This window comes from Helcobacillus massiliensis (genome assembly GCF_033106145.1).
Classification (GTDB): Bacteria; Actinomycetota; Actinomycetes; order Actinomycetales; family Dermabacteraceae; genus Helcobacillus; species Helcobacillus massiliensis.
Window position 1 is genome coordinate 1,433,877 of the sequence record NZ_CP136959.1, and the last position, 113,407, is coordinate 1,547,283.

Consider the following 113,407-nt stretch of genomic DNA (forward strand, 5'->3'; position numbering starts at 1 on the left):
AAGTCCTCCTCCCCGTCCTGGAGTCCGGCGCGCCGCTGCGCCGAGCCGGCGACGAGGGCATGTTCACCGAGCAGCGCCACCAGTCCAAGCAGCTGTGGACCGGCAACGGCATCCTCATGATCGGCCTGCCCGACAAGCCGTACTCCGTGTGGCTGTTCTACCGAGACGACGGCACCCTCGGGTGCTACTACGTCAACCTCGAATCCCCCCTGGAGCGCACCGACGAAGGCGTCCGCTCCCGCGACATGGTCCTCGACCTCGTGGTGCTGCCGCGCCGCGACTACCACTACAAGGACGAGGACGAACTCGAAGGGGCGGAGCGCGTCGGCTACTTCTCCCCCCAGGAGGCGGACCAGATCCGCGCGTGGGGCCGCGAAGCCGAACGCGACATCCGCGCCTGGTGCTACCCCTTCAACGCCGGGTACGAGTACTTCTTCCCCAACCCCAGCTGGGGGACGCCTCCGCTGCCCGACCACTACACGTGGGAGAAGGACCTGACGGACCGGGAGACGCACCGCAAACGCTGATGCCTCCCCTCGGTGAGATCGGTGACACAATGGCACGGATCCACCCGCACCGACCGAAAGGGATGCCCGCGTGAGCGCCACCGAGAACCTGAAGCGCAGCGAAGCCCAGGAACGCGCCTCGTTCCTGTCCACCTCGACCTATGACGTCACCCTGGATCTGACGCAGGGGCCCACCACCTTCCTCACCGAGTCGACCATCCGCGTCACCTCCACCGAGGAGCGGGAGACGTTCGTGGACCTCATCGCCCCCGAGGTGCTGGAGATCGAGCTCAACGGCGAGCTGCTGGAGGACCCAGCGTCCCGCTTCGACGGCGCCCGCGTGCAGCTGCCCGCGCTGCAGAAGGGTGAGAACACCATCCGCATCCGGGCGAATGCCGCCTACATGAACACCGGTGAGGGCCTGCATCGCTTCGTCGACCCTGTAGACGACGAGGTGTACCTCTACTCCCAGTTCGAAGTGTCGGACGCGCGCCGCATGTTCGCCTGCTTCGAACAGCCCGACCTCAAGGCCGAGTTCACGTTCACGGTGACCGCACCCGCGCACTGGCGCGTCATCTCCATCGCCCCCACCCCGGAGCCGACGGATGCCGGCACCGACCAGAACGGGCAGCGGATCGCCACCTGGGCGTTCGAAGCGACCGAGCGGATCTCCACCTACCTGACGGCGCTGATCGCCGGCAAGTACGAGGGCGTGGAGGGCACGATCCGGTCGCGCGACGGCCGCGAGCTGAAGGCCGGCGTGTACGCCCGCGCCTCCCTCGCCGAGCACCTCGACGGGCAGAACATCATCGACGTCACCCAGCAGGGATTCGACTTCTACGAGGAGAAGTTCGACTGCCCCTACCCGTTCCGCAAGTACGACCAGGTGTTCGTGCCCGAGTACAACATGGGTGCGATGGAGCACCCCGGTGCCGTCACCTACGTGGAGGCGTACGTGTTCCGCTCCGACGTCTCCGACGCCATCCGCGAGCGCCGCGACCTCACCATCCTCCACGAGCTCGCCCACATGTGGTTCGGCGACCTCGTCACCATGAAGTGGTGGGACGACCTCTGGCTGAACGAATCCTTCGCCGAATACGCCTCCACCCTCGCCTCCGCCGAAGCGACGAAGTGGACCACCGCATGGACCACCTTTGCCGGCTCCGAGAAGGCATGGGCGTACAACCAGGACCAGCTGCCGTCCACGCACCCGATCGTGGCGGACATGGTGGACTTCGACGCGGTCGAGACCAACTTCGACGGCATCACCTACGCGAAGGGCGCCTCTGTGCTGCGCCAGCTCGTCGCCTATGTGGGCGAGGACGCCTTCTTCGAAGGCCTGCGCGCCTACTTCCGCAAGCACGCCTGGGGGAACACGCAGCTGAAGGACCTGCTGGTGGAGCTGGAGGCGACCAGCGGACGCGACCTCACCTCCTGGTCAGCACTGTGGCTGGAGAAGGCGGGAGTGACGCTGCTGCGCCCGCAGATCGAGCGGGACCAGGACGGCGCCGTGGTGTCGTTCGCGGTTCTGCAGGAGGCCCCGTCGGACTACCCGACGCTGCGGCCGCACCGCCTGCGCATCGCCGGCTTCACCGAGCAGGACGGCGCGCTGGTGCGCACCGAGACAGTGGAGGTCGATGTCGACGGTGAGCGCACCGAGATCCCCGAGCTGACGGGCAAGCAGGCCGACCTGTGGCTCGTCAACGACGGCGACCTCGCCTACGCGAAGCTCCGCCTGGACGATGAGTCCCTCGCCACCGCGATGCAGAAGCTGTCCACCCTGGAGGACTCACTGGCCCGCACCCTCATCTGGTCGGCCGCCTGGGACATGGTGCGCGATGCTGAACTGCCCAGCCGCCGCTACCAGGAGCTGCTGGTGAACAACATCGCCGGTGAGACGGAGTCCTCCGTGATCCGCACCCTGCTCACCCGCCTCGATGCGGTGGCCGGCCACTACGCTGCGCCGGAGCAGCGCGCCGAGCGCGAAGCCGCCGCCGGCGACGCGCTGTGGCGCCTGACCCAGCAGGCGGAGGCCGGCAGCGACGCGCAGCTGCAGTACCTGGAGGGCTTCCTCCGCAATGCTGTGACCGACGAGCAGGTGGAGCTCGCGCGCGCCCTGTTCGACGGCTCCCAGCAGCTGCCGGGCCGCGACATCGACACCGACCTGCGATGGAAGATCGTCATCGCCCTCGCCGCCGCCGGTGCCCTCGACGACGCCCAGATCGACGAGGTGCTCGCGTCCGACGACACGCAGAGCGGCCGCAAGTCCGCGCTCACCGCGCACGCCGCCCTACCGACGGAGGCTGCGAAGGCGAAGGCCTGGGAGGACACCGTGGAGAAGGACGAACTCGCCAACGAGTCCGTCACCTCCGTGGTGATCGGCTTCAACCAGGGGTCCAAGGAACTGCTCGACCCGTACACGGAGCGGTTCTTCGGCATGCTGAACACGGCGTGGGCGACCCGCTCCAGTGAGATCGCGAACCGCCTCGTGCAGGGGTACTTCCCGGCGAAGTTCCCCAGCCAGAAGGTCGTGGACCTGTCCACGCAGTGGCTGGAGGAGAACGCCGACAAGCCGATGGGTCAGCGGCGCCCCATCCTCGAGGGTCGGGACACGGTGCAGCGCGCCCTGCGGGTGCAGCGCGCCGACGCGCACTGATCCAGGTCAGAGCCGCACAGTCAGCGGAGCGGAGGCTCCGCTGACTGTGCTCCCATCCGCGGGGGCTAGCCTGTTGCCCTATGCTGATCTCTGCTCCCACTTCAGACGACGCCCTCAGTTGGCTGGACCACGCCGGCGCCTGGCTGCTCGATCACGGCGTGAAGATCCTGCTGATCATCATTCTCGCCTTGGCCGCGCGGTACGTCGCCGCGATACTGATCCGGCGGGTGGTGCGCACTATGCTGGACTCCGGCACCCGCATCTCCGCGATGACGAACGCCGCAATCCGCCGCACCGAGCACGCGGGTGAGCAGGAACGCGCCCAGCAGCGCCGGCAGCAGCGCGCCCAGACCCTCTCCCAGGTCGCCGGGAACGTAGCCGCGCTGATCATCGGCGCGCTCGCCAGCGTGATGGTGCTGTCCGAACTCGGCATCGACATCGCCCCCGTCATCGCCGGTCTCGGCGTGGTGGGCCTCGCCGCCGGCATCGGTGCGCAGACCATCATCAAGGACATCGTGGCAGGTGTGGTGATGCTGTTCGAGGACATCGTCGCCGTCGGCGACTTCGTGGACCTCGAGTACGCCACCGGCACGGTGGAGAGCATCAATCTGCGCGCCACGCAGCTGCGCTCCATCGACGGCGTGCTGTGGACCGTCCGCAATGGCGAGATCATCCGCATCGGCAACATGTCCCGCGGCTTCGCCACCGCTCTGGTGAAGCTCGACCTCGACCTGTCCAACGACGACGTCCACGTCACCGAGGTGCTGCAGCGCGTCACCGACGCCCTGTGGCGCGACACCACGTGGGAGAAGGTGCTGCTGGACAAGCCGCAGATCAGCGGCATCCTGTCCATCGACGGCGCCCGCTACCAGCGCCGCGTCACCCTGAAGTCGGCGCCCGGCCGCCAGTGGGAGGTGGAGCAGGAGCTGCGCCGCCGCATCCGTCGGGCGTTCCAGGATGAGAAGATCAGCTTCGCACTCCCCCGATTCCAGGAAGCAGGTCAGTGACCGTGACCATCCCCCTCCAGCCGACCCGCGGCCGCGACGACGACCAGCAGAGCGTGTACGACGCCGTCGGCGGGATGCCCACCTTCACCGCCATCGTCGACCGCTTCTACGAGGGTGTCGCCGAGGATCCGCTGCTGCGCCCCATGTACCCCGAGGACGAGCTCGACGGCGCGAAGGACCGCCTGCGGATGTTCCTCGTCCAGTACTGGGGCGGGCCGAAGGACTACGGGGCGCAGCGCGGCCACCCGCGCCTGCGGATGCGCCACGCAGTCTTCCCCGTCTCCCCCGACGCCGCCGACGCCTGGCTGCGCCACATGACCACGGCCGTGACCGAGCAGCAGCTGCCGCCGCTGTACGAAGGCCTCATGCTCGACTACATGGACCGGGCGGCCCGCTCCCTGATCAACACCGTCAACGGCGGTGAAGCGCCGATGGCGGGCCGCACGATGCCCGACCACATGCAGTGACCGCGCAGGCCCGCTGAGGTCATTCGCGGAAGGTGAGCGGCTCCCCCATCCACGGGGCGAGCCGCTCACGCATATCGTCGTCGATGCGCGTCGGGCGGCCCGAGGAGTCCACCAGCACCACCACGGTGCGCGCCCGGATCAGCGCCTCATCCATCCGCCCCGGCGTGTGGAGCGTGTAGTCCACCGTCAGGGACGCGCCGCCGAGGCGGGAGATCCAGAGGCGGACCACGGCGCCGTCGCGTCGGTACTCCACCGGCTTCAGGTACTCGATCCGGTTCGAGGCGACGAAGGTCAGCAGGTCGCGGCCGTCAGCAGAGACCGGCAGCACGATCGGCGACTGCTTGGTGCCGCCGCCGAGCTGTTCCTGCGGCACCTCCCAGAACGCGTGGATGCGTGCCTCCTCCAGCAGGGTGAGGAGGGCTGCGTTGTTGACGTGGCCGTACGCGTCGAGGTCGGACCAGCGCAGCGGAACGGGAATGTCGATATGGGCCATGGGGGGTCGGGGATCCTTTCGAAGGGTCAGGGCTGGGCATGCCAGTGCCCGCGGTTCAGCCGCAGTGCGAACGCATAGATCGCGAGGGCGGCCACCGTCAGGCCGATGGCGAGGGGCCAGGCGAATCCGGCGATCACCAGGGCCGGCAGGAACGCCATCAGCACGATATCGCCCAGGTTGATCGGAATGTACGCCAGACCGTAGTAGTCGAGGGTCTTGGAGCGCATCTGCGGGTCCACGATCCGCAGCAGAGCGATGCCCATCGGGACGGTGCCGGTCTGCCAGCCGAAGCTGAACACGGACTGCTCGACCTTGTGGTCCCGGAACGACGGCTTCCACACGAACACGTAGGAGAAGAGCAGCAGGATCAGGCCGCCGACCAGCAGCAGCGCGAGCGGCTGCCAGTAGCGCGCCACCACCGCCGGGCTGATCGCCGCGATGCCGAAGGCGACGAGCAGGTCGGTGGCGGACCCGGAGACGCGGTTCATCGTCTCCGAATCGAGGACGCGGTCGGCGCCGGTGGTGCGCATCGCCAACAGGACGAGGCCGCCCACGATGAACGCGACGGCGAACGCAGGGAAGGAGAGGCCGCCGGTGACCTCGCTGAACCATTCGGAGATCAGGTACGCGGCGCCGGCGATCGCCGCGAGGATCGACGCATGCAGCATCAGCGGGTCGATGCTCATCGTGGAGACGGTGGCCCGGCCGATCGGGGCGCGGCTCTTCTGCTCCAGCACCCCGGTGCGCAGTTCGCGCGGCAGGTCCGCGAAGTCCTGCAGGTAGGCGGTGCCGCCCCGGCGCGATTCCAGTTTGATGATGGTGATGCCTCCGATGATCGCAACGAAGATGCCGATGGTGGCGGAGGTGAAGCCGAGCGAGGCTGCATCGGGCCACCGATCACCGAAGCCCTCCGCGACCGCTGCCGCGGTGCCGTGCCCGCCCATAAAGCCGGCGGCGAGCATGAGGCCGAATCCGTCGGGCAGGCCGCCGAAGATCAGTGACAGAAGCATCAGCGACATCAGCAGGCCGAAGCCCCACTGCATGAGGGTAGAGCCCTGCGTGACGGCCCACATGCTCCCCACGGAGCGGATCACGGACTTCACCGACACGATGCGCATCGTGAACGGCAGCGCCCCGAACACCACCGCGATCAGCAGGCCGGAGTACTGGCTGATCAGCTCGGAGAACGGGATCACTCCGAACACAGCTGGCCCGAGGATCAGTCCGAGGACACCGGCGATCAGAGAGGCGGGCAGGAACAGGGCCTGCACCGGTGGAACGGTGGCGCGGATCAGCGCCCCGACGGCCAGCAGCAGGCCCATCCATGCGAGGTCGAGGAAGACGTCCCAGGCGCTCACTGGGCGTCAGTCGACCTTCAGCTCACCCATGCGGTCCCAGCCCTCACCGTCGACGGTGCGGGAGATGATCTGCGGCGTGGCGGTGAGGAACGGCTTCATCGCCTCCAGGCCGGCGGCGAAATGGTCGGAGCTGACGTGCGCTTCGCCGGCGTCGTCCTTGAACGCCTCAACGAGCAGCACCTCGTTCTCGTTCTCGGTGGAGCGGTACCAGTCGAACCAGAGGTTGCCCTCTTCAGCGCGGGTGGCGGCGGTGAACTCGCCGACGGCCTCCAGGAACTCCTCGGCCTGGCCGTCCTTGACGGTGTACTTGACGTTGATGAGGATCATGGTCTCGCTCCTTCTCGACAGGGGTCAGATGCGTTGACTGTCCCACACCGCCCTGGGAGGCGACGGACGGCACGGGCACCGTCCGTCGCGCCCGGGTGCGTCCCCGCCTACGATGAGTCCATGAGCTTTCCTGATGACCGCGCCGTCACCGACGGCCTGCTGACCGTCCTGGACCTCCGCTCCGTCCCGTCCGGGGTCGACGACAGTCCCGTCCCCCACTCCCCCGCCGCCGACGCGTTCCGCTGCTTCGAAGGCGACTCCCACCCGCACCCGGGCGGTCACGTGTTCGGCGGCCAGGTGATGGGCCAGGCGGTGATGGCGGTGGGTCGGACCGTGCCGGAAGGGCGGCACATCCATTCGATGTTCTCGTACTTCCTGCGGCCCGGGGACCCGTCGGTCCCGATCCGGTTCGAAGTGGACTCCCTGCGGGACGGCCGCTCGTTCTCGGTGCGGCGCGTGCTGGCGATCCAGCATGAGAAGACGATCCTGGCGATGACGGCGTCCTTCCAGGAGGAGCAGGACGGCCTGGAGCACGCCGAGCCGATGCCGGAGGCGCCGGACCCGGAGACGCTGCCGACCACAGCGGACCACCTGCGCGACATCGACCACCCGGTGGCTCAGTACTGGGCGACGCAGCGGCCGATCGACATCCGCCACGTGGAACGGCCGATCTACCTAGCGCCGGACGAGTCAGGGCGCTCCCAGCAGATGGTGTGGATGAAGGTGCTGGCGCCGGTGGAGGCGGACCAGCTGACCCACGACGCGATCCTGTCGTTCGCATCCGACTACACGCCGTTCGAACCGATCCTGCGGCGCCAGGGCCTCGCGTGGACCACCCCCGGGATCCGCGCCGCCACCATCAACCACGCGATCTGGTGGCACTCGCGGCCCGATGTCAACGAGTGGATGCTGTTCGTGCAGCGGTCCCCGTCGGCCGCCGGTGGCCGCGGCCTCACCGAGGGCCTGCTGTACCGCCGCAGCGGTGAGCTGATCGCGACCGTCACCCAGGAGGGGATGATCCGCATCAAGGAGTGACGGCCGCGACCCGACAGGAGGTCACGCCATCGCGGCGTTGCCCTCCTTGACGGCCTGCGGCACGCCCTCCTCCGCCGGAACCTCACCGGCGAAGATCTGCTGGAACACCGGCATCACAGCCTCAAGGCCGGCGAGCGCCTTCGCGCCCGTGTCCGCCATCGCGGGGTCCTTCGCCGCCTCGATGAACTGCTGGACGTCATGGCCCTTGCCCTTCCAGAACTCCACGAACGCGGACTGCACATCCGTGTGGCCGGGGAAGCCGACGCCCTTGGCGCCGATCGGCTTCTGCCCCTCGGCGGAGCCCAGCCACTCCAGCAGCTTCTTCACCCCGTCCTGGTTCTCGTTCTTCGCGTTGCCGGCGGCGACCACGCCGTGCACCAGCGACTTCTGCCCCTTCGGGCCGCCCACCATCGGCGCGATCCCCCACTCGAAGGAGTCGCCCACGCCCTCCAGAATGTTCATCAGGTGGTAGGGACCGGACTGGAACAGGCCGAGCTTGCCCTGGATGAACTGGTCGCGCGCGAAGTCGCCGTTGGGGTTGGTGTCCGCGGCCGACGGGGCCACCTGCCAGGTGTTGACGAGGTCGGCCATGTACTTGAACGCGGCGACGCCCTCAGGCGTGTCGAACGCGTACGTGTCGTCCTTCTGCCACTCGGCGCCGTTGGAGGCGAGGAACGGGCCGATGATGGCCTGGCGGTCCGCCGCGGAGTTGAAGCCGAACTGCTGACGCGCGTTCGGGTCGAAGCCGGACTCGCCGGGCTTCTTTCCCGCCTTGTCCTTCGTGAGCTTCAGCGCGGCATCGCGCAGCGGATCGCTCTTCGCGGCGGGGTCGAAGCTCAGCTTCGTCGGGTCGACCTTCGCCTCGTCCGTCAGCTTCTTGTTGAAGAACAGGGCGATGGAGTCCCACAGCTGCGGCACGCCCCACAGGGAGCCGTCGCGGGTGTACAGCTCCACCACGGCCTTCTCCCAGGACGCGGCGGCGTCCTCCCCCAGGGTCTCGGTAATGTCCACGAGGTTGCCCGCCTGCTGGTACTGGGTGAAGGACGCGCTGTTCAGCCAGAACACGTCGGCGGCGTCACCGGAGGCGATGTCCAGCGGCAGGGTCTTCCAGTAGTCCGCCCACGGCACCACCTCGACCGCCGCCTCGATGCCGGTCTTCTCCGTGAACGCGTTCAGCGACTCCTCATAGGCGGGTTTGGCGACATCGTCCCAGATGCGCAGAGTCAGCTTCTTCGAGTCGGAGCCCGAGGACTTCGAGGACCCGTCGGAGGAGCTCTTCGACGGGGAGCAGGCGGCGAGCGCTCCAGCGGCGCCGGCGATGCCGGCGGAAGTGACGAAGGTGCGGCGAGTGACCATGGTGATTCCTTTCTAGGGTCGGCGCGGCTGCGTCAGCGCAGTTCGGTGCCGGAGATCGAGTTCGCGACCTGTTTCTGGAACGCGAAGTACAGCAGGATCAGGGGGATGAGGGCGAGCGTGGTCGCCGCCATCACGAGCGTCCAGTTGGCGTTGTACTGGGTGGACAGAGCGGAGGTCGCAACCGTGAGGGTGCGCCAGTCGGGTCCCTTGGTGATGATCAGCGGCCACAGGAACGAGTTCCAGTGCGTCACCACGGTGATGATGACGAGGGTGACGATGATCGGGCGGTTCAGCGGCACCACCAGGTTCCACAGGATCCGCAGGTGCCCGGCGCCGTCCACACGCATCGCATCGATCAGCTCTTGGGGAACGGACCGGAAGTTCTGCCGCAGCAGGAACACCGCATACGGTGAGCCGAACACGAACGGGATGACCAGAGCGAAGAACGTGTTGCGCAGCCCCAGCTCCGACAGGGCCAGGAACAGCGGGATGATCACCACGACCTGCGGCACCATCAGTGTGGAGATGAACAGCCAGAACAGGGCGTCGCGGCCCCGGAAGCGCAGGAACGCGAACGCGTACGCCGCCATGACGGAGAACACGATCTGCCCGGCGAGGATCACCGCCACCATCTGCGCCGTCACAGCGAACGGCGTGATGAACGAATCCTCGCGGGTGAACAGCTGGGTGACGTTCTCCAGCGTGGGCGGGTCCGGCAGGTGCAGAGGCCCCTGGGAGAGGAAGTCGGTGGGGGCGCGCAGCGCGGTCATGATGCTCAGCGCGATCGGAGCGAGGGTGAGCAGAGCGGCCGCAGTCATGACCACGTAGGCGAACAGGGCACCAGCAGCGCCGGGCCGGTTGCGGTGGGAGGGTCTCACAGTCATCGCCTCAGCTCATATCGTAGGTGATGCGGGAGGAGAAGTAGCGCTGCTGGACGATCGCCACGAGCGCGAGGATCACGAACAGGATCACCGCGATCGCGCTGGCCCGCCCCATGCGGTACGAGGTGAACGCCTCGGAGTAGATGAGGGAGGCGATCACTTCGGTGCGGCGCCCCGGTCCGCCGCCGGTGAGGGCGTACACGGTGTCGAACACCTGGAAGCTCGCCACGATCTGCGTGAGCGCCACGAAGAACGTGGTGGGGCGCAGCAGCGGCAGGGTGATCGACCACAGGCGGCGCAGCGGGCCGGCCCCGTCGAGTTCAGCGGCCTCATAAATGGAGGAGGGGATCTTCTGCAGACCCGCCTGGTAGAAGAGCGCGATGTATCCGACCGCCTGCCAGATCGCCACGAACGCCACCGACGGCAGCGCGAGGGACGGGTCTGTCAGCCATTCGACACGGCGGCCGAGGATGGCGTTCAGGGCGCCGTAGCTCGGCTGGTAGATCCAGGAGAACACCACGCCGATCGCCAGCGGTGCGCACACCCACGGGATCACCACGATGACGCGGAAGACGCCGGCGCCGGGCAGGGCACGGTTGAGCTGCATCGCCAGCAGCAGACCGAGCGCCATCGCCACCGGGACGCTCATGAGGGTGAACAGGGCGGTGACGACCAGGGAGTTGAGGAGGGCGCCGCCGGTCAGCAGCGCCCGGTAGTTCTCCAGGCCGACGAATCCGCCGCCGCCGACGAGCTGCCAGTTCGTCAGCGACAGACCGAACGCCACGAGGACGGGCAGCAGGATGAAGGCGACCACGCCGATGGTGGCGGGTGCCACCAGGAGCCACGCCGTCCAGGGGCTGCGGCTTCGCATCATGGAGTCACCTCTGGGGGCTCGTCGGGCAGTGCTGTCAGTTCAACGGCGATGACCTCCTCAGTATTCCAGGGCGGTGGGCCGAGGTGACGGTCAGCGCCGCGGCGAGTCGGGAATGATGCCCGTCGGCTGCTGATGACCGGTCAGTCATTACGATTCTGCATCAAGGGACTTCTGAGCATCTGGGGGTGCGCTGGTCGAACGTAGACTCGGGACAGGCCGCCATCAGTTCAATATTCAATCAGGAGACCGCATGGAGACACTCGTGCTCGCTGGTCTTGCGCTGGGCGGAATCCTCATCGCCTGTCTGATCGTCCTCGTCATCGCGCTGGCCGTGCACCTGCTGCTGGTCCGGCAGCGCGGTGCCGCCGACGAGTCCCTGAAGGCGCCCGGGGGCGCGCTGGGCACAGCTGTGAGCACCGGTCAGCAGACCACCGGCGGTGAGTAGAGAGGCGCAGGAGTCACGGTTGAACGACGAAGGGCCGGTTCCCCCGAGGGGAACCGGCCCTTCCGCTGCAGTGATGATCAGTCGCGGGTGAGGCGACGGTGCGTGACGCGGTGCGGACGCGCCGCCTCCTCGCCGAGTCGCTCGACCTTGTTGCGCTCGTACGCTTCGAAGTTGCCCTCGAACCAGTGCCAGTTCGACGGATTCTCCTCGGTGCCCTCGTAGGCGATGATGTGGGTCGCGATGCGGTCCAGGAACCAGCGGTTGTGGGTGACGACCACGGCGCAGCCTGGGAAGTTCAGCAGTGCATTCTCCAGGGAGCCGAGCGTCTGGACGTCGAGGTCGTTCGTCGGCTCATCGAGCAGGAGCAGGTTGCCGCCCTGCTTGAGGGTCAGCGCCAGGTTCAGGCGGTTGCGCTCACCACCGGAGAGCACACCGGCCTTCTTCTGCTGGTCCGGGCCCTTGAAGCCGAACTGGGAGACGTAGGCGCGCGAGGGGATCTCCACCTTGCCCACCTGGATGAAGTCGTTGCCCTCGGACACGACCTCCCACAGAGTCTTCTCCGGATCGATGTTCGACCGGTTCTGGTCGACGTAGCTGATCTTCACGGTCTCGCCGATCTTCAGCTCACCACCGTCCAGCGGTTCCAGACCCACGATGGTCTTGAACAGCGTGGTCTTGCCGACACCGTTGGGGCCGATGACACCGACGATGCCGTTCGGCGGCAGCGAGAAGGAGAGGCCGTCGATGAGGACGCGGTCTCCGAAGCCCTTCTTGAGGTCCTTGGCGTCGATGACCACATTGCCCAGCCGCGGGCCGGGCGGGATGACGATCTCGTCGAAGTCGAGCTTGCGGGTGCGCTCGGCCTCCGCCGCCATCTCCTCGTAACGGGCGAGTCGGGCCTTCGACTTGGTCTGGCGGCCCTTCGCGTTGGAGCGCACCCACTCGAGCTCCTCCTTGAGGCGCTTGGCGAGCTTCGCATCCTTCTTGCCCTGCACCTGCAGGCGCGCCTCCTTCTTCTCCAGGTAGGTGGAGTAGTTGCCCTCGTACGGGTAGAGGTGGCCGCGGTCGACTTCGGCGATCCACTCGGCGACGTGGTCGAGGAAGTAGCGGTCGTGGGTGATGGCGATGACAGCGCCCTCGTACGCCTGGAGATGCTTCTCCAGCCAGAGGACCGACTCGGCATCGAGGTGGTTGGTGGGCTCGTCCAGCAGCAGCAGGTCCGGCTTCTCCAGCAGGAGCTTGCACAGTGCCACGCGGCGGCGCTCACCACCGGAGAGGTGGGTGACCTTCTCATCGCCCGGCGGGAGGCGGAGGGCGTCCATCGCCTGGTTGAGCTGGGAGTCGAGGTCCCAGCCGTTGGCGGCGTCGATGTCGGTCTGGAGCTTGCCCATCTCCTCCATGAGGGCGTCGAAGTCAGCGTCCGGCTGCGCCATCTCCTCGCCGATCTCGTTGAAGCGCTGGACCTTCGCGTAGAGGTCGCCCATGCCCTCCTGGACGTTCTCGAGGACGGTCTTCTCCTCGTTCAGCGGCGGCTCCTGCAGCAGGATGCCCACGGTGTAGCCGGGGCTGAGGCGCGCCTCGCCGTTGCTGGGCTCATCGAGCCCCGCCATGATCTTGAGGATCGTGGACTTGCCGGCGCCATTGGGACCGACCATGCCGATCTTCGCGCCCGGGTAGAAGCTCATGGTCACGTCGTCGAGGATGAGCTTGTCGCCCACCGACTTCCGTGCCTTGTACATCGTGTAAATGAATTCAGCCAAGCGATTTCCCCTGGTCAGGACACTGTCGGAGTGTCGCCGTGCAGCATGTGTGCAAAAAGAAGACTGATGGACCGCTCGTCGGCTCAGGCGGCCGGGAGCGCACTGGGCCAGCCTACCAATGGCTCCCGGTCGCTCAGTCCAGCGGGATGCCGCGCCCGGCGAGGTGTGCGCGGGCGATCTCCCAGCCGTTGTCGGCGGCGCCGTCGCCGTTGCGCGGCCACCGGTGGGCGTCGATGCCGAGGCGGCGGGCCGCCTCCACGTTCTCCTCGACGTCGTCGAAGAAGATCGTGGACGCGGGGCGCTCCACTCCCCCGGTCTCGTGGGAGAGGGTCTCCAGCAGGACCTCGAAGATCCGCAGGTCCGGCTTCACCACGCCCTCCTCACCGGAGATGATGGCGAAGCTGAACGCCTCGAACCATTCGGCGCGGCGCACGGCCTCACCGAACGCGACCGATGCATTGGACAGCAGCACCAGACGGACGCCGTTGCGGGAGAGGTCGTGGATAAGGCTGCGGGACTCCGGGTGGATCTCCAGCCAGTAGCGGTTGTCGACGTCCTGCAGGTGGGCGAGCTCATCGGCGGAGGGGTCCTCGACGCCCGCCGCCGCGCAGACGCGGCCCCAGTACTCCTCGAGGGTGAGGTCGCCGGTGTCGTAGGCGAGGCGTTCGCCCCAGAACGCGGCGCGGACCTCCTCGAGGTCGCCGCCGGTCTCGGCGTGGATCGCGGGGACGGGGTCGTGGGCGGCGGATATGACGCCGCCGAAGTCGAACACGACGGTCTTCTGGGACAGGGCGTCGGTGGAGCGGGTGCGGCGCTGGCGGGCCATGGATCAGGTCCTTTCGGAGGCGGTGCAGGTGGGCAGACCGGCGGTGCTGCCGGAGTCGGCGATGGTCTCGACAGCGTGCTTGGCGTCCTCGAACGTGGAGACCCGGACCACGCTCAGCCCGTCGGGCACGTGACCGACCACCTCGGCGCAGTTGTCGGCGGGAGCGAGGAAGAACTCGGCGCCGTCCTCCTTCGCGCCGACCAGCTTCTGCCGAATCCCGCCGATGGGGCCGACGGCGCCGCTCTGGTCGATGGTGCCGGTGCCGGCGATCCGCTTCCCACCGGTGAGGCTGCCGGGGGTCATCTCGTCGTAGATGCCGAGGGCGAAGATGAGGCCGGCGCTGGGCCCACCGATGCCGTCCAGGGCGATCCTGACGTCCACGGGGAAGTCGAACCCGGGGGTCAGCACGATGCCGACGACGCTGCGCCCGTCCTTCTGCTCCACCGGCACGGACACGGTCGTCCTCTTCCCGTCGCGTTCCACCACGAAGTCGGCGGTGCCGCCGGCGGGGGTGTCGGCGGTGGCCTTCTGCAGGGCGGGAACCTCGTCGGACTCGGTGCCGTTGACGGACACGACGCGGTCGCCCGGCTTCAGCAGCTGAGCGGCGGGACCGTCGGAGCGCACCCCGGAGATGCGGACCACCGGCGTGGACTCCATGCCCTGGGCGGCGAGGGCGACGGCGATCGCCTCCTGCTGGGAGGAGCTCATCTGCGCGGACGTCATGAGCTTGTTGCCCTCTTCGTCCTGCGTGTCGGGGTAGACCGCTTCGCGCGGCAGGATCGACTTCGTGGGGTCGAACCAGGCGGCGAACACCGCGGTGGTCGGGGCGGGCTGACCGGGTGCGCCGAGCACGGCGACAGTGGTCATGCGCAGCTGGCCGTCGGGCTTCTCCGGCTCGCTGCCCTTCACCTCGATCACCTGGGTGCCGTCGACCTCACCGAGGACGTCCACCGTCGGCCCCGCCGACTCGATGACGTACGGCGAGGGGGTGAGCGTGGCGATGAGGGTGAGCACGCACAGAGCGATCAGGGCGATGCTGCCGATCAGGGAACGCCGCGCGGAGATGCGGCGCGACTGCTGGGGCACTGGGGCGGGGGACGACACGGCCCCATTGTGGCACGGGGACGCTCCTGCGGAGTCTGCTCCAAGCGCAGGTGGATACTCTGAGCGCTATGACGTCTTCATCCGGATCTGACGAAGAGAACCTCCGCAAGTTCCTCGAAGAGGTGTTCGGCGGCCAGCTGCCACCCGGCGCGCTCGAGGGCATGGACCTGACGGAACTGGCGAAGGGAGCCGGTCTGCCGTCCGACCCCGCGATGCTGCAGGCCGCGGCCGCGCAGATGCAGTCGCTGTTCGCCTCCGGCGGTGATGAGCCCGTGAACTGGAAGCTCGCCCAGGACCTCGCCCGACAGGTCGCCTCCGGCTCCGTCACGATGGTGCCGGGGCACGCTCTGCCGCCCACCGGCGGCTCGCAGATCGGCACGGACGGGGACCCGTCGGTCACTCCCGAAGCGCAGCACGCCCTCGACGAAGCAGCCACCATCGCCCGGCTGTGGCTGCAGCAGGTGGTGGATGTGGACGTCCCCGCCGCGCCGCTGCAGGCGTGGACCCGCGGCACCTGGGTGAACCGCACCATTCCCCGCTGGCAGAAGGTGGTGGAGCCGGTCGCCGAGTACATGGCCGGCGCCATCGGCGACGCCCTCGGCAAGCAGATGGAGCAGATGCAGTCCATGCCCGGCATGGAGGGCCTCGGCGCCATGGGCATGGGCGATCCGCGCGCCATGATGCGGATGATGGGCGGCACCATGTTCGGCATGCAGTTCGGGCACGCCATCGGCTCCCTCGCTCGCGAGCAGCTCGGCACCACCGACCTCTCGCTGCCGCTCTGGGACTCCTCCGCCCCGGTGCTCATCCCCGCCAACCTCGACGACCTCCTGGCGGACTCCGACCTCGACCCGAGCGCCGCCCGGATCTTCTTCGCGGCCCGCGAGATCGCCCACGTCACCCTGTTCCGCAGCGCACCGTGGCTGCCGGAGCACCTCTTCACCGCGATCGAGGGCTACGCCCGCGGCATCGAACTGGACCTCTCCTCCCTGGAGGAGAAGATGCGGGACGTGGACGTGTCCGACCCCAACGCGATGAGCGCGCTCAACCCGGAGGACATGTTCACCTTCACCCGGTCGGAGCGTCAGGAGCGCGCCCTCACCGAGCTCACCACCACGCTCGCGCTGATCGAGTCCTGGGTGGACCACGTGGTCACGCACGCGCTGGAGGGGAAGCTGCCGCGCCTGGATGCGATGCGGGAACTGGTGCGGCGCCGCCGCGCCACCGGCGGTCAGGCCGAGCAGATGCTCGCGAACCTGGTCGGCATCGAACTGCGCCCCCGCTCCATTTCGGAGGCGTACGACTGGTGGCAGTCCGTGCTCGACACCGAGGGCGCGGCCGGCCGCGAGAAGGTGTGGGCGCACCCGGACCTGCTGCCCTCCCCCGAGGTGCTGTCCGGGCAGCCGCAGGCGCCGAAGGCCGACGCCGCTGAGCAGCCCGCGGAGGCCGCCGCCGACTTCGATGCGGACTTCGATGAGGAGCTGCGTCGCCTGCTGGACGGCGAACTCCCAGAAGCGCCGATGGAGGACGGCGATGGCGACGGGGATGACGATGGCGACGGGGACGGCGATGAGCCCGGCCCAGCACCGGCCGCATGAGCAGTCGATTCATCACTGAGCTGGAGCGCGCGACGGGCCCGGCCGCGCAGCGGGAGCAGTTCCTGCAGCTCGCGCGCTCGGGCACGCAGGCGCACCGCAAGTCGAGCGGGCCCCTTCACTTCACCGCCTCCGCGATCGTGATCGACGCCTCCGGTGAGCACATCGCTCTGCACCTGCACCGGAAGGTGGGGGCCTGGCTGCAGTTCGGCGGGCACATCGATGACGGCGAGACATCCTTCGAACAGGCCGCGCGGCGCGAAGCCGCCGAGGAGTCCGGACTGAGGGACCTGCAGGTGGTGGGCGACGGCCCGGCCATGCTGCACGCGCACGCTCTGAACCAGAACTTCGCGCACTGCCGCGAGCACTGGGATGTGCAGTACCTGCTGCGTGCCCCGTTCACCCCGGCCAGCGCCGAGGACGGACTCGCGATCAGCGAGCGGGAGAGCGCGGGGCTGGCCTGGTTCGGACTCGATGACCTGCCGGCGGGTCTGGTTCAGGACCTGCACGCCACGCTCGCCGCGCTGGGACTGGATCGTCCTCAGAAGTCCGACGGGGGCAGCGACTGCGCGTAGGCCACGCCCTCGAGGAAGCCCTTCGCCTTCTCGGCGTGCTCGAACGAATCGGCGATCGCCCAGAACGCGGGTGAATGGTTCGCCTCCACCAGATGCGCGAGCTCATGGACGAGGACCGCGTCCTGCACGAAACGGGGCATCCCCTGCAGCTGGTCGGACAGGCGGATGGTGCGCTCCAGCGTGCTGCACGAGCCCCAGCGGCTGCCCTGGTTCCTGACCCAGCGGACGCTGACGGGCCCGTCGGTCCCCGGTGGGAGATAGCGGCGAGTGAGCTCGCGGGCGCGAGCGAGCAGATCGTCATCGCTGCTGGGCGCGGCCCGGTGGCGGGACTGCTCGGCGCGCTCGAGCATGTGCAGCGCCCACCGATGCTCCTCGGCGGCGGAGAGCCTCCAAGGGACCTGCAGCTCCATCCGGCCGTCGACTCTCCGGGCGCTGATGGAGCGGCGCCGGCGCTTCGAGCGGGTGACGAGGATCGGCTCGTCGATGTCCGCGAACTGCACCAGCTCGGTGCGGCGGGTCGCGGAGGACCTCACCAGGTCGCGGGAAAGGACTCGTCGGCTGCGCGGCATGGGGCGAGTCTAGCGACGATCCGCCCGTCCCTGTGCAGGTCAGCGATGTCGGCGGGGAGTCTGTGGACAACTGTGCGGGGGCACCGCTGCGCAGCGGGAGTGTGAGGGGCGCCCGGCCCTGCCAGAAAGATTTTACCTGCGGTCCCCGGGTATGGCGTTTGCGCTGGTCAGAGTTGTGTGACGGTGCGTCGTCGGCGTGTCACACACACGATGTCCACACAGGTTCGCGTGGTTTCCACAGCTGGCCCTGACTTGTCCACAGTGGGCGCACAACGACGCGTTGACCGAGGCGGAGAAGGCCATTAGATTCGATCGGACAAGGGCTTCGGGATAACTAGCAGAACGCACACGGGGAAGGTGCGCGTGGTGCTGAGAGCCCCCGGAGTCCTCCGTCTGTGAAGGCGGCGAAACGGCGACCCGGAGCACTTCTCCTTCTGCGGTGGAACACCCGCTGATCATCCCGAAGCTCCAGGGTCGCCGTTCTCTTTGAAGAACAGCGGGTTACGCTGGTGCCAAATCCCCGCGGGCCGGTCACAGCCGATCCGTGCGCTGGGGTGACAGCGACGAGGACACCCTCGTCTCCATCCATGAGAAGGAGCACCAACATGGCTGACGAAACGTGGACCGGTGAGTTCTACTGCGTGAAGTGCCGCGAGAAGCGCGAAGCCACCGGCAACGTCGTGGAGCAGAACGGTCGCCGCTACGCCAAGGGCACCTGCCCGGAATGCAGCACCAAGCTCAACCGCATCCTCGGCAAGGCGTCCTGACGCCACCAGCAGACGGCGAGCGGGACTTCCCATGACGGGGAGTCCCGCTTCTGCGTTCCCAGCGTTCTCCGGGCCCCGTGACAGTGGATCTCCGGCATCCGACGCTGGGGTCGACCCATAACGACGATCGTTCTCCTCCGCCATGTCCTCGGCCTCACCGGCGGCGTTCGCCGCATCGCCGACGCCCTGCGGGCGACCGGTGCCGACGTCCGCACGTTCGACTCCCTGCAGGACGGCCTCGCACACGTCGGGGAGATCGGAGATGAGGAGCTGGCGCGCCGGCCCACTGCACGAGGGGCGCTGCTGGTCCACGCCTTCATCGACCCCTCATCCGTCGACGGGGGACTGCCGACGGGGCCCGATGTGCATGTGTTCGGTACGGAGGAGGACCCGTTCTTCGCCGGCGATGGGGACCTCGATGCCGTGCTCCGTCACCCCCCCTACGCCGCCTGCTCAGCAGCGGTCTCGGACTTGCGGGGCCGGCCGCGGCCGCGCTTGGCGGCGATGACGCGACCGTTGTCGAGGATCTCGCCGCCCCACACGCCCCAGGGTTCGGCGCGGCGCAGGGCGCCGTCCAGGCATTCCGTGCGCAGCGGGCAGTGGGCGCACAGCTGCTTCGCCTCGTTCAGCTCGGCGGGGGAGGCGGAGAAGAAGAGGTCGGCGGCATCACCCGCGCAGGGCAGGTCGCTCGGGATGGACGGTGAGCCGACGGGACCCGGCATCTGTCGGGTGGGGGCGGCGGTGGAGGACAGCAGGGCTGCAGAAGCGAACGTCATCGTGGTGCTTTCTGGACGCAGACGGAGAGGATCACAAAGGGTGCGGGGGCTCACTGCCGGACGCGGGCAGGCCCGTGGAGCGGACTGGCAGGGCGGTCACGCCCTGGATGTCAGGAGTCCACTCCCCCGATGCGCGGGCGCACGGGTGCCTGAGCGGTCAGCATGAGCTGTGTCCAGTTGTTGTTCATCAGGCACCTCCTTCGGTTCTCGCGCGAGCGATCCTCTCGCTCACGATGCGGTCAATCGTCGCGTCACAGCCTACAGCGCACCGCGCCGGAGGGCCAACGATTTTCTGACCTGGGATTTCACTGCTTCTCAGAGCCGAGGACACGGTTCACGATCGCCAGCACAGCCTCGCCGTACTGCTCCCGCTTCACCGGCCCCATGCCGGGGATCGCCAGCAGCTGCGCCTCGTCCCGCGGGGCGCGGTCCGCGATCGCCAGCAGCGTGTCATTGGTGAACACGGCGAACGCGGGTCGCTTCAGCTCCCGCGACACGTCCAGACGCCACTCGCGCAGAGCGTTGAACAGCTCAGCGGACTGCTCACCGCCGCAGTCGCGGTGCCGCCCGATCTTCTGCTCCGCCGCTGTTTCCAGCGCCCCCGAGCACTGCGAGCAGTGCAGGAAGATCGTGGCGCCGCGCCGGCCGGTGGAGCGGGACACAGCCGAGCGGTCCGTGCGGTCGCGGGACCGATCGAACGCGCCTTGGATGAACGGGGATGCCTTGCGGGAGGCGCGCGCCCCTTCGCTGCGAGCCGCGGACCAGGTGACGGTGAGGATGTCCCGGGCGCGGGTCAGCGCCACATAGAACAGGCGCCGCTCCTCCTCGATCGCCTCATCGGTCTTCGCCATCGAGATCGGGATCAGGCCGCGCGAGGCTCCCACGACGTACACCACCGGCCACTCCAGGCCCTTCGCGGTGTGGATGGAGGCAAGGGTGACGCCCTCCACCGTCGGCGCCGACTGCGCCTCCGCCCGCTCCTGGAGCTCCGCCACCACGTCCTGAATGGTGGAGCCCTCGCGCTCGCCGATGTTCTTCGCGACGTTCACGATGGCGTTCAGCGCATCCCAGCGCTCACGGATCGCACCGGTGCCCTCCGGCGGGGTGGTGGTCCATCCCTGCCCGGACAGCACATCCATCGCCACCTGCGCCGGGTTGTGACCGGGCGGGGCCGCCGCCACGGCGGCGCGCAGCGTCACCATCGCCGAGCGCACGTCCTGGCGTTCGAAGAACTTCTCCCCGCCCTTCACGAGGTAGGGAATGTTCTTCACGCCGAGCGCCTGCTCGAAGTTCTCCGACTGCGCGTTCGTGCGGAACAGGATCGCGATGTCGCTGGCGGGCGTGCCGGCGTTGATGAGCTGCCCGATGGAGTCGGCGACCCCGTCGGCCTCCTTCACATCGTCGTCGTAGCCGATGACGAGGGGCTGCGGGCCGGAGTCGCGCTGGGCACGCAGGGTGAGGCGGGTGTCATCGCGGCGCGAAGCAGCGGCATCGAGCACCCCGTTGGCGGCCTTCACGATCTCGGGGGTGGAGCGGTAGTTGCGCTCCAGCTTCACCACGGACGCCCGGGGGAACTCCTTGGTGAACTCCGTCAGATAGGTCGACTGCGCGCCGGCGAAGGTGTAGATCGTCTGGGCGGCGTCGCCCACCACGCACACGTCCTGGGAGTGGCCGAGCCAGGCGCGCAGCAGTCGGTGCTGCAGCGCGGAGACGTCCTGGAACTCGTCCACCACGAAGTGGCGGTACTGGCCGCGCACCTCCCGCGCCATCTGCGGGTAGTCGTCCAGCAGGGACGCGGTCAGCAGCAGCACGTCATCGAAGTCGATGACGTTGTTGTCGCTCTTGACGTCCTCGTACCGGGCCATGATGCGGGCGATGGAGCGGGCATCGAACCCGGAGACCCCTTCGCGGCCGAGGCGTGCCGCCGCCACCGGGTACTGCTCCGGCAGGATCAGCGACACCTTCGCCCACTCCAGCTCACTGGTGATGTCCCGCAGCGCCGCGCGGTCCACCTTCATGTTCAGCTGGTGGCAGGCGCTGGCGACCATGCCGATCTTGTTCGGCACCAGTTCCGGCATGGGGCCGCCGATCGTGCGGGGCCAGAAGTACCGCAGCTGGCGCAGCGCCGCCGAGTGAAAGGTGCGGGCCTGCACCGCCGGGGTGCCGAGGTCCCGCAGCCGCGACCGCATCTCCGCCGCCGCCTTCGAGGTGAACGTCACCGCGAGCACATGGCGGGGGTTGTACTTGCCGGTGGCGACCGCGTATGCGATGCGGTGGGTGATGGCGCGGGTCTTGCCGGTGCCGGCACCGGCGAGGACGCAGAGCGGCCCGCCGATCGATTCGGCGACCTGCCGCTGCTCCGGGTCCAGCTGCTCGAGGATCTGCTCGGGCCTCACTCGCCGGCCTCCCAGAGGTCGATCAGAGCGCGGCCCAGGGAGCCGTGCTCGGGGATGCGGAGGGTCCCGTCGGCGAGGGCGGCGCGCATCTCCTCGCGGGTGAGGAAGCGCGCCTGCTCGATCTCCCCGTCCAGCAGGGCGATGTCCCCCTCGCCGAGGCCGGTGACGACCCGGGCGGTGAAGGCGATCATCAGCGACCGGGGGTACGGCCACGGCTGACTGAACCGGTACCGGACATCCGTCACCTCCAGTCCCACCTCTTCGTGCACTTCGCGGCGCACCGTGGTCTCGAGGTCCTCCCCCGGGTCCACGAACCCGGCGAGCACGCTGGAGGTGCCGGTCGTGGAGCGGTGGTTGCGGGCGATCAGAAGGCGGTCATGCTCATCGGTGACGGCGACGATCATCGCCGGGTCGGTGCGGGGAAACGTCAGGTGGTCCGCGTCGCAGCGCTTCATCCAGCCGTTCTTCGCCGGTCGCATCGTGCCGCCGCAGTCGGAGCAGAAGCGGACCGTGCGGTCCCACGTGCTCATCGCCACAGCCGTCAGCGCCAGGTTCGCCTCCCGCCGGTCCAGGTGGGGCCCCACCTGCCGCAGCGGAGCGTAGCGGGCGCCCGGCGGCAGGCCGACGGACTCCGGGGCGTCGGTGAGGTCGGCGGTGAGGGTGTCGAGCCCGTGATCGGCGCCCAGCAGGATGCCGCCGCGGACCCCGTCGGCCCCCAGATCGGCGGGGGTCAGCGGGTCGAGGGAGAGGCGGATCGAGCCGGGCTGCTCACCGGTGACGGCGACGCCGCTGCCGCGGACCCGGACTCGGTTGGCGGCGTCGGCGGCGGTGCCGACGGGTGCCAGCCGTGCATCCTCACCCGTCCGGTAGGAGGATGTGAGGAAGCGTGTGGGAAAGTTCGCGGGATTCGGCATGCGTCCCACCCTAGCTGTCAGCTCTGAGCCCCTAGGGTGGTGCTGTGGAAAGAAATCCTTACGCTCTCGCTGCCCTCGCCTCCGCGGGCATCCCCGGGGTGATCCCGGTGCGCTGCCGCCGAACCGACAGCGCCCCGGACATCGACACCGCCGTGGTGCTCGACGACCAGGACCGCTTCTGGGTGGTCGCCGCCGGCACCGACCCCGCATCCGGTGCGCGGCTCGAGCAGGAGACCGTGGTGCTGGAGGCCCTCAGCGGCACCGAACTGGCCCCTCTGGTGCAGTCCCCGCAGGGGTTCGCGCGCCTGCCCGAAGGCGGCCGCGCCATGATCGCGCTCGCCCTCGACGGCGAGGCGCTCGACGTCGACCACCTCGCGAGCAACGAGCGGCTCATCGCCTCCCTCGGCACCGCCGTCGCCACCCTCCACAACACGCCCACGTACGCGATCGAAGCATCCGGCGCGGAGCAGTTCACCGTCACCGCGATCCGGGACCACCACCGGGCCGGGATCCGTCGGGCCCGTGAGCACCGCGAACTGCCGACCGCCGTGGTGCAGCGCTGGACCCGCCTGTTGGACGACGACTCCCTGTGGGACTTCACCCCGCGGTTCATCCACGGCTCCATGACGGAGGACAAGGTCCTCGCCGACTCCACCTCCGTCTCCGGCTTCCTCGACTTCTCGCAGGCGAGGGTCGCCGACCCCGCCTCGGACCTCGCGTGGATCCTGTCGGCACTGGATCCGCGAGCGTTCGACGAGTTCTTCACCGCCTACACCGCGAACCTCGACCGCCGCCCCGATGCGCGCCTGGTGGAGCGCACGCAGCTCGCCGGCGAGTTCGCCGTGCTCGACTGGATGCTGACCGGGCTGGACAGCGGCGACGACCAGATCGTCGACGACGGCCTCGCCATGCTGCAGGACATCGAAGAGGACCTCGCGCAGATGGCGCGGGAGGACGCTGAGCGCACCTACTCCGAGCTCGACGGCTCCCGCGCCGCCGACTGACCGGCGATCATCGCCTCCAGGTCCCCCGGCCCGAGATGGTCGGTGACCTCCACCGTCTCCTCCGCCGCCACATAGTGGAACGCGGTGCGGATCCGCTCCAGCGGCAGGCCCGTCGCCTGATGCCAGGCGAGGCGGTAGATCGACAGCTGCACGGACTTCGCCCGCAGTTCGCGCCGCGAGGGGACGCGCCCCGTCTTCCAGTCCACGATCAGCACCCCCTCCCCGTCCGGGTTCGGGAACACGGCGTCGATGACGCCCGCGGCGAACGCGCTGCCCAGCACCGCTGAGACCGGCTGCTCCACCGCGATCGGGGTCATCGCCGCGAAGCGGGAGCGGTCGAACTTCTCCCGCAGCTCCGCGAGCGCGGCCGCGTCCGTGGCGGAGAGCGAGTCGTCATCGGCGTCGGTGAGGTCGTCGAGATCCACGAGTGCGGCGGCGCCGGCGGCGCGCTCCGCCCACGCATGGAACTGGGTGCCGAGCGACGCCTGCGGGGACGGGCGGCGCGGCAGCGGCCGCAGCAGGTCGAGGGTGCGCTGGTCGTCGCCGTCGGCGGAGGCGAGAGCGACGATGTCGGAGGCGCTGAGGCGCAGCGGCAGGTGGACGTCGCCGTACCGGGCGCGGTCCTCGTGGTCGGCGATGACGTGGTCCACGGCGAGGGACAGCTGATCCGTCGGCGCCTCGGCGGGCGGCTGGTCGTTCGTTTCGCGCAACTGTTGGAGGCGAGTGAGCGCTGCCGTGACGGAGGCCTCGCGGGGGCTCGGCGGCTGCGGCCACGCCACCAGCGCCGGTGCGGACGCGAGGGGGTTCTCCTCCGGCAGGTCGGGGTCGGGCGCGGCATCGACCCCGTCCACGGTGAGCGTCTCGGTGAGGAACCGGGAGGCGGGCGCGGGAGCCTTGACGTCGGGCTTGTAGGCGGCGGAGGTGAGCAGCAGGGCGTGCTTGGCGCGGGTGAGCGCCACGTACATGAGGCGGCGCTCTTCGCGGAGGGACTCGGCGCCGGAGGCGAGGCGGAACTCCTCGATCGCGCCCTCCAGGTCCACCTGGGTGGCGGCCTCGCCCCAGGCGAGCTCCTCGAGCAGGTCGGCGTCGCCGCGCAGATCGTTCGGGATGCCGGCGTCCTTCAGTGCGCCGAGCCAGCCGGAGTCGCGCGGGGCGATCAGTCCGGTGGCGGGGTCCACGGCCTTCGCGCCGCGGGTGGTGAACGAGGGGAAGCCGCCGTCGGTGAGGCCGGCGATCGCGACCATGTCCCATTCCAGGCCCTTGGAGGCGTGCATGGTGGAGATGGTGACGGCGTCCTCGGGGATGACGGCGGCGTCGACGGGGGCGGCGAGTCCCGCCTCCTGGTCCTCGGAGACGTCGAGGAAGGCGAGGAAGCCGGCGAGGGTGGGGGCGGAGGCGGAGGTGGCGGCGGAGGCGTCGTACCCGGCGGCGTAGGCGCGGAACTGGCCGAGGTTCGCGAGGGCGGTGACGGGGTCTCGGTCCGGGTCGGCGAGGAGGGCGAGGTCGGTGCCGAGTTCGCGGATGGCGAGGGACACCTGGTCGGCGAGCGGGAGGCTGGAGTGGCGGCGCATGCGGCGCAGAACGTCCCGCAGGTCGCGCACGCGGCGCTGTGCGGTGCGGGAGAGGCGGCGGCCGGTCCGATCCTCCCAGTCGTACGGCGCGGGTGAGTCGATCGCGTCGATGAGGGTGAACGCGGTCGCGTCGTCGCCGGGCGCGGCGCGGCGGCTGGTGCGGCCGAGGCTGCGGCGCCATTCGATGAGGACCTGCAGGTCACGCGGGGCGAGCGCGAAGCGGGGCCCTTCGAGCAGGCGCAGGGCGGCGTCGGGCCGCTGAGCGGAGTCCGCACACTCCAACAGAGCGCGCACATCCGCCACCTCGGGTTCGTGCAGCAGCCCTCCCCCGCCGACGACGTGGAACGGGATGCCGCGCCGCTGGAGGGCACGGCCGATCGCGGGGATGGCGCCGCGACTGCGGACGAGGACGGCGGCGCTGGGCGGCACGGGGGCCGACGGGTCCTCGGCGGCCTCGGTCCGGGCCGCTCCGATCCAGTCGGCGATGCCGTCGGCCTCCTCCTCCACCGTGACGAACCGCTGGGTGCGCACGGTGCCGCAACCCGCGATGGGGCTGGCGGCCAGGCGCGGCACCTGCACCGGGTCGCTGGCGCTGGTCAGGGGCGCGCTGACGGCGTTCGCGGCGTCGAGGATGAGGTGGTCGTTGCGCCAGGAGGTGGAGAGGCTGCGCTGGAGGACGGGGGCGTCCTCGCCGGCGAAGTCCTGGACGAAGGTGGTGAGGGAGGCGGCGGAGGCGCCGCGCCAGCCGTAGATCGCCTGGTTCGGGTCCCCCACCGCGGTGGTGGGGTGGCCGTCGCCGAACAGGGCGGCGAGCAGCCGCAGCTGCGCCACGGAGGTGTCCTGGAATTCGTCCAGCAGCACGGCGCGGTGCATGCGCCGCATCAGCTGCGGCACTTCGGGTGCGGTGTCGGCGATGCGGGCGGCGAGGGAGACCTGGTCGGAGAAGTCGATGGCGCCGCGTTCGCGTTTGATCTCCTCGAAGCGCCGCAGCAGCGGGATCAGTGCGAGGCGCTGGTCGATGCTGGACCACAGGTCGCGGACGGCGGCGGGGCTCGTGCGCCGCCGGCCTTCGTCCTGCAGCGGCAGGTTCTGCGTGGTGCGGATGATGTCGGTGAGGTAGCCGTCGAGGTCATCGGGGCCGGCGAGGTGGTCGGCGAGCGAACCGGACAGGGCCACCACGGCGGAGGCGATGGTCGCTGAGCTCTGCTCGAACGGGAGGCGGGTGGGCCAGGAGTCCACGATCTCGTACGCGATCTGCCACGCGGCCGCGGGCGTCAGCACGGTGAAGTCGGGGTCGATGCCGATGCGCAGGGCATGCTCGGTGACAAGGTCGAGGGAGAACCCGTTGTAGGTCTGCACTGTCGGCCGCTGCCCGATGAGGGAGTCGCGGGAGCGCTCGAGCGCGGGCGGCAGCTGCTCCCCCGCTGCCTGCAGGGCGCTGGTGAGGGCGGCGAGGCGCGCGCTGATGCGCTCCTCGAGTTCGAGGGCGGCTTTGCGGGTGAAGGTGAGGCCGAGGATGTGCCGCGGCTCCATCAGGCCGTTGGCGATGAGGAACAGGACGCGGCCGGACATCGTTTCGGTCTTGCCGCTGCCGGCGCCGGCGACCACCAGCAGGGGCTGCAGGGGCGCCTGGATCACGTCGGCCTGTTCGGCGGTGGGCGGGTGCTGTCCGAGCAGCTGGTTGAGGCGTTCGGCGGTGAAGCGGATGTCGGTGGTCATCGCAGCTGCTGCCCGTCGTCCTGGAGGGGGCAGGAGGAGCGCACGGCGCACAGTCGGCAGTGGTCGTTGCGGTGCAGCATCTGGGGCAGGGTCCGCACCGCTGCGTCGATGTCGGCGACGAGGGTGCGGAACCAGTCGGGGTCGCCGTGGTCGCGCAGCGGCGCCTGGTGGCGGATGGCGGCGGACTTCGTGGCGGTGCCGATGTGCACGAGGCTGGCGCCGGCGACGGGCGCAGAGCCGGGCTGGTCGGCGAGGGCGGTCTGGTAGGCGGCGAGCTGCAGGTCCTGCATGGCGGCGTCCGCGGACTTCGCGGCGGTGCCGGTCTTGTAGTCCACCACGCGCAGCTGCCCGTCCTCCCGTTCGATCCGGTCGATCGTGCCGACGAGGTCCACCCGACCGAGGGTGATGTCGAACCGCTGCTCCACGGCGTCCACGTCGGGGTGGGCGAGCTGGTACTGGCCGAGCTTGTCGGCCATCGTGACGGCCCGCTCGTAGTCGGCGTGCTCGCGCCACGGGGCGTCGGCCGCTGGCCTCGGCAGGTGGTCGGGGAGGCGGCGGACGAGCTCGTCGGGCCCGGCGGTGGGGTGGGCTTCGGCGAGGGCGTGCAGGGCGGTTCCGATGAGCTGGGCGGGGCCGGCGGTGCCGGGGTCGGCGGCGGCTTCGAGGAGGTGGGCGCGGATGCAGGCGGCGGCGGTCTCCAGGGCCGACGGGGACAGGCGCAGCCGGTCGTCGTCGTCGATGACGGGCCGACGGGTGCTGGGGGCCTGGTGGTACCAGGTGTGCGGGTCGGCGCCGGGGATTCCAGCGGTGACGAGGCGTTCCAGCTGGCGCAGCCGCCGGTCGCGCTCATCATCATCGTCGGCGGTGGCGATGCGGCGCTGCAGGGAGGCGATGAGGCGGCGCGGGTCCGGGTACGGGCCGGGGTCCTCTCCGGTGAGGATCGGTTGGGTCCAGGCCGCGCCGCCGTGCTGGGCTGTGACCTCCTGGGCGAGGCGCAGCAGCACCGACGGGGCGGAGGAGTCCGAGTCGACCGCGGTGAGCAGGAGCCTGCGACGGGCGCGGCTGGCGGCGGAGACCATCATCCGCAGTTCGTCCATCAGCACGCTCTCCCGCTGGATGGAGCGGATCAGGTCGAGGTCGGCGTGCTCGAGGTCGGGCCGGTCGGCGATGAGGGCGAGGTCGGCGGCGCCGAGGACGGAGGAGCGGATGCGGACGTTCGGCCAGGCACCCTCCTGCAGCCCGGCGATGATGACGGTGTCGGCGCTGTGGTCGGCGGCGCCGGCGGGGGTGGTGATGTGCAGGCGGCCTGGGAGGGCGCTGCGGGCGGACAGGGAGTCCTCGGGGACCTCCTGGTCGTCGATGTGTGCGAGGAAGACGGCGATGTCGGCATCGGCCTGCCGCTCCTGATAGCGGTCCCCCGCGGTGAACAGGGCGGTCATCGCGTCGAGTCGGCGGTTCATCACCGCGGCGCGCATCCGCGCTCCTTCGTCGCCGTCCTCGAGGGCTGCGCGCTGCCAGACACCGGCGCGGCCGGAGGCCTGCCAGGCGGCCCAGAGCACGTCGAGGATGCGCCGGGAGTCGAGGTCGCGGACGGCGTCGATCATGGTGCGCACCCGCAGCAGCGGCGCGAGGGCGCCCCGCGCCCAGGCTCGGCGCCGCTTCGGCTGGGCGGCGAGCACTTCGTCCCGCACAGCGAGACCGGGTTCGGTGAGGGAGCGGACCAGCAGCTGGTCGGAGTGCGCGTCCTCGGTGTCGGCGGCGGCGAGCAGGAGGCGCCGGAGGGTGGTGAGCTGGAGGTCGTCGGCGTCGCCGAACGCGCCGCGCAGCAGGGCGGCCGCGGCGTCGGGGGTGAGGGCCGACGGGTTCAGGGCCGTCCGGATGACCGCGCTGAGGGACTGCACGGCGTGCTCGTCCCTCAGGGCGGTGGCGCGTCGGTCGGTGCGGACCGGGACGCCGTGACGGATGAGGGACGCGGCGAGGTCGTCGGCGGCGCCGCCGGATCGGCAGATCAGGAGCATGTCGTCGAGGCTGACGCCGTCCTCGCCGCGCAGAGCGCGGATGACGGTGGCGATGCGGCGGGCCTCGTCATCGGCGTCGGGGGCGGTGACGGCGGCGACGGCGCACGGCGGCAGCGGCTCGGTGGGCTCATCGGGTTCCGGGGCGGGGAGGGCGGCGCGGGGCCGACGGGTGGCGGCCGGTGCCCCGTGCAGCGGCAGGCGGGAGCGGATCCGGTCGGTGAACACCGTGATCGCCCCGTCCTGGTCGAACGCCTCGGTGAGGGTCACCGAGTGCAGGGGGCGCGGGGCTGATTCCAGCAGGAGGCCGGCCGCTTCCGGCATGCCGCCGCGGAACGTCTCGGTGGCCTGGTCGGCGCTGGTGGTGATGAGGGCGCGGGCACCGGCGCGCAGGTGCGCCTGGATGAGCCGCACACCGGCGCGGGTGAAGTCGTGCAGGTCATCGACGAGCAGCACATCCGGCGACGGTGCGCGGCCCGCCTCGATCTCCTGGACCGCGGCGTCCACTAGGCCGGCACCGTCCAGGCGGGGGCCCGCGTCGACAGCGGTGGCGGCCTGCAGGGCGAGGACGTCCCGGTACGCCTCGAACACACCGGCGGTGGTCGACCACACGGGCCGGTGCGCTCGTCGGCCCAGCTCGGCCAGATCCTCGGGGCCCAGGCCGCGTTCGGCGGCGCGGGCGATGACATCGCGCACCTCCGTGCGGAAGCCCGGCAGTTCGTGGACCGCGCCCTGCAGGGAGGTGGGCCAGTCGAGCGCTGGATCGCGGAGGATCTCCTCCAGCAGGGCGTCCTGGTCAGCGCCGGTGACGAGGGTCGGGTCACCACGGCCGGCTCGGGCGCTGCGGTCGGCGACCACGGCGAACGCCGCCGCCGTCGGCGTTGCGCAGGCCGGCAGCGGCGGCACCGGTGGGGTGGGACCCGCCGCCACTTGGGCCGCCATCAGGGCGGTGCGGATCGCGGCGGAGCGGGCACGAGTGGGAGCGAGCACGAGGATGTCGTCGGCGCCCATGGCGCGGGCCGCAGCGGTGACGATGAGGGAGGTGGCGCCGGACCGGGGTGCGGCGACGACGAGGGCGTCACCGTCGTCCTCGAGGACGGCGAGGGCCTCGCGCTGTCCGTCGCTGAGCGCGTCCGCATCGAGCAGTTCGGCGGGTCGATCGGCCCGCGGGGGAAGCATCCGCACCCTCTCCTCCGATCACTCGGCTCGGGCCCGCCGGTAACTTATCGCCGGGCCATTCGGTAACACGCACCACAGATCGGGCGCACAGGCGTCCTCGCCGCCGAAAACACCCTACGATGAGGGCAGCAGCCGGAGTCACCGGACGCTGCTGCCCCGCCCGCCCGACAGCGGCTCCTGATTCTACGCATCCGGACGGTCCTGGCAGCACAGTGAGAGGGGAGTCCCTTGACCAAACGCATGCCGCGCGCTCAGCGCCGCGCCCAGCTGATCGACATCGCCACGCAGAAGTTCGGCGAGAAGGGCTTCCATCCCACGTCGATGGAGAACATCGCCAGCGCCGCGGGCATCACCAAGCCGGTGCTGTATCAGCACTTCGCGTCCAAGGAGGACATGTACGTCGCGGTGATCGCCAGCATCGGTGAGTACCTGCGCGAGCAGATCGCCTCCTACTCCGATTTCGGCGGCACCACCGAGGATCGGGTCCGCGCCGGCGTCACCATGTACTTCAACCTCATGGCCACGCATCGGCAGACGATGCAGATGTTCTTCGGCAAGGAGTACATCTCCGACGACGTCCACACCGAGATCCGCCGCATCCAGGACGAGGGCGCGCTCGCGATTGCGGAGGTGTTCACCGCCACCCGCGACGTGGAGCGCCGCACAGCCCTCACCCTTGGCCGTATCTTCGCCGGCTCCATCCAGTCCTCCGCGCACCAGCTGGCGGACTCCGGCCCCGATGAGCTGCACCCGGATGCTCTGCAGGCCGCTATCGACGAGACCGTGCAGCTGCTCACCTACGGTGTGATGTCGTTCCAGGGCGCACCCGAGTTCGATGACGAGTGAGCTGTAGACTGGCCGCTGGTACGAAAATCGTGCGCACACCTGCGCACGGCCAGCGCCCCTCCCGCCGCCGCCCGGGCTCATCGTCCGCGGCGCCGCGGTTGAGTGGGCGCACGATTGTGAATTGAAGGAAGATCCATGGAACTTCGCATCGGTGTGCAGCACAGCCCTCGTGAGATCACAGTGGAGAGCGAGAAGTCCGCTGAGGACCTGACGGCGCTGATCGAGACCGCCGTCGCCGAATCCTCGCTGCTGCGCCTCGAGGACCCGAAGGGCCGCGTCGTGCTGGTTCCCGGGGCGAAGATCGCCTACGTCGACCTGTCGACGGAGGAGCCTCGACGCGTGGGCTTCCTCTCCTGATGAAGAGAGCTTGAACCTGTGACAGCAACCGAGACCTTTGCGGACTTCGGTGTCCGCAACGACATCGTGACCGCCCTGGAAGCCAAGGGCATTACCACCCCCTTCCCCATCCAGGCCATGACCCTGCCGGTCGCCCTCCGCGGCCGCGACATCATCGGCCAGGCCAAGACCGGCACCGGCAAGACCCTCGGCTTCGGCATTCCCGCGCTCGAAGCCGTCGTCGGCCCCGGTGAGGACGGCCCCACCACCGACGGCGCCCCGCAGGCGCTGATCGTTGTCCCCACCCGCGAGCTCGCCGTGCAGGTCTCCTCCGACCTCTCGATCGCATCCGCGAACCGCTCCGTGCGCGTCCTCACCGTCTACGGCGGCCGCGCCTACGAACCGCAGGTCGAGGCCCTGAACAAGGGCGTCGAGGTCGTGGTGGGCACCCCCGGTCGCCTCATCGACCTCATGCGCCAGAAGCATCTGGACCTGTCCAAGGTGAAGGTCGCGGTGCTCGACGAGGCCGATGAGATGCTCGACCTCGGCTTCCTCGAGGACGTGGAGAAGATCCTGCGCGCCGTGCCGGAGAAGCGGCAGACCATGCTGTTCTCCGCCACCATGCCGGCCGCGATCATGTCGCTGGCGCGCCGCTTCATGTCCCAGCCCACCCACATCCGCGCCGCGGACCCCGGTGACACCGCCCGCACGAAGGCGGACATCAAGCAGGTCATCTACCAGGCGCACAAGCTGGACAAGAACGAGGTCCTCGCCCGCATCCTGCAGGCGGAGGGCCGCGGCCTGACCATCGTGTTCACCCGCACGAAGCGGGACGCGGACCGCACTGCCGGCGATCTGCAGGACCGCGGCTTCGCCGCCGCTCCCCTGCACGGTGACCTCGGCCAGGGCGCCCGTGAGCAGGCACTGCGGGCATTCCGCAACGGCAAGATCGACGTGCTCGTCGCCACCGATGTCGCCGCGCGCGGCATCGACGTGGAGGACGTCACCCACGTCATCAACTACACCTGCCCCGAGGACGACAAGACCTACCTGCACCGCACCGGCCGCACCGGCCGTGCGGGCAAGCGCGGCACCGCCGTCACGTTCGTGGACTGGGAGGACCTGGCGCGCTGGGGCCTGATCGCCAAGCAGCTCGGCCTGCCGCTGGAGGTCCCGGAGACCTACTCCACCTCCCCGCACCTGTTCACCGACCTCGACATCCCCGAGGGCGCGAAGGGCAAGCTGCCGAAGGAGAAGCGCACCCGCGAGGGCCTGGACGCGGAGGTCCTGGAGGACCTCGGCGGTCCCGACTCCCGCAGCCGTGCCGGGGGTCGCGGAGGCCGCGGTGGACGCACCGGCTCCCGTGGCGGCCGCGATGCCGGTCGTGGTGGCCGGCGCGGTCGCACCCGTGGTGGCCGGGGCGGCGATTGTGCTGAGCGCACCGAGCAGGCGGGCACCGGCGAGGAGGCGCCTGCGCGTCGTCGCCGCCGTCGGCGCCGCACCCGCAGCCGCCGCGTCAACGGCGAAGTGGTGGCGCAGAAGCGCACAGGCGGCGAGTCCGCCGACAGCTGACTCCCCGTGACCGAGCACAGCATTCGGGCGCACCGCGTTCTCGCCCTGGAGGGCGCGCGGTGCGGCCGTTGTTCTGATGGTGATTGCGCACACCGCCCCGAGCGACGGGCCGGCGCGCATCCTCATCACCAGTGAGTTCCTCACCGCTCCCCTGTTCGCGCTGCTCGTCGGCGCCGGGACGGGCCGCACTGAGCCTGTACGCGCTGCAGTGCGTATTGCTGACGCTATGGGCGCACCCGTCGGCCCCCGCGAAGCGGTCTCCGCCGGTGCGGCGAGTGCGGGACGCGCAGCGTTCCCGGTCAGGCCTCGGGGATGAGACCCCAGGTGGTGAGGAAAGCCTGAGCGCCGTCGGCGATCATCTGGACCGAGATCGCGGCGAGCAGAACGCCCGCCACGCGCGTCACGAGGGTGACGCCGCCCTTGCCGAGGATGCGGGAGATGACCCCGCTGAACCGCATGAACAGGAACATCATCGCGGCGATCGTCAGCAGCGCCACCACCAGGCCGATGGTGCGCGGCATCGACCCCTGCGCCTGCTGCGCGAACAGCATGACCGCCACGATCGCGCCGGGGCCGCCCAGCAGCGGAGTGCCCAGCGGCACCAGCGCCACGTTCACACCATCGGACGCCGCCATCTCGTCCTCTTTGCCCGTCAGCAGCTGCAGCGAGATGATCAGCAGCAGCAGACCACCGGACACCTGCAGCGCCGACAGTGAGATGTGCATGTAGCCGAGGATGAACTGGCCGAACACCGCGAAGATGACGATGATCAGCATGCCGACGCCGGTCGCGGTCCACGCCGCCTTCGACCGCTGCTTCGCGGTCATCGACCCCGTCAGCGCCATGAAGATCGGGATCGTGCCCGGCGGATCGACGATCACGAAGAGCGTCACGAAGACGCTGGTCAGGAAGGCGACGTCGATGAAGGTCACGGGTGCAGGACTCCGGTGGTGCTCGTGGCGCGTTCGCTGATCGCTGCCAGCGACGCGGCAGTGGTGAGGTTCTCGCCCAGCTGATTGGGCTTGCCGGAGCCATGATAATCGCTCCCGCCGGTTCCGATCAGTCCGCGGGAGGACACGATCTCGCGCAGCAGGGCCCGCTCGGCGTCGTCGTGCTCGCGATGGTCGACCTCGAAACCGTCGACCCCCGCGGCGATCAGGGACTCCAGCCGGTCGCCCACCTCCCGCTTCGGCCCCCGCACCCGCGCCCCCGACAGCACGTGCGCCGCGATCGCCACTCCCCCAGCGGCGTGGATGTCGGCGATGGCCTCCTGGGCCGGGTACTCCTCGTTGTCCACGCGGTACTCACTGCGGGTGAGGATGTCGGCGAACGCGGCGGATCGGTCGGGCACGACCCCGCCGGCGACGAGTGCATCCGCGATGTGGGGGCGGCCGAGCGTGCGGGGAGAAACGCCGTCGCGCGTGGAGGCGGCCAGCACCTCCTCCCAGGTCAGGGGGTAGTCCGCGGCGATCAGCTCCACCATCCGCTGCGCGCGCGTCACGCGGGAGGCGCGCAGGCTCGCCAGGCGCTGCGCGAGGGCGGTGCCCTCCGACGGGTCCACCAGCAGCGCCAGCAGGTGCAGAGACCGCTCCTGGTGGCGGCAGGTCACCTCGATGCCGCGCACCAGAGCGATGGCGTGCTCCGCGGCGGCGGAGGCCGCCTCGTCCCAGCCGTCGACGGTGTCGTGGTCGGTGATCGCCACCGCGTCCAGGCCGGCTGCCGCGGCGGCCGCGATGAGCTCGGCGGGGGTGTCCGTGCCGTCGGAGACGCAGGAATGGGCGTGCAGATCGATCCGGTCCATACCCCGATTCTGCCTCACTCAGCACCCCATGGGATCATCGAGGCGTGAGTACCAACGAGAAGACCCGTTCTGACGACCTGTCCAAGCGCGGAGACACCCGTTCTCAGCGACCCGCCAACGAGGCGTTCCGCGCATTCATCGCCAAGGGCTGGGATGAGTCCGTCCCGCCCGCTGAGCGCCGCGAGGTCGCCGCGTTCACTCCGGCGCGCCGCGACGCCCTCGTGAAGGCACTGCCGAACACGCGGATCGTCATGCCTGCCGGCAACTTCAAGGTCCGCTCCAACGACACGGACTACCCGTTCCGACCCGACACCGGCTTCGCCTACTACTCCGGTCTCGGCACCGATGAGGAGCCGGACTCGGTGTTCGTCGTGGAGCCGTCGGCCGAGGACCCTGAGCGCGCTGAGGCGACCTACTTCTTCCGGCCCCGCTCCGGCCGCGACACCGACGAGTTCTACGCCGACTCCCGCTACGGCGAACTGTGGGTGGGCCGCCGCCCGACCCTCGAGGAGGTCGAGCAGCAGATCGGTGTGCCGTGCCGCCACATCGACGACCTCCGCGACGCCATCGCCAAGGACGTGGGCGGCTCGCTCAACCTGACCGTGGTGCCGAACGTGGACCAGTCCGTCCAGTCGATGGTCTCCGAGATCCGCTCCCAGAACGGCCTGCCGACCGGCGAGGAGGAAGCGGACCTGCACGCCCACACGCAGCAGACCCTGTCCGAGGCGCGCCTGGTGAAGGACCAGTTCGAGATCGACCAGATGCAGCTCGCCGTGGACCTCACCATCCGCGGCTTCGAGCAGGTCGTGCAGATCCTGCCCGAGGCGAAGAAGCACCACCGCGGTGAGCGCCTGGTGGAGACCACCTTCGCCCGCACCGCCCGCGCCGACGGCAACGGGGTCGGCTACGACACCATCGCCGCCGCCGGCAACCACGCCTGCACCCTCCACTGGATCCGCAACAACGGCCAGGTGAAGGACGGCGACCTCATCCTCGTGGACGCCGGTGTCGAAGTGGACTCCCTGTACACCGCCGACATCACCCGCACCCTGCCGATCTCCGGCACCTTCACCCCCGTGCAGCGCAAGGTCTACGAGACCGTGCTGGAGGCCGCGGACGCCGCCTTCGCCATCGCAAAGCCGGGTCTGAAGTTCCGCGACCTCCACAACGAGGCGATGAAGGTGATCGCAGCCGCGCTCGAGGAATGGGGCCTGCTGCCGGGCACCGCGGAGGAGTCCCTCAGCCCCGAGGGCCAGTTCCACCGCCGCTGGATGGTGCACGGCACCAGCCACCACCTCGGCATGGACGTTCACGACTGCGCGCAGGCGCGCCGCGAGATGTACCTGGATGCCGAGCTCGAAGAGGGCATGGTCTTCACGATCGAGCCGGGCCTGTACTTCATGGACAACGACCTGCTCGTGCCGGAGGAGATGCGCGGCATCGGTGTGCGCATCGAGGACGACATCCTCGTCACCGCCGACGGCGCCGTCAACATGTCCGCCGCCCTCGCCCGCACGCCCGACGAGGTGGAGGCCTGGATGGCGGACCTGCTGTGAGCAGCCCGGCGGCCTCCTCGCGGTTCTATGCGGCGCGCCTCGCCGGCACCGGGGTGTTCGACCCGATCGGTGACCAGGTGGGCCGCATCCGCGATGTCGTCCTGGTGCCGCAGGACCGGCGCCCCGCCCGCGCCGTCGGCTTCGTGGTGGAGATCCCGGGCCGCAGGCGGATCTTCCTCGGCGCCACCCGCGTGATGTCGATCAGCACCGGACAGGTCATCATGCGCGGCGAGCTGAACCCGCGCCGCTTCGAGATGCGCCGCAGCGAGGTGCTCGTCATCGGCGACCTGCTGGACCGCGTGGTCACCCTGACCGACGGGTCCGGCGAGGCGACTGTGCAGGACGTCGCCCTGGAGCAGAAGCGCCCCGGCGAATGGGAGGTGTCGCGCCTGTTCGTGCGGCGCCGCCGCCACGGCGGGGCCCTGTCCAAGCTCGTGGGCCGGGGCGAGACCATGACCGTCGACTGGGACGAGGCCACGGGCCTGCTGGGCTCCGCCGCTGAGCAGTCCGCGCAGCTGCTGCTCGCCTCCTACTCGGACCTGAAGATCCCCGACCTCGCGGACCTCGTCCACGAGATGGATCCGAAGCGTCGGCGGGAGGTCGCCGAGGAGCTCTCCGATGAGCGTCTGGCGAACATGCTGGAGGAGCTGCCGGAGGACACCCGCGTGGAGATCGTGTCCGGGCTGGACACGAAGCGCGTCGCGGACGTGCTGGACGTGATGGACCCCGACGACGCCGCCGACCTCCTGCAGGAGGTCCCCGAGCGGCTCGGCGAAGCCCTCCTGCAGCTGATGGAGCCGGAGGAGGCCGCTGATGTGCGGCGTCTGCTGGAGTACGACGAGTACACCGCCGGCGGCATGATGACCACCGAGCCGATCATGGTGTCGCCCGAGGCGCCGGTTGCGCAGTGCCTGGCGATGATCTCCCGCCAGGAGATCTCCCCCGCCCTCGCCGCCATGGTGTACGTGTGCCGGCAGCCGCTGGAGACCCCGACGGGCCGGTTCCTCGGCGCCGTCCACTTCCAGCACCTGCTGCGGGAGCGCCCGGAGCGGCCCGTCGGTGAGATCCTCGACTCCGACTACCCGGAGCTCTCCGCGGACTCCTCGCTCAGCGAAGTGACCCGCGAAATGGCTGCGTACAACCTCGTGTCCCTGCCGGTGGTGGATGAGCACAACCACCTGCTCGGCGCCGTCACCGTGGATGACGTCCTCGACCATGTCCTCCCGGAGGACTGGCGCGAACAGGACGATGTGGACGCCGCCGTCACCGGCCAGATGGACCTGCGGGAGATCGCAGCCGAAGTCAACCGATCCAACAGCGAAGGGCGGTGAGCCCGATGGCGAAGAAGCGTCAGATCCCGCAGGTGGACGACCCCGTGGTGCAGCGCCGCGCGTTCAGTCTGCACCGCGCCCCGAAGGGCGGGCAGAGCGACGGCGACGCGTTCGGCCGCGCCGCCGAGTGGATCGCCCGCATCATGGGCACCCCCGGGTTCCTCATCGGCATGACGATCTTCTGCGGTGTCTGGCTCGGCTGGAACACGCTGCTGCCCGAGACTCTGCAGTTCGATCCGCGCGCCCTCAACTTCACCCTGCTGACCCTGATGCTGTCGCTGCAGGCGTCCTACGCCGCTCCCCTGCTGCTGCTCGCGCAGAACCGGCAGGACGACCGCGACCGCGTGCAGGCCGAAGCGGACCGCCACAGTGCGGAGAGCGCGCACGCCACCACCGACTTCATCACCAGGGAGATCGCCTCGCTGCGCCTCGCGGTGAACGACGTCGCCACCCGCGACTACGTCCGCGGTGAGCTGCGCGACCTGCTGGAGGAGCTGACCGACGCCCAGCAGGGCGACCCGCGCGTGCCGGCCCCCGCAGCAGCGTCGGCGAACCGCACGCCGGCACCCGTCGGCCCCGACGCCGACGCGATCCGCCGCATCGTCCGCGAAGAGCTGCGCGCCGCCCTGAAGGACATGAACCGCCCCGACGCCCCGAAGGAGGACGCACCCCGTGACCGCTGAGCTCGTTCAGCAGATCAGCACAGCCCTGAACTCCGTCATCGACCCGGAGATCGGCCGGCCGATCACCGAACTGGACATGGTGGAGTCGGTGACGGTGGACGAGCGCGGCGCGGCGGAGATCCGGGTGCTGATGACCATCGAGGGCTGCCCGATGCGCTCGAACATCGAACGGATGGCCGCCGAAGCGGCCGCGACGGTGCCCGGCCTCACCGAGGTGCGGGTGGAGTCCGGCACGATGAGCGAGGAGCAGCGCAAGCGCCTCGTGGATTCGCTGCGCCAGGGCCGACGGGAGATCCCGTTCAATCGGCCCGATTCCCTCACCCGGGTGCTCGGCATCTCGTCCGGCAAGGGTGGGGTCGGCAAGTCCACCGTCACCGCGAACCTCGCCGCCGCTCTCGCCTCCCTCGGCCATCGAGTGGGGGTGCTGGATGCCGATATCCACGGCTTCTCCATCCCCGGCATGTTCGGCGTCACCGACCAGCCGACGAAGGTGAACGACCTGCTGATGCCCCCGGAGGCGCACGGTGTGAAGGTGATGAGCATCGGCGTGTTCGTGCCGCCGGGGCAGGCCGTGGTGTGGCGCGGCCCCAAGATGCACCGCGCGATCGAACAGTTCGCCTCCGACGTCTTCTGGGGCGACCTCGACTTCCTGCTGCTGGACCTGCCGCCCGGGACGGGCGATGTGGCGATTTCGGTGGCGCAGCTGCTGCCGTCGGCGGAGCTGATGGTGGTGACCACCCCGAACTCGATGGCCTCGGATGTGGCGCTGCGGATCGGGTCGCTCGCCTCCTCTACGCAGCAGTCGGTGATCGGCGTGGTGGAGAACATGAGCTGGATGGACTTGCCGGACGGCACCCGCATGGAGGTGTTCGGTGCCGGCGGCGGTGAGCGCGTCGCCGATGAGCTGTCGTCCGCTCAGGGCCGACGGGTGCCGCTGCTCGGCCAGGTCCCCCTCGAACAGCCCGTGCGGGAGGGCTCCGATGCGGGCACCCCGATCGTGGTGTCCGATCCGACGTCGCCGGCGGCGCAGGAGTTCCTGCGGATCGCATCCGCGGTGGCGAAGCCGCGGGGCCTTGCGGGCAGGAAGCTGAAGCTCACCGTCATGTGATCCCGCGGCCTCGCCGCAGATCGGCGGGGGCCCTCAGGTCGCTTCGGGATCGTACGGGGTGCCCTCGATGACGGGTGCCTCGGCAGCGCCGCGATTCGCGGTGGCGGCACCGGCCCCAGCGGCCGCCCCGGAGGCGTCCACCGCGGTGGAGCCGGACAGGGTGGTGGCGCGCTTCGCGGCGTCACCGACGGAGCGGAAGTCGTCTTCGATGCCGGTGGAGTCCCACGCTTCGCGGACGATGCGGCGCGGGTCGTACTGGCGGGGGTCGTACTTCTTCAGGTCGTCGACCGCGATGCCCATCTCGTCCTCGAGACTGGCCTTCGACTCATCCGCCCAGCGGCGCAGCTTCTTGATGCCGTGCACGACCTTCTGGGTGTACTCGGGGAGGCGCTGCGGCCCGATGACCAGGAGGAACACCAGGATGAGAACCACCGGCTCCCAGCCGTTCAGCCCGAAGATCTGCACGCTTGTCCCACCATTCGTCGAGAAGAGTCCTCGCCATTATGCCAGGGACATCACCGTGCTCGCTGACCGGACGGGCATGTGCGCGGATCGTGACCCACGGGTGCACTACCCTGGGGACATATCGATCCCGACAGGAAGGCGGTGCGCTCGTGGCGTCCGGAAAGATCGCATCGTGGGCCTTTGGCGAAGAGTTCATCGACGAGGACGAACTCTTCCCCGTCCCCGGGCTGCTGGCCCGTGCCCGCGAGCGCGGCAACGAGCTGGGGGTCGCTCCCCTGCTGCGGGGCGCCGCCGCCCAGCTGCGCACCTCCGCGGCGATGGTGCGCGCCCAGTCGGTAGTGGAGATCGGCACCGGCAGCGGCGTGGGGTCGCTGTACCTGCTCTCCGGGATGACGGCCGACGGGGTCCTCACCACCATCGACTACGAGCGCGAGAACCAGCGGGCCGCCCGGGCGGCGTTCGACGAGGCGGGGATCCGCACGAACCGGGTGCGGACCATCGCCGGCCAGGCCCTGGATGTGGTGTCGCGGCTGTCGGACCGCGCCTATGACATGGTCGTGTTCTCCGCGGACCACCCGCAGGCCGCGCAACTGTTCGCGCAGTCGGCGCGGGTGCTGCGCTCCGGTGGGGTCACGGTGGTGACCAATGTGCTGTTCCATGACCGGGTGGCGGACCCGGTGGCGCGAGATGCGACCACGCAGGCGATCCGGTCACTGCTGCGGGCGGTGCATGACGATGACCAGTTCCTGTCCTCGCTCAGCTCCTCCGGCGACGGTGTGCTGACCGCGGTGCGCCGCTGAACGCAACGGATCCCCCTGGCGGCGAGCCCGGTGCGCGGGCTCAGCGGTCAGGGGGATCCGTTCGTGCGTCAGCGCACGGGAAGTCGAAGGTGAGGCTCAGGCCTTGATGACGCCGTTGAGGGCGTCGCGCAGTTCGGTGGCCTCGTCCTGGTTGATCTCCACGACGAGACGGCCGCCGCCTTCGAGCGGCATGCGCATGACGAGGCTGCGCCCTTCTTCCGTGACTTCCATCGGACCGTCGCCGGTGCGGGGTTTCATAGCGGCCATGTGGGCCCCCTTCATGCTCAGAATCTGCGGACTCGTCCATTATCCGTCATCTTCCTGTGCCTGCCTGTCAGGCATCACAGTGTGATCCGAGCCGCTGTGGAGCCCCGTCGGGCCGCCCCGCACCCGCTCCACCATCGCCTGGTGGTGGGGACGGGGACGCTGCATCCCGTCGGGCAGAACACCCAGGGCGAGAGCGGCGAAGAGGACCGCGGCGAGGACGGCGCAGCCGATGAGCACCCACACCATGGCGGCGCTCCTCAGGCCTTCCGCTGGCCGTCGCGGTACTGGGCGCAGTGCTCCTGCAGCGCCGCATCCACCTCATCGACCGTGTCGCACACGTGGATGAGGTCGAGGTCGCCCGGGGAGATCGCGCCGTAGTCGCACACGGGCCCCCGGATCCAGTCGAGCAGACCCGACCAGTACTCGCTGCCCACAAGGATGAGGGGGAACTTCTGGATCTTGTGGGTCTGGATGAGGCAGAGCGCCTCGAACAGCTCATCGAAGGTGCCGAAGCCGCCGGGCATCACCACGAAGGCGTGGGAGTACTTGATGAAGACCGTTTTGCGGGCGAAGAAGTAACGGAAGTTGACGCCGAGCTCCACGTACTGGTTCATTCCCTGCTCGTAGGGCAGTTCGATGCCGAGGCCTACGCTGACGGCGCCGGAGTCGCGAGCACCCTTGTTGCCGGCTTCCATCACGCCCGGGCCGCCGCCGGTGATGACGGCGAGGCCGCGGTCGCCGATGCGCTTCGCGATCTCGTAGGTCTTCGTGTAGTCCTCATGCTCGGACCGGATGCGGGCGGAGCCGAAGATGGAGACGGCGGGGCCGAGTTCGGCGAGGGCGCCGAAGCCCTCCACGAACTCCGATTGGATGCGCAGCACGCGCCACGGGTCGGAGTGCACCCAGCTGCCGGGTGCGGTCTCTTCGAGGAGGTTCTGGTCGGTGGTGCGGTCGGGTCGCTGGGACCCCCGCAGGACCACCGGGCCCTTGCGGTAGTCGCCGTTCTGCTTGGTCTCTGACATGGCCCCCAGCCTAACGGTCCCGCTCAGCGGCCTGTCAGGAACGATTCGAGCGCCCGGTAGCAGGGATCCAGCTGGTCGGTGCGGATGTGCTCGTCGTCGGTGTGGCACTGCAGCGGGTCGCCGGGCGCGAAGTTGATCGCCGGCACCCCCAGCTGGGTGAAGCGGGCGACATCGGTCCACCCCTGCTTCGCCTCCACGACGGGGTCGCCGCCGCTGGTGCGGCGCAGGGCGTCGGTGAAGGAGCGCACCATCGGGTGGGTGAGGCCGGGCAGGGCACCGGCGGCGGCATCATCCACATCGATGTCGAGGTCGAGGCCGGCGAGGACTTCGCGGACGTGCTCTTCGGCCTGCTCCGGGCTGGTGTCGGGGGCGAAGCGGTAGTTGATGGTGAGGTGGGCGGAGTCGGGGATGACGTTGGTGGCGATGCCGCCGCCGATGCCCACGGCGTTGAGCGCTTCTCGGTACTCCAGGCCGTCGATGACGGCGCGGCGGGCCTCGTAGTCGGCGAGGCGCTGCAGGGCGGGCGCGAGGTCGTGGACGGCGTTGTGGCCCACCCAGTCGCGCGCGGAGTGCGCGGCGGTGCCGGTGGCCCGGGCGATGACGCGCAGCGTGCCCTTGCATCCCGCTTCGATGCCGCCGTTGGTGGGTTCGCCGAGGATCGCGAAGTCCGCCTGCAGCCATTCGGGGCGGGTGGCGGCGATGCGGGTGAGGGAGTTGAGCTCGCTGGCGACCTCTTCGTGGTCGTAGCAGATCAGGGTGATGTCGGCCGACGGGTCCTGCAGCAGCACCGCCGCCTGCAGCATCATCGCGAGCCCGGCCTTCATGTCGGCGGCGCCGCGGCCGGCGAGCTCCTCCACGCCGTTGCGCACCCGCAGGGTCGCCGGGAGGTTGCCCGCGACGGGGACGGTGTCCAGGTGTCCGGCGAGCAGCACCCGGGTGGGTCGGCCGAGGCTGGTGCGGGCGCAGAGGGTGTCGCCGTCGCGCTCCACCGTGAGGTGGTCGCAGCGCTGCAGGACGTCCTCGACGGCGTCGGCGAGAGCGGTCTCATTGCCGGAGACGGATTCGATGTCGATCAGTTGACGAGTGAGGGAGGTGAGGTCGCCGTCGACGGTGAGGAATCGGCCCCTCACGCCGCGGGCCGGAGGTGCTGACTCCGGGTCGGCGACGGCAGGGGCGGGCTCGGTGGGGCGCAGGTCGAGCTCTTCGCCGTCGGCCAGCGGCACGCCTTCGGGTTCGGGTCGCAGCGTCGCGAACGCGGACAGCGTCTCCTCGCGTGCGTCGATGTGCCCCTCGGCGACCAGCAGGCGCTCCACCGCCTGCTCCGCGAGACGCAGCAGGGGCGCGCCGGTGCCGGGCGCCGCCGTGATCGCGCTGCCCGGCTGCGCCGCCGTCACGGGCACGCCGAGGAAGAAGCGGTCCGCCACCGCGTCACCGGCAGCGGTGACCGGGAAGAGGCGCTCGGCCACTTCGATGGATCCGGTGGCGGGTGCATCGTCGGGCTGCGGGGTAGCCAGGCGGGCGTTGACCACATCGCCCCGGCGCACCATCGAGCGGATGAGGGGCGAGGTGTAGGCGTCAAGGTCCACGGCCGGCAGGTGCGCCATGAGCAGGCCGTCGCACAGGTGCGCGGACGTGCCGCCGGCGTGGACGAGGAACCGCCCGGAATGGACGTCCTTGCCGATGTACATGCCGGGGCCGGTGAACTCCACCAGGCCCGCATCCACGAGGGCCAGCAGCTGCTGGCCGCGGATCACCGGCGGCCCGGACGTCCACGAGGCGAGGGCATTGCGCAGGAACCCCTGGATGTCCCGGAGGTAGGAGCCGGTGCTGAAGGCGCCGCGCTCGGCGAGCTTGTTGACCTGGTCCTTCACCGCGGTCAGGGCGCGGAACAGGGCGAGCCAGCGCCCGTCGGGCTCCCGCATGGAGCGCACGGTCGCGGCCCGCAGCACCTCCACGGTGCGGGCGTGGGCGTCCTCCGCGGAGACGGCGCGGCGGCCCAGCGGGAACAGTTCTGCTTCGACGTCGTCGAACTCCGGCGGGGTGAAGCCGCGGGAGGCGAGTGCGTCGGTGAGCTCGCGGAAGATCAGCGGCAGGACGTCGTCCTCGTAGTCGATGCCGTGGACGCGGCCGGACAGCTCGTCGATCACCTCGTCGGTGAGGACGGTGGGGCGGTGCCGCTTCGGCAGGTTCGGGCCCGTGTCCGGCTTCGGCCGGTACACCATGCCGGTGCGCGACCCCACCACCAGCACGGGCTCCCGGCCGCCGGGGACGTAGCGCAGGCCGTGGGGGACGGTGTCGTCGGCTTCGAAGCGGCCGCCGGCGGCCTCCACGATCATGCCGAGGGCGTCGTAGAAGTTCAGGCCCATGCCCTGCACCGCGACCTTCTCCCGGCCGAGGAACTGCTTATAGTCCACATCCAGGGGGTTCGCGGGGGCGGCGAACGCGAGGTCGTGCACGGCGGCGTAGTCCTGGAACGCGCGGGCCCGGATCCCGACCTCCGTGGGGAGGTGCCCGAGCGCGAAGATGACGGAGTCCACCGCGATGCCGATGTGGGACGCGGACGGGTCGCGCGGTTCGATCCGCAGCAGCTGCTCGTCCTCGTCACCGCGCTCGATGTCGCGGACACTCCCCTCGTACTCGCGGATCTCGATGGCGGGCAGGGCTGCGGCGTCCGCGAGCGCCTGTTCGCGGACCGCGGTGATGTAGCGCCCGTGCTGGCGGCGCGGCGCGAAGTCGTCGATCTCGAACCCGTCGGCCTCGCAGAACTGCGCGAACGTCTGCGCGGACGCGGGGATGGGGAACCGCGGCGCGGTGGACTCGTCCGGGTACATTGTGGTGTCGCAGGTGCGGGTGTTCATCAGCAGCGTCTCGGTCTGGTCGCTGCGCCATACCGACCCGCCCGAGTGGACGTACGGGTCGATCAGGTGGACCGTGAGGCTGCCCCGGAATCCGGGCTCCTGCACCGCAGCGACCAGGCGCTCCAGCGCCACCACTCCGCGCGGTCCCGCACCGATGATCGCGATGCTCGTGTGCGTCCCCTCCGGGGCGCGGGGGTCGGCTGCGGGCGAAGCGGTGAGGGGTGCGGAAGTCATACGAATCATCATAGGAAACCGCGATTACACTCAACGCATGACTTCGCGAAACAGCACCCCCAGCACCGCGACCACCGCCCACGGCATCGGACTGGCCACGATGCGCAGCGGCACCGTCCTCGACGCCTGGTTCCCCTCCCCCGTCCTCGGCGAGAGCACCCCCGCTGAGCAGGCCGACGAGATCCGTACGAGCCTTCGGGCCGCCGCCCGCACCGACGAGGCCCGCGGCACCAGCCAGGAGGTCGTGGAGCTGACCATCGACACCGGCGCCGCCCCCGCCTCCACGGCCGACGCCTATCTGCGCCTGCACCTGCTCTCGCACCGCCTGGTGCAGCCCACCACCATCAACCTCGACGGCATCTTCCCTCTGCTGCCGAACAACGTCTGGACCGACCAGGGTCCCTGCGCCGTCGACGGCTTCGAACTGACCCGCGCCCGGCTGCGCGCTGACGGCCGCCCACCGGTCGTGTTCGGCATCGACAAGTTCCCCCGCATGGTCGACTACGTGGTCCCCACGGGTGTCCGCATCGCCGACGCCGACCGGGTCCGCCTCGGCGCCCACCTCGCCGACGGCACCACCGTCATGCACGAGGGCTTCGTCAACTTCAACGCCGGCACCCTCGGCACCGCCATGATCGAGGGCCGCATCTCGCAGGGCGTGGTGATCGGCAACGACTCCGACCTCGGCGGCGGCTCCTCCACCATGGGCACCCTGTCCGGCGGCGGCAGCCAGCGCGTCGCCGTTGGTGAGCGCTGCCTGATCGGTGCGGAGGCCGGCATCGGCATCGCCCTCGGCGACGACTGCACCGTGGAGGCGGGCCTGTACATCACGGCCGGCACGAAGGTGACCCTGAAGGGGGACGACGGGGCGGGCGACACCGTGGTCAAGGCCCGGGACCTGTCCGGCCGCAGCGGTCTGCTGTTCCGCCGCAACTCCGTCACCGGCGCCGTCGAAGCGGTCGCGGATCAGCGGAAGGCGCTGCAGCTCAACGCTGACCTCCACGCGAACTGACCGCGTGACCGGTCGCTGACAGGTCGAGGGTCTCCGGGGCGCTCAGCCACGGGATGAGGGCGAGGCCGCACAGGCCGCCGGTGAGGGCGAACGCCCAGCCCCAACCGGCGGCATCGGCGACCAGGCCGATCAGCACCGGCCCCACGACGGCACCGAGGTCCTGCGCCATCTGGAACACGGCGAGGACCCGGCTGCCGGACCTGTCCGAGCCGACGACGTCCGCCACTGCGGCCTGCTGACCGGGATTCACCAGCCCCGCCCCCATGCCGGAGACCAGGCAGCAGGCGAGCAGGAACCAGATCCCCAGCTGTTCGGTGAGGGCGAGCGCCGCCATCCCCACGCCCATCACCGCCAGGCCCGTGATGACGACGGGCCTGCGGCCGTGTCGGTCCACCACCCGGCCAGCGCCCTGCAGCGCCGCCGCGGTGCCGACTGCGGAGACGGCGAGGGCCGCGCCCGCGGCCCAGGCGTCCCCGCGCAGTGAGAACGCCAGCTGCGGCACCACCGCCACCCGCACGCCGAAGTTCGTCCACCCGTTGGCGAGGCCGGAGATCAGTGCGGCGCGGTAGGTGGGGTGCGCGACCGCTTCCTTCGGGGTCATCACCGCCCGGGCGGGCTGACCGGGCTTCGGCCGCAGCGCCTCCGGGCGGATGCCGACGGCCACCACGGCCACGGCGGCGGCGAGCGCGGCGGCGTACACCACGAACGGGGTGCGCAGACCGTAGGAGGCGAGCATGCCGCCGAGGACCGGGCCCACCATGCCGCCGATGAGGAACGCGGATCCGTACGCTGAGCTGACCCGGCCGCGCATTCTCGGTGGGGCGAGCCGCACCAGCAGCGACATCGCGGACACGGTGAACATGGTGGAGCCGATGCCGCCGAGGCCGCGGAACACCAGCAGCTGCACGTAGCTGCCGGCGAACGCCGTGGCGAGTGAGGACAGCGCCACCACGGTCAGGCCGGTGAGGTAGATCCGTCTCTCCCCGAGCCGGGCGGCGAGGGCGCCGCCGGCGGGTGCGAACAGCAGCCGGAACGCCGCGAAGGCGGACACGATGACGGAGGCGCCGGCGACGCCGACGTCGAAGGTGCGGGCGTAGGCCGGAAGCACGGGCGAGACGAGCCCGAAGCCGATGGCGATGACGAAGGCCGCACCGACGAGGACGAGGATCTCCTGGGGGAGCCTTTCGCGGCGCGGCCCGTCACCGGCGCCCCGCCCCGCGGGGCGGACGCTGTGGGTGGGTGTCACTCGGACGGGTTCGCGGCCTCGTGCTTCTTCAGCTCTTCGTGCAGCTCCGCCAGGCGCAGCTCCGAGGTGCCGGTCCGCTCCGACAGCTGGCGGTAGTCGCGCTTGGTCTCACCGGTGTAGATCTGGCGGGGACGGCCGATCTTCGTCTCCGGGTCGGCGACCATTTCGCGCCACTGGGCGATCCAGCCGGGCAGGCGGCCCAGCGCGAACAGCACGGTGAACATCTCGGTGGGGAAGCCGATGGCGCGGTAGATGATGCCGGTGTAGAAGTCGACGTTCGGGTAGAGCTTGCGCTCCACGAAGTAGTCGTCGTTGAGGGCGATCTCCTCGAGCTTCATCGCCAGGTCGAGGCGCTCGTCGTCCACGCCGAGCCGCTCGAGGACCTCGTCGGCGAGGCCCTTCACGATGCGGGCGCGCGGGTCGTAGTTCTTGTAGACCCGGTGCCCGAAGCCCATGAGGCGGATGCCGTCCTCCTTGTTCTTCACCTTCTCCATGAAGGCGCGCGGAGAGATGTCGTTCTCGCGCATCTCATCGAGCATCTTCATCACGGCGGCGTTCGCGCCGCCGTGGGCGGGGCCGGACAGTGCGCCCACACCGGCGGAGATGGAGGTGAAGAGGTTCGCCTGGGCGGAGCCGACGAGCCGCACAGCGGACGTGGAGCAGTTCTGCTCGTGGTCGGCGTGCAGGATCAGCAGCTGCTCCATGGCGCGTTCGATCAGCGGGTCGGCGAGGTAGTCCTCCACTGGGAACGCGAACATCAGGCGCAGGAAGTTCTGGATCAGGCTGCGGTTGTTGTCCGGGTACATCAGCGGCTGGCCGTGCGCCACGCGGTGCGCATAGGCGGCCATGGTCGGCATCTTCGCGATGAGACGGGCGGTGGAGATGCGGACCGCTTCGGTGTCGAACGGGTCGAGGGAGTCCTGGTAGAACGTGGACAGGGCGGACACACCGGCCTGCAGCACCGCCATCGGGTGGGCGTCGCGCGGGAACGCCTCGAACACGCGCTTGAAAGACTCATCGAGCAGGGTGCGCTCCTGGATGGAGACCTCGAAGTTCTCCAGCTGGCTCTTGGTGGGCAGGTCGCCGGTGATGAGCAGGTAGGCGGTCTCCAGGTAGGTGGAGTGCTCGGCGAGCTGCTCGATGGGGATGCCGCGGTAGCGCAGGATGCCCTCATCGCCGTCGATGAACGTGATCGCGGACTTCGTGTTCGCGGTGTTCATGAAACCCGGGTCATAGGTGACGGCACCGGTCTCGGTGCGCAGCGGGCCGATGCCGATCCCGGGGTTGCCCTCCACCGCCTCGACGACCGGCAGCTCCATCGAGCCCCCGTTGTACTGAAGCTGTGCCGAGGTCGTCTCTGCCATTTCCGTATCTCCCCTATGTGAACGTGATCGGCCCCGCACCGGATGGCGCTCTACGGTCGCAGCTGTGACGTGCTGAGTCGGTCAGCCGCGGCACGGATCCGCTCGTCCGATTCGGTGAGGGCAATGCGAACGAAGCTGTTGCCTGCCTCACCATAGAATCTACCGGGCGCACACAGAATCCCCAAGTCCGCGAGGCGCTCCACGGCGTCGTCACCGCTCATGCCGAAGCCGGTCCACAGGTACAGGCCGGCCTGGGAGCCGCTCACCTCACCGCCGGCCGCTTCGATGGCGGGCTTGAGCACGTCGCGGCGTGCGCGGTAGACCGCGTGCTGCCGGCCGACGGAGTCCAGGTCAGCCAGGGCGGTCACCATCGCATCCTGGATCGGACCGGGCATCATCATGCCGGCCTGCTTGCGGATCGCGGTGATCTCCGCGATCAGTGCCGGGTCACCGGCGATGAACGCGGCGCGGTACCCGGCGAGGTTCGACTGCTTCGACAGCGAATAGGTGCACAGCACACCGGTCAGGTCGCCGCCGTTGACGCGGGGATCCAGCACGCTGGGCACCTCGTCCACCGTCCACGGCAGCAGGGCGTAGCACTCATCGCTGGCGATGATGATGCCGCGCTCGCGCGCCCACTCAACGAGGGAGCGCAGCTGCTGGACGTCGAGGACCTCACCGGTCGGGTTGGACGGAGAGTTCAGCCACAGCAGAGCGATCGAGGAGATCTGCTGCTCGGTCAGCGGCGCGGATCCGTCGGCCCCGGAACGGGCCTCGCCGGTGGCGGCGAGGTGCGCGATGTCCACCGGCAGCGGCTGCGCACCGACGAAGCGCGCCCCCATGTCATAGGTCGGGTAGGCGATGTGCGGGAACGCCACGGCGTGCTCGGCGCCGAGGCCGAGCTGGAACGGCAGGTGCGCCACCAGCTCCTTGGAGCCGATGGTGGGCAGGACTCCGTCGGCCCCGAGGCCCGCTGGCGCGCCGCGGTGCTCGCGGGCGAACGCGACCAGTGCCTCCTGCAGCGCGGGAGTGCCAATGGTCTGCGGGTAGCCGTGGGAGTCCGCAGCGGCGGCGAGCGCCTCCTGGATGCCCGACGGGGTCGCATCCACGGGGGTGCCGACCGACAGATTGACGATGCCGTCGCTGTGGGCGGCGGCCCGGGCCTTCGCCGCCTCCAGGGAGTCCCACGGGAAGTCCGGCAGGCGGCTGGCGAGAGGGCGGCGCACAGTCATGGGCGGATCAGCCCTCGGTGCTCTGCGGCGGCAGGGCCTCGATCAGCGGGTGATCGGCATCGATCACGCCCATCTTCGCGGCACCGCCGGGGGCGCCGATCTCGTCGAAGAACTCGACGTTGGCGTCGTAGTAGGCGGCCCACTCGTCGGGGACGTCGTCCTCGTAGAAGATTGCCTCGACCGGGCAGACCGGTTCGCAGGCACCGCAGTCCACGCACTCGTCGGGCTGGATGTACAGCATCCGGTTGCCCTCGTAGATGCAGTCGACGGGGCATTCGTCAACGCAGGCGCGGTCCTTGAGGTCCACACACGGCTGGGCGATGACGTAGGTCATGGTTGATCCTCTCGAAACAGCGGCGGTCGAGGGCTCGCATCAGGCGGGGCCCTCGGACCATTGTCCCACCGAAACGGTCCTTTTCCAGCGCCGGAGGCGCCGCGTCGGTGTGATGTGCGACCGTCAGTCGGCAGTCGTGGGCCGGGCGGAATGCTCGTGGGCGCGGCGCAGCGCCGCGATCTGCACGGCCCACAGGCCCGCTGCGGCGATCAGCGGGATCAGCACGCCGATCAGCTGGATCAGCCACCCGGAGTACTGCGCCTCGCCGTTGACCTCAGCGGGCATGAGGATGCCGCCGCCGGGGCTCGGCCCGGAGAGCATGAGCGCCAGCAGCGCGAACACCGCCGCCAGGATGATCAGCGGGAGCTTGGCATCGAACCAGGCGACCACCAGAACGCATGCAACGACCTGGAACAGGGCGCCGAACGCGAGTCCCCAGGGCACCGTGACGCCGCCGATCTCGGCGCTGACGCGGTGCATCCCGATCAGCACGAAGGCGGAGAGCACGCCGAGCACGGCCCCGGTGGCGAACTGGGCGATGCGCTCCAGTGGTCGACGGGGCGCGCTCGGCGGCTGCGCGGTCACGAGTTCTTGGCGCGCGAGCGGGCGCGGGCGCGCTCGGTCGGATCCAGGTTCACCTTGCGGATGCGGACGATCTCCGGGGTGACCTCCACGCACTCGTCCTCGCTGGCGAACTCGAGGGACTCCTCCAGGGTCAGCTTGCGCGGCGGCACCAGGTTCTCGAAGCTGTCCGACGATGCGGCGCGCATGTTCGTCAGCTTCTTCTCCTTCGTGATGTTGACGTCCATGTCCTCGTTGCGGGAGTTCTCCCCCACGACCTGCCCCATGTACACCTCGGAGGTGGGCTCCACGAAGAACGAGCCGCGCTCCTGCAGGTTGATCATCGCGTACGGGGTGACCGTGCCGGCACGGTCCGCGACCAGGGAGCCGGTGGAGCGGAACTCGATCGGACCCATCCACGGAGCGAAGCCGTCGCTGATGGAGGCGGCGATGCCGGTGCCGCGGGTCTCGGTGAGGAACCGGGTGCGGAAGCCGATGAGACCGCGGGCGGGCACCACGAACTCCATGCGGACCCAACCGGAGCCGTGGTTGTTCATCGTCTCCATGCGGCCCTTGCGGCTGGCGAGCAGCTGCGTGATGGTGCCGAGGTACTCCTCGGGCGCGTCGATGGTGAGGCGCTCCACCGGTTCGCAGGTGACTCCGTCGATCTCGCGGGTCAGCACCTGCGGCTTGCCGACGGTCAGCTCGAAGCCCTCACGGCGCATCTGCTCCACCAGGATCGCCAGCGCCAGCTCGCCGCGGCCCTGCACTTCCCAGGCGTCGGGGCGCTCGGTCGGCAGCACCCGCAGGGACACGTTGCCGATCAGCTCCTGGTCCAGGCGGTCCTTCACCTGGCGGGCGGTCAGCTTGTGGCCCTTCGCGTTCTTCCCGGCCAGCGGGGAGGTGTTGATGCCGATGGTCATGGAGATCGACGGGTCGTCCACCTCGATCATCGGCAGCGGCTTCGGGTCGTTGATGTCGGTGAGGGTCTCACCGATCATGATCTCCGGGATGCCGGCGACGGCGACGATGTCCCCGGGGCGGGCGGGGCGGGTCATCGGCTCGCGCTTGAGGCCCTTGGTCTCCAGCAGTTCGGTGATCTTCACGGTCTTCATCTCGCCGTGCTGGGTGGCCCAGGCGACCTGCTGGCCCTTGGTGAGCTCACCGTTGAAGATGCGCAGCAGCGCGAGACGGCCGAGGAAGGGGGAGGCGTCCAGGTTCGTGACGTGCGCCTGCAGCGGCATGTCGGTGTCGTAGGACGGCGCCGGGATCGTCTCGATGATGGTCTTGAACAGCGGCTCCACCGTCTCCTCATCCGGCAGTTCGCCGTCGGCGGGCTGGTTGAGGGAGGCGCGGCCGGACTTGCCGGAGGCGTACACGACGGGCACGTCGAGGACGGCGTCGAGGTCGAGGTCGGGGACCTCATCGGCGAGGTCGGAAGCGAGGCCGAGCAGGAGGTCGGTCGCTTCGCCCACGACGTGGTCGATGCGGGCGTCGGGCCGGTCCACCTTGTTGACCACGAGGATCACCGGCAGCTTCGCGGCGAGCGCCTTGCGCAGCACGAAGCGGGTCTGCGGCAGCGGGCCCTCGGAGGAGTCCACCAGCAGCACCACGCCGTCCACCATGGACAGGGCGCGCTCCACCTCGCCGCCGAAGTCGGCGTGCCCCGGAGTGTCGATCACGTTGATGGTGATCCCGTCGGGCTCGCCGACGGCGGCCGCGGTGGGGCCGGTGTACCGGATCGCGGTGTTCTTCGCGAGGATGGTGATGCCCTTCTCGCGCTCGAGGTCTCCGGAGTCCATCGCACGCTCGTCGTGCTTCTCGTGGTCGCCGAACGCACCGCCCTGGGTGAGCATGGCGTCCACCATGGTGGTCTTGCCGTGGTCGACATGGGCGACGATCGCGACGTTGCGGAGATCAGTGCGCAGAGTCTGAGTCATGAAGGGCCTAACTGTGGCGTGTGCGAGGACGCGAGAAGCGCGCCGCGTGGAAGTCTATCGCGGCGCGCTTCTCGTCATCAGAGGCGGGGCGTGTGAAAGAGGCGACTGTCCTCCCCCGCCGGGGCGTCAGCCGTCAGCGCGGTGGGTGGGGGCGCGGTGGGAACCCGTCGGCCGGCCGACGGGGGCCGCCTCCTGGGAGCCGTCCTCGCTGATCGTCTCGGAGCCGGCCAGCGGGATCGAGCCGCCGGGGATGGCGCCGAGCAGACGCTGCGTGTACTCCTGCTGCGGGCTGTGGAACACCTCGTCCGTGGTGCCCTGCTCGACCACGCGGCCCTTCTCCATCACCAGGGTCGCGTCCGCGATCTGGCGCACCACCGCGAGGTCATGCGTGATGAAGATGTAGGACAGGCCGAGCTCCGCCTGCAGGTCGTTGAGCAGCTCGAGGACCTGCGCCTGCACGAGCACGTCCAGAGCGGACACGGCCTCATCGCAGACCACGACCTCCGGGTCCAGCGCCAGAGCACGCGCGATCGCGATGCGCTGACGCTGGCCGCCGGACAGCTCGTTCGGGTAGCGGCGCAGCATGGCGGCGGGCAAGCGGACGTGGTCCAGCAGCTCGCGCACCTTCTTGTCGCGGCTCTTCTTCGACCCGATGCCGTGGATGCGCAGCGGCTCCTCGATCGTGGTGAAGATCGAGTACATCGGGTCCAGAGTCCCGTAGGGGTTCTGGAAGATCGGCTGCATGCGGCGGCGCAGACCGAGAACGTCCTTGGCCGATTTGAAGGACGCGATGTCCCGGCCGTCGAACCGGATCTCACCGGAGGTGGGCTCGAGCAGCTTCAGCACCATCTGCGCCACGGTGGACTTGCCCGACCCGGACTCGCCCACGATGGCGGTGGTGGTGCCGCGCTTCAGGTCGAAGGAGACGTCGTCCACCGCGGTGAACGGAGTCGTGCTGAACGGCGAGGCGCCGCGCAGCTGGAACACCTTGGAGAGGTTGCGGACCTCGATGATGTTCTCGTTGACCGGGTCCGCATCGCCCTGGGCGGCGGACTGCTCCGCCGCGTGCTCCTGCGCCTGCTCAGCGACCTCCTCGCGCTGGTGGATGGAGGAGAGCCGCCGCGAGGCCAGGGAGGGCGCCGCAGCGATCAGCCGCTTGGTGTACGGGTGCTGCGGCTTCTGCAGGATCTCCAGCGCCGGGCCGGACTCCACGATCTGGCCCTTGTACATCACCACGAGGTGCTGGGCGCGCTCGGCGGCGAGTCCGAGGTTGTGGGTGATCAGCAGCACCGCCACTCCGAGGTCACCGGTGAGGGTGTCGAGGTGGTCGAGGATCTGCTGCTGCACGGTCACGTCCAGCGCGGAGGTCGGCTCATCGGCGATGAGCAGCGACGGGCGCGCCGCCAGGCCCATCGCGATGAGGGCGCGCTGGCGCATACCGCCGGAGAACTCGTGCGGGTACTGCCGGGCGCGGCGCTCCGCATCGGGCAGGCCCGCTTCCTCCAGCAGCTGCACGGTACGCTGACGGATCTCCTGCTTGGAGCCCTTCACGCCGTTGGCGCGCAGCGCCTCGTCGATCTGGTAGCCGACCTTCCACAGCGGGTTGAGGTTCGACATCGGGTCCTGCGGGACCAGTCCGATCTCGCTGCCGCGCAGCGCCATGATCTGGCGTTCGCGCTGGTGCGTGATGTCCTCGCCCTGGAAGCGGACGGTGCCGCCGGTGATCCTGCCGTTCTTCGGCAGCAGGTGCGCGATCGACATCGCGGTGGTGGACTTGCCGGAGCCGGACTCGCCGACGATGGCGACGGTCTGGCCGGGGTACACGGTCAGGGATGCGCCGCGGACGGCGTTGACGTCACCGCTGGAGGTGGAGAACGTGATGTCCAGATCGGAGATCTCCAGCAGCGGTGCAGTGGTGGTGGTCGTGCTCATCTGCTTCTCGTCCTCGCGGCTCATCGCTTCTTCGCCTTCGGGTCCAGGGCATCGCGGACGGCGTCGCCGAGCATGATGAAGCTCAGCACCGTCACCGCCAGGCCGATCGACGGGTACATCAGCTGCATCGGGTGGGTGGTCAGGGACGTCCTCGCAGTGGAGATGTCACCGCCCCAGCTCACGACGGTGGGCGGCAGGCCCACACCGAGGAACGACAGGGTCGCCTCCGCCACGATGAACACGCCGAGGTTCACGGTCGCGGTCACGATGATCGGCGCGAGCGCGTTCGGCAGCACGTGCCGCATCAGGTTGGAGAACCTCCCGGCGCCGAGCGCCGTGGAGGCCATGACGAACTCCTGGCTCTTCACCCCGATGACCGCGCCGCGCGTGATGCGGGCGATGTTCGTCCAGCCGAACACGGACAGCACGAGGATCACCACCCAGATCGAGTCGATGCCCTGGAAGCGGGCGCCGATGACGATCGCACCGAGGATCAGCGGGATGGCGAAGAAGACGTCGACCACGCGGGAGACGATCTCATCGACCCAGCCGCCGACGTACCCGGCGAGAGCACCGATCGCGGCACCGATGAGGGTGGAGCCGATCATGGTGAAGAAGCCGACGATCACCGAGGTGCGGGTGCCGTGGATGACGCGGGAGAAGATGTCGTAGCCCTGACGGCTGGTGCCGAAGGGGTGCTCGCCGCTCGGGTCCTGGTTGGCGTTGGCGAGGGAGCCCGCCGTCGGGTCCTGCGAGGTGAACACCCCGGGGAACGCGACCACGAACAGGATGAAGGCGATGAGGATCGCCGAGACGATGAACACCGGGTCGCGCAGCAGCGAGTGCGCGGCCTGGCGCCACATGGAGCGCGGGGTGCTGGTGTCGTCGAACGCGTCGACGTCCTTCAGCGGCGTCTCCGACAGCGGCGCGGTGTAGTGCTCCTGACCCGGGTGGGGGGCGGCGGTGCGGCGCTCGGGGGACATGGACTGGCTCTGGTCACTTCTTGGCATAGCGGATCCTCGGGTCGAGAACGGCGTACAGCACGTCGACGATCAGGTTGGAGATCAGGAAGATGATCACCATGAGCGTGACGACGCTGACGGTGGTCGGGCTGTCGCTGCGCTGCAGGGCGCGGAACAGCAGCGAGCCGACTCCGTTGATGTTGAAGATGCCCTCGGTGACGATCGCGCCGCCCATCAGGGCGCCGAGGTCGGCACCGATGAAGGTGACCACGGGGATCAGGGAGTTGCGCAGGATGTGCTTGGACACCAGGGCTCCGGAGGACAGGCCCTTCGCCTTCGCCGTGCGGACGTGGTCGGCCGGCACGTTCTCGGCGACGCTGGTGCGGGTCAGGCGCAGCACGTACGCGAACGACACCGCACCGAGCACGGTCGCCGGGAGCAGGAGGTTCGTGAACGACGGGTCGTTGCCGACGTTCACCGGCACGAGCTTCAGCTGAACGCCGAGGATCACCTGCGCCACGAAGCCGATGACGAAGGTCGGGACTGCGATCACCAGCAGGGACAGCATCAGGAAGGTGGTGTCGATCCACGTTCCCTTCTTCAGGCCGGCGATCACACCGGCGACGATGCCGAAGACCGCTTCGATGATGACGGCCATGATCGCGAGCTTCGCGGTGACCGGGAACGCTCGACGGATGTCGTCGATGATGGGGCGTCCGGAGAGGTTGAGGCCGAAGTCGCCCTGGATCACTCCCACGATGTAGAGGAGCCATTGGACGAGGATGGGCTTGTCGAGGTTGTACTGGGCGCGCAGCTGCGCCTCCACCGATGGCGGCAGCGCCTTCTCCCCCGCGATCGCCTGGATCGGGTCGGAGCCGGTGGAGAACATCATCAGGTAGATGAGCAGAGTGGCACCCAGGAACACCGGAATGATCTGCAGCAGTCGCCGCCCGATATACCAGAGCACAGGGATGGGCCTTCTCTTGGGGAACAGGGACAGTCGCCCGCGGCAGGGTCTCTGCTTTGAGCAACTGCCATTTGATGCCGGACACGTTGCCGCTTTGACCAATCCGCCTGGTCAGACCACCGATCTCCCCGGGCCGGCGTCGCCTCAGTATCCTCCAGGAGGCATCCGGATCCGGAGGCGACAATGGCGCCATGACTGAGAACACCGCTCCTGCCTCCCCTGTGGACCCCACCACCACCGATGCCTGGCGCGCGCTCGAGCAGCACGACGCCGAGCTCGACGGCTCCCTGCGCGAATGGTTCGGCTCCGACCCTCAGCGCACCCAGAAGCACTCCCACAGCGCCGGCGATCTGTTCGTCGACCTCTCCAAGAACCTGGTCACGGATGAGACCGTCGGCCTCCTGCTCCGCCTCGCCGAGGAGACCGGCGTGCTGCAGCGCCGCGACGCCATGGTCCGCGGCGAGCACATCAACACCACCGAGGACCGCGCTGTCCTCCACACCGCGCTGCGCCGCCCCGCCGGCGCCTCCCCCACCCTCGAGGTCGACGGCCAGAACATCGACGAGGACGTCCATTCAACGCTGGATCGGATCGCCGAGTTCGCGCGCGCAGTCCGCTCCGGCGAATGGACCGGCGTCACCGGCAAGCGGATCGAGACCGTGGTGAACATCGGCATCGGCGGCTCCGACCTCGGCCCCGTCATGGTGTACGAAGCGCTGCGGCCCCTCGCCGACGCCGGGATCAGCGCCCGCTTCATCTCCAACATCGACCCGACGGACGTCGCCCAGACCACCGCGGACCTCGATCCGGAGACCACCCTCGTCATCGTCGCCTCCAAGACCTTCACCACGCTGGAGACCATCACCAACGCCCGCCTGGTGCGGACCTGGCTGTTGGACGGCCTCGCGGCGAAGGGCGTCGGCGAGGACCGGCGGGACGATGCGGTCGCGAAGCACTTCGCCGCGGTCTCCACCGCTCTGGACAAGGTGGAGGAGTTCGGCATCGACCCGAAGAACGCCTTCGGCTTCTGGGACTGGGTGGGCGGGCGCTACTCGGTGGACTCCGCGATCGGAACCTCGCTGGCCATCGCACTCGGCCCCGAGGTGTTCGCCGAGCTGCTCGCCGGCTTCCACACCATGGACGAGCACTTCCTCACCGCCGCCCCCGAAGAGAACGTGCCCCTGCTGATGGGCATGCTGAACATCTGGAACGTCAACTTCCTCGAGGCGGAGACCCACGCGGTGCTGCCGTACTCGCAGCTTCTGCACCGCTTCCCCGCCTACCTGCAGCAGCTCACCATGGAGTCCAACGGCAAGTCCGTGCGCTGGGACGGCACCGCCGTCACCTGCGAGACCGGGGAGATCTTCTGGGGCGAGCCCGGCACCAACGGCCAGCACGCGTTCTACCAGCTGATCCACCAGGGCACCCGGATCATCCCCGCCGACTTCATCGCGTTCGCCGAGCCGAACCACCCGCTGAAGGACGGCGAGACGGACGTCCACGAACTGTTCCTCGCGAACTTCTTCGCCCAGACCAAGGCACTCGCATTCGGCAGGACCGCTGAGGAGGTCGAGGCGGGCGGCACCGAAGGGGCGCTGGTGCCGGCGCGGATGTTCTCCGGTGACCGTCCCACCACCTCGATCATGGCGCCGAAGCTGACGCCGAGCACGCTCGGTCAGCTGATCGCGCTGTACGAGCACATCACGTTCGTGCAGGGCGCGGTGTGGGGCATCAACAGCTTCGACCAGTGGGGCGTGGAGCTCGGCAAGCAGCTCGCGAAGGACCTCGCGCCGGCGGTCAGCGGTGACCAGGCGGCAATGGAGGCCGAGGACCAGTCCACGCGCGCTCTGATCGAGTTCTACCGCGGCTCCCGCCGCTGACGGGGGCGCCATGAAGATCGGCATCCTCACCTCCGGCGGTGACTGCCCCGGCCTCAACGCAGTGATCCGCGGAGCGGTCCTCACCGGTGACACCGTGTACGAATCGGAGTTCGTGGGCTTCGTGGACGGCTGGCGCGGCGTGGAAAGCGGGGAGGTGATCCCGCTTCCGCGCCGAAAGGTCCGCGGCATCGGCCGCACCGGCGGCACGATCCTCGGCACGTCCCGATGGAACCCGTTCCACGGCGGGGCCGACGGAGCCGCTGCAGTCGCCCGGTCCATGGAGGAGACCGAGGTCGACGCCCTCATCGCCATCGGCGGCGACGGCACCCTGTTCACGGCCCACCGGTTGGCGCAGCGGGGAATCCCGATCGTCGGTGTGCCGAAGACCGTCGACAACGACCTCGATGCCACGGACTACACGTTCGGGTTCAACACGGCGGTGGAGATCGCAACGGAGAGCCTCGACCGACTGCGCACCACGGGCGACTCCCACCACCGCTGCATGGTGGCGGAGGTGATGGGCCGATCCGCCGGCTGGATCGCGCTGCACTCCGGGATGGCGAGCGGCGCGCACGTCATCTGCATCCCGGAGTTCCCGCTGTCGATCCAGGAGATCTGCGACTTCGTCACCGCCCGGATGCGGCGCCAGCCGCGCCGCTCCCCTCTGGTGGTGGTGGCGGAGGGGTTCACACCGTCGGATGCGTCCGAGTCGTTCAGCGACTACGAACTGGACGAGTTCGGGCGGCCCGTCCTGGGCGGGGTGGCGCAGAAGCTCGCGCCGATCATCGAGGAGCGCACCGGGATCGAATCCCGAGCCACGGTGCTCGGCCACATTCAGCGCGGCGGTGCGCCCACCGCATACGACCGCATCCTGGCGACCCGCTTCGGCATGGCCGCGGTGCAGCTGGTGCACGCGGGAGCGTTCGGCCGGATGGTGTCGCTGCGGGGGACGTCCGTGGTGGACGTTCCGCTCAGCGACGCGATCGATTCGGTGAAGACGGTGCCGCGGGAACGGTGGGATGAGGTGCGGCGGCTCTTCGGCTGACCGCACCGAACGAACCTGATATCTTGACCTCAAGACATTTCCGAGTTGGCAGGGACCTGCCAGAACCAGGAGTTGCGATGTCCCGCATCATCTACACCCGTACAGACGAAGCCCCGATGCTCGCCACCGCATCGCTCCTGCCGATCATCGACGGCTTCACCGACCAGGCCGGGGTGGAGGTGCAGACCCGCGACATCTCCCTCGCCTCCCGCATCCTCGCCGCTTTCGCCGATGTCCTCCCCGAGGACCAGAAGGTGCATGACGCCCTCGGTGAGCTCGGCCAGCTGGTGAAGGACCCGTCGGCCATCATCATCAAGCTGCCGAACATCTCGGCTTCCGTCCCGCAGCTCACGGCCGCCATCCGGGAGCTGCAGGCCGACGGGTACGACCTCCCGGACTACCCCTCCTCCCCTACCACGGACGAGGAGAAGGACGCCCGCGCCCGCTACGACGCCGTCAAGGGCTCCGCCGTCAACCCGGTGCTGCGCGAGGGCAACTCGGACCGCCGCGCGCCGCAGGCGGTGAAGAACTTCGCGAAGGCCCACCCGCATTCGATGGGCGAGTGGTCGGCCGAGTCCCGCACCAGCGTCGCCACCATGGACGGCAGCGACTTCCGCTCCAACGAGACCTCCCACGTCCTGGAGAAGGACGACACCCTCACCATCGTGCACGTCGCCGCCGACGGCACCGAAACCGTGCTGAAGGAGAGCCTGCCGGTGCTGGAGGGTGAGATCATCGACTCCACCGTCATGGACGCCGCCGCGCTCGATCAGTTCCTCACCGAACAGATCGCTGAGGCGAAGAAGCGGGGCGTGCTGTTCTCCCTGCACCTGAAGGCCACGATGATGAAGGTCAGCGACCCGATCCTGTTCGGCCACACGGTGCGCGCCTTCTTCCCCGCCCTGTTCGAGGAGTGCGGGGACGCGCTGCAGAAGGCGGGCCTGTCCGCCAACAACGGCCTCGGCGGCATCCTCGGCGGCCTCGACCAGCTCGATGACGCCACCGCTCAGCGCGTCTGCGACCTCGTCCAGCAGGGCCTCGAGGAGGGCCCCGAGCTCGCGATGGTCGACTCCGACAAGGGCATCACGAACCTGCACGTCCCCTCCGATGTCATCGTGGACGCGTCCATGCCGGCGATGATCCGCGCCGGCGGCACCATGTGGGGCCCGGACGGCACCGAGAAGGACACCCTCGCGGTCCTGCCGGACTCCTCCTACGCCGGCGTCTACCAGGCCACCGTGGAGGACTGCCGGACGCACGGCGCGTTCGACCCCGCCACCATGGGCACCGTCCCGAACGTCGGCCTGATGGCGCAGAAGGCGGAGGAGTACGGCAGCCACGACAAGACCTTCGAGATCGCCTCCGACGGCGCCGTCGAGATCCGCACCGCCGCCGGGGACGTCCTGCTCCGCCAGGAGGTGAGGACCGGAGACGTCTTCCGCTCCTGCCAGACGAAGGACGCCCCGATCCGCGACTGGGTGCAGCTCGCCGTGCGCCGCTCCCGCGAGTCCGGCATGCCCGCCGTGTTCTGGCTGGACGACTCCCGCGCGCACAACCGCGCCCTCATCGAAAAGGTGACCGCCTACCTCGCCGAGGAGGACACCGACGGCCTCGACATCCGCATCCTCGACCCGGTCTCCGCCACCCAGCACACGCTGGATCGGGTGCGCCGCGGCGAGGACACCATTTCCGTGACCGGCAACGTGCTTCGCGACTATCTGACGGACCTGTTCCCGATCATGGAGCTCGGCACCAGCGCGAAGATGCTGAGCGTGGTGCCGCTGATGAACGGCGGCGGCCTGTTCGAGACCGGGGCCGGCGGCTCCGCCCCGAAGCATGTGCAGCAGCTGGTGGAGGAGAACCACCTGCGGTGGGACTCCCTCGGTGAGTTCCTCGCCCTCGCGGAGGCGCTGCGGCACCTCGCCCGCACCACGGACAATGAGCGTGCGCGCATCCTCGCGGACGCCCTGGACCGCGCCACGGAGACCCTGCTGAACGAGGGCCGCAGCCCGAGTCGCACCACCGGGGAGGACGACAACCGCGCCTCCCACTTCTACCTGGCGATGTTCTGGGCCGAGGAGCTCGGCCGGCAGGACGATGCGGAGGTCGCGGCCCTGTTCCAGCCGATCGCCGAGAAGCTGCGAGCCGGCGAGGAGATGATCCTCAACGAGCTGAACAGCGTGCAGGGCTCGGCCGTGGACATCAAGGGCTACTACTTCCCGGACCAGGACGCCGTCTCCGCCGTGATGCGCCCGTCCACCACGCTGAACACCATCATCGACGCTCTGCGCACCCGCTGATCACGCAACCAGCGCCGTGAGCAGAACCAGGCGCCGCCGCACTGGCCGATGGGCCGGGACGGCGGCGCCTGCGCTTTCTCACATGACCTGACGAGCCAGGGCGACGAGCGCGACCACGATGATGACGCCGCGCATCAGCCATTCGGGGAAGCGCTTCGCCAGGTGCGCCCCGAAGTAGGAGCCGATCAGGGAACCGACCCCGACGACGAGCACCCCGAGCCACACGACGGGGGCGTCGAACACCACGAACGCGACGAGGTACACCAGGGCCGCGCACACGTTCACGATCAGAGACAGCAGGTTCTTGATGCCGTTGACCGACCGCATCTGTCTCCCCGTGAACGACCCGAGGATCGCCAGGTACAGGACGCCCTGCGCGGCCGTGAAGAACCCCCCGTACAGGCTGGCGCCGCTCATCGCGGCGATCAGTCCCGGGCTGCGGAGGCGGCGGGCGGCGAGCTCGTCCCTGTCGGCCTCCCCTCCCCCACCGGAAGCGGAGCGGGCGCGCACGCGCCGGGCGATCAGCGGCTGGCAGACCACGAGCACCAGCGCCACCACGATGAGGACCGGCACCACCCAATCGAGGACGTCGGAGCTGGTGACGAGCAGCAGACCGGCACCGGCGAGCGCCGCGATCGTGGTGGTGACCATCAGCGGCTTCAGGTGCGGCAGATCCTCGCGGATCTCGCGGCGGTAGCCGGCGACGGCGCCGATGGTGGAGAACACCATGCCGATGGTGTTGGTGCGCACGGCGGCGCCGGGCGGGACCCCCATCGCCAGCAGGACGGGGAGGGTGAGGAGGGACCCGGAGCCGACGGCGGCGTTGATGGCACCGGCGACGACTGCGGCGACGGCCAGGAGCACGAGGGAGAGCGGATCCATCGCTTCACCATAAGCCGCGGAGACAGGGAACGGCCCGGCGGTCGATCAGTGAGATCGCATCCGCCGGGCCGCATCACCGGGTCCGGTGCGGGTGGGCGTCGGTGTCAGAGGCCGGCGCTGCCGGGGGTCTCGCCGGTGAGGGCGCTCCAGGCGGCGTCGTAGTCGGGCTCCTGGCCGATCTCCGGCACCTGCTCGGTGTACAGGATCGTGGCGTCCTCGTCGGCGACGACGACGGAGCGGGACAGCAGACCCTTCAGACCGCCGGACGTCATGGTGACGCCGTAGTCCTCACCGAAGTCGGAGCGGAATGCGGACGCTGAGACGACCGAGTCGATGCCTTCGGCCCCGCAGAAGCGGTCGAAGGCGAACGGCAGATCCTTGGAGACTGCAAGGACCACCACGTCGCCCTCGCCGTCGGCCTTCTTATTGAACTCGCGGACGCTGGCCTGGCAGACGCCCGTGTCGATCGACGGGAAGATGTTCAGAACGAGTCGCTTGCCGGCGAAGTCGTTCTTGGTGATCTCGCTGAGGTCGGTGCCGACGAGAGTGAAGTCGGGGAGCTTTTCGCCCACCTTCGGCAGGTCGCCGACGGTCTCGACCTGCTCGCCGCGCAGACTGATCTGGGCCATGGTCATCCTCCTGGAGTGCTGGTAGTTGCTGTGCCGGTGCCACTGTCAGCCATGAAGCTGACAAAGCCCTGACGTGTCACTTCTCGGTGGCGCCGGTGGCATCGTCCACGAGCGGGTGGCCGGGCTCGTCCAGCATGCGCTGCTTCGCCTTCTCCACATCGAACCGGGCCTTCGGCCACTGCGGGTCGATGTCCTCCAGCGCCTGGATCAGCAGGTTCTGCACCGCGAGACGGGCGTACCACTTGCGGTCCGCGGGGATGATGTGCCAGGGGGCGGTGCGGGTGCTGGTGGCGGCGATGGCGGCGTCGTACGCATCCATGTAGTCGTCCCAGCGGCGGCGCTCGGTGAGGTCGGAGACGGCGAACTTCCAGTGCTTGTCCTCCCGCTGCAGGCGTTCGAAGAGGCGCTCCCACTGCTTGTCCTTCGAGATGTGGAGCATGACCTTGAGGACGATGACGCCGTCGTCGGCCATCTCCTTCTCGAAGGTCTTGATGGAGCGGTACCGCTTCGCGATCTCCTCGTCATCGGCCCAGCCGTGGACGCGGTGGATGAGCACGTCCTCATAGTGGGAGCGGTCGAACACGCCGATCATGCCGGGCTCCGGCTGGTGCGGGCGGACGCGCCACAGGAAGTGGTGGGACTTCTCCTCCTCGGTGGGCGCCTTGAACGCGGTGATGTCCACGCCCTGCGGGTCGACCGCCCCCACGACGTGGCGCATGATGCCGCCCTTGCCGGAGGTGTCCATGCCCTGGACCACCAGGAGCACGCTGCGACCGGCGCGGCGCCCCGGAACGCGACCGGAGTGGGCGGCCCATAGCCGCTCCTGCAGTTCGGACAGGCGCTCGGACTGCAGGGCGAGGAGCTCCTGACCGGCGGCCTTGTCACCGTCGAAGCCGGGCGTGGAGCGCGGGTCGATGTCGCGGACGCTGACCTTCGCGCGCTGGGACGGCTGGACGCAGAAGCCGGCAGCGGTGAGCTTCTCCGCCTTCTTCTCGACCTTCTTCTGCTCGGCCTTCTTCTTCTCGGCTTTCTTTGCGGCCTTCTTCGCAGCCTTCTTGTCGAGCTTCTTCAGCTCGTCGGTGCGGGTGGCGGACTTCTTCGCGGCCTTCTTCTCGGCCTTCTTCTTCGATGGTGACATGGGGCACAGCGTACTGGTTGTGGCTGTCAGGCCCGCTCATGCTCCCCGTCGCGGTCGAATCGGAGGTGGAAGACGAGCACCACGGCCACGGCCATGACCGTCAGCACGAGCGAAGCGATCATGGGGGCGTGCAGGCCGAAGGAGTCCACGAGCACACCGCCGATGAGCGCCCCCACCGCGATGGCGCTGGTGGCGGCGGCGGTGTTGAGCGCGGTGGCGTCATCCACGCGGTCACCGGCGCGGAACTGCGCCATCGCCTGCGAGGACACGCTGATCATGCCGGAGAAGAAGCCCCATGCGGCGAGCACGATGCCCGCAGCGATCGGACCGTGCATCAGCCACATGAGGGCGGCGACGGACAGTCCCGAGCCGATCGCGAGCACCAGGATCGCCAGCACCGGGGTGCGCGACACCAGGGCCCCGGCGGCGAAGTTGCCGACGAGCCCGAGCGTGCCGAACACCATCAGGAACAGGGACGTGGAGGAGCCGGGAACCCCGGCCACGTCGATCAGGATGGGGCGGATGTAGCTGTAGGTGATGAACTCCGCGGTCAGCAGCAGTGCGGTCAGCAGCACTGCAGTGCCGATGGCGGGGTGCGTGATCGCCCCGAGGGTTCGGCGCACAGTGCTCGCGGCGGTGGAGACCGACGGGGTCACGATCGCCAGCACGATCACACCGACCACCAGGGACATCGCGCCCACCAGCACGAACGCCATCCGCCATCCGAAGGAGTCGCCGAGCCAGGTCGCCAGCGGCAGGCCGAAGATCAGGGCGGCCCCCACTCCGGAGAAGACGATCGTCAGGGCGCGGGGGATCTGCTCGCTGCGCACCTGCCCCATCGCCACCAGCGGCATCACCGCCCAGTAGAGGCCGATGCCGAACCCGGCGAACACGCGGGAGAACAGCAGGCTCATCAGGTCCCAGCTGACGGCGGTGAGGACGCAGGACACGATCACCATGGCGAGCGCGACGAGGATGATGATGCGTCGATCGCGGCCGCGGGACAGGCGCGGGGTGACCAGGGTGATGGCGGCGGCGAGGACGCCGGGGAGCGTGACGGCGAGGCCGACGGATCCGCGGCTGATCCCGAGGTCGTCGCTGATGAGGGTGAGCACTCCGATGGGGAGCTCTTCGATGGTGACGAGCACGAAGATGCCGATGGCGAGGGTGGCCACGGCGAGCCAGTTCGATCGCGCCGGCTCAGCGGTGTCTTCGGGGTGCTCGGGCACCACGGGGATCGCGCCGGTGGACACGGGGATGGCGCCGGTGGTGGTGGAGGGCTCGTTCTCGTCCCAGTCGCGGGCGCGGGTGTCGCCGGCGTCGGTGGGGTCGTCGATCATGCGGTGCCTCCTTCGGGTGCTGTGGTGGGACTGGGGGCTCCGTCGGCCCCCTCTCGGGTGGGCTGGCGCAGCCGGAACGCGGCCAGGATGCCAGCGCTGACGGCGAGCAGCGCGAGACTGGCGGTGAGCGCGGCGATGATGCCGGAGCGGTCCACGAGGATGCCGCCGATGAGGGCGCCCAAGGCGATCGCGCCGTTGAAGGCGGAGGCGTTGATGGCGACTGCGGCGTCCTCCCGGTCCCCGGCCCCGGAGAGGACGAAGCCCTGCACGGTGACGGAAAGCATCCCGGCGAAAGAGCCCCAGACCACGGTGGCGATGAGCGCGGTGACGGGGTCGTGGACGATCGTGACCATGAGGGTGAGCGCAGTGATCATGCCGCCCACGAGCAGGCACACCGATCCCCAGGGGCTGCGGTGCAGGACGGCGCCGCCAGCGAAGTTGCCGAGCAGGCCGACGATGCCGTAGGCGAGCAGGAACGCGGAGATGTGCTCGATCCGCACGCCGCCGAGCTGCTCGAGGATCCGGGTGACGTAGGCGTAGGAGATGAACTGGGCGGTGACGGCGGTGCACGCGAGCAGGAATCCGTACTTCACGGTGGGGATGGACAGGGCCCGCAGCGTGGAGCGGACGGTCTCCGCAACCTGAGAGTGGACCGGTCGCAGCACGAGCAGCTGCAGCACCCCGACGACGGCGGCGATGCCGCCGACCAGCAGGAACGATTCGCGCCATCCGACCGTGGTGCCGAGCCATGTGGACAGCGGAATGCCGAGCAGCACCGCGGAGCCGACACCGGCGAACGCAATGGACAGGGCGGCGGCGCTGTGGCGGCGCGGCACGTGCGCGAGAGCCACCTGCGGCATCACCGGCCAGTACATGCCGATGGCGAAGCCGGTGAGGATGCGCGAGGCCATCAGCACGCCGGTGCTGGGGGCGAGCGCCGATCCGACCGTGGACAGCACCACGGCGGCGAGCGACGCCACGAGGATGAGCCGGCGGTCGATGCCGCGGGTGATGCCGGGCAGGATCAGGGCGATGACGGCGGCGAGGATGCCCGGCAGGGTGACCGCGAGGCCGATGGCGCCGTCGGTGGCGTGGAGATCGGAGGTCATCAGCGGCAGGAGGCCGATCGGCAGCTGTTCGAGGGTGACGAGGGTGAAGATGCCGAAGCCGAGGAGGACCACGCGTCCCCACAGCGGGGCCGACGGGTGCTGGGTGCCGTGCTCGTTCGCCTGCTCGCTGTGCACGTATCCTCCCTCCCGCATCGCTTCTGCCGGTCCGCGGCGCGGGCCCCGATCGAGGGTATCGGCGCGGTGGGGACAGCGCCAAGCACGGTGGCGGGCATCACCAGCGCGGTCCAGGCTGCTTGCGGGCTGGTGGGGCCGGCGGTCGCTACCATTGGCGACGATTCGATCACGACCGTTCCCTCTGGAAGGGGTTGCCCATGGCTGGTGGACTCGCCGCCCTGCTGGATGATGTCGCTGCACTCGCGCGCATGGCCGCCGCGAACGCCGATGACATCGCCGCCGCGTCCGGGCGCGCCAGCGCGAAGGCCGCCGGCGTCGTCGTGGATGACACGGCCGTCACCCCGCAGTTCGTCAAGGGCGTGGACCCCAAACGGGAGCTGCCGATCATCGCGAAGATCGCGCGCGGCTCCCTCATCAACAAGGCGATCATCATCGTGCTGGCGATGCTGCTCAGCCAGTTCATCCCGTGGCTGCTGACCCCGCTGCTGATGATGGGCGGCACCTACCTCTGCTACGAGGGGGCGCACAAGATCCTGCAGCTCATCGGCCTCCTCGAGCATCACACAGCCGGTGATGAACCCGCTGTGCAGCGCGGCGCGGACGCGGAGAAGTCAGTGGTCAGCGGCGCTGTCCGCACCGACTTCATCCTGTCCGCGGAGATCATGGTCATCTCCCTGAAGGAGGTCGCCGACGAAGCCTTCTGGTCACGCCTGATCACCCTCATCGTGGTGGCCGTGGTCATCACCGTCGCCGTGTACGGCGTGGTGGCGCTGCTGGTGAAGCTGGACGACATCGGCCTGGCGATGATGACGAAGGACTCCGCCGGTGCGGCGAAGTTCGGCGAAGCGCTCGTCAGGGCGATGCCGGTGGTGCTGCGCATCATCGAGTACGTCGGCATGCTCGCCATGCTGTGGGTGGGCGGCCACATCATCCTCGTGGGCCTCGACGAACTGGGCTGGCACGCCCCGGAGAACCTCGTGCACGCCCTGCAGGGCCCGGTCGCGGGCCTCGCCGGCATCGGGGGCTTCCTCTCCTGGCTGGTGGAGACGGTCTGCTCGCTGATCCTCGGCATCATCTGGGGATCGGTGATGGTCGGCGTCGTCGCCCTGATCCAGAGGCTGCGCGGAAAGGGCCACGAGGACGGCGCTCCCACCGTCCGGGCGGGCCGTGAGCGCACGGGAGGCGCCGCCGCCGGCACCGGCAGCCATGCCTATCGGCCGGAGGGCTCCTCCGAGTCCTGAGGTTCGCCAGCGGAATCGGCAGGAGCATCCTCGGCCTCGGGATCGACGGCCTCGAGGTCGGCAGTGTCGGGATCGGCGGCGGAACCGGAGGCGTCGAACAGCGACGGCTGATCCCACGGGCTCACCTCGGCCGCCCCCGCCTTCCCCGATCCTCCGCGCGGCATCAGCTGCGGATGGTCCCCCTGATGGGGAACAGCCCGCAGCTGCTCCCCCAGCAGGCGCCTGCCCGCGAGCGCTTCGATGTGCTTGACCGCGGTGAAGATCGCCTCCGGGCTCACAGCCGCGAGCAGGCCGGCGTCGTCCGCCCGAGGGATCGCGGCCGACGGGTGCTCCACTGACGCCCGCCGCAGCACCAGCGCCACCACGGCGTCCGCTTCGAAGTCCTGCGCCCTCGGCCCCAGTTCACGGCGTCCCTGCGGGGTGACGGTGCGCAGGACCTGGACGGGCGGCTCCGTCGACGGGGTGAGGTGGCCCAGCAGCGCATGCGCCAGGGCGCGCAGAACCGCGGCGATCAGATCGGCGGGGTCCGTCGGCCCCTGTGTCCCTTCCGCCTCCTCCGCCTGGGCGCAGACGGCGGCAATATGCTCGCGGCCGCCCGCCTGCTCGATGAGGCGCACCAGCTGCGCCGCACCGGCCGCTGTGACGGGGCCGAGGCTGCGCAGGGGGTGCAGGACGCTCTGCGGCACCGGGTGGGGGCCGTCGGTGTCGGCGATGTCGTACATCAGGTCGATGGGGCCGAACGGGCGCAGCACGATCAGGGGGATCGCCCCGGGGCGGATCGTGCGGTGCAGGTCCCTCGTCCAGGTGCGGCGGGTCGCCACGAACTGGGCTCGGGGCCGCTGCAGGTGCACCAGCGACGCGTTGTAGCAGGACAGGGTGGGGAAGCGACCGGCGAACTCCATCGCGTCCAGCAGGGAGTCGCGGCCGCCGGCGTGGGAGGAGGCGTGGGCGAACAGCTCGTCCAGAACGGGCTGCTGTGCCTCCAGGTGGGCGGGGCCGTCGCTGGGCGGGGCGGAGTCGGGGAAGGGCAGGGTCATGGCTCCATCGTCTCCGATAGGGGGCCGGTTTTCACGCACCGGCGTGCAGGCGGCGCACACGTCGCAGCTCCCGCAGCCCGATCACGGTCATGATGGGCCGCAGCGGCCCCCATTCGAGGATGCGCACGTCATCGGCGCGGCGGATCCGCCTCAGCAGCTCCGGTCGCAGGTGGCGCAGGTAGCGGCGCGCCAGGAGGGAATGCAGCGGGTGGGAGATGTAGGCGGCGTCGCGGGATGATTCGACCGCCGCCAGCGTGTTGAGGACGTTCTCCTCGGTGCTGCGCGCCAGCGCATCGAGCTGGATCTCACCGGTGAAGCCGCAGCGCATGGCCTCATCACGCAGCAGGTGCGCCTCGGGGATGTCACCGCGCACGGCGCCGCCGGACATCAGCAGGGTGCACGGCCCGGTGCCGTCGGCCTCCCACACGTAGGCAGTGCGCAGCGCCTGGCGGACCCGGAACCGGTTGATCAGCCCGGCGCGAGTGCCGGACTGGCCGTAGCCGAGGACGATGAGGGTGCGGGACCCGTCGGCTGCTCCCCCGCCGGACGCTTCGCTGGACGTGGGGGTGACGAGGCTGCGGGAGGCGAGCTGGTCGATCACCTCACTGGCCGCGATGACGGCGACACCGATCCCGACCGCACCGGCCACGGCCCATCGGGGGCGGCGGCGCGATCCGCGCCCGGCGCGGGTCACTTCGAGCGGGTGACCGGAGGCTCAGCGGACCACGGGAACACGATCCAGTCGTCGGTGCGCTTCCACACGTAGGTGGGCTCCACCACGGATGCGGACTTGGCGTAGAGAACGGCGGAGCGGGCCTCGGCGCCCTGCGCCTCCAGCAGCTCCAGCACGAGCGCGAGAGTGCGCCCGGAGTCAGCGACGTCGTCCACCACCAGCAGGCGCTTGCCCGTGATGGCGTTGGTGTCCAGCATCGGCTCCAGCAGCACCGGATCCGGCAGCGTCTCGTGGACGTCCGTGTAGAACTCGACGTTGATGGCGTCGGCCAGCTTCAGACCGAGGGCGTACGCGAGCGAACCAGCGGGCAGCAGTCCGCCGCGGGCCACCGCGATGACGATCTCCGGTTCGAAGTCGGAATCGGCGATCGTCTGCGCCAGCTCGCGCGACGCGGTGCCGAACAGGTCCCAGGTGAGGACCTCCTTGGTCTCGAGGTCACTGGAATCTGCGTGGTACGCCTGGGTCACGGGGTCTCCTCCGGTGAGAATGGTCGGGTCACCATCGTATCCGCGGCCGCGGCGCCGGTCACCAGCAGATCTGCAGAGGTTCACGAACCTCACGCCCACCGGTCCAGGCCCGGCCCCTACTATCGGGCCATGACCTCCCCCACTGACCTGCACCGCACCGTGGCTCTGCGGCCGCAGCGGCCGTCGCCGCTGGGCGGTGCGAAGCCCACCCGGGCTGACCTCGCCGCCGTCGACACCGCCGACCCGAACGGTGTGGACGATGTGCTGCCCGCTGGCGCCTCCCACCGCCTGGACCTGCTGATCGTCGGCATCAACCCAGGGCTGTGGACCGCCGCCGTGAACGCCCCGTTCGCACGGCCCGGCAACCGCTTCTGGCCCGCTCTCAACCGCGCGGGCATGACCGACGCTGTCGTGGACTGCTCCCTCGGTCTCACCGATGAGGACGCACTCGCACTTCTGCGCCGCGGCATCGGCCTGACGAACCTCATCGGCCGCGCCACCGCCCGCGCCGACCAGCTCAGCCGAGAGGAACTGCGCGCGGCAGGGGTGCGACTGGTCCACCGCGTGCAGGAGCTGCGGCCGCGCGCGGTCGCCATCGCCGGCATCACCGCGTACCGCACCGCGTTCCGACTGCCGAAGGCGCAGCTGGGGCGGCAGGACCCGTCGGCCCTGCCGGAGGACCTCCCACGCTGGCCGACGGGGACCGCGCTCTGGGTGGTGCCGCAGCCGTCCGGCCTGAACGCGCACGAGAACATCGATTCGCTCGCCGAGAAATGGCGCGAAGTCCTCGCGGACATCGGGCGCACCTGAACCCTCCACGCAGGGCACCGGACCGCGGGTCAACGGAGGTCCCGGCCCGCGGTCTCCGGTGCCAGCAGCAGCATCGCCATCACCGCCGCCGCCACCAGCGCGAGCGCCACAGCGAACGATGCCCCCAGCCCCATCACGGGCCACGCCACGGCGAACAGCAGCGGTCCCACACCGGCGCTGACGCGACTCATCGTCGATGCCCAGCCGAAGCCGGATGCCCGCAGATGAGTCGGATACAGCTCGGAGACGTAGGTGTAGAGCACGGGCACGGAGATCTGGATGATGACGCCGAACACCAGCAGCCACACCACGGCGCCGCGCGGATCATCCAGCGTCACCGCCACCAGCACCAGCAGCAGGCCAGCGGCCGGAGCCGATGCCGCCAGCAGCACCCGTCGGCCCACTCTCTCCACCAGCACAGCCGCGACCACCACCCCGATGAGGCCCGCCAGCGCCATCCCCGCACCGGAGACCAGAGCGGCGATGCGGCCGAGTCCGGCATCCTGCAGGATCGACGGCATCCAGTTCAGCGCCAGGTAGTACACCAGCAGGATCGTGCCGAACAGTCCCCAGGACACCGCGGTGATGCGCGGAGCTTCCCTCCACAGCGCCGCCAGCTGGTCGAACGCTGCGGTGATGGGGTTGCCGGTGCGCCGACGCGTGTCCAGCTCAGCAGCCGCGACGACATACTCGCGCCTCGGGGCGCCGGTGGCCTCCACGAGCCTGTCCACGACAGCTCGGGCCTCCGCCTCCCGACCCTGCCGGGCGAGGAACAGGGGCGATTCGGGAATATCGCGCCGCACCCAGAACACCAGCAGCGCCGGCAGGATCATGATCGCGAGCGACAGCCGCCACGTGCCGGTCGCGGCGAGCAGACCCGCGGAGACGAAGAACGCGGCGGCGGCACCGACGGGCCACCAGCCGTCCATCGCGGTCAGGACACGACCACGGACCCTCCTCGGAGTGAACTCGCCGATGAGTGCGTAGTCCACGGGGATGCAGCCGCCGAGGCCGATGCCGGCGAGGAAGCGGGACGCCGCCAGCACCGCGAACGACGGCGCGAGGGCGCCGGCTGCGGTGAAGACCGTGAAGATGAGCAGTGTCAGGGAGAAGGCGCGGCGCCGACCCACCCGGTCCGCGATCGTGCCCCAGACGATGGCGCCGAGCGCCATCCCGAGCAGGTTCGCGGTCGACAGCAGGGCGGCTTCGGGGCGGCTGATGCCCCATTCCTGCACGGCGGCGGGGATCAGCGCGCCGTTGAGGGCGACGTCCCAGGCGTCGAACATGAAGCCGAGGCCGCCGATGATGAAGATGCGGCCCTGAACGGGCCAGCGGAACGGAAGGGACTGGACGACCTCGTCGGAGGTCAGGCGGGGTGGGGCTGCGGTGCTCATGGCTCCAAGAAGGGCAGGGATTCGGAGCGGTCAGAATACAGCCGCAGGGCGCGCCGGGACAGGTTCGGCCGGGTCACGGGTCCGGCCGAGGCGGGAGCTGGGGGCGGAGCCGGAAGGGCCGAAAAGGGCCGGGGCTGAGCACAATCCGACCGGAATCTGGGGATTTTGTGACTTCATCACGTCCCTCCCCCAGGTTTGGTCCGCTTTTTGCACGCCCCGGTTCGGCGCTTCAAACCTCCCCAAAGTTCTGCCCGGGGTCCTTGCAGAGGTGGGTGGGGCGGGTCGTAGCGTCGAGGCGTCATCACGAACCCGATTCGACGAAGGATCCGTCCTCCATGAGCACCTCCATCATTTCGAACTTCAGCCGTCGCATCGTCCTCGCGCTGGGCGGCGGCGCCGTCCTCGCCACCGGTGTCATCGCCACCTCGGGCCAGGAGGCCCACGCTGCGTCCGGCTGGGACGGCGTGGCCGAGTGCGAGTCCGGCGGCGACTGGTCCATCAACACCGGCAACGGCTACTACGGCGGCCTCCAGTTCTCTGCCGAGACCTGGGCAGGCCACGGCGGCACCGAGTACGCCCCCACCGCCGATCAGGCATCCAAGTCGCAGCAGATCGCCGTTGCTGAGCGCGTGCTCGACAACCAGGGCGCGGGTGCATGGCCGAACTGCGGCAAGTTCCTGAGCGGCGGCGCTGATACGTCGTCCAAGCCGGCCAAGGAGACGCAGGAGAAGGCGCCCAAGAAGGAGAAGAAGCAGGACGCCCCCAAGCAGGAGAAGCGTCAGGACACCTCTGAGCGCAAGCAGGACGCCCCGAAGCAGAAGGACACCCCGAAGAAGGAGAAGCGTCAGGCTCAGCCCGAGCGCAAGCAGGAGGCTCCGAAGCAGGAGCGGAAGCAGGAGGCTCCGAAGCAGGAGGCACAGCCGAAGCAGAAGAAGTCTGACGCGCCGAAGCGAGCGTCGAAGGGCACCGTCGGCGCTCCTGACCTGTCCGTCGCCGGCACCCTCGAGGTGGACGGCAAGATGGGCCCTAAGACCATCACCGCCCTGCAGGACTGGCTGGGTGTTGAGCAGACCGGCGAGATGAACGAGGAGACCATCATCGCCCTGCAGAAGTGGTCCAAGGCTGAGCAGGACGGCGTCGTCGGCCCCGAGACCATGAAGGGGCTTCAGCACGAGGTGGGCGCCACCCACAACGGTGCGAAGGACCTGAACGACGAGCAGACCGTGCGCGTCCTCCAGCTGTTCCTGAACCTCTACTGATCAGTCCTGCCGGTCACTGACCCGCAGACCTGACAGCAGCACCCCCGTGATCCGCAGCGGATCACGGGGGTGCTGCCATGCTGGAGCGGACTGCCGATATCAGTGGGACTGGCCGGGGCCGCCGTTCGGGAACTGGTCGCGCTGACCGGGCTGGGTTGCCTGACCGGGGTGCTGTACGGTCTGCACCGGCTGGACATAGTCCGTCTGCTTCCTGCGGCGGCCCAGCAGCCACAGCAGCAGGCCGAGACCCAGCAGGAACAGGCCCAGCAGGGAGCCGCCGATCAGCAGAAGGACGCCGCCGACCGCGCCGAAGATGCCGCTCACGCTCAGCGGCGGGGAGACTGCTGCTTCGGCGTCACAGGTGATGGAGTGGTCACCGGAGGTCGAGGGCGTGAACGCCGCGAAGCTCTTCCACTCGTTGATGGTGGTGGAGGTGGTCGGGGTCTCCAACGGGACGTCCTGGCCGTCCGGGCCGGTCACCTGGCAGCTGGGGGCAGTCGCTGCGCTCTCGCGCTTCAGAAGCAGGAGCACATCGCCCTCCTCAGCCGAGACCGTGGCCTGACCGTTGTTGATGGTCTGGAGGTCATCCATGGTCTCGACCACTCCGGAGCCGCCGCGGTAGGCGAGGATTCCGCCCACGATGAGGCTGAGCAGCAGGATGACGGCGCCGAGGATCATCAGGACCTTGCCGGCTTTCGCCATGCCGGGCGAGCGGCGGTTGTCAACGGTTGTGGTGGCCATGGGCCCTCCTGGGGTCAGTGGATGACACGATCCCTTCCAGGGTAACGGCAGTCACGCACCCCGGCAGGTTGGCCCATGGTGTGCGGTCCCCGTCGGGCGCCACGCGATCAGCCTGCGAGCGCAGCGCGGAACGCAGCCTCCGCCTGCGGACCGAACGGCACCAGGTGCACTTCCTGCACCCCCGCGACCATCTCCTCTCCCTCGAGGGAGCGGATGGTGCCCACGGCGATCCGCGCGGCATCGTCCATCGGCCAGCCGTAGATGCCGGCCGAGATCGCGGGGAAGGCGATCGAGCGCGCGCCGAGCCGGCCGGCGAGCAGGAGGGATTCGCGGTAGCAGGAGGCCAGGGTGGCGGAGCGGTCCTCACTCTTCGCGAAGACGGGACCGACGGTGTGGATCACCCACCGGGCATCGAGGCGCCCGGCGGTGGTGGCAACGGCCTGGCCTGCGGGGAGGCCCTCGGGCAGCTGCTCATCGCGGATCCGTCGGCATTCGGCGAGGATCTCGGGGCCGCCGGCACGGTGGATGGCGCCGTCCACTCCCCCGCCTCCGAGCAGGCCGGAGTTCGCGGCGTTGACAATCGCGTCCACGCTCAGGGCGGTGATGTCACCGGGGGTGATGATCAGGTCCATGGGCACGGCTCAGCGGAGGTCCTGCACCCGGATCATGAGGCCATGCGGCTCCACCATCGAGCGGATGAACGGCTCCGGCTTCGGGTGGTTCGGCAGCGCCTCGAAGTACGCCTCGTGCGCGGCGAGGGACGTGATGCCGGCCTGCACGTCCTCCTCCTCCAGCTCGATCCGGTGGGTGGGAGCCGCCGCACCGTGGATGAGGATGCGACTGACCTTGTGGGGTTTGAGGTCGAGGTCGGTGAACACCCATGGGTTGTCCGCGGCGGCGACCGCATTAACGGCGGCGAGACCGGAGACGCGGTGGTCGGCCTGGTTGAATCCGCCGTACGCCTCAACATCGAAGTTGGCAGTCACCACGGTGTCCGGCTGGACGATGCGGATCCGCTCCGCGATGTCGCGGCGCAGCTGCAGGGTGGGCTCCATCATGCCGTCGGGGTGGTCGAGGATGGCAAGGTCGCTCACCCCGACGGCCGCACAGGCGCGGCGCTGCTCCTCTGCCCGCACCGGTCCGGCTTCCGACGGGTGCATGGTGCGGATCCCCGCCTCACCGTGGGTGAGCAGCAGATACGACACCTCGATGCCGGAGCGAGTCCACCGGTTGACGGCGCAGGACAGGCCGTACTCGGCGTCATCCGGGTGGGCGATCACCACGAGCACGCGGGACATGCCGCTCGAGTCGAAGACGGGCAGGTTCTCGGGAGTGCGGTCATCAGGGCTCATCATGCTGAGAGCGTAAGCACTTACCCTGGACAGCCCCGGGCCGCGTCGGCGCCCCAGCAGATTCAGAACAGGAGGACCCATGATCCGCAGACGCTTCGTCATCACCGGCCGGGTTCAAGGGGTCGGGTACCGCTTCTGGACCCAGCACACCGCCGACCAGCTCGGCCTGTCCGGCTGGGTGCGCAACCTCCCCGATGGCAGCGTGGAGGCAGAGGTCAGCGGGCCGACGGAGGCCGTCGATGAGCTGGAGCGGGCCTGCCATGACGGACCGCCCGCAGCCGGTGTCGATGCTGTTCACTCCGAAGAGATCGAGCACCGCGCCGGCGACGGGCGGTTCGAAATCCGCTGAGCCAGCGGGCCACGGGCGTCACTTCACCAGGTCGCCGTCCTCGAAGTGGGCGTCGATGGATTTGTCGGTGAGGTTCCAGCAGGTCATGCCGCCGGCCTCGGTGCCGGTGCAGGCGAAGTCGCCGTAGGTGACCGTCTGGCCGGGCTCGACCACCTGAATGTCGCCACCGGCCGCGCCCCACGGGGTGTCGTCGCCCGCGGCGTCGTAGGAGTAGAACTCCATGGGGTTGTTGCCGGTCATGCTGAGCATCCACTTGGGCTGACCATTCTCATCCGCACCGTGGCGCCCGTCCTGGGCGGCCAGCGCTCCGCACTACCCTTCACCGTGCTCCCAGAAGGCGCAGGACACCGAGCCGTCTTTGCTGACCATCACGGCCACCGCCGCTTCATCGATGACGCCAGCCGGGACCACCGAGGAGGCCTGGACAGCATCGGCAGGAAGGGGGCGACCCCCGTCGGAGGCGGCCGGGGCGGCGGCCTGAGCAGGCGCACCGGCAGCGGCGGCGGCCTGAGCTGCCGTCACGAGGCCGGAACCGAGGTGAGAGACGGTGGCGCCGAGGGACACGGACTGCGAGGAGCTGGCGGTCGATGCGCCATCCGCGAGAGCGGGGACCTGGAGGCCGCCGATCGCCAGAGCGGCGAACAGGGAGCTGGCGGCGACAGCAGCGGAACGGCGGGTGATGCGCATGGCGGGAACCTCATCTCGGTCTCGGAGGGAGGAGCGTCGGCGACGCCCCACCTGGACACGGACCACTCTAAACCATGTCTTTACCCTTGCTTGACCATTTTCGAGGAAACTTTTGGTGAACGGCACTGGCGGCGACGATGAGCACCGGTCCGTCGACGTCCACGAGCGCCGGTCCAGGGCTCGGCAGGTCGTAGTCGTCCATGCGCTTCGTGACGGCGGAACCGGGTCGACCACGGGGGCGAGCAGGGCCAAGCCGCTGACCTGACCGGGGCGGCGGTGCGCCCGGAGCCGGGCAGGTCGAGGTAGATGCGTCGCCAGCGCCCGTCGGCCCTGACCGGCCCGTCCCCCCCCCCCAACTCGCTGCACCGGTGGCAGCCGAGACCCCGTCCTGGTCGGGGGCCAACGCAGCGGCGGCCACAGTTCGCCAACAGTGCCGAAACGGTCGATTCGGCAGGAGCCACCCCGCAGAGCAGCGGAGCCACGCCCGTTTTCGCAGAAAGTACCCGAGGACGATCGGGCTACTGTGGGCGCATGAGCCACCCCGTGATCCTCACCGACGCCGCGCGACGTCCCGAGCAGGCCGCCGCCCACCTCCTCACCGACATCTCCGCCGACGTCCTGCACCGCATGCCGGGCGGCCGCGGCAACTCCATCGCCTGGCTGATCTGGCATGCCGCACGACAAATGGATGTGCAGACAGCGCAGCTCACCGGCGGCACCACCGTGTGGCAGAAGGGCGGGTGGGCCGAACGCACCGGCATCGACCGCGGGCCCGACGACTTCGGTTTCGGGGACCGCGCTGAGGACGTGGCGGCGCTGCGCGTGGAGCGGCCGTCGGACCTCCTGTCCTACCTCTCCTCCTGCGCAGACGCGCTGGTCGAGCACATCGAGGCGCTGGATGCGGAGCGGCTCGAGGAGGTGGTGGACGAGTCGTGGGAGCCGCCGGTGACGCGGGGAGTGCGGATCGTCAGCATCATCGATGACGCCGTGTCGCACTGCGGGCAGGCCGCGTACGTCCGCGGACTTCTGGAGGACTGGTCGCTCGGGGTGTGAGCCGGCCGGCCGACGGGTCTTGCTGGTCGACGTGGCCCCGCCGTCCGGGCGAAGGCGTCCGGGTGCCCGGTTGCGAGCCGGGCACCCGCGAAGAGCAGCGCCGGTCAGGCGTCCAGCAGCCAGTCGTTGGGGGCGAACAGTTCGAAGTGGACCTGGTCGTCGGCGAAGCCCAGCTCCTGGAGCTCAGCGCGCGCATTGGTGAGGAACCGGGTCGAGCCGCACAGATAGACGGACGCGTCGGTCGGCAGGTTCAGCGCCCCGATTGACAGGCGCTCGCCCGCTTCCCCCTCCGTTGTGCGGGAGTAGGCAACAGCCTCCGTCGCGTTCGGCAGGTCCGCGATGAGCGCAGCCCGCTCCGAGCGGAACACGTCTTCGGCTTCGCTCGCCTCAGCATGGGCCACCACGATCGGTCGCGTGGAGCCGGCCGCGTGCAGCGCCTCCAGCATGCCCATCATGGGCGTCGCACCGATGCCGTTGGAGATCAGCGCCACGGGGCCTTCGCCCTCCACATCGATGACGAGGTCGCCGAACGAGACCGTCACGTCGATGACGCTCCCCTCCTCCGCGTGGTCGCCGAGCCAGTTGGAGACCTCGCCGGCGGGGGTGTCGTCCTGTGCGGGAACCCGTTTGACGGCGAAGGTCAGCATGCCCTCCTCGGCACCGTTCACCAGCGAGTACTGGCGCAGCTGGCGGGCACCGTCGGGCAGGGTCACCCCGACGGAGATGTACTGGCCGGGCAGGAATCCGGGCAGGGCATCGCCGTCCTCCCGGGCCACGGTGAAGCGGATGACTCCGTGACCGAGCTCCTCGCGCCGGCGGACCACGGCCCGGTGGAACACGTCGCCGGGCTGGACGCCCTGGTGCCGGCAGAGGTCCTTCTCGAAGTCGATGAGGACCTTCGCCATCATCCAGTAGACGCTGTCCCACGCCTCGGCGACATCAGCGGTGAGGACATGGTGAAGCTGTCCTTTCCGACGGATTCCTCAGATCCGCTGAGTCCTCAGGCCTTCGCCTCGTAGCGGCGGTGGCGGATCGGGATGCGGATGACCGGAAGGATCCGTCGGACCACGAAGGCGACCAGGGTGACGCCCACCAGCGTGACCACCAGGCCCACGATGCCGTTCTCGGTCAGCGCGAACACGACGTAGCCGGCCAGGGCGGCGATCGCACCGGTGATCGCGTACGGCAACTGGGTGCGCACGTGCGTGGGCACCGAGCAGGCCGCACCGGTGGAGGACAGGATCGTGGTGTCCGAGATCGGCGAGCAGTGGTCGCCCAAGACGGCGCCGGCGAGGACCGCACCGAAGGCGGCGAGCAGGACGTCGTCCCCGCCCTGGACGGCGTTCATCATCTCGCCGGCCAGCGGCAGGAGGATTCCGAAGGACCCCCAGGATGTGCCGGTGGCGAAGGCCATCAGACCGGCCACCACGAACAGGATCGGCACCAGCCAGACAGCGGGCACGGACAGCTGATGGACGACATCAGCGAGGAAGGCCCCGGTGCCGAGATCCTCGATCATGGCGGCCAGCACCCAGGCGAACATCAGGATGAGGATCGCCGGCATCATCGACTTCGCGCCCTCCCAGGCACCGCCGCGACGCGTGCCCGGCGTGAACTCGGGGTTCGGGGAGGTGTAGCGCAGGCAGTAGTAGAGCGCCACGCCGAGGGCGATCAGACCGCCGATGTTCAGCGCGAGCGTGACGTCCGCTTCGGCGAGGGTCTCCACCGGGCCCCACGCACCCGCGGCGAGACCACCGGTGATGTACATGCCGCCGATGACTCCGGCGACCAGCACCACGAACGGCACCACTAGCGCCCGCATCGCGCCCGGATCGTGGGAGGGCAGGTCATCCGACAGCTGACCGGGCGCTTCATCGTCCTCGGCCATGACGCCGTCACCATCAGCGGCTCGGCGCTCTTCTGCGCGCATGGCGCCGAAGTCGATCTCCAGCAGAATCGTCAGCCACAGCAGCAGGAGGGCGCCGATGGCGTAGTAGTTCATCGACGCGGCCAGGAGGAACCCCTCCACCTGGCTGAGCGTCAGCGCAGACGCCGCCAGCAGCGGGGCCATGATGCCGATGATGGATGCACCCCAAGAGGAGAACGGCGCCAGCACCACCACGGGAGCGGAGCTGGAGTCGATGAGGTAGGCCAGCTTCGCACGGGACACCCGCTGACGGTCCGTGATGGGGCGCGCCACCTGCCCGACGGCGAGGGCGTTGAAGTAGTCATCGATGAAGATGACCATGCCGAGGATGCCGCCGAGTGCCTGGGCGCCGCGACGCGAGCGGATGCGCTTCGCGGCCCACTCGGAGAATGCGGATGTTCCGCCCGCCATCAGCACGAAGGACGTGATGACGCCGAGCTCCAGCAGGAAGGTGATGATCAGGACCGTGTCCCAGGCGATGCCTCCGTCGGCCCAGACGAGGCCCACGATGCCGTCCCAGATGAGGGATGCGGCCTTCAGGGGGTTGACGTTCGCGACCAGCAGCGCTGAGACGATGATGCCGGCGCCGAGTGAGGGGAGCACCTTCTTGGTGAGGATCACCAGTGCGATCGCGATCAGCGGCGGCAGCAGGGAGAGGACGGGGTAGGCGGTGAGCACAGCGCTCCTCGAGAAAGAGCAGGTGGATTGAGTGGGCCGAGTTTAGCAAGTGCGCTCACCCGGCCGGCGGCCCGCTCAGCCCGTGGGCGCCCCTGCGCCCGGGCCGGTCAGGCTCGCTCGGCTTCGGGGAACAGCTCGGTGAACTGGTCGACGGTGCCGGGCAGCACCCACGCGTACACGCCGCCCTGGCCGTTGTCGATGAACAGTCGAGTGCGACCCTCCACACTGCCGAGCTGGTCGATGATGGCGTCGGCCGCATCGGGATGGATCCAATCGCCCTCCTGCTCGAAGTCGACACGGGTCCGCGTCCCGTTGAGGCTCCACTGGACGAAGGACGCGCCGCCGTCGAAGTCGACGTGGGACTGCACGTCACCGATGGCGTCGGGCCTGTCGGTGGCGCGGGCCCATTCATGGATCCAGCCCGTGTACGCGGTCTTATCGTCGATCATTTCGGCGTCGTAGGCGAGCACGTACCGGAGGGTGCCGACCCCGTCGTCGTCGACGTCGGTGAGGATGAAGAACGGGTCATCGTCCTCAGGGGCGAACGAGGTCGGATCGACGGGGCTGATGCCGCAGGCGGCGAGGCGGGCGAGAACCTGATCGGTGGTCATACCACCACAATACTGGCAGCGTGCTCAGCTGATCCGACCGCTGTCCAGATGCAGCTGCCGGTGGGCGACTGCCTGGGCCCAGTGCTGGTCGTGGGTGGTGGCGAGGACTCCCCCACCCCGCTGCAGCTGCATGTCGATCAGTCCCACGAGCCGGCTCATCGAAGCGGCGTCGCGCCCGAGCGTCGGCTCATCCAGCAGCAGCACCGGTGGGCGCCGCAGCAGCGCCGCGGCGATCACCACGTCCTTGCGCTGCGCCGCATCCAGATCGAACGGGTGTTCATCCGCCGCCTCCACTAGGCCGGCCGCGCGCATCAGCTGCTGCACCTGCTTCTCCCGCTCGCGGATCGCCTCGTCGCGGACGTGGCGGGGGCGGCGCGGCAGGGGCGCGGCCCGCATCAGTTCGTCCCGCACGGTGGGGGCGCTGAGCTGCGCGCCCGGGTCCTGCCCCACCCAGCCGAGGTGGGCGGAGCGCTCATGGGTGGACAGGCGGGTGAGGTCGACCCCGTCGGCCGCGCGGATCGTCCCGTCGACGGGGTCGCGGCGGTCGAGTGTGCCGAGCAGACTGCGCAGCAGGGTGGACTTCCCGGCCCCGTTCGACCCCATCAGCGCCACCACTTCCCCGGCGTGGACGTCGAGGTCGGCGCCGCGGAGGACGGGACGCTCGCCGCGCGCGGCGTGCAGGTCTCGGACGGCCAGCAGCGGGGCGGAGCTGCGGCCGGCTGTGGGGGTGGGCCCCGGGGCGGGGGCCGACGCAGCCCGCGCGTCCCACACCCCCGCAGCCCCAACAGCATCGGCGGTGAGCGGAAGGGACGCGAGGCCGGAGGGGCCGAGGGCGAGGACCTGATCGGCGGCGGTGGCGAACTCGTCCACCTGGTGCCCGGTCACGAGGACGGCGCCGCCGGCGTCGCAGAAGTCGCGCAGCATCGCAGAGAGGCGGGCGCGCATCGCCGGGTCGAGGGACAGGCCCGGCTGGTCGAGCACCAGCAGGTCCGGTTGCAGGCCGAGCAGAGCGGCCAGCGCCACCAGCTGCCGCTGCCCGCCGGACAGTTCGGTGACCCGCCGGTCCCACAGGTCAGTGATCCCGAGGTCGGTCGCGGCCGCTTCCGCACGGGAGCGGGCGGTGGCGGCGCTCACGCCGTGCAGGCGCGCCGGCAGCTGCAGTTCGTCGGCGACCCGGGTGGTCATGCCGGTGAGCTGCGCTTCCGGGTCGTCCCCGAGCATCACGGCGGTTCCGGCATCGCCGCTCGGGCCGGTGACCCGGATGCTGCCGCTGGTCTCGCCGCGGTCGTGGAGGAGACCGGTGACGAGGCGGCACAGCGTGGAGGTGCCGGCGCCGACGGGTCCCAGCACCGTGTGCATCTGCCCAGCGGGCACCCGGTGGTGGAGGTCGGCGAGGACGGGCGGGAGGAGTCCGTCGGCGGTGCGGTAGGCGAAACCGGCGCCCTCCACCAGCAGCACGGGCGCCGCCTGAGCGGGATCCGCCGGGCTCATCGGGTGATCACCTCCAGCAGCTGCGGTGCGCTCGGCAGCGGGATCAGCCCCGTCATCACCGCCGCGGTGAACGCGACGGCGCCCAGGGGCAGGATCCAGCGCACCGCCCTGGAGGCGGCGGAGTCGGGGTGGTCCTGCAGTTCCGTGGGCCGGCCGCCGCCGACGCCGCGCCGCCCGGGCGCGCCGAAGCCGCGCTGGGTGAGGGTGTCGAACCGCTGCTCGACCCCCATCAGCACCGCCGTGAACAGGCCCGGCACGAGCGCGGGGATCAGGCGGATGCGCACCGCCCAGGAGCGGGTGTCCCAGCCACGGCAGGCCCGCGCCTCCAGCGTCTGCACGGTCCGGGTCCGCACCAGCGGAATCAGTCCGAGCGCGGCGGCGCACACGTACGCGATGGGCTGCGGCACGCGCAGGCGGGTCAGGCCGTCGAACAGGCGCGCGGAGTCGTTGCCGAGACCGAACGCGGCGCACAGACCCACCATGGCGGTCAGGCGCAGCCACAGCTGCACCGCGATCGCCGCGCCCTGCAGCGTGAACTGCGCGATCCCCGCATCCCACAGGATGATCGGGTCGGCGCCGCGGTAGAAGAACCCCTGCACCACCATGGCGAACAGCAGGGTGGGCAGGCAGATCAGCGCCACGGCCACCAGCCAGGATCGGATGCGGATCGCGGGGGCGGCGGCGACCGCAAGGGCGGTCACGAGGATCAGTGCGGCGGGCACCAGCGGGGAGGCGAGGCCGAACACCAGCAGCAGGGCGCAGCCCAGCGCAACGATCTCCGTGGCGGGGTGCCAGCGGGTCATTCGCTGCGGCGGGGCCGACGGGTGAAGCGCGTGAACGGGTACCGGTCGGTGATGCGCCGCGGCAGGCCGTGCACCACCGCGAACGCGAGCGCGAAGATCAGGGCTTTGTCGGCGATGTCGGAGACCAGGGACTGCGCGAGCGTGGCGTGCAGCATCTCCATGCCGGCGGCCTGCAGGATCGCGACCACACCGGCGGTGGAGGAGCCGACTCCGCCGCCGTAGATGTAGGCGGCGACCGGGGCGCCGAGGGCAGCGGCGGGGACGCCGGCGACGGCGCCGGCGAGGACGGCGGTCCAGATGCGGCGGAACAGACCGAGGCGGGCGGCCCAGCCGGCGGCGGCGCCGATGAATGCTGCACCGGTGGAGAACGCGATCACGCCCGGGTTGATGGTGACGCCCCACAGGATGTTCGTGAGGATGCCGGTGAGGGCGCCGGCGGCTGGGCCGGCGAGGACGCCGATCATGACGGTGCCGATGGAGTCCAGGTAGAGCGGGATCGGGGTGTAGACGCCGACGATCTGGCCGACCGCGATGTTCAGGGCGATTGCGACGGGCATCAGGCCAATGATGCTGCGGGGGATGTAGGAGAGGCTGCCGGCGGCGATCAGGATGCCGCCGAGGAGGTAGCCCGCCATGGTCCAGAGGGCGGCGGGCCCGAGCTCGACATCGAGGTGGGCGGGCTGGGTGAGGATCACCGCGATGTAGGTGGCGGCGATGACGAGCGCGCCGGCGGTGATGAGGCTGAGCGGAAGCGGGCTGCGGGTGGGATGCTCGGGGGTTTGTGCGGGACCCGTCCGGCGGACGGACCCCTGCCCAGATGCGGGGAGGGTCATGGTCGGGGGCCTTTCATCAGCGTCGCGCTGAGGGTCTGCAGGAAGGCATCGGCATCGATGGTGCGGATGAGCTCGGCATTCGGCTCCCGGCCCCACCGTCCGAGCCAGTCGGCGACGGTTTCGCCGCGTGTCAGTGTACCGGCGCACTCCACATCCACCGGCGCCATGGCCGTCTGCGCCCACGGAAGGCCGGCCGACGGGTTCCGGGCCCAGTCGACGGCGCAGGCGAGCACGAACGGGTCATGGGTGTGGGCGAGGCAGCCGAGGCCGTCCCATTCATGGAACTCGAAGTAGAACCGCAGGGCCTCCCCGAGCTGGTTCAGGACGCGGCCCCACCCGGTTGCGGGACCGTGGCCGTAGGCGGCGGCGCCGTCGAGGATCGCCTGCAGGCGCGCGGGGGTCATGACGACGGCTTCGGTCGCTTCGATGGGTGCGATCACCGGGGCGTGCGGGGTGTGACCGGAGAGATGAGCGCCGCCGAAGGCGCGGATCACCGCGGCGGTCGCCTCCGGATCGAAGGTGACGTTCCATTCGGTGGTGGGGTGGGTGTTGCCGCGATAGTTGAACGCCCCGCCCATGATGAACAGCCGCTTGAGAAGCCGCGGCAGCTCCGGCTCGAGCTCGAGGGCGAGCGCGAGGTTCGTGGAGGGCCCGAGCAGCACGCCGATCAGCTCACCGGGGTGGGCGCGAGCGGCCTCGACCCAGGCGCGGGCGGCGTCCCGCCCGTCGGCAGCGGGCTCACCGTCGCCGGTGGACGGGCCGACGGGGACGTCGGGCAGCTGGGCGTAGCCGGCGCCCGTCGGCCCGTGGGTCAGGTCCGCATACTCCGGCTCCGTGCGCCCGGCTGCGAACGCCGGCGGTCCGTGATGCCAGGCGAGCGGGAGCGCGTGGCCCGTGTGGACGGGGACGTCGGTGCGGCCCGCGAGGGCGAGCCAGCCGCGGGTGTTCGCGGCGACCTGCACGGTGGAGACGTTGCCGCCGCTGGCGGCGATGCCGGTGATGGTGACGTCGTCCTGGCAGAGGATGTGGGCGAGTGCGAGGGCGTCATCGATGCCCGGGTCGCAGTCGACGAACAGCGGAATCGAAGTGGTCCGGTCGGTCATGGCTCTATTGTGGCGCGGCCCGACGGGGTCGAGTCGCCGCGGTGCGCATCGCGTGCGCCACGAGCAAGCGGCGACGGCCACCAGATCGCATCCCCGATCCACAGGGCGAGCGCCGGCACCAGCAGGGCGCGCACCACCAGCGCGTCGATCAGCACACCGAGCGCCACGATGATCGCCAGCTGCAGCAGGAACTGGATCGGCAGCACCAGCAGCGCCGCGAACGTCGCAGCCAGCACAATGCCGGCGTTGGTGATGACACCGCCGGTGACGGCGAGGCCGCGCAGGGTGCCCACGTGGGTGCCGTGGCCGACGGATTCCTCCCGCACGCGGGTCATGAGGAAGATGTTGTAGTCGATCCCGAGCGCCACCAGGAAGACGAACGCATACAGCGGCACGGAGGGGTCCGACTTCCCCTGCCCGATCAGGTGGAAGATGACGGCGCTGATGCCGAGGGCGGTGCCGAAGCTCAGCACCGTGGTCGCCAGCAGCACCAACGGCGCCACGATCGCCCGCAGCAGCAGACCCAGCATCACCGTGATCACGACGAGCACGATCGGGATGATGACGGAGCGGTCGTGGGCGGAGGTGTCGTTCGTGTCGAGGTCCACGGCGGTGGTGCCGCCGACGGCCGCGTCCGTCCCGTTGAGGCCGTCGCGCATCGCGATGATGGTCTGCTCCGCCTCCAGGGAGTCGGCGGCGCTATCGAGGGTCACGGAGAACATGACACGGTCCTCCAGCACCGTCGGCTCCGCCTCCACGGCCCCGGGCGGGCCGGCACCCGGCGGCGGGGTCTGCACAGTGCCGTCGTCCCCGATGGGGAGGGTGCCCGACGGGGACTCCTGGGAGATGATCGCGACGCTGTCCACCCCGTCGGTCTCCGCAATCGCCTGGGCGACCTCCTCCTGCCGGTCGGCGGGGGCGAGAACATAGGTGGGGGAACCGGAGCCGCCGGCGAAGTGCTCATCGATGACGGCCTGGCCGTCACGGGCGGAGGAGTCGCCGAGCACCAGGCTGGACTGCGGGACCCCGTCGGCGTCCAGGAGCACGAGGCCGGTGCAGCCAGCGGCGAGCAGCAGCGCCACCCCGGCCGCGACGCGCTTCGGGCCCCGCTCCACCCAGGCGCCGAGCCGCGCCCAGAAGCCGCGGGCACCCTCGCCGTGCAGGACAGGATGCGCACTGCCGTGCTCCGGGGCGCGCGGCCACACGGCGACACGGCCGAACAGGGCGAGCAGAGCGGGCAGGAACGTGAGGGTGGCGAGCACCGAGCAGGCGATGCCGATGGACGCGACCGGGCCGAGCGCGGCGTTGGATCGGAGGTCGGACAGCATCAGGCACAGCAGACCCGCGATCACGGTGCCGGCCGACGCGATGATGGGGGCGGCGACCTCACGGATCGTGGCGAGTGCCGCCGACGCCGCCGAGGCATGGTCCCGCAGCATTTCGCGGTAGCGGGCCACGAACAGCAGGGAGTAGTCGGTGGCGGCACCGATCACGAGGATGAACAGGATGCCCTGCACCTGCCCGGTGATGGTGAGGGCACCGGCGCGGGCGAGAGCCACGTTGATGAGGACCGCAGCGCACAGCGCGGTCAGCGAGCTCAGCAGCACGATCAGCGGCAGCAGCGGCGAACGATACACCGCCACCAGGATGATCAGCACCACCGCGAGCGCCACGATCAGCAGCAGCCCGTCGATCCCGGCGAACGCCTCGGTGAGCTCCGCGGTGAACGCGGCGGGGCCGCTCACCCACGAATCCAGGCCCGAGGGAGCCCTCTCCTGCACCGCTGCGCGGATCGTCTCCACTGCGCTCGGGATGTCCTGATCCGACGGGACCGTCACCACCAGTTGAGCGGCCTCGCCGTCTTCGGAGGGGATCACGGGTGAGGATTCGGCACCGGGAACAGCGGCGAGAGCGTTCTCCCGGGCCGCGGTGAGGGCCGCGGTGTCGTCCTTCGTGATGCCGCTGGGCCGTTCGGCGATGACGATCGCGGGGATCGCGTCGGACCCGGTGAAGCGGGTGATCTCCTCCTGCACGCGGGTGGATTCGGCGCTCTCGGGCAGGAAGGTGGAGCGGTCATTGGTGGAGACGTCGCTGATGGAGCCGAAGCTCATGCCGCCGAACGCGAACACGGTCAGCCAAGCGAGGGTGAGCAGCGCCGGAATCAGAAGACGACGGAGGCTCGGGGTGCGGCGGCTGGCTCGGTGAGGGCTCATAGGCTGAGTGTCCCGCATCCTCGGCCCGCGACCAAGCGCGCCGGCCCCGTCGCGCCCCGGGAGGTGGGGCCGCGCGGTGGTGATCACCCGGTAGTCTGACCGCATGATCACCCGATTGATCGCCCGCCTGTTCTGGGCAGCGTCCTCGTTCACCCTCACCACCGAACACGACCGCTCGCGTCCCTCGATCCTGCTGGGCGCGCCCCACACCTCGAACTGGGACTTCGTGTACATGATGGCGATCAACTGGCGGGAGCAGCTGCATGTGCGCTGGCTCGGCAAGCACACCCTGTTCCGTTCCTGGTACGGGCCGCTGTTCCGCGCTGCCGGCGGCATCCCCGTGGACCGAGGGAATCCCCGCGCCGTGGTCGCCGATCTGCTCGCAGAGATGGAGCGCGGCACCCCGTTCAACCTGGTGATCACCCCGGACGGCACCCGCACGAACAGAACCGACTACTGGAAGTCCGGGTTCTACCGGATCGCCCGCGCGACCGGCATGCCGGTCACCCTCGGTTTCATCGACCGGCCGAACAAACGGGTGGGACTCGGTCCGACGATCGACATGACCGGGGACGTGAAGGCCGATATGGACCGGATCCGCGCGTTCTACGCCGACAAGCTCGGCTGGCATCCCCAGCGCCGGGTGGAGCCGCGTCTGCGGGACGAAGAGGACCGCTGAGCGCTCAGCCGACGAGCACCTCACCGGCGTCCACCACGACGGCACCTCCGGCGATCGCGAGCTCACGGCGCGGCGCGCGCATCAGCGCATCCAGAGGACCGGTCGCCTCCATCAGCACGATGTCCGCGCGCGAGCCGACCTCGAGGTCATGGGTCTGCCCGCCCACGAACGGGTGAGTGTGACCCGTGGCGATGTCCAGGACGTTCTGCAGTTCGTGGTCGTACCGCGCCCAGTGCGGCGGGCGAACGTGGTGGCGATCCGAAGCATGTCGCCGTCACCGTACGGAGCCCACGGGTCCCGGATCCCGCCGGTCCCCAGGCCCAGAGGCAGACCATGCTCCCGCATCTCAGGCAGCGTTAGCGGCGCGGAGCCGACGGGTGCCGGAGTCGTGCAGGTAGATGTCGAGCCCGCATCCGTGCCGCTGAGCGATGCCGAACAGCAGGTCGAGCTGGCCGACGGGGTCACGGTCGATCAGACACGGATCCAGACCGCCGATGTGGGCGACTCCGGCGGAAGCGGCTTCGTCGAGCAGCCGATCCACACCGGGACGACGCAGCACACCGTCCTGCGGGAAGGCGACCATTCGAGGTCGATCGCGTCGCCGAGCGCCGCGTTGGCTTCGCGCACCACTTCGAGTCCGCGCAGCCCGATGCCGAGGTCGACGTCCACGTGGCTGCGGACCCGGGTGGTGCCGTGGCGCAGGAACTCCCGCAGAACATTCACGGTCACTTCGACGCCGGGGATGCCGAGGTCGTCCCGCATCTTGCGCTCATGAGCAATGCGGCCGTCGGTGCCGCCCTCCCCGCCGTAGGACACCCAGTCGCGTCCCCACCAGGACTTGTCGGCGTGGGCGTGGGCGTTGACGAACCGGGCAGGGGGACCCATCGGCGGGCATCGCACCCGTCGGCCCGCTCCCCTACTCTCGGAGCATGACCACTCCGGGTCCACTGATCCTTCCGCTGCTGGATCCGATATCCAATGCCGCGAACAGTCCCGTTCCGTCCCGTTCTCACCTTAGGCTGGTGCCATGAGCTCCGTTCCCCCGCCCTCTCCCCGTCCCGGTGCACAGCCGGTGGGCCGCCAGGTCCCCGTGGTGCCGGAGAAGTCCGCGTCCCGCCTCTGGATCCTCGGCGCCTGCGGCTGCCTCGGTCTGATCGTCGCGATCTCCATGGTGATCGGCGCCTGGTTCCTCTGGGGGCAGCTCGAGGCCGGCACCCTGAAGCAGGGCGGCGAGTCCAGCCCCACCTCGGTGGATCTGAGCTCACCGGAGGAGACGCTGAAGTCGAACCTGCAGGCCACGGTGAACGGCGACTGCGAGACGGTGAAGGAGACGTTCACCCCGGATGCCGCCGCGAGCATCGACTGCGCCAAATGGTCGAAGGGCTGGCAGGGGCTGACCAAGGTCGACTACACGATCACACAGGGGCAGAAGAGCTCGGACGGCTCCCGAGTCAAACTGACGGTGGACACCCGGTTCACGTGGGAGGACGGCAGCACAGAGCCGGCCACCATCGAGGTGGAAACGGAGAATGTCAACGGACAGTGGCGGATCTTCCGCTTCGAGAAGGTCACCTGAATCCGCACGCCCGGCTCAGGCACCGATTTCGACGATGACCTTGCCCTTGGAGCGCCGGGATTCGAGCCGTTCGAACGCGGCGGCGTAGTCGTCCAGCGGGAACCGACCGTCGATCGGGAGGGTGAGGGCGCCGGAGTCCACCAGTGCCACCAGCTCCTGCAGCTCCCGGCCGTTCGGCTCCATCAGGAAGAACTCGAAGCCCAGCCCCGCGCGGGCTGCCGCGCGGCGCATCCGCCGGCTGCCCAGGCGTTCGGCGAGCAGGGCGAGGGGGATCCTCCGCTTCTGCGCTACGGGGGTAAGGCTGCCGGGCGTGGGCGGCGACCTGCACGGCGATCTGACCTACACCGCCTGCTGCACCGGTGATCAGCAGGTGCTGCCCGGCGGCCGCGTTCAGATGCCGGGGGCCGAGCCCCTGCTGACCGCCTGAGACCGGCGCGGCGCTGCTGGCCCGGCAGCAGCCCGGGGCGGCACCCGTCGGCCTACAGCCAATCCTTCTTCTTGAACAGTGCGAACAGGCCGAGCGACAGGCCGAGGATCAGGGCGACGCTCAGCCAGAAGCCGAACGCGTTGTTGAAACCGGGGTAGGGGACGTTCTGACCGAACCAGCCGGTGATCGCCGTGGGGATCGCAATCAGCGCAGCCCACGCTGCCAGCTGCTTCATGATCGTGTTCAGCCGCGCGTTCTGCAGCGACAGGTTCGTTTCGAACACGCTGGAGACCATGTCGCGCAGCGATTCCGTCCACTCGGACGCGCGCAGAACGTGATCGTAGAGGTCGTCGTACCAGGAGTCGAGCGACCCACCGGTCCGGCCACGATGTCGAATCAGCGTGTTGACCACTTCCCGCATCGGCAGCACCACTCGGCGCAGCTGGACGAGGCTCTTTCGGTACCCGTACACCTTCTGCTCGAAGTCGCTGTCCGTGCCGCCCTCTTCGAAGAGGACGTCCTCCAAGTGCTCAATCGCGTCGTCCAAGTCCTGGATCACCGCGAAATGCCCGTCCACCACGGAGTCCAGCAGACCATAGACCAGTGCCGCGGCGCCCTCCGAGATCAGATCGGGGGCGGCGTCCCAGCGGCGGACGACATCCTCGAGGTCGAAAACGCGGCCGTTGTGCGTGGTCCGGATCGTCAGCAGCCCCCGCGGGAGCACGAAGCCGCTGATGCGCGCCGGGGACAGTTCGGTGCGGACCTCCCCCTCCCCTGCCATGGAGCGCACGTCCACCCCATACACGGTGAAGAAGATGTGGTCGGAAGATCGGCTCGCCTTCGTCCGCTCATGCGGCGCGAGGGCGTCCTCCACCGCAGCGGGCGAAATGCCGAGCTGCTCCGCCAGCGCCAGCAGCTGCTCTGCGGTCGGGTCCAGCAGGTCCGCCCACACCACTGTGCGGTCGTCGAGGAGCTCCTCCGCAAGCCGGGCGGGCGAGACGTGCGCCGCGATGCATTCGCCGCCGCGCCACACGCGGGCATCGGTCAGGGCAAGGTTGTCTGCAGCGGCATCGGCAACTGCGCGCGGGGCGCGGGATCGGTCAGTCGGTTCGTCAGGGGTGTGCACGCCGCGATTCTGGCACAGGTGACTGCGGGCCCCGTCGACCCCGAACGCTGTGCAGGTGGTGACCGACAGTGGGTCGGAAAAGAAGGACCGCCGCCCGGGTGGGGCGGCGGTCCTGTCACACGCTGGGGTCGATCAGCCGATCACGGTGAGGTTCGACGCCTGCAGGCCCTTCTGGCCGCGCTCGACGTCGTACTCGACCTTCTGGCCCTCGTCGAGGGTGCGGAAGCCGTCGGCCTGGATTGCGCTGAAGTGGACGAAGACGTCCGCGGAGTCGTCGTCTGCTGCGATGAAGCCGAAGCCCTTGTCGCCGTTGAACCACTTGACGGTACCGGTAGCCATGATGAAATCCCTTCTGGCGTGGGCGCCCGCGTCTCGGGCATCCCGGGGTGCTTGCTCGATGCACGATTCAGAAGGAACTGGGCCTTGCAATGCCGACCGCCGGGGCTGTCAGCACGAACTTCACTTCCGAGCAACGATTCACACACTACCCCGGGGCGGGTGGGAGCCAGCGGGATGTGTGCCGCAGCGTTCCTTTTCACCGGGCCGTCCCACCGTGCAGAGCTGCCCCGAGGCTCGCGGGGCGGGCCGGGCGCGAGCGTGGCGAGCGGGGCCGGGCGCGGGGCGGGGCGTGCAAAAGTTGGAGCAGAACTCACCTGCGGCGGGGTTCGGCCTTCCGATCCGGCGGAAATCTCCAGTTTGTGCACACCTGGACCTGTGCGCACCGGGGTCAGCCCTGTCGATCGCCGGGTTCGGGGCAGTGGATCGCCATCACCAGGCTGAAGGCCCCGCGGTGGCCCCGAAAAGCGGCATAGGCTCGAGGTATGAGCAGCGCAGCGCAGTCCCCCGTCCCTCCGCCGGCGGCCCCTCCCCTCACCCCTCCCCCGGCGGACCCCCATGCGTCATCGGCTTCCGACATCCTCACCGCGCTCGACGCACAGGTCGCGACCGGGCTGAGCGCCGCTGACGCGACGCAGCGCCGCGAGCACTTCGGCAGCAACGAACTCGCCTCCGCGCCCCCGGTGCCGATCTGGCGCCGCGCCCTGGCGCTGGTCGCCGAGCCGCTCACCTACCTGCTGCTCGCAGCAATCGTGGTGTCGGTGATCGCGTGGGCGGCGGAGGGCATGCACGGCCTGCCGGTGGATGCGATTGTGATCGCCGCGGTGATCGTGCTGAACACCGTGATCGGTCTCGTGCAGGAGCTGAAGGCCGCTGACGCGGTCGCAGCGCTGTCGCAGATGACGAGCCCGCACGCCACCGTCACCCGGGACGGGCGGCAGATGGAGATCAAGGCAGCGGACCTCGTCCCCGGGGACATCCTCCACCTCGGTGAGGGCGATGCCGTCCCGGCGGATGCGCGCCTGGTCCGGGTGGGCCACCTGATGGTGGCGGAGGCGGCGCTCACGGGTGAGTCAGTGCCGGTGGAGAAGTCCGCGGATGAGGTCGCTCGCGATGCGGCACTGGGCGACCGGACGTGCATGGTGTTCTCCGGGACGGCCGTCACGCAGGGCAGCGCGACCGCCGTGGTGACGGGGACGGGCGCCGCCACGGAGATCGGGAAGATCGCTGACATGATCTCGGACGCCGGCGAAGTGGAGACGCCCCTGCAGAAGGAGATGGCATCCGTCGGCCGCATGCTCACCATCGCGGTCATCGCCATCGCCCTGATCGTCATGGTCGCGGCGTACCTCGCGACCGATGACCATTCGCTGTCCTCCATCGTGACGGTGCTGCTGCTAGGGGTGTCGCTGGCGGTGGCGGCGGTGCCGGAGGGGCTGACGGCGATCGTGTCGATGGTGCTGGCTCTCGGTGTGTGGGAGATGGCCCGCTCCAACGCGATCGTGAAGAAGCTGGATGCGGTGGAGTCGCTGGGCTCAGCGGGCGTGGTGTGCACGGACAAGACGGGCACGCTGACGCAGAACCGGATGACGATCGAACGGGTGGTGACCGCTGACGGTGACCAAGCTGCGTCGGACAGTGCCGCCGCTGCGACGCTGCAGCTGGGGGCGCTTGCCTCGAACGCGCGGCTCACACCGGAGGGGCCGCTGGGGGATCCGACGGAGGCGGCGTTCCTGCTGGCCTGCGCTGACGGCCCGCACACGATCCCCGGGTGGGAGCGCATGGATGAGCTGCCGTTCACCTCGGAGCGCAAGCGCATGTCGGTCGCGGTGACGGGTGAGGCCGGGGAGCCGCTGCTGATCATGAAGGGCGCGCCGGATGTGGTGCTGGCGCGCTGCTCCCGCATCCGCACCGCGGGCGGCGATGCGCCGCTGGATGAGGCGGGTCGCACCGGCATCGAGGGCGAGATCGCGCGGCTCGCGGGGGACGCGTACCGCACGCTTGCGGTCGCGATCCGGGAGGCCGACGGAGGCCGCGCCTGGACGACTTCCGGCGACCTGACGGAGGACGCCGAGCAGGACCTGACGTTTGTGGGGCTTGCGGCGATGATCGACCCGCCGCGGCCCGAAGCGGCCGATGCGATCGCCGAAGCGCAGCACGCAGGGATCCGGGTCATCATGATCACCGGTGACCACCCGCTGACTGCGGGCCGCATCGCTGAGGACCTCGGCATCAACCAGCCGCAGGTGATGACGGGCGCTCAGGTCGATGCCCTGGACGATGCCGAATTCGCCGACGCGGTCAGCGGCACGTCCGTGTTCGCCCGGGTGAACCCGAGCCACAAGCTGCGGATCGTGCGCCACCTGCAGGAGAGCGGCACGGTCGTCGCGATGACCGGTGACGGCGTGAACGACGCCCCGGCGCTGAAGCGCGCCGACATCGGCGTGGCGATGGGCATCACCGGCACGCAGGTGTCCCACGACGCCGCCGCCATGATCCTCACCGACGACAACTTCGCCTCCATCATCACCGCGGTGGAGAAGGGCCGCGGCATCTACCGGAACCTCACGAAGGTTCTGCGGTACCTGCTGTCCTCGAACATGGGCGAAGTGCTCACGGTGATGGGCGGTGTGTTCCTCGCGGGGCTGCTCGGGCTGACTCAGGCCGACGGGTCCGTGCTCCTGCCGCTGCTGGCCACGCAGATCCTGTGGGTGAACCTGGTGACGGATTCTCTGCCGGCTCTGGCGCTGGGTCTGGATCCGGTGGATGACTCGGTGATGCAGGATCCGCCGCGCCGCCCGGGTGATCGGGCGCTGAACGGCCCGGAGTGGGCTCGGATCCTGTGGACGGGTTTCGTCATGGGTGCCCTCACGCTGCTCGCGCTCGATGTGGGCCTGCCGGGCGGCCTGATCGACGGTTCCGATGATGCGACGACGGCGCGGACCGTCGCGTTCACGGTGCTGGTGGTGCTGCAGATCGTGAATGCCCTGTCGGTGCGGCACGCGCACCGCAGCATGGCGGTGGGCCTGTTCACGAACGGGAAGCTGTGGGCGGCGCTGGGGATCACGCTCGGACTGCAGCTGCTGGTGCTGTACGTCCCGCTGCTGAACACGGCGTTCTCGACCGTGCCGCTGGACGGCGCGCACTGGCTGGTGGTGCTGGGCGCCGCGGTGGTGTTCCTGCTGATCGAGGAGGTGCGCCGCCTGATCGTGCGGATGCTGCGGCGCCGCTGACGGGCGTGTGCCAGGACGGCGCCGGGCGCGGTCCTCTCAGCCCTTCAGGACGTACTGGAGGGTCTGGACGACCTGATCGGTGGTGCGGCACCAGGCCTGGGCGTCGGCGTCGACTTCCTTGAGGGGGTGGACGATGTCCTCGTCGTGGAGGGTGATGTAGGGGGTGCCGAGGGCGGAGCAGTAGCCGGCGTCGAACGCCGCGTTCCACTGCTTGTACTTGTCGCCGAAGCGCACCACCACGAGATCGGCCTGCTGGATGAGTGTGCGGGTGCGGATCGCGTTGACCTTGGAGGACTGGTTGTCGCGCCACCAGCCCTCGGGGGCGTCGCCGAGGTGGTCACCGGCGGCGTCGCTGGCGGGGTGGTCGGTGACCGGCGCGGTGAAGGTGATGTCGAGGCCGGCGGCTTCAGCACCGCGCTGGACCTCCTCGCGCCAGTCGGAGTGGATCTCGCCGGAGAGGTACACGGTGAAGGTCATGGTGCGGCTCCTCTGTCGCGTCTGGTGTGCGGGTGGGCTGCCGCCATCGTAGCCGCCTGGTCGGGGCGGCCGACGGGTGCTGGCCGTTCGTCGTCCCAATGCTGGCGGCATGGATGAGGATGCGCTGCGGATCACCGGAAGGGGTCTGGCGAACACCTCCACGCTCACGCGGGCATCCGCGGACCGGTAGTGCCGGACGACGTGGTCTGACGTCACCACCTCTGCACAGTACCGATCAGCCCAGCGCCACGAGGTCGGAGCCCCGTGGCGCCGGGGCGGTCCTCACGCAGCCGCGTTCACTGCCCCGCAGGCAGCGTCAGGCTGTACTCGAGCTCGAACCCGTCGGCGGTTTCCCTGGTCTGCTGCCGGACGCAGAAGGGGTCCGCTCCGGCCTGCTCCGCCACCAGGGACAGCGCGATCCCCGCGCGCTGCGGAAGCGGGCCACCGGCGAGCCGGTCCTCCGGGCCCTGGCGTTCGCTGTCGGCGCTGTCAGCGGCCGCGACGCTCTCGGCGACGAAGGCCTCGACACGGTCAGGCAGCTCCCCGGTCATCACCGGGTGCCCATCGATCGTGAAGTCCGCCCGAATCCTGTCATCAACGGGAATGCAGCACGCCGTCTGGATAACGCTCGGGCGTGCAGATTCAGTGCGCAGCTCCATCCACGAGTGGTGCTCCCCCGCGTCCTGAGCGTCGACCAGCCCCCGTGACGCGAGTTCAGCGAACAGGCCGGAGGACAGCTCCGCCACGCGCCCGAAGCACTCCTCAGCTGCCTGCCCATCAGCATCGTCGACCAGATCACGCAGATCCAGAGGAACAGCGACACCGACCCAGGGCTGTGCGGCGCAGCTGCGTGTCTTCACCGCACTCAGATCGATGTCCTGCCAGTTCGGGGCCTCCTCCAGTGCCCAGTCCTCGAGTTCTCGCTGCGCAGCGAGTTCGGCTCGGCGCTGGGCGAGCAGCTCATCGATCTCGGTCGGATGGGTGAGCGCCCGCTTCATCTGGGAGATCCCCATACCGGACGTGCGCAGCACCCGCAGCAGTGCCGCGTCGCGCAGCTGTGAGGCCCGATAGAAGCGGTAGCCGTTGAACTCGTCCACATCGGCTGCGGGGAGCAGACCGATCTCGTCGTAGTACCTGAGCGTCTTCACGCTCAGACCTGTGCTGTACGCGAACTGTCCGATGTTCATCATCGCAAATCCCTTCTGTTGTGTCGCCAGCACGTGCTGACACCACAACCGTGCGGCATCCAGCAACTGGAAGGTCAACATTCCGGGCCGGCTGGAAGGCACGAGGATCCATGGCGGGTCCCGCTGCTAGTGGTCGATCATCGGGATGGGGTCGAAGGACGGCGAAGGATCAGACCTCAGCCGCCCATAGGTGTCCACGTCGATCCGCTGACCGTCCACGAGGAACTTCGCCCGCTCAGTCCCCTCCTTCACGAACCCGGCACGTCTCGCCACTGCTCCGGATGCAGGGTTGTTCACGCGGTGCCCCAGCTCGAGACGCTCCAGCCCGCCCTCGCTCAGAGCCCACGTCGCGACGGTGGCGGCCGCCGCGGACATCCACCCGCGTCCGCGGGCCGCGTCCGTCATCCAGTACCAGAACCACCCGCTGAGGTTCGTGTCATCGACGCTCACGCACACGAGGCCGACCAGCTCGTCCTCGGCGACGATGGCCCAGGCCTCGTGCGGCGCACCCGCCTCAGTCAACCTGTTCACATAGCGCTCTGAATCGGCAGGAGTCGACACATCGCCCTGGCGCGCCATGTCGGGGTTCGATCGGAAGGCCGACAGCACCGCTAGAGCATCGCCGGGCCGAAGCCGGCGCAGAACAGGGGACGCGCCGCTCATGCGACCCGCCCCGGTGCTCTCACTGCGATCTGCTCGTCCACGATCTCGATCTCCTCCTGCCAGCTGTCCGCACAGTCTTCGTCCGCACCGGACGGTTCCGTGACTTGTCGAAGAATACCCGCTGTCCTACCGGCACTGGCCCCAATACGTCACTTCTCATTCACCTGGCCGCCACGCGCGCACCGTAGAGGTATAGGTCCCTATCCCCCCGATGAAAGAGACGCACGTGTCCCCTCTTTGGCATGCTCAGGCACGCAGAACCCCCGCTTTCTCCTCCCGCACACTCGCAGCAGCCGCACTCAGCTGCTCGATCGTCATCGCCCCCGCAGTCCTTCCTGCCGGTGTGGCTCCTTCGGTCATTCAGACCGCGTCGGCCGCTGCTCCTGAAACGTGGCCGCTCATCGTCACCGAAATCGCCCCCGACAACAGCGGCGTGGACAACTTCGAATTCATCGAAGTCACCAACCCCGGGACCGAACCGGCAACCATCGGTGACGGCGGCCTCTCACTCAGCTACATCTATGCCGACTCCGCCGACACGGCGAAGGACGTCCCGCTCACGGTCGAATCCCCCGTCACCGTGGAACCCGGTGAAACCGTGGTGCTGTGGCTGAACTACACGAGCACCACGGTCGACACATCGGCATACACCGCGGATGACTTCAGAGCAGCATGGGGCATCGATGCCGACACGCGCGTGGAGAAGATCGAAGGCCAGCCCGGCATGGCGAACGGCGGCGAACGCGGCATCCGCATCTCCGACGCGGCAGGCACTGAAGTGGTCCGCGCCTTCTACCCCACAGGAAGCGTCGGAGCCGGAAAGACCATCCACTTCCGCACGCCAGCCGATGCCGCGGCACGCTCCCTCGACGTCTTCGCCTCACTGTCAGCCCCCACCGCCGGCACGGTGGACCCCCAGCAGCTCGACGACCGGCCGGCGCCGGACAAGCCCGAGAAGCCGTCGGACCCAGACCCCGGCGCACCGGATCCGACAGATCCCGGCGACCCCGCGCCCACCATTCCGGGCCCAGGCCCCGACACCACCGTGGGTCACCTCATGATCACGGAGCTGGTCCCCGACTCCACGAACGTCGGCGGTTCTGACGGCTACGAATTCATCGAGATCTACAACCCGACCACCGAACCGATCAGTCTGGCCGACTACCAGCTCCGCTACCTCTACCCCACTGATGACCTCACCATCACCAACGCCGCCGTGTGGCCCATGAGCCCGGGCAATGCCGTGGTTGAGCCTGGAAAGACCGTGGTGGCATGGGTGAAGAACGGTCCCAATGCGGATCTCACCAAGGAAGACTTCGCAAAGAACTACAACGTCGACCCGAACTCGTTCGAGCTGGTCGAGATCGAGTCCGCCGGCATGGCGAACGGCTCGATCCGCGGTATGGAGATCCAGACCCGCGCGGGCGATCCGGTGCACCGCGTGTTCTACAACGTGGGCGGTGCTGACGACACCAGCCCAGACGCCGGCATCCACTACACCGTGGATCCCAAGGACTTCGCCACCGGCATGATCATGGAGAAGTCTGCGGCCACGCCGGGCTCAGCTCAGCCGGGCCAAGTGCCGAGCGAACCGGTCGCTCTCAACCCCGACACCGCCGCCCCCAAGATCGAGGACCGTTCGCCCGCCTCCATCGACCCCTCGAAGGACGCCCAGCTCACGTTCGCCATCAGCGACGATGTGCAGGTGCGCCGAGTGGAGGTGTCGCTCTCATCAAGCTCCGACGCCACGCCGCAGGTGCACAACCTGACGAGGAACGCCGACGGCACGTTCACGCTCACGATCCCGCAGGCGGACCTCACCGGCAAGAAGCACTTCGAATACTCGGTGGCGGCCTCGGACGGCACGCACGAGTCGACCCTGGACGCTGTCCGCGTCCCAGTGGACGGCGCAGACACTGATCCGCTGCGCCTCAATCTGACAGACGGCCAGTTCGTCAACGGCACAGTGCCCGTTTCCGCAGCAACCGACAGCCCCTCCGACGAGCCGGAGGTGTGCGTGGACGGCACCACACTCACCGGGGCGAAGCCATCCCTCGAGACCTCGCCGGTCTTTGCGTTCGAGGCGTCGCAGACCGACACCTACTTCCGCAACGGTGTGCTCGTAGGCGACGACGTGCTGCACGTATTCGACGAGGGGCTCTACGACAAGTGGGCCACGATCTCCACCGACGTTCCCCTGACATATGTGACCCAGGGGAAGAACCTGCAGCTCGATATCGCCGCGGGAACGAAAGCGAAGCCCGGCATCGACGAGAACGAGAACAACGACGACTTCACCGTCCGGAATGTGCGCCTCATTCTCCCCGATGGCCGCACGCTGCGCGCCCCAGGATGGGACAACCCCGACACCATCATCCAGATGGGGGATTCCGCGGGCAAGGTGGAGATCCTCAACGCGAAGTTCGACATTCCATCCGATGCCTTCACTGCTCGTTCTGCCGATTGGGACACCACGACGGTGGCCGACGGCGAGCACACCGTCTGCGGAATCGGACCTGATGGATCGCGCGTGGAACGAACCGTCATCGTGGACAACACCGGGCCGGAGATCACGTCACCGATCGCCGACGGTGCGGAACTGCGAGGAGAGTTCCCGGTGGACTTCTCCGCCACGGACACGGGCTCGGGTCTCGAATCGGTGACTGCAGCACTCGACGGTGAACCGGTGGAGTCCGGTACGGTCTTCTCGAGCCTCACCATGAAGCCGGGAACCCACACACTGGTCATCACGGCGAAGGACACGGTGGGGAACACCTCGAAGAAGACGATCACCTTCACCACGCCGCTGGAACAGCCATCGGGCGAGATCGTCACCGAACCCGGAGCGGAGCTGAGCGTCTGCACCGACTCGTCCCTCACAGCGCAGGTGTCTGACCCGAGTCGGGATGCGCTGGACGTGTCCTTCCGGGAGGGACACAGCGCGTCACTGTCCGACGGCACGCTCACCGGCACAGGCGGCGCAGTGCACGATGCGGACCAGAGCGAACGCACGGGCGCGGAAGTGAGCGCTGGCAGGGCAACGACCTCGGATGATGCTCTGCCCTTCCATGCCTTCACCACGCCGGTCCCCAAGGGCTCACCGGAGGATTCACTCATCCGTGTGGCTTGGAGCGGCACAACCGACCCAGGTGCGCGTGTGCGCCTCCTGGTGTGGAACACCGAGAAGAGCGCCTACGAGGAAGTCGACGTCACGCTCACCGACTCGAAGTCCGGTGCCGGCACGCTCGAAGCGATGGTGCCCCTCGCGGGACACACCGTGGGCGGCGAGATCCGCGCTGTGGTGCAGCATTCGGAAGGATGGGCGGGCAAGAACCTGTCCGACCGTTCGACCGCGGTCACACCCCACCACCCGGACGACACTCCGCGCAGCGACTACGACTTCACCTTCGGGTGGGAATCGGACACGCAGTACTACAACGAAACGTACTTCGAGAGTCAGCTGGCGATCCACGACTACTTCCTGGACCGCCGAGACGAGATGAACCTTCAGTACGTCTTCCACACCGGCGACATTGTGGATGAGGCGGATAAGCAGTACCAGTGGGACAACGCCGACCAGGCGTATCGGATGCTCGATGATGCACAGCTCCCGTACGGTGTCCTCGCCGGGAACCACGATGTGGGCCACCTGTCAAACGACTTCACGGCCTATTCGAAGCACTTCGGCGAGGCCCGATATGCAGGCAACCCGTGGTACGGCGGCAGCTACAAGGACAACCGCGGCCACTACGACCTCATCTCCGCGGGCGGTCACGATTTCATCATGCTCTACATGGGCTGGGATCCGGGCGACGAGGAGATCGCGTGGATGAACGAAGTCCTGGCGAAGTATCCCGAACGAACCGCCTTCATCAACCTGCATGAATACATGCTCACCACCGGCGGACTCGGGCCGGTCCCGCAGCGGATCTACGACGAGGTTGTGGCCACGAACCCGAATGTTCGGGCAGTGATGAGCGGCCACTACCACGATGCCTACACCCGTGTGGACACCTTCGATGACGACGGCGACGGCACGAAGGAGCGGACCGTCACGCAGATGCTGTTCGACTACCAGGGCCTGCCCGAAGGAGGCGAGGGCTTCCTCCGCCTCATGCACTTCGACAACCAGGGCGAAAAGATGATCGCGCGCACGTATTCCCCGGTCCGCGACGTCTACAACTCGGAGGACCCGAGCCTGGAGCCCGAGCACCAGGAGTTCCAGGTGAGCTACGCCGACCTGGGGCTCGAGCCCCGCACGAAGTCGCTCACCTCGACCGATGCCCGCATCGACGTGCTCACGAGCACCGAACTGGGCGCAGTCAAGGGCGCGGCGTCGCCGTCGGAGGTGTCGGTCGACGTGAAGGAGCTCGCTGACGGCACGCATTCCTTCTACGTACTCACCACTGATCCGTACGGTGCGAAGCACTATTCGCCTGTTCAGGACGTCATCGTGAAGGGCGAGGACTGTGACGTGGAGGAGCTGCCGGAGAGGCCTGAGGACCCGTCGGACCCCAAGGGCCCGGGGACGTCACCCCGCCCAGGGAAGCCCTCGAAGCCGCAGACCCCCACCGCGCCTGGGCAGCCCGAGGCCGATGACCCGCGTGACCCCGCAGTGTCGGGGAAGCCGGCAGGACCCGGGGTGAGTGACGAGGCTGGTCACGGATCGGCGCCAGGGGGTGCACAGAAACCGGAGGCGGGGACGGCAGGCGCATCGGGCCAGGACGCGACCGCGGGTTCCGGCCGGGGCTCTCGCTCGCAGTCGGATTCCGCGCAGTCCGCCCGTGAGGGCTTCCTGCCGCGGACCGGTACCGAAGCCGCTGGGCTGATCGCGGCGGCGGTCGTGCTCATCGCAGCTGGGGTGGCGGTGATTCGCCTGCGCCGCAGTCGCCGCTAGCATTCACCCGCACGACGGGGCCGCGCTCCTGCATGGGGCGCGGCCCCGCCTGCTCCACGGCGCCGACGGCGCTGACGTCGGCGGGCGCCGTCAGCACTTCCAGTAGCCGCAGAAGGTGACCTCGCCTCGCGCCCAGCCGCGCTGACGGACAAGATGCCGCCTCACTCCCGTGGCCAGCGCGGACTCCCCCACAGCGAACGCGTGGCGGTCAGCGGTCGGGAGCTCGAGCTGCGGCAGCTCGCCGAGGATCATGGCTCCCGGGGCGACATCAGCGGAGCGCACCAACCAGCGCAGCTCCATCCCGCTGGGGAGCTCCACCGACTGCGCGTCCGACGGATCAGGGATCTCCACCAGCGCACAGCCGCGCGCCGTGCGCGGAAGATCGCGCAGGATTCCCATGATCGCAGGAAGTCCAGTCTCATCGGCAGCCAGGAGGAGGTTCCGCGCTGAGGGCTCGGGCCACCCGCACCCCTGGTCGAGGAGCGCTGCGCGGTCACCGGGCCGCGCGCTCGCGGCCCAAGGGCCGGCGACTCCCTTGTCGCCGTGGAGAACGAAATCAATGTCCAGTTCGCCGGCCTCCGGGCGCCAAGCACGCAGGGTGTACGAGCGGACCGACGGGCGACGCCGCGCTGGGACCGTCAGCAGGCGCGCGTACGTGCCCCTGGTGATGCGATCGGGCACGTGATCCAGGCTCGCAGGATCGCTCGTCGGGAGGAACAGGCGCACCCACTGGTCGAAACCACGCCAGCGGAGGCGCGCGAGGTCATCGCCGGTGAATGTGACCCGCTGGATGCACGAGGAGATGCGTTCCGAGCGCGCCACCTGCACGCGCATCGGGCCGTCGCCCTGTGAGACGGTGATGTTGCTCATGCGGTGCTCGCCTCGATTCGACGGGTGTGCGCGACCCCCGCTGCTGTGCCGAGGAAGGCGAGTGCGGCGCTCACGAGGAACACGGGAGCGTAGCCGACGGTTCCCGCGGCGTGCATGAGTGCGGCGCCGAGGACGTAGCTCGCGGTCATCGCGACAGCGGCGAGCACTGTGAAGTCGGTGGCTTCGGAACCGGGACGAGCCAACGACATGTTGACGGTGTAGACGATGGTGCTCGCCGCCGCCATCGCCGCCACGAACACACTGAGGACCACCACGGTCAGCAGGACGGGTGCCCACCCGGAGGCCAGCGGGAGCAGCGCGATCACGGCGAACGCATCCACGAGCCCGGCGGTGAGCAGGCAGCACGAGACCCCGAAGCGCCGAACGCACGGCCCGACGATCAGGGAGGCCGCCGCCGCGGGGATGGCGAGGAACATTCCCAGCACCCAGCCGAGACGATCCAGCCCCCAGCCGGCATCGGTGAGTGCGGGAGACAGGAGGCCGTACGCGGCGGTGGTGCCGGCCAGGAACAGCGGCATCACCGCGAGTCCCCACATGCGCCCGCCGGGCTGACGGAACACTCGCACGAGCGAGGCATAGGCAGGGCCGAGCCGCGGCTCGGGAGCATCGGGGAGGCGCTCGCGATGGCGGAGGGTGAGCGGCAGCGGGATGAGGCAGAGCGCAGCCAGCGCAATCATCGCCGGCCCCCAGCCGAAGGCGTCGAAGATCAGCACGATGACGCCGCCGCCCAGGATGTTGCCGACCCACTGCGCTGCGTTGGCGATGCCGTTGGCGAGTGGTCGCGTCGCGTCGTTGACGGCGCGGGCGGTCAGGCCGTCGGCGGCGATGTCCTGCGTGGCGCTGATGAAGGTGTAGAGCGCGATGAGGGCACCGAGGACGCCGAGATGCTGGGCGGGCTCAGGAATCGCGACCAGGGCGAGGCTGGCGAGCGCCAGGAGTGGCTGCAGCATGAGGAGCCACGTGCGGTAGTGGCCCGTCTTGGTCCGGCCGAATCGGTCGACGAGCGGCGCCCACAGGGGTTTGAGCGCCCACATTGCGCCCGCCAGGGAGACGGCAGCGAGGCTTTCGAGGGAGACGCCCTCGCGCCGCAGGATGGCGGTCAGCCCGACGTAGATGAAGCCGACACCCAGATACTGCGTGACGTAGAGGGACGCGACGAGCGGCAGCACGCCGTGGGTCGTCGTGTGGTCCTGATCATCGTGCGGGGCCGTAGCCGTCACCGGGACGGCGGGGGCGGTAGCGCTCATGGAGATCCTTCCGTTAGGCAAGGGTAACCTTACGGAATTATGAAACTCGCGTCTAGCGCTAATGCAGGCCCAGTTGCGCAGGCGACGTCGCACCCATCAGGGAGCCGTGTTCGACGGTCTGCCGGACAGGTGGTCACACGTTGAAGCGGAACTCCACCACGTCGCCGTCGGCCATGACGTAGTCCTTGCCCTCCATGCGGACCCAGCCCTTGGCCTTGGCCTCGTTCATCGAGCCGGCCTCATCGAGCTGGTCGAAGGAGACGACCTCGGCCTTGATGAACCCGCGCTCGAAGTCGGTGTGGATGACACCGGCTGCCTGCGGAGCGGTCCAGCCCTTGCGAATGGTCCACGCGCGCGCTTCCTTCGGGCCGGCGGTGAGGTAGGACTGCAGGTTGAGGGTGTCGTAGCCGACGCGCGCCAGCTGATCCAGCCCGGACTCCTCCTGGCCGGTGGACTCCAGCATCTCCTTCGCCTCCGCCTCGTCCAGCTCGATGAGCTCGGACTCGAACTTCGCGTCCAGGAAGATCGCTTCGGCCGGCGCCACGAGCTCCCGCAGCTCCTGCTGCATGGCGGCGTCAGCGAGGCCCTCTTCGTCGGTGTTGAACACGTAGATGAACGGCTTGGTGGTCATCAGCTGCAGGTCGCGCAGCAGCGAGATGTCGATTCCGGCCTTCTTCGCGCCCTGAAACAGGGTCACGCCGGTCTCCAGCAGCTCCTTCGCCTTCATCACCTCGGGCAGGACCTCGGGTTCGATGACCTTGCGCTTGGTGTCCTTCTCCAGGCGCGGCAGGGCGTTCTCGATGGACTGCAGGTCGGCGAGGATCAGCTCAGCGGAGATGGTCTCCAGGTCGCCCTGCGGGTCCTTCGATCCGTCCACGCGGGTCACGTTCGGGTCGGAGAAGGCGCGGGTGACCTGGCAGATCGCGTCGGCCTCGCGGATGTTGGCGAGGAACTTGTTGCCCAGGCCTTCGCCTTCGCTGGCGCCCTTGACGATGCCGGCGATGTCCACGAAGGACACGGTCGCAGGCAGGATCTTCTGCGAACCGAAGATCTCGGCGAGGCGGCCGAGGCGCGCATCCGGCAGGGGCACCACGCCGACGTTCGGGTCGATGGTCGCGAACGGGTAGTTCGCGGCCAGCACCTCGGCGCGGGTCAGTGCGTTGAACAGGGTCGATTTGCCGACGTTGGGCAGGCCAACGATTCCAATAGTAAGAGCCACGCGCGCCAGTCTATCCGCCGCCTGCTCAGCCCGCCGCCGGCCGCTGGGGAACGGGGCCGATCTCACGGGCGGGGTGTCGCAGACTTTAAATGTCGCACCCCCGTGGTGGTCTAGTCCCATGGACATGTGGATCGTCATCGTCATCGGCATTGCGGCCTTCCTGCTCGGCATCATCGCGGGCTCCCTCTGGTCCGCGCGCACCCGCTCACGCGCCGGCGAAGAACAGGTGGATGTTGCCGCGATCGCTGCGAAGGCCGCCCAGGAGTCCTCGCAGCAGCTGCTGGCGCTGACCGACGAGCGCTACTCCCGCGACCACGCCCGCACATCGGCTGCGCTCGCTCCGATCGGGCAGTCCCTCGAGCAGCTGCAGCAGTCGGTGGCGCGCACCGAGGCGGCCCGGTCGCGCTCCGAGGGTGACCTCACCGCGCAGCTCCGCCGCCTGTCGCAGACCACCGCGGACCTCACCCACGGCACGGCGGCCCTCACCTCAGCGCTCAAGGCCCCCTCCTCCCGCGGCCAATGGGGTGAGGTGCAGCTGCAGCGCATCGTGGAAGCGGCCGGGATGCTGGAGCACACGGACTTCTCCACCCAGGCGAGGGGGAGGTCGGCCGACGGGGACCGCGAGCAGCGCCCGGACCTCGTCGTGCATCTCTCGCAGGGCCGCTCCATCGTGGTGGATGCGAAGGCGCCGATGGATTCGTTCCTGCGCGCGGTTGACGCGCAGGACCCGTCGGAGCGCGCCGCCCACCTGCAGGCACACGCCCGCGCTCTGCGCATGCACGTCAGCTCCCTGAGTGCGAAGTCGTACTGGGCGGGGCTCGGGGACGCACCCGAGTTCGTGGTGCTGTTCGTTCCCTCCGATGGGGTGCTCGCCGCTGCTCTCGAAGCAGACCCGGGCCTGCTGGACGGCGCGTTCACCCTCGATGTGGTGATCGCCTCCCCCGCCACGTTGATGGCGCTGCTGCGCACCGTGGCGCACACGTGGCGCACGGATGCGCTGAACCGGGACGCCCTCGAGGTGCTGTCCCGCTCCAGGGAACTCCACAAACGCCTCACCACCATGGGGCGGCACTTCACGAAACTGGGGCGGTCACTCGATGGGACGGTGAAGACCTTCAACGACGTGGTCGGCTCCTACCAGTCGAGGGTCATGCCGACCGCGCGTTCGATTGAGGAACTCGCCGCCATGGGCAAGCCCCTCGCCGAGCCGGAGCCCGTCACGACACGCGCCCGGGAACTCCCCCGCGACATCGGCGACTCCGGCGAGCACGATCCGAGCACGGATTGACCGCCCCCGAGACTGGCCCTTCCCACCAGGCGGACAGATTCTCCGAACCCACTGCGACGCACGTCACGACCGACTTACCATTCACTCAGTGTCATGGAAGTCACTGACCCGAAGGAGAATCCCGTGACCCGTTCATCCCTCCTGACTACCATTACCTCCCGAACCGCCGCAGTCCTCGCCGCCGGCGCCCTCGCTCTCTCCGGGGCCGCACTCGCCCCCACCGCCGCAGTCGCCGCCGAACACGGCGACGCCCCCACCCAGGAATCCATCACCAAGGACGGCCCGTACGAGGTCACCTCCACCAAGCTGAAGGCGGGTGAGTTCTCCGGCTTCGGCGGCGGCACCCTCTTCTACCCCGCGAACCCGAAGGACGGTGAGAAGTACGCTCTGGTCGTCACCATGCCCGGCTTCGTCGAGCCGGGCTCGGTGAACGAAGTCATCGCCAAGCGTCTCGCCTCCCACGGCTTCATCGTGCTGCAGGCCAACACGTACACCGGTTTCGAACAGCCGCAGCAGCGGGCCACCATGGCCGTGCGCGCCATGGACTCCGGCCTCAAGCATCCCGCGATCCAGAAGATCGTCGATAAGGACCGCACTGCCCTCGTCGGACACTCCATGGGCGGCGGCGGTGTCCTCTACGCCGCGCAGGCCCGCGAGTTCGATGCCGTCATCGCCGTGCACCCCTGGGCGAAGGAGGGCTTCCCCCGCGTCAACGAACCCACCCTCGTGGTGGGCGGCATGCTCGACAACGTCGCCCCCTACGCGCAGTACGCCCTGCCGATCTACGGCTCCCTCACCGGCGCGAAGGACCGCTACCTCATCAACCACCTCACCGGCACCCACTGGGCCGGCAATGTGGACGACCCCGCCCTGCAGGGCCGCATGCTGTCCTTCATGAAGGTGCATGTGGACGGCGACGAGCGCTACGCCGAACTGCTCTGCCAGGACGCCCTGCCGTCCACCACGTTCCGCTCCCCCAGCTGCTGATCCGCGTTAGGGCGCGGCAGTCCGCACACAAGGGAGGGCCCCGCAGGTACGTTACCTGCGGGGCCCTTCGCGTCCGGTCGATCAGGCGGACGTGTAGACCACCGTTCCCCAGGGCGAAATCACCGTGGTCCGATACTGAGCGTAGGTCTGTTTGGGGAATGACCCCTCGGGGCGGTGCTCCGGATAGCGGATGTCGAAGGTGACCGCATCCGACCCGTCGTGTTCGTTGTCCACGGGATTGGTCAGTTCGATGACCCATTTCCAGCCGTGGCGACCATCCGCCGTGGTGTAAGGGACACCCGTGAACGACTCTTTGCCGGTGTTGACGCCTGCACCACTGAATTCGTTGGCCTTGAGGAAGTCGTAGTAGGAATCCGGATTGTTCGGCCGGTAGTCGCGCAGCAGAACATCCGGCCAAGCAGCACCGTAGGTGTCAGGACCGTAGCGCGTGCCGTCATGAGTGAAGGTGGTGTGCTCCTGACCAGCGACGCGCGGCTGGGGCGCGTAGGAGTCCTTCCCGCCGATGTTCTCGATGAAGATCTCGATGACATCGCCCTTGCCCACGGCACCGGGCGCCTCGGCCTTGTTGCCGTTGTAGTTGCCCGTGCTCTGATCCGGATAGATCGGATCCCATGCGCTGGCCTTCCTGGTCAGCGGGTTGGCGGTCTGTGACGCAGGAGTCTCGTTGGTGACAGCCACCGTGCCGGACGGCCGTGTCGTGGGGTAGATGACCCAGGGCTGCAGGATGGTAGCAGCTCCTTTGTACTGGTTACTTGCACGCCAGGTGTTCGACCAGGGGGCTGCCACAAGCGTCCCAGTACCGGGAACAGGGCTGCCAGCGTAGGCAGGAGCCATCGTGGAGACAGCGATGACAGGGGCCGCCCAGGTCGCGCCCTTCAACAGATTCCGTCGGCCGGTAGTGGTCACGGTGAACCCTTTCTGTGTCTTCAGCGCACCTCGATCGAGCCCGATTCAGGAGCGGCGCGCTCCTCCTGACCGCGTAGTAGGTCCTTGACCAAACCGAAGGTAGATTACAGAGGCGTGACGCGGTCGTCAACGCTCTGCTCGGCGCCCGGCGGAGGCGTCTCTGCGCCACTCGCGCCACCGACTCGATATGTGAGACCGCCCCGGCGGGAACACGTCCGCATCCAGAGCCCTTCTCCGCACGAACCCCCAGGCCAGGACTGCTTTCACCTCTCTTGGGTTCATTGGGACGATCGTCCGAACAGAGCCGTACAATCGAATGAGGAAACTATTCAGTTAGCACCGATCCTGACGTCACCGGCCGCCGCGTAGCCCTGCCCGCTGCTGACCACTCGTCTCAGCGCCCGCGCCGAGCTCAGCAGACAACAACGAAGGACCCCACCGATCGGTGGGGTCCTTCTCTCGTCTGCGTCCCGTTCAACCGCGGTCAGCGTGCACGACGGGCGGGGTCAGCTCACTGTGCGTCGGCACCCGTCGGCGCAGCTCCCCGGCCGGACAGCGGCGACTGGTCCGCCGCATCCCGCATGTCCCGCTGCGGGCGCTCACGGCGGTCATCCGCACCCTGCACCTTCATCTCCTGGCGCAGCTCGCGCGGCAGGGAGAACATCAGGTCCTCCTGCGCGGTGCGGACACGCTCCACCGTGCCGTAGCCGCGTTCGGCGAGCTCCTTCAGCAGCGCCTGCACCAGCACCTCCGGCACGGACGCCCCCGAGGTGACTCCCACAGTGGTGACGCCCTCGAACCATTCGTCCTTCAGTTCGCTGATGAAGTCGATGCGGTGCGCGTCCTTCGCACCGTTCTCCTTCGCGACCTCCATCAGGCGTACGGAGTTGGAGGAGTTCGCGGAGCCGACCACGAGCACGAGGTCGGAGTCGGGCGCGATCTTCTTCACCGCGACCTGGCGGTTCTGGGTGGCGTAGCAGATGTCGTCCGACGGCGGGGACTGGAGGTTCGGGAAGCGCTCACGCAGCCGCTCCACCGTCTCCATCGTCTCGTCCACGCTGAGGGTGGTCTGGCTCAGCCACACCACCTTGTCCGGGTCGCGCACCTGAATCGCGTCGAGGTCGTCACGGGAGTCCACGATCTGCACGTGATCAGGGGCCTCACCAGCGGTTCCCTCGACCTCTTCGTGGCCGGCGTGGCCCACCAGGAGGATGTCGTAGCCGGCCTTCGCGAAGCGGACAGCTTCCTTGTGCACCTTCGTCACCAGGGGGCAGGTCGCGTCGATCGTGCGCAGGCCCCGCTCCTCGGCGGCTTCGCGCACAGCCGGGGAGATGCCGTGGGCGGAGAAGATGACGAGGGACCCCTCGGGGATCTCGTCGACCTCCTCGACGAACACGGCGCCGCGCTCACGCAGGGAGTCCACCACGAACTTGTTGTGGACGATCTCGTGGCGCACGTACACGGTCTCGTCGAAGTGCTCGAGCGCCCGCTCGACGGCCACAACGGCCCGGTCAACGCCCGCGCAATACCCGCGGGGCTCTGCAAGAAGAACACGCTGATCAGTCACGCCCACCATCCTACGGACCACGAGGTGGGAACCCCAGCCGAAGCGAGCTGGCCCACCCGCGCGGACACACCGGGCCGGACCCCAGCCCCTCCCGACCGTCTACAATCGACTTCGTCCCCTCGGCCCGCTTCGGAGACTCCGTGACATCATCGCCTGCTCCTCGAGCACCCCACCGCTCCTACGACTCCGTTCTGCGCGCCCGCGTGGGCCTGCCGCCCGGCCCCGTGTTCGCCGCCCTCGGCGCACTCAGCGCCGCCTACTTCGCGATCACCGGAACCGTCTGGGCCGTGACCGGTGAGTTCACCCGCTTGGGCGGACATGCCGTTGAGCTCCTCGGCGCCGACCCCGGTTCGTGGACCTACTACCAGGAGGTCACCGCGTTGGAGGGCGGCCCCCTGGACCGCACCGACGGCTGGATCGTCATCGCCATGCTCGCGGGGTCCCTCCTCGCAGCACTCTGGGCAGACGACTTCCGCGTCCGGACCCCGCCGCTGCGCCGCCGGTTCCCCCAGGCACTCGCCGGCGGCATCGTCGCCGGGTTCGGAGCCCGCCTCGCCTTCGGCTGCAACCTCGCCGCCATGTTCACCGGCATTCCGCAGTTCTCCCTGCACGCCTGGCTGTTCACCCTCACCACCGCGATCGGCACCTGGTTGGGTGTTCAGCTGATCCGACAGCGCTGGTGGCGCGGCCCCACTCGCCCTGTCCCCGCGTCCGCGCGCCAGCACCTCACCGCTGAGCAGAACCGGCGCCGACGGGTCCGCCACCTGTCCGCGTTCACGGTCATCGTGGCGGCTCTGGCCGCGGCGTGCCTGCTGTACCTGCTCACCGAGCGGCCCCTGCTGGCCGTCGCCGTGGTGTTCGGCACCGTGTTCGGCGCGCTCATTCAACGGGGTCAGATCTGCTTCACCGCGGCGTTCCGCGACCTTTGGGTCACGCGGAAGACCAAGCTCTCCGACGCGCTCGTGATCGGCCTGGCGACCGCCGTCATCACCACCTTCGTGGTTCTGCTGGTGACCGGAATGGACCCGCTGACCAAGCCCGCCGGGTGGGGCACCGTCATCGGCGGCACCCTGTTCGGCCTCGGCATCGTCATGGCCGGAGCGTGCGAAACCGGCATGATGTACCGCGCGATGGAAGGGCAGACAGTGGCGTGGGTGGCGTTCGGCGGCAATGTCATCGGCGCCACCGTCCTCGCCTACGGCTGGGACCACTGGGGCATCCACCGCCATCTGGTCGCCTCCGCTCCCCCGGTCAGTCTGACGAGCTTCGGCGGCCTGTGGGGAGCCCTGGTGATCTCACTGGTTCTGCTGGCGCTGTGGTGGCTGGCGATGTCGCCGCGCCGCACCAGTCGCCGCAGCCGTCTCAACGCTGAGGGATCCGCCCCGGCAGAGCGAGAGGAGGTTGCCGCATGAGTTCCTCGTTCCGCACCGCGGACTACTCGCTGGACCTGCGCGGCGAGTCGTGCCCCTACCCTGTGATCCACACCCTCGAAGCACTGCACGGGCTGCGGCCCGGGGAGACGATCGAGATCTCCACCGACTGCCCGCAGGCGTACCGCAACGTGCCCGACGACGCACGCGCCGCGGGCCACGAGCTGCTCGGGGAACCCGTGAAGGAGGGCGCCACGATGCGGTTCGTGTTCCGTCGCGGTGACGCCGTGCTCGGCCGCCACCTCACCGAGGAGAAGCCGCGCCGCCACTTCGGCTTCCTGCGGGGCCGACGGCATCAACACGAGCAGTGATCCACGCTCCTTCGAGGAGCACCGCGCAGCACGGGGCGGCGTGGCAGAGTAGAGGCCATGACTGAGCCCCCGCAGCAGTTGGCCGCGACCGCCGCCGAAACCACCCCGGAGAATCCGTGGCCGGTGCGGCTGCTCAGTGTCAACGTCCGCGACTACATCAACCGCATGTCGCCCCTGTGGGTGATCGGCGAACTCGTGCAGGTGAACATGCGCCGCGGAGCCGGCCTGCACTTCCTGACCCTGCGCGACACCGACACCGACGCCTCCTTCACCGTCCCCATCCGCGACAACGTCCTCCAGCAGTCCGGGGTGGAGCCGACCCAGGGCGCGACCGTTGTGGTGCGGTGCAAGCCCACCTTCTGGAGCAAGCGCGGCACCCTGCAGTTGGAGGCGTCCGATATCCGCCCCGTCGGGCTCGGTGAGCTGCTCGCCCGCCTGGAGAAGCTGAAGCGCACCCTTGCGGCGGAGGGCCTGTTCGACCGGGGCCGGAAGAAGCCGTTGCCGTTCCTGCCGCACACCATCGGCCTGATCTGCGGGCGCGCCTCCGCCGCCGAACGGGACGTGGTGGTCAACGCGGAGAAGCGGTGGCCCGCCGTTCGATTCGAGATCCGCGAAGTCGCCGTCCAGGGCACCAAAGCGGTCAGCGAGGTGAGCGCGGCACTGCGCGAACTCGAAGCGCGCCCCGAGGTGGAGGTCATCATCATCTCCCGCGGCGGCGGCTCCATGGAGGATCTGCTGCCGTTCTCCGACGAGTCCCTCGTGCGCCTCGCCGCCGGCGCCGCCACGCCGATCATCTCCGCCATCGGCCACGAAGTGGACACTCCCCTGCTGGACCTCGTGGCGGATGTGCGCGCGTCCACGCCGACGGATGCCGCGAAGATCGCGGTGCCGGACATGATGGCCGAACGCGAGCAGGTGGAGCTGGCCCGCACCCGCCTCAGGTCCGCTCTGCGCGCCCGCATCGACCGGGACGCACAGAACCTGCAGGCGCTGCGTTCCCGGCCCGTGTTCGCCCAGCCGCACACCATGCTCGGTGCGCGATCCGATGAGCTGCGCTCCCAGATGTCGATGGTGCGCACCATCATCCATGCGCGC

103 protein-coding genes (2 of these 103 only partly in view) are annotated in these 113,407 nt (G+C 69.4%); 37 read left to right on the forward strand and 66 right to left on the reverse strand.

Translation table 11 applies throughout. From position 1 onward, the window contains the following. The 4 genes from R3I40_RS06620 to R3I40_RS06635 form a co-directional block, all read left to right on the forward strand. Nucleotides 1-527 carry the 3' portion of a ribonuclease FAU-1 family protein gene (locus R3I40_RS06620; RefSeq protein ID WP_239374109.1) on the forward strand. 142 nt of this gene lie to the left of the window's left edge, so 527 of the gene's 669 nt are visible here — the last part of the coding sequence; the start codon falls outside the window, past its left edge; its stop codon occupies nucleotides 525-527. 70 nt (nucleotides 528-597) lie between these two features. Further along, complete coding sequence (pepN, locus tag R3I40_RS06625) at nucleotides 598-3,162, forward strand: aminopeptidase N (RefSeq protein WP_183375027.1); 2,565 nt, start codon at nucleotides 598-600, stop codon at nucleotides 3,160-3,162. A gap of 80 nt (nucleotides 3,163-3,242) precedes the next feature. Then, nucleotides 3,243-4,169, forward strand: a complete 927-nt coding sequence (locus R3I40_RS06630; RefSeq protein WP_183375028.1) for a mechanosensitive ion channel family protein — start codon at nucleotides 3,243-3,245, stop codon at nucleotides 4,167-4,169. A 2-nt stretch (nucleotides 4,170-4,171) separates the two neighbouring features. Further along, the gene (locus R3I40_RS06635) at nucleotides 4,172-4,636 is read left to right on the forward strand and encodes a globin (RefSeq protein ID WP_285262422.1); all 465 of its coding nucleotides are present in this window, start codon (nucleotides 4,172-4,174) and stop codon (nucleotides 4,634-4,636) included. A gap of 19 nt (nucleotides 4,637-4,655) precedes the next feature. Here the strand turns inward: R3I40_RS06635 and R3I40_RS06640 are convergent, their stop codons facing one another. From R3I40_RS06640 to R3I40_RS06650, 3 genes are read right to left on the reverse strand one after another with little or no spacing between them, the layout of a single operon-like run. After that, a complete protein-coding gene (locus tag R3I40_RS06640) occupies nucleotides 4,656-5,129 on the reverse strand; it encodes an acyl-CoA thioesterase (RefSeq protein ID WP_239374105.1) in 474 nt (157 codons plus the stop codon). Nucleotides 5,130-5,155: 26 nt separating this feature from the next. After that, nucleotides 5,156-6,487 (reverse strand): sodium/glutamate symporter, encoded by a 1,332-nt coding sequence (locus tag R3I40_RS06645; protein ID WP_239374103.1) that lies wholly within the window; start codon nucleotides 6,485-6,487, stop codon nucleotides 5,156-5,158. A 6-nt stretch (nucleotides 6,488-6,493) separates the two neighbouring features. After that, nucleotides 6,494-6,814: a putative quinol monooxygenase gene (locus R3I40_RS06650; protein WP_183375031.1), complete on the reverse strand. Its 321-nt coding sequence runs from the start codon at nucleotides 6,812-6,814 to the stop codon at nucleotides 6,494-6,496. 120 nt (nucleotides 6,815-6,934) lie between these two features. Here R3I40_RS06650 and R3I40_RS06655 point away from each other — a divergent pair, with 120 nt between their 5' ends. Continuing rightward, on the forward strand, nucleotides 6,935-7,849 hold the full coding sequence (locus tag R3I40_RS06655) for an acyl-CoA thioesterase (RefSeq protein ID WP_183375033.1): 915 nt from the start codon (nucleotides 6,935-6,937) through the stop codon (nucleotides 7,847-7,849). A gap of 21 nt (nucleotides 7,850-7,870) precedes the next feature. Here the strand turns inward: R3I40_RS06655 and R3I40_RS06660 are convergent, their stop codons facing one another. The 3 genes from R3I40_RS06660 to R3I40_RS06670 are packed head-to-tail and all read right to left on the reverse strand — an operon-like array spanning nucleotide 7,871 to nucleotide 10,960. Beyond that, a complete protein-coding gene (locus R3I40_RS06660; protein WP_239374100.1) occupies nucleotides 7,871-9,205 on the reverse strand; it encodes an ABC transporter substrate-binding protein in 1,335 nt (444 codons plus the stop codon). 32 nt (nucleotides 9,206-9,237) lie between these two features. Beyond that, the gene (locus R3I40_RS06665) at nucleotides 9,238-10,089 is read right to left on the reverse strand and encodes a carbohydrate ABC transporter permease (protein WP_239374097.1); all 852 of its coding nucleotides are present in this window, start codon (nucleotides 10,087-10,089) and stop codon (nucleotides 9,238-9,240) included. 4 nt (nucleotides 10,090-10,093) lie between these two features. After that, on the reverse strand, nucleotides 10,094-10,960 hold the full coding sequence (locus R3I40_RS06670; RefSeq protein WP_317699892.1) for a carbohydrate ABC transporter permease: 867 nt from the start codon (nucleotides 10,958-10,960) through the stop codon (nucleotides 10,094-10,096). Between the two features lie 250 nt (nucleotides 10,961-11,210). On the opposite strand from R3I40_RS06670, the gene R3I40_RS06675 reads away from it, so the two are divergent. Beyond that, complete coding sequence (locus R3I40_RS06675) at nucleotides 11,211-11,405, forward strand: hypothetical protein (protein ID WP_239374095.1); 195 nt, start codon at nucleotides 11,211-11,213, stop codon at nucleotides 11,403-11,405. A gap of 77 nt (nucleotides 11,406-11,482) precedes the next feature. Here R3I40_RS06675 and ettA read toward each other — a convergent pair whose 3' ends face one another. The 3 genes from ettA to R3I40_RS06690 all read right to left on the reverse strand — a co-directional run bounded on the left by ettA (nucleotide 11,483) and on the right by R3I40_RS06690 (nucleotide 15,095). Next, nucleotides 11,483-13,165, reverse strand: coding sequence for an energy-dependent translational throttle protein EttA (gene ettA, locus R3I40_RS06680; RefSeq protein ID WP_317699893.1), 1,683 nt, complete (start codon nucleotides 13,163-13,165; stop codon nucleotides 11,483-11,485). A gap of 133 nt (nucleotides 13,166-13,298) precedes the next feature. Continuing rightward, nucleotides 13,299-13,991, reverse strand: a complete 693-nt coding sequence (locus R3I40_RS06685) for an HAD family hydrolase (protein WP_259923466.1) — start codon at nucleotides 13,989-13,991, stop codon at nucleotides 13,299-13,301. A 3-nt stretch (nucleotides 13,992-13,994) separates the two neighbouring features. Further along, nucleotides 13,995-15,095, reverse strand: a complete 1,101-nt coding sequence (locus R3I40_RS06690) for a YlbL family protein (protein WP_285261936.1) — start codon at nucleotides 15,093-15,095, stop codon at nucleotides 13,995-13,997. A gap of 68 nt (nucleotides 15,096-15,163) precedes the next feature. Between R3I40_RS06690 and R3I40_RS06695 the strand changes: the two genes are divergently transcribed. Together R3I40_RS06695 and R3I40_RS06700 are read left to right on the forward strand one after the other, a co-directional pair. Continuing rightward, nucleotides 15,164-16,693, forward strand: a complete 1,530-nt coding sequence (locus tag R3I40_RS06695; RefSeq protein ID WP_285261935.1) for a zinc-dependent metalloprotease — start codon at nucleotides 15,164-15,166, stop codon at nucleotides 16,691-16,693. Further along, on the forward strand, nucleotides 16,690-17,265 hold the full coding sequence (locus R3I40_RS06700) for an NUDIX hydrolase (protein WP_285261934.1): 576 nt from the start codon (nucleotides 16,690-16,692) through the stop codon (nucleotides 17,263-17,265). Before R3I40_RS06695 ends, R3I40_RS06700 begins: the two co-directional genes overlap by 4 nt. On the opposite strand, the gene R3I40_RS06705 is transcribed toward R3I40_RS06700, so the two are convergent. Continuing rightward, nucleotides 17,232-17,834, reverse strand: a complete 603-nt coding sequence (locus R3I40_RS06705; protein WP_285261933.1) for a M48 metallopeptidase family protein — start codon at nucleotides 17,832-17,834, stop codon at nucleotides 17,232-17,234. The genes R3I40_RS06700 and R3I40_RS06705 overlap by 34 nt on opposite strands. Nucleotides 17,835-18,439: 605 nt before the next feature. Here R3I40_RS06705 and R3I40_RS06710 point away from each other — a divergent pair. Next, a complete protein-coding gene (locus R3I40_RS06710) occupies nucleotides 18,440-18,601 on the forward strand; it encodes a DUF5679 domain-containing protein (RefSeq protein WP_183375054.1) in 162 nt (53 codons plus the stop codon). 440 nt (nucleotides 18,602-19,041) lie between these two features. On the opposite strand, the gene R3I40_RS06715 is transcribed toward R3I40_RS06710, so the two are convergent. The 3 genes from R3I40_RS06715 to nudC all read right to left on the reverse strand — a co-directional run bounded on the left by R3I40_RS06715 (nucleotide 19,042) and on the right by nudC (nucleotide 22,687). After that, a complete protein-coding gene (locus R3I40_RS06715) occupies nucleotides 19,042-19,377 on the reverse strand; it encodes a WhiB family transcriptional regulator (RefSeq protein WP_275436375.1) in 336 nt (111 codons plus the stop codon). Nucleotides 19,378-19,682: 305 nt separating this feature from the next. Then, nucleotides 19,683-21,773 (reverse strand): ATP-dependent DNA helicase UvrD2, encoded by a 2,091-nt coding sequence (locus R3I40_RS06720; RefSeq protein ID WP_285261932.1) that lies wholly within the window; start codon nucleotides 21,771-21,773, stop codon nucleotides 19,683-19,685. Continuing rightward, nucleotides 21,770-22,687, reverse strand: coding sequence for an NAD(+) diphosphatase (gene nudC, locus R3I40_RS06725; RefSeq protein WP_259923537.1), 918 nt, complete (start codon nucleotides 22,685-22,687; stop codon nucleotides 21,770-21,772). The genes R3I40_RS06720 and nudC overlap by 4 nt, the downstream gene beginning before the upstream one ends. Before the next feature lie 44 nt (nucleotides 22,688-22,731). Here nudC and R3I40_RS06730 point away from each other — a divergent pair, with 44 nt between their 5' ends. Continuing rightward, nucleotides 22,732-23,691 (forward strand): phosphotransferase, encoded by a 960-nt coding sequence (locus R3I40_RS06730; RefSeq protein WP_285261931.1) that lies wholly within the window; start codon nucleotides 22,732-22,734, stop codon nucleotides 23,689-23,691. On the opposite strand, the gene R3I40_RS06735 is transcribed toward R3I40_RS06730, so the two are convergent. Together R3I40_RS06735 and R3I40_RS06740 are read right to left on the reverse strand one after the other, a co-directional pair. Then, complete coding sequence (locus R3I40_RS06735; RefSeq protein WP_285261930.1) at nucleotides 23,655-26,981, reverse strand: ATP-dependent helicase; 3,327 nt, start codon at nucleotides 26,979-26,981, stop codon at nucleotides 23,655-23,657. The two genes, R3I40_RS06730 and R3I40_RS06735, sit on opposite strands and share 37 nt — an antisense overlap. Continuing rightward, nucleotides 26,978-30,175, reverse strand: coding sequence for a UrvD/REP family ATP-dependent DNA helicase (locus tag R3I40_RS06740; protein ID WP_285261929.1), 3,198 nt, complete (start codon nucleotides 30,173-30,175; stop codon nucleotides 26,978-26,980). Before R3I40_RS06740 ends, R3I40_RS06735 begins: the two co-directional genes overlap by 4 nt. 228 nt (nucleotides 30,176-30,403) lie before the next feature. On the opposite strand from R3I40_RS06740, the gene R3I40_RS06745 reads away from it, so the two are divergent. The 4 genes from R3I40_RS06745 to R3I40_RS06760 all read left to right on the forward strand — a co-directional run bounded on the left by R3I40_RS06745 (nucleotide 30,404) and on the right by R3I40_RS06760 (nucleotide 33,245). Continuing rightward, nucleotides 30,404-31,021 carry a TetR/AcrR family transcriptional regulator gene (locus R3I40_RS06745; RefSeq protein WP_285261928.1) on the forward strand — a complete coding sequence of 206 codons (618 nt, stop codon included), beginning with the start codon at nucleotides 30,404-30,406 and terminating at the stop codon, nucleotides 31,019-31,021. Nucleotides 31,022-31,156: 135 nt separating this feature from the next. Continuing rightward, entirely contained in the window at nucleotides 31,157-31,378 is a 222-nt protein-coding gene (locus R3I40_RS06750) for a DUF3107 domain-containing protein (protein WP_183375066.1), read from the forward strand. A gap of 18 nt (nucleotides 31,379-31,396) precedes the next feature. After that, complete coding sequence (locus tag R3I40_RS06755) at nucleotides 31,397-32,929, forward strand: DEAD/DEAH box helicase (RefSeq protein WP_285261927.1); 1,533 nt, start codon at nucleotides 31,397-31,399, stop codon at nucleotides 32,927-32,929. Nucleotides 32,930-33,005: 76 nt separating this feature from the next. Continuing rightward, nucleotides 33,006-33,245 (forward strand): hypothetical protein, encoded by a 240-nt coding sequence (locus R3I40_RS06760; protein WP_183375068.1) that lies wholly within the window; start codon nucleotides 33,006-33,008, stop codon nucleotides 33,243-33,245. Here R3I40_RS06760 and R3I40_RS06765 read toward each other — a convergent pair. Beyond that, a complete protein-coding gene (locus R3I40_RS06765) occupies nucleotides 33,229-33,852 on the reverse strand; it encodes a MarC family protein (RefSeq protein ID WP_375544848.1) in 624 nt (207 codons plus the stop codon). The genes R3I40_RS06760 and R3I40_RS06765 overlap by 17 nt on opposite strands. Nucleotides 33,853-33,857: 5 nt before the next feature. Next, nucleotides 33,858-34,730 (reverse strand): PHP domain-containing protein, encoded by an 873-nt coding sequence (locus R3I40_RS06770; RefSeq protein ID WP_259923541.1) that lies wholly within the window; start codon nucleotides 34,728-34,730, stop codon nucleotides 33,858-33,860. A 44-nt stretch (nucleotides 34,731-34,774) separates the two neighbouring features. Here R3I40_RS06770 and R3I40_RS06775 point away from each other — a divergent pair, with 44 nt between their 5' ends. The 4 genes from R3I40_RS06775 to R3I40_RS06790 are packed head-to-tail and all read left to right on the forward strand — an operon-like array spanning nucleotide 34,775 to nucleotide 39,408. Continuing rightward, the gene (locus R3I40_RS06775) at nucleotides 34,775-36,286 is read left to right on the forward strand and encodes an aminopeptidase P family protein (RefSeq protein ID WP_183375074.1); all 1,512 of its coding nucleotides are present in this window, start codon (nucleotides 34,775-34,777) and stop codon (nucleotides 36,284-36,286) included. Further along, nucleotides 36,283-37,617 carry a magnesium transporter MgtE N-terminal domain-containing protein gene (locus R3I40_RS06780; protein WP_183375076.1) on the forward strand — a complete coding sequence of 445 codons (1,335 nt, stop codon included), beginning with the start codon at nucleotides 36,283-36,285 and terminating at the stop codon, nucleotides 37,615-37,617. Before R3I40_RS06775 ends, R3I40_RS06780 begins: the two co-directional genes overlap by 4 nt. A gap of 5 nt (nucleotides 37,618-37,622) precedes the next feature. After that, nucleotides 37,623-38,300, forward strand: coding sequence for a DUF1003 domain-containing protein (locus R3I40_RS06785; protein ID WP_285261926.1), 678 nt, complete (start codon nucleotides 37,623-37,625; stop codon nucleotides 38,298-38,300). Next, nucleotides 38,290-39,408: an Mrp/NBP35 family ATP-binding protein gene (locus R3I40_RS06790; RefSeq protein ID WP_183375079.1), complete on the forward strand. Its 1,119-nt coding sequence runs from the start codon at nucleotides 38,290-38,292 to the stop codon at nucleotides 39,406-39,408. The genes R3I40_RS06785 and R3I40_RS06790 overlap by 11 nt, the downstream gene beginning before the upstream one ends. A gap of 33 nt (nucleotides 39,409-39,441) precedes the next feature. Here R3I40_RS06790 and R3I40_RS06795 read toward each other — a convergent pair whose 3' ends face one another. Then, complete coding sequence (locus R3I40_RS06795; RefSeq protein WP_285261925.1) at nucleotides 39,442-39,873, reverse strand: twin-arginine translocase TatA/TatE family subunit; 432 nt, start codon at nucleotides 39,871-39,873, stop codon at nucleotides 39,442-39,444. A gap of 149 nt (nucleotides 39,874-40,022) precedes the next feature. Between R3I40_RS06795 and R3I40_RS06800 the strand changes: the two genes are divergently transcribed. Beyond that, complete coding sequence (locus R3I40_RS06800) at nucleotides 40,023-40,673, forward strand: O-methyltransferase (RefSeq protein ID WP_183375081.1); 651 nt, start codon at nucleotides 40,023-40,025, stop codon at nucleotides 40,671-40,673. Between the two features lie 96 nt (nucleotides 40,674-40,769). Here R3I40_RS06800 and R3I40_RS06805 read toward each other — a convergent pair whose 3' ends face one another. From R3I40_RS06805 to dapE, 4 genes are read right to left on the reverse strand one after another with little or no spacing between them, the layout of a single operon-like run. Beyond that, a complete protein-coding gene (locus R3I40_RS06805; protein WP_183375082.1) occupies nucleotides 40,770-40,940 on the reverse strand; it encodes a DUF3117 domain-containing protein in 171 nt (56 codons plus the stop codon). A 39-nt stretch (nucleotides 40,941-40,979) separates the two neighbouring features. Further along, nucleotides 40,980-41,186, reverse strand: a complete 207-nt coding sequence (locus R3I40_RS06810; protein ID WP_285261924.1) for a hypothetical protein — start codon at nucleotides 41,184-41,186, stop codon at nucleotides 40,980-40,982. 11 nt (nucleotides 41,187-41,197) lie between these two features. Beyond that, nucleotides 41,198-41,962 (reverse strand): LOG family protein, encoded by a 765-nt coding sequence (locus tag R3I40_RS06815; RefSeq protein ID WP_183375084.1) that lies wholly within the window; start codon nucleotides 41,960-41,962, stop codon nucleotides 41,198-41,200. A 23-nt stretch (nucleotides 41,963-41,985) separates the two neighbouring features. Next, nucleotides 41,986-45,054 (reverse strand): succinyl-diaminopimelate desuccinylase, encoded by a 3,069-nt coding sequence (gene dapE, locus R3I40_RS06820; protein ID WP_311199384.1) that lies wholly within the window; start codon nucleotides 45,052-45,054, stop codon nucleotides 41,986-41,988. 37 nt (nucleotides 45,055-45,091) lie between these two features. On the opposite strand from dapE, the gene dapD reads away from it, so the two are divergent. Further along, nucleotides 45,092-46,066 carry a 2,3,4,5-tetrahydropyridine-2,6-dicarboxylate N-succinyltransferase gene (gene dapD, locus R3I40_RS06825; RefSeq protein ID WP_239376079.1) on the forward strand — a complete coding sequence of 325 codons (975 nt, stop codon included), beginning with the start codon at nucleotides 45,092-45,094 and terminating at the stop codon, nucleotides 46,064-46,066. Here dapD and R3I40_RS06830 read toward each other — a convergent pair. The 9 genes from R3I40_RS06830 to R3I40_RS06870 all read right to left on the reverse strand — a co-directional run bounded on the left by R3I40_RS06830 (nucleotide 46,041) and on the right by R3I40_RS06870 (nucleotide 56,604). After that, a complete protein-coding gene (locus R3I40_RS06830; protein WP_259923546.1) occupies nucleotides 46,041-47,312 on the reverse strand; it encodes an MFS transporter in 1,272 nt (423 codons plus the stop codon). The two genes, dapD and R3I40_RS06830, sit on opposite strands and share 26 nt — an antisense overlap. Continuing rightward, complete coding sequence (locus R3I40_RS06835) at nucleotides 47,309-48,676, reverse strand: citrate synthase (protein WP_183375089.1); 1,368 nt, start codon at nucleotides 48,674-48,676, stop codon at nucleotides 47,309-47,311. The genes R3I40_RS06830 and R3I40_RS06835 overlap by 4 nt, the downstream gene beginning before the upstream one ends. Before the next feature lie 50 nt (nucleotides 48,677-48,726). Beyond that, nucleotides 48,727-49,908: a succinyldiaminopimelate transaminase gene (gene dapC, locus R3I40_RS06840; protein ID WP_259923547.1), complete on the reverse strand. Its 1,182-nt coding sequence runs from the start codon at nucleotides 49,906-49,908 to the stop codon at nucleotides 48,727-48,729. Between the two features lie 7 nt (nucleotides 49,909-49,915). Next, entirely contained in the window at nucleotides 49,916-50,242 is a 327-nt protein-coding gene (gene fdxA, locus R3I40_RS06845; protein ID WP_259923548.1) for a ferredoxin, read from the reverse strand. A gap of 123 nt (nucleotides 50,243-50,365) precedes the next feature. Continuing rightward, nucleotides 50,366-50,827: a hypothetical protein gene (locus R3I40_RS06850; protein ID WP_259923549.1), complete on the reverse strand. Its 462-nt coding sequence runs from the start codon at nucleotides 50,825-50,827 to the stop codon at nucleotides 50,366-50,368. Beyond that, nucleotides 50,824-52,743 (reverse strand): translational GTPase TypA, encoded by a 1,920-nt coding sequence (gene typA, locus R3I40_RS06855; RefSeq protein ID WP_183375097.1) that lies wholly within the window; start codon nucleotides 52,741-52,743, stop codon nucleotides 50,824-50,826. The genes R3I40_RS06850 and typA overlap by 4 nt, the downstream gene beginning before the upstream one ends. Nucleotides 52,744-52,869: 126 nt before the next feature. Next, nucleotides 52,870-54,699: a dipeptide ABC transporter ATP-binding protein gene (locus tag R3I40_RS06860; protein ID WP_317699900.1), complete on the reverse strand. Its 1,830-nt coding sequence runs from the start codon at nucleotides 54,697-54,699 to the stop codon at nucleotides 52,870-52,872. Continuing rightward, a complete protein-coding gene (locus R3I40_RS06865) occupies nucleotides 54,696-55,685 on the reverse strand; it encodes an ABC transporter permease (RefSeq protein ID WP_183375099.1) in 990 nt (329 codons plus the stop codon). Before R3I40_RS06865 ends, R3I40_RS06860 begins: the two co-directional genes overlap by 4 nt. Then, nucleotides 55,672-56,604, reverse strand: coding sequence for an ABC transporter permease (locus tag R3I40_RS06870; protein WP_239376071.1), 933 nt, complete (start codon nucleotides 56,602-56,604; stop codon nucleotides 55,672-55,674). The genes R3I40_RS06865 and R3I40_RS06870 overlap by 14 nt, the downstream gene beginning before the upstream one ends. Nucleotides 56,605-56,795: 191 nt before the next feature. Here R3I40_RS06870 and pgi point away from each other — a divergent pair, with 191 nt between their 5' ends. The 3 genes from pgi to R3I40_RS06885 all read left to right on the forward strand — a co-directional run bounded on the left by pgi (nucleotide 56,796) and on the right by R3I40_RS06885 (nucleotide 61,829). Continuing rightward, nucleotides 56,796-58,484 carry a glucose-6-phosphate isomerase gene (pgi, locus tag R3I40_RS06875; RefSeq protein WP_259923552.1) on the forward strand — a complete coding sequence of 563 codons (1,689 nt, stop codon included), beginning with the start codon at nucleotides 56,796-56,798 and terminating at the stop codon, nucleotides 58,482-58,484. 10 nt (nucleotides 58,485-58,494) lie between these two features. Then, nucleotides 58,495-59,529, forward strand: a complete 1,035-nt coding sequence (locus R3I40_RS06880) for an ATP-dependent 6-phosphofructokinase (RefSeq protein WP_183375105.1) — start codon at nucleotides 58,495-58,497, stop codon at nucleotides 59,527-59,529. Nucleotides 59,530-59,606: 77 nt separating this feature from the next. Beyond that, nucleotides 59,607-61,829 (forward strand): NADP-dependent isocitrate dehydrogenase, encoded by a 2,223-nt coding sequence (locus tag R3I40_RS06885; protein ID WP_317699902.1) that lies wholly within the window; start codon nucleotides 59,607-59,609, stop codon nucleotides 61,827-61,829. A 78-nt stretch (nucleotides 61,830-61,907) separates the two neighbouring features. On the opposite strand, the gene R3I40_RS06890 is transcribed toward R3I40_RS06885, so the two are convergent. From R3I40_RS06890 to R3I40_RS06910, 5 genes are all read right to left on the reverse strand, one after another. Continuing rightward, the gene (locus tag R3I40_RS06890) at nucleotides 61,908-62,711 is read right to left on the reverse strand and encodes a sulfite exporter TauE/SafE family protein (protein WP_285261921.1); all 804 of its coding nucleotides are present in this window, start codon (nucleotides 62,709-62,711) and stop codon (nucleotides 61,908-61,910) included. A 104-nt stretch (nucleotides 62,712-62,815) separates the two neighbouring features. After that, complete coding sequence (gene tpx, locus R3I40_RS06895) at nucleotides 62,816-63,340, reverse strand: thiol peroxidase (protein WP_183375111.1); 525 nt, start codon at nucleotides 63,338-63,340, stop codon at nucleotides 62,816-62,818. A gap of 76 nt (nucleotides 63,341-63,416) precedes the next feature. Next, a complete protein-coding gene (locus R3I40_RS06900) occupies nucleotides 63,417-64,478 on the reverse strand; it encodes a PPK2 family polyphosphate kinase (protein ID WP_285261920.1) in 1,062 nt (353 codons plus the stop codon). A gap of 26 nt (nucleotides 64,479-64,504) precedes the next feature. Further along, on the reverse strand, nucleotides 64,505-65,818 hold the full coding sequence (locus R3I40_RS06905; RefSeq protein ID WP_239376065.1) for an MFS transporter: 1,314 nt from the start codon (nucleotides 65,816-65,818) through the stop codon (nucleotides 64,505-64,507). Beyond that, nucleotides 65,815-67,062, reverse strand: a complete 1,248-nt coding sequence (locus R3I40_RS06910) for an MFS transporter (protein WP_285261919.1) — start codon at nucleotides 67,060-67,062, stop codon at nucleotides 65,815-65,817. The genes R3I40_RS06905 and R3I40_RS06910 overlap by 4 nt, the downstream gene beginning before the upstream one ends. A 197-nt stretch (nucleotides 67,063-67,259) precedes the next feature. On the opposite strand from R3I40_RS06910, the gene R3I40_RS06915 reads away from it, so the two are divergent. Further along, nucleotides 67,260-68,303 carry a DUF808 domain-containing protein gene (locus R3I40_RS06915; RefSeq protein ID WP_239376063.1) on the forward strand — a complete coding sequence of 348 codons (1,044 nt, stop codon included), beginning with the start codon at nucleotides 67,260-67,262 and terminating at the stop codon, nucleotides 68,301-68,303. Here the strand turns inward: R3I40_RS06915 and R3I40_RS06920 are convergent. From R3I40_RS06920 to R3I40_RS06930, 3 genes are read right to left on the reverse strand one after another with little or no spacing between them, the layout of a single operon-like run. Next, complete coding sequence (locus R3I40_RS06920; protein ID WP_285261918.1) at nucleotides 68,273-69,340, reverse strand: hypothetical protein; 1,068 nt, start codon at nucleotides 69,338-69,340, stop codon at nucleotides 68,273-68,275. The two genes, R3I40_RS06915 and R3I40_RS06920, sit on opposite strands and share 31 nt — an antisense overlap. A gap of 31 nt (nucleotides 69,341-69,371) precedes the next feature. After that, the gene (locus R3I40_RS06925) at nucleotides 69,372-69,989 is read right to left on the reverse strand and encodes an ElyC/SanA/YdcF family protein (protein WP_285261917.1); all 618 of its coding nucleotides are present in this window, start codon (nucleotides 69,987-69,989) and stop codon (nucleotides 69,372-69,374) included. A 41-nt stretch (nucleotides 69,990-70,030) separates the two neighbouring features. After that, entirely contained in the window at nucleotides 70,031-70,540 is a 510-nt protein-coding gene (locus tag R3I40_RS06930; RefSeq protein ID WP_183375125.1) for a phosphoribosyltransferase, read from the reverse strand. Between the two features lie 129 nt (nucleotides 70,541-70,669). On the opposite strand from R3I40_RS06930, the gene R3I40_RS06935 reads away from it, so the two are divergent. After that, nucleotides 70,670-71,350 (forward strand): mismatch-specific DNA-glycosylase, encoded by a 681-nt coding sequence (locus tag R3I40_RS06935; RefSeq protein ID WP_285261916.1) that lies wholly within the window; start codon nucleotides 70,670-70,672, stop codon nucleotides 71,348-71,350. 29 nt (nucleotides 71,351-71,379) lie between these two features. On the opposite strand, the gene R3I40_RS06940 is transcribed toward R3I40_RS06935, so the two are convergent. Next, a complete protein-coding gene (locus tag R3I40_RS06940) occupies nucleotides 71,380-72,744 on the reverse strand; it encodes an MFS transporter (protein ID WP_183375129.1) in 1,365 nt (454 codons plus the stop codon). A 335-nt stretch (nucleotides 72,745-73,079) separates the two neighbouring features. On the opposite strand from R3I40_RS06940, the gene R3I40_RS06945 reads away from it, so the two are divergent. Next, nucleotides 73,080-74,003 carry a transglycosylase family protein gene (locus R3I40_RS06945; RefSeq protein WP_285261915.1) on the forward strand — a complete coding sequence of 308 codons (924 nt, stop codon included), beginning with the start codon at nucleotides 73,080-73,082 and terminating at the stop codon, nucleotides 74,001-74,003. Between the two features lie 99 nt (nucleotides 74,004-74,102). Here R3I40_RS06945 and R3I40_RS06950 read toward each other — a convergent pair whose 3' ends face one another. From R3I40_RS06950 to R3I40_RS06960, 3 genes are all read right to left on the reverse strand, one after another. Beyond that, nucleotides 74,103-74,744 carry a hypothetical protein gene (locus tag R3I40_RS06950; protein ID WP_259923561.1) on the reverse strand — a complete coding sequence of 214 codons (642 nt, stop codon included), beginning with the start codon at nucleotides 74,742-74,744 and terminating at the stop codon, nucleotides 74,103-74,105. 107 nt (nucleotides 74,745-74,851) lie between these two features. Beyond that, the gene (locus tag R3I40_RS06955) at nucleotides 74,852-75,376 is read right to left on the reverse strand and encodes an O-acetyl-ADP-ribose deacetylase (RefSeq protein WP_285261914.1); all 525 of its coding nucleotides are present in this window, start codon (nucleotides 75,374-75,376) and stop codon (nucleotides 74,852-74,854) included. 9 nt (nucleotides 75,377-75,385) lie between these two features. Next, nucleotides 75,386-76,099: a PIG-L deacetylase family protein gene (locus tag R3I40_RS06960; RefSeq protein ID WP_285261913.1), complete on the reverse strand. Its 714-nt coding sequence runs from the start codon at nucleotides 76,097-76,099 to the stop codon at nucleotides 75,386-75,388. Nucleotides 76,100-76,175: 76 nt separating this feature from the next. Here R3I40_RS06960 and R3I40_RS06965 point away from each other — a divergent pair, with 76 nt between their 5' ends. Continuing rightward, on the forward strand, nucleotides 76,176-76,445 hold the full coding sequence (locus R3I40_RS06965) for an acylphosphatase (protein ID WP_285261912.1): 270 nt from the start codon (nucleotides 76,176-76,178) through the stop codon (nucleotides 76,443-76,445). Nucleotides 76,446-76,463: 18 nt separating this feature from the next. Here the strand turns inward: R3I40_RS06965 and R3I40_RS06970 are convergent, their stop codons facing one another. Beyond that, nucleotides 76,464-76,685 (reverse strand): hypothetical protein, encoded by a 222-nt coding sequence (locus tag R3I40_RS06970; protein ID WP_285261911.1) that lies wholly within the window; start codon nucleotides 76,683-76,685, stop codon nucleotides 76,464-76,466. Nucleotides 76,686-76,757: 72 nt separating this feature from the next. Further along, nucleotides 76,758-77,132, reverse strand: coding sequence for a hypothetical protein (locus R3I40_RS06975; RefSeq protein WP_285261910.1), 375 nt, complete (start codon nucleotides 77,130-77,132; stop codon nucleotides 76,758-76,760). 531 nt (nucleotides 77,133-77,663) lie between these two features. Between R3I40_RS06975 and R3I40_RS06980 the strand changes: the two genes are divergently transcribed. After that, on the forward strand, nucleotides 77,664-78,185 hold the full coding sequence (locus tag R3I40_RS06980) for a mycothiol transferase (protein WP_239376879.1): 522 nt from the start codon (nucleotides 77,664-77,666) through the stop codon (nucleotides 78,183-78,185). A 104-nt stretch (nucleotides 78,186-78,289) separates the two neighbouring features. Here the strand turns inward: R3I40_RS06980 and R3I40_RS06985 are convergent, their stop codons facing one another. From R3I40_RS06985 to R3I40_RS07020, 8 genes are all read right to left on the reverse strand, one after another. Then, nucleotides 78,290-79,093, reverse strand: coding sequence for an FAD-binding oxidoreductase (locus tag R3I40_RS06985; protein WP_239376878.1), 804 nt, complete (start codon nucleotides 79,091-79,093; stop codon nucleotides 78,290-78,292). Nucleotides 79,094-79,185: 92 nt separating this feature from the next. After that, on the reverse strand, nucleotides 79,186-80,790 hold the full coding sequence (locus tag R3I40_RS06990) for a Na+/H+ antiporter NhaC family protein (RefSeq protein WP_285261909.1): 1,605 nt from the start codon (nucleotides 80,788-80,790) through the stop codon (nucleotides 79,186-79,188). Between the two features lie 107 nt (nucleotides 80,791-80,897). Beyond that, complete coding sequence (locus R3I40_RS06995) at nucleotides 80,898-81,401, reverse strand: hypothetical protein (protein WP_285261908.1); 504 nt, start codon at nucleotides 81,399-81,401, stop codon at nucleotides 80,898-80,900. Nucleotides 81,402-81,425: 24 nt separating this feature from the next. Beyond that, a complete protein-coding gene (locus R3I40_RS07000) occupies nucleotides 81,426-82,892 on the reverse strand; it encodes an ATP-binding cassette domain-containing protein (RefSeq protein WP_285261907.1) in 1,467 nt (488 codons plus the stop codon). Further along, nucleotides 82,889-83,695: an energy-coupling factor transporter transmembrane component T family protein gene (locus R3I40_RS07005; RefSeq protein WP_239376778.1), complete on the reverse strand. Its 807-nt coding sequence runs from the start codon at nucleotides 83,693-83,695 to the stop codon at nucleotides 82,889-82,891. Before R3I40_RS07005 ends, R3I40_RS07000 begins: the two co-directional genes overlap by 4 nt. After that, nucleotides 83,692-84,528 carry a histidine kinase gene (locus R3I40_RS07010; protein WP_239376776.1) on the reverse strand — a complete coding sequence of 279 codons (837 nt, stop codon included), beginning with the start codon at nucleotides 84,526-84,528 and terminating at the stop codon, nucleotides 83,692-83,694. Before R3I40_RS07010 ends, R3I40_RS07005 begins: the two co-directional genes overlap by 4 nt. Next, complete coding sequence (locus R3I40_RS07015) at nucleotides 84,525-85,631, reverse strand: nucleoside hydrolase (protein WP_285261906.1); 1,107 nt, start codon at nucleotides 85,629-85,631, stop codon at nucleotides 84,525-84,527. Before R3I40_RS07015 ends, R3I40_RS07010 begins: the two co-directional genes overlap by 4 nt. Then, on the reverse strand, nucleotides 85,628-87,844 hold the full coding sequence (locus R3I40_RS07020) for an MMPL family transporter (RefSeq protein WP_285261905.1): 2,217 nt from the start codon (nucleotides 87,842-87,844) through the stop codon (nucleotides 85,628-85,630). The genes R3I40_RS07015 and R3I40_RS07020 overlap by 4 nt, the downstream gene beginning before the upstream one ends. A gap of 103 nt (nucleotides 87,845-87,947) precedes the next feature. On the opposite strand from R3I40_RS07020, the gene R3I40_RS07025 reads away from it, so the two are divergent. After that, entirely contained in the window at nucleotides 87,948-88,523 is a 576-nt protein-coding gene (locus R3I40_RS07025) for a 1-acyl-sn-glycerol-3-phosphate acyltransferase (RefSeq protein WP_285261904.1), read from the forward strand. 4 nt (nucleotides 88,524-88,527) lie between these two features. On the opposite strand, the gene R3I40_RS07030 is transcribed toward R3I40_RS07025, so the two are convergent. Both R3I40_RS07030 and R3I40_RS07035 read right to left on the reverse strand, forming a co-directional pair. Next, complete coding sequence (locus tag R3I40_RS07030; protein ID WP_183375160.1) at nucleotides 88,528-88,689, reverse strand: hypothetical protein; 162 nt, start codon at nucleotides 88,687-88,689, stop codon at nucleotides 88,528-88,530. Between the two features lie 305 nt (nucleotides 88,690-88,994). Next, nucleotides 88,995-89,408 (reverse strand): amidohydrolase family protein, encoded by a 414-nt coding sequence (locus tag R3I40_RS07035; protein WP_183375162.1) that lies wholly within the window; start codon nucleotides 89,406-89,408, stop codon nucleotides 88,995-88,997. 142 nt (nucleotides 89,409-89,550) lie between these two features. Between R3I40_RS07035 and R3I40_RS07040 the strand changes: the two genes are divergently transcribed. Further along, entirely contained in the window at nucleotides 89,551-90,099 is a 549-nt protein-coding gene (locus R3I40_RS07040) for a hypothetical protein (protein WP_183375164.1), read from the forward strand. A gap of 15 nt (nucleotides 90,100-90,114) precedes the next feature. Here R3I40_RS07040 and R3I40_RS07045 read toward each other — a convergent pair whose 3' ends face one another. From R3I40_RS07045 to R3I40_RS07055, 3 genes are all read right to left on the reverse strand, one after another. Then, the gene (locus R3I40_RS07045) at nucleotides 90,115-90,330 is read right to left on the reverse strand and encodes a zinc-binding dehydrogenase (protein ID WP_183375166.1); all 216 of its coding nucleotides are present in this window, start codon (nucleotides 90,328-90,330) and stop codon (nucleotides 90,115-90,117) included. Nucleotides 90,331-90,578: 248 nt separating this feature from the next. Then, on the reverse strand, nucleotides 90,579-91,652 hold the full coding sequence (locus R3I40_RS07050) for a magnesium transporter CorA family protein (protein ID WP_259923574.1): 1,074 nt from the start codon (nucleotides 91,650-91,652) through the stop codon (nucleotides 90,579-90,581). Nucleotides 91,653-91,784: 132 nt separating this feature from the next. After that, nucleotides 91,785-91,991, reverse strand: a complete 207-nt coding sequence (locus R3I40_RS07055; RefSeq protein WP_183375168.1) for a cold-shock protein — start codon at nucleotides 91,989-91,991, stop codon at nucleotides 91,785-91,787. 482 nt (nucleotides 91,992-92,473) lie between these two features. On the opposite strand from R3I40_RS07055, the gene R3I40_RS07060 reads away from it, so the two are divergent. Further along, nucleotides 92,474-95,221, forward strand: a complete 2,748-nt coding sequence (locus R3I40_RS07060; RefSeq protein ID WP_285261903.1) for a cation-translocating P-type ATPase — start codon at nucleotides 92,474-92,476, stop codon at nucleotides 95,219-95,221. Nucleotides 95,222-95,257: 36 nt separating this feature from the next. Here the strand turns inward: R3I40_RS07060 and R3I40_RS07065 are convergent, their stop codons facing one another. The 3 genes from R3I40_RS07065 to R3I40_RS07075 all read right to left on the reverse strand — a co-directional run bounded on the left by R3I40_RS07065 (nucleotide 95,258) and on the right by R3I40_RS07075 (nucleotide 97,548). Beyond that, a complete protein-coding gene (locus R3I40_RS07065; RefSeq protein WP_183375172.1) occupies nucleotides 95,258-95,698 on the reverse strand; it encodes a YtoQ family protein in 441 nt (146 codons plus the stop codon). A 296-nt stretch (nucleotides 95,699-95,994) separates the two neighbouring features. Beyond that, nucleotides 95,995-96,888 (reverse strand): MerR family transcriptional regulator, encoded by an 894-nt coding sequence (locus tag R3I40_RS07070; protein WP_285261902.1) that lies wholly within the window; start codon nucleotides 96,886-96,888, stop codon nucleotides 95,995-95,997. Between the two features lie 123 nt (nucleotides 96,889-97,011). After that, nucleotides 97,012-97,548: a GNAT family N-acetyltransferase gene (locus tag R3I40_RS07075; RefSeq protein WP_285261901.1), complete on the reverse strand. Its 537-nt coding sequence runs from the start codon at nucleotides 97,546-97,548 to the stop codon at nucleotides 97,012-97,014. Nucleotides 97,549-97,891: 343 nt separating this feature from the next. Here R3I40_RS07075 and R3I40_RS07080 point away from each other — a divergent pair, with 343 nt between their 5' ends. Further along, a complete protein-coding gene (locus tag R3I40_RS07080; RefSeq protein WP_285261900.1) occupies nucleotides 97,892-102,445 on the forward strand; it encodes a lamin tail domain-containing protein in 4,554 nt (1,517 codons plus the stop codon). A gap of 90 nt (nucleotides 102,446-102,535) precedes the next feature. On the opposite strand, the gene R3I40_RS07085 is transcribed toward R3I40_RS07080, so the two are convergent. From R3I40_RS07085 to ychF, 3 genes are all read right to left on the reverse strand, one after another. Beyond that, nucleotides 102,536-103,315, reverse strand: coding sequence for a siderophore-interacting protein (locus tag R3I40_RS07085; protein ID WP_285261899.1), 780 nt, complete (start codon nucleotides 103,313-103,315; stop codon nucleotides 102,536-102,538). Beyond that, entirely contained in the window at nucleotides 103,312-104,583 is a 1,272-nt protein-coding gene (locus tag R3I40_RS07090) for an MFS transporter (protein ID WP_285261898.1), read from the reverse strand. The genes R3I40_RS07085 and R3I40_RS07090 overlap by 4 nt, the downstream gene beginning before the upstream one ends. Nucleotides 104,584-104,716: 133 nt before the next feature. Further along, on the reverse strand, nucleotides 104,717-105,802 hold the full coding sequence (ychF, locus tag R3I40_RS07095; protein WP_285261897.1) for a redox-regulated ATPase YchF: 1,086 nt from the start codon (nucleotides 105,800-105,802) through the stop codon (nucleotides 104,717-104,719). 118 nt (nucleotides 105,803-105,920) lie between these two features. Here ychF and R3I40_RS07100 point away from each other — a divergent pair, with 118 nt between their 5' ends. Together R3I40_RS07100 and R3I40_RS07105 are read left to right on the forward strand one after the other, a co-directional pair. After that, a complete protein-coding gene (locus tag R3I40_RS07100; protein WP_285261896.1) occupies nucleotides 105,921-107,090 on the forward strand; it encodes a DNA recombination protein RmuC in 1,170 nt (389 codons plus the stop codon). Nucleotides 107,091-107,213: 123 nt separating this feature from the next. Beyond that, nucleotides 107,214-108,077: an alpha/beta hydrolase family protein gene (locus R3I40_RS07105; RefSeq protein ID WP_285261895.1), complete on the forward strand. Its 864-nt coding sequence runs from the start codon at nucleotides 107,214-107,216 to the stop codon at nucleotides 108,075-108,077. An 81-nt stretch (nucleotides 108,078-108,158) separates the two neighbouring features. On the opposite strand, the gene R3I40_RS07110 is transcribed toward R3I40_RS07105, so the two are convergent. After that, complete coding sequence (locus tag R3I40_RS07110; RefSeq protein ID WP_259923583.1) at nucleotides 108,159-109,004, reverse strand: hypothetical protein; 846 nt, start codon at nucleotides 109,002-109,004, stop codon at nucleotides 108,159-108,161. A gap of 511 nt (nucleotides 109,005-109,515) precedes the next feature. Then, nucleotides 109,516-110,580 (reverse strand): 4-hydroxy-3-methylbut-2-enyl diphosphate reductase, encoded by a 1,065-nt coding sequence (locus tag R3I40_RS07115; RefSeq protein WP_239374044.1) that lies wholly within the window; start codon nucleotides 110,578-110,580, stop codon nucleotides 109,516-109,518. A 131-nt stretch (nucleotides 110,581-110,711) separates the two neighbouring features. On the opposite strand from R3I40_RS07115, the gene yedE reads away from it, so the two are divergent. The 3 genes in view from yedE to xseA are tightly spaced (at most 57 nt apart) and all read left to right on the forward strand, a layout consistent with a single transcriptional unit that may run on beyond the window. Next, a complete protein-coding gene (yedE, locus tag R3I40_RS07120) occupies nucleotides 110,712-111,983 on the forward strand; it encodes a selenium metabolism membrane protein YedE/FdhT (protein WP_259923584.1) in 1,272 nt (423 codons plus the stop codon). Next, complete coding sequence (yedF, locus tag R3I40_RS07125) at nucleotides 111,980-112,312, forward strand: sulfurtransferase-like selenium metabolism protein YedF (protein WP_259923585.1); 333 nt, start codon at nucleotides 111,980-111,982, stop codon at nucleotides 112,310-112,312. Before yedE ends, yedF begins: the two co-directional genes overlap by 4 nt. Nucleotides 112,313-112,369: 57 nt before the next feature. After that, on the forward strand, nucleotides 112,370-113,407 hold the 5' portion of the coding sequence (xseA, locus tag R3I40_RS07130) for an exodeoxyribonuclease VII large subunit (protein ID WP_285261894.1). Its footprint extends 258 nt past the window's final position; only the first 1,038 of its 1,296 coding nucleotides appear in the window; the start codon lies at nucleotides 112,370-112,372; its stop codon lies beyond the right edge, outside the window.

Coding starts and splice junctions, on each gene's coding strand:
- R3I40_RS06985 (WP_239376878.1), bottom strand. CDS start 79,093: ATGATGGCGAAGGTCCTCATCGACTTCGAGAAGGACCTCTGCCGGCAC.
- R3I40_RS06750 (WP_183375066.1), top strand. CDS start 31,157: ATGGAACTTCGCATCGGTGTGCAGCACAGCCCTCGTGAGATCACAGTG.
- R3I40_RS06900 (WP_285261920.1), bottom strand. CDS start 64,478: ATGTCACCATCGAAGAAGAAGGCCGAGAAGAAGGCCGCGAAGAAGTCC.
- R3I40_RS06980 (WP_239376879.1), top strand. CDS start 77,664: ATGAGCCACCCCGTGATCCTCACCGACGCCGCGCGACGTCCCGAGCAG.
- R3I40_RS06960 (WP_285261913.1), bottom strand. CDS start 76,099: ATGATGAGCCCTGATGACCGCACTCCCGAGAACCTGCCCGTCTTCGAC.
- R3I40_RS06650 (WP_183375031.1), bottom strand. CDS start 6,814: ATGATCCTCATCAACGTCAAGTACACCGTCAAGGACGGCCAGGCCGAG.
- R3I40_RS07055 (WP_183375168.1), bottom strand. CDS start 91,991: ATGGCTACCGGTACCGTCAAGTGGTTCAACGGCGACAAGGGCTTCGGC.
- R3I40_RS06700 (WP_285261934.1), top strand. CDS start 16,690: ATGAGCAGTCGATTCATCACTGAGCTGGAGCGCGCGACGGGCCCGGCC.
- R3I40_RS06670 (WP_317699892.1), bottom strand. CDS start 10,960: ATGATGCGAAGCCGCAGCCCCTGGACGGCGTGGCTCCTGGTGGCACCC.
- R3I40_RS07090 (WP_285261898.1), bottom strand. CDS start 104,583: ATGAGCGCTACCGCCCCCGCCGTCCCGGTGACGGCTACGGCCCCGCAC.
- R3I40_RS07070 (WP_285261902.1), bottom strand. CDS start 96,888: ATGATGAACATCGGACAGTTCGCGTACAGCACAGGTCTGAGCGTGAAG.
- R3I40_RS06920 (WP_285261918.1), bottom strand. CDS start 69,340: ATGACCCTGCCCTTCCCCGACTCCGCCCCGCCCAGCGACGGCCCCGCC.
- R3I40_RS06915 (WP_239376063.1), top strand. CDS start 67,260: ATGGCTGGTGGACTCGCCGCCCTGCTGGATGATGTCGCTGCACTCGCG.
- R3I40_RS06810 (WP_285261924.1), bottom strand. CDS start 41,186: ATGGTGTGGGTGCTCATCGGCTGCGCCGTCCTCGCCGCGGTCCTCTTC.
- R3I40_RS06805 (WP_183375082.1), bottom strand. CDS start 40,940: ATGGCCGCTATGAAACCCCGCACCGGCGACGGTCCGATGGAAGTCACG.
- R3I40_RS06890 (WP_285261921.1), bottom strand. CDS start 62,711: ATGGATCCGCTCTCCCTCGTGCTCCTGGCCGTCGCCGCAGTCGTCGCC.
- pgi (WP_259923552.1), top strand. CDS start 56,796: ATGACTGAGAACACCGCTCCTGCCTCCCCTGTGGACCCCACCACCACC.
- R3I40_RS07115 (WP_239374044.1), bottom strand. CDS start 110,580: ATGGTGGGCGTGACTGATCAGCGTGTTCTTCTTGCAGAGCCCCGCGGG.
- R3I40_RS07000 (WP_285261907.1), bottom strand. CDS start 82,892: ATGAGCCCGGCGGATCCCGCTCAGGCGGCGCCCGTGCTGCTGGTGGAG.
- R3I40_RS07025 (WP_285261904.1), top strand. CDS start 87,948: ATGATCACCCGATTGATCGCCCGCCTGTTCTGGGCAGCGTCCTCGTTC.
- R3I40_RS06860 (WP_317699900.1), bottom strand. CDS start 54,699: ATGAGCCGCGAGGACGAGAAGCAGATGAGCACGACCACCACCACTGCA.
- R3I40_RS06975 (WP_285261910.1), bottom strand. CDS start 77,132: ATGCGCATCACCCGCCGTTCCGCTGCTGTCGCCGCCAGCTCCCTGTTC.
- R3I40_RS06660 (WP_239374100.1), bottom strand. CDS start 9,205: ATGGTCACTCGCCGCACCTTCGTCACTTCCGCCGGCATCGCCGGCGCC.
- R3I40_RS06735 (WP_285261930.1), bottom strand. CDS start 26,981: ATGACCACCGACATCCGCTTCACCGCCGAACGCCTCAACCAGCTGCTC.
- R3I40_RS06970 (WP_285261911.1), bottom strand. CDS start 76,685: ATGACCGGCAACAACCCCATGGAGTTCTACTCCTACGACGCCGCGGGC.
- yedF (WP_259923585.1), top strand. CDS start 111,980: ATGAGTTCCTCGTTCCGCACCGCGGACTACTCGCTGGACCTGCGCGGC.
- R3I40_RS06885 (WP_317699902.1), top strand. CDS start 59,607: ATGTCCCGCATCATCTACACCCGTACAGACGAAGCCCCGATGCTCGCC.
- R3I40_RS06835 (WP_183375089.1), bottom strand. CDS start 48,676: ATGGCAGAGACGACCTCGGCACAGCTTCAGTACAACGGGGGCTCGATG.
- dapD (WP_239376079.1), top strand. CDS start 45,092: ATGACTTCGCGAAACAGCACCCCCAGCACCGCGACCACCGCCCACGGC.
- R3I40_RS06965 (WP_285261912.1), top strand. CDS start 76,176: ATGATCCGCAGACGCTTCGTCATCACCGGCCGGGTTCAAGGGGTCGGG.
- R3I40_RS07035 (WP_183375162.1), bottom strand. CDS start 89,408: ATGGGTCCCCCTGCCCGGTTCGTCAACGCCCACGCCCACGCCGACAAG.
- R3I40_RS06880 (WP_183375105.1), top strand. CDS start 58,495: ATGAAGATCGGCATCCTCACCTCCGGCGGTGACTGCCCCGGCCTCAAC.
- R3I40_RS06785 (WP_285261926.1), top strand. CDS start 37,623: ATGGCGAAGAAGCGTCAGATCCCGCAGGTGGACGACCCCGTGGTGCAG.
- R3I40_RS07100 (WP_285261896.1), top strand. CDS start 105,921: ATGGACATGTGGATCGTCATCGTCATCGGCATTGCGGCCTTCCTGCTC.
- fdxA (WP_259923548.1), bottom strand. CDS start 50,242: ATGACCTACGTCATCGCCCAGCCGTGTGTGGACCTCAAGGACCGCGCC.
- R3I40_RS07075 (WP_285261901.1), bottom strand. CDS start 97,548: ATGAGCGGCGCGTCCCCTGTTCTGCGCCGGCTTCGGCCCGGCGATGCT.
- nudC (WP_259923537.1), bottom strand. CDS start 22,687: ATGCCGAATCCCGCGAACTTTCCCACACGCTTCCTCACATCCTCCTAC.
- R3I40_RS06710 (WP_183375054.1), top strand. CDS start 18,440: ATGGCTGACGAAACGTGGACCGGTGAGTTCTACTGCGTGAAGTGCCGC.
- R3I40_RS06665 (WP_239374097.1), bottom strand. CDS start 10,089: ATGACTGTGAGACCCTCCCACCGCAACCGGCCCGGCGCTGCTGGTGCC.
- R3I40_RS07020 (WP_285261905.1), bottom strand. CDS start 87,844: ATGAGCCCTCACCGAGCCAGCCGCCGCACCCCGAGCCTCCGTCGTCTT.
- R3I40_RS06675 (WP_239374095.1), top strand. CDS start 11,211: ATGGAGACACTCGTGCTCGCTGGTCTTGCGCTGGGCGGAATCCTCATC.
- R3I40_RS06940 (WP_183375129.1), bottom strand. CDS start 72,744: ATGAGCACCGCAGCCCCACCCCGCCTGACCTCCGACGAGGTCGTCCAG.
- R3I40_RS07010 (WP_239376776.1), bottom strand. CDS start 84,528: ATGACCCTCCCCGCATCTGGGCAGGGGTCCGTCCGCCGGACGGGTCCC.
- tpx (WP_183375111.1), bottom strand. CDS start 63,340: ATGGCCCAGATCAGTCTGCGCGGCGAGCAGGTCGAGACCGTCGGCGAC.
- R3I40_RS06815 (WP_183375084.1), bottom strand. CDS start 41,962: ATGTCAGAGACCAAGCAGAACGGCGACTACCGCAAGGGCCCGGTGGTC.
- R3I40_RS06905 (WP_239376065.1), bottom strand. CDS start 65,818: ATGATCGACGACCCCACCGACGCCGGCGACACCCGCGCCCGCGACTGG.
- R3I40_RS06630 (WP_183375028.1), top strand. CDS start 3,243: ATGCTGATCTCTGCTCCCACTTCAGACGACGCCCTCAGTTGGCTGGAC.
- R3I40_RS07005 (WP_239376778.1), bottom strand. CDS start 83,695: ATGACCCGCTGGCACCCCGCCACGGAGATCGTTGCGCTGGGCTGCGCC.
- R3I40_RS06865 (WP_183375099.1), bottom strand. CDS start 55,685: ATGCCAAGAAGTGACCAGAGCCAGTCCATGTCCCCCGAGCGCCGCACC.
- R3I40_RS06715 (WP_275436375.1), bottom strand. CDS start 19,377: ATGACGTTCGCTTCTGCAGCCCTGCTGTCCTCCACCGCCGCCCCCACC.
- R3I40_RS07015 (WP_285261906.1), bottom strand. CDS start 85,631: ATGACCGACCGGACCACTTCGATTCCGCTGTTCGTCGACTGCGACCCG.
- R3I40_RS07065 (WP_183375172.1), bottom strand. CDS start 95,698: ATGACCTTCACCGTGTACCTCTCCGGCGAGATCCACTCCGACTGGCGC.
- R3I40_RS06935 (WP_285261916.1), top strand. CDS start 70,670: ATGACCTCCCCCACTGACCTGCACCGCACCGTGGCTCTGCGGCCGCAG.
- R3I40_RS06950 (WP_259923561.1), bottom strand. CDS start 74,744: ATGGCCACCACAACCGTTGACAACCGCCGCTCGCCCGGCATGGCGAAA.
- R3I40_RS07045 (WP_183375166.1), bottom strand. CDS start 90,330: ATGCGCCGCGCGGCAGCCCGCGCGGGGCTGGGCTTCGAGTTCTTCCTG.
- typA (WP_183375097.1), bottom strand. CDS start 52,743: ATGACTCAGACTCTGCGCACTGATCTCCGCAACGTCGCGATCGTCGCC.
- R3I40_RS06945 (WP_285261915.1), top strand. CDS start 73,080: ATGAGCACCTCCATCATTTCGAACTTCAGCCGTCGCATCGTCCTCGCG.
- R3I40_RS06640 (WP_239374105.1), bottom strand. CDS start 5,129: ATGGCCCATATCGACATTCCCGTTCCGCTGCGCTGGTCCGACCTCGAC.
- R3I40_RS06740 (WP_285261929.1), bottom strand. CDS start 30,175: ATGCTTCCCCCGCGGGCCGATCGACCCGCCGAACTGCTCGATGCGGAC.
- R3I40_RS06770 (WP_259923541.1), bottom strand. CDS start 34,730: ATGGACCGGATCGATCTGCACGCCCATTCCTGCGTCTCCGACGGCACG.
- dapE (WP_311199384.1), bottom strand. CDS start 45,054: ATGACTTCCGCACCCCTCACCGCTTCGCCCGCAGCCGACCCCCGCGCC.
- R3I40_RS06685 (WP_259923466.1), bottom strand. CDS start 13,991: ATGGCCCGCCAGCGCCGCACCCGCTCCACCGACGCCCTGTCCCAGAAG.
- R3I40_RS07060 (WP_285261903.1), top strand. CDS start 92,474: ATGAGCAGCGCAGCGCAGTCCCCCGTCCCTCCGCCGGCGGCCCCTCCC.
- R3I40_RS06655 (WP_183375033.1), top strand. CDS start 6,935: ATGAGCTTTCCTGATGACCGCGCCGTCACCGACGGCCTGCTGACCGTC.
- R3I40_RS07040 (WP_183375164.1), top strand. CDS start 89,551: ATGAGCTCCGTTCCCCCGCCCTCTCCCCGTCCCGGTGCACAGCCGGTG.
- R3I40_RS06955 (WP_285261914.1), bottom strand. CDS start 75,376: ATGGACCTGATCATCACCCCCGGTGACATCACCGCCCTGAGCGTGGAC.
- dapC (WP_259923547.1), bottom strand. CDS start 49,908: ATGACTGTGCGCCGCCCTCTCGCCAGCCGCCTGCCGGACTTCCCGTGG.
- R3I40_RS06695 (WP_285261935.1), top strand. CDS start 15,164: ATGACGTCTTCATCCGGATCTGACGAAGAGAACCTCCGCAAGTTCCTC.
- R3I40_RS07085 (WP_285261899.1), bottom strand. CDS start 103,315: ATGAGCAACATCACCGTCTCACAGGGCGACGGCCCGATGCGCGTGCAG.
- R3I40_RS06705 (WP_285261933.1), bottom strand. CDS start 17,834: ATGCCGCGCAGCCGACGAGTCCTTTCCCGCGACCTGGTGAGGTCCTCC.
- R3I40_RS06995 (WP_285261908.1), bottom strand. CDS start 81,401: ATGACCACCGATCAGGTTCTCGCCCGCCTCGCCGCCTGCGGCATCAGC.
- R3I40_RS06760 (WP_183375068.1), top strand. CDS start 33,006: ATGGTGATTGCGCACACCGCCCCGAGCGACGGGCCGGCGCGCATCCTC.